The 109555-nt window shown below is 72.6% G+C and carries 104 protein-coding genes, 3 pseudogenes and 1 riboswitch (1 of these 108 running past the window's edge); of the genes and pseudogenes, 63 read left to right on the forward strand and 44 right to left on the reverse strand.

The window, feature by feature from the left end:
* The 4 genes from ACZ6S4_RS29910 to ACZ6S4_RS29925 form a co-directional block, all read left to right on the forward strand.
* A protein-coding gene (locus ACZ6S4_RS29910; protein WP_465478109.1) for a glycoside hydrolase family 2 TIM barrel-domain containing protein crosses the window boundary here: on the forward strand, window positions 1-2158 show its final stretch. 2393 nt of this gene lie to the left of the window's left edge; the window shows 2158 of its 4551 coding nt (coding positions 2394-4551); its start codon lies off the left edge, out of view; its stop codon occupies window positions 2156-2158.
* Between the two features lie 25 nt (window positions 2159-2183).
* Window positions 2184-2600: an NUDIX domain-containing protein gene (locus ACZ6S4_RS29915; RefSeq protein WP_465478110.1), complete on the forward strand. Its 417-nt coding sequence runs from the start codon at window positions 2184-2186 to the stop codon at window positions 2598-2600.
* Window positions 2601-2624: 24 nt separating this feature from the next.
* A complete protein-coding gene (locus tag ACZ6S4_RS29920; RefSeq protein WP_465478203.1) occupies window positions 2625-3155 on the forward strand; it encodes a DUF6596 domain-containing protein in 531 nt (176 codons plus the stop codon).
* Between the two features lie 93 nt (window positions 3156-3248).
* Window positions 3249-4967, forward strand: coding sequence for a cellulase family glycosylhydrolase (locus ACZ6S4_RS29925; RefSeq protein ID WP_465478111.1), 1719 nt, complete (start codon window positions 3249-3251; stop codon window positions 4965-4967).
* On the opposite strand, the gene ACZ6S4_RS29930 is transcribed toward ACZ6S4_RS29925, so the two are convergent.
* Window positions 4956-5399, reverse strand: coding sequence for a group II truncated hemoglobin (locus tag ACZ6S4_RS29930; RefSeq protein WP_465478112.1), 444 nt, complete (start codon window positions 5397-5399; stop codon window positions 4956-4958). The genes ACZ6S4_RS29925 and ACZ6S4_RS29930 overlap by 12 nt on opposite strands.
* Window positions 5400-5522: 123 nt before the next feature.
* Entirely contained in the window at window positions 5523-6734 is a 1212-nt protein-coding gene (locus ACZ6S4_RS29935) for a WD40 repeat domain-containing protein (RefSeq protein ID WP_465478113.1), read from the reverse strand.
* 75 nt (window positions 6735-6809) lie between these two features.
* On the opposite strand from ACZ6S4_RS29935, the gene ACZ6S4_RS29940 reads away from it, so the two are divergent.
* The 4 genes and pseudogenes from ACZ6S4_RS29940 to fliQ all read left to right on the forward strand — a co-directional run bounded on the left by ACZ6S4_RS29940 (window position 6810) and on the right by fliQ (window position 9124).
* Window positions 6810-7370: an RNA polymerase sigma factor gene (locus ACZ6S4_RS29940; RefSeq protein WP_433717327.1), complete on the forward strand. Its 561-nt coding sequence runs from the start codon at window positions 6810-6812 to the stop codon at window positions 7368-7370.
* Window positions 7363-8124, forward strand: a complete 762-nt coding sequence (locus tag ACZ6S4_RS29945) for a serine/threonine-protein kinase (protein ID WP_465478114.1) — start codon at window positions 7363-7365, stop codon at window positions 8122-8124. The genes ACZ6S4_RS29940 and ACZ6S4_RS29945 overlap by 8 nt, the downstream gene beginning before the upstream one ends.
* Before the next feature lie 17 nt (window positions 8125-8141).
* Window positions 8142-8651: pseudogene (locus ACZ6S4_RS29950) on the forward strand (erythromycin esterase family protein); the annotation flags it as partial.
* A gap of 203 nt (window positions 8652-8854) precedes the next feature.
* Window positions 8855-9124, forward strand: a complete 270-nt coding sequence (gene fliQ / locus ACZ6S4_RS29955) for a flagellar biosynthesis protein FliQ (RefSeq protein WP_360542727.1) — start codon at window positions 8855-8857, stop codon at window positions 9122-9124.
* Window positions 9125-9183: 59 nt separating this feature from the next.
* On the opposite strand, the gene ACZ6S4_RS29960 is transcribed toward fliQ, so the two are convergent.
* From ACZ6S4_RS29960 to ACZ6S4_RS29985, 6 genes are all read right to left on the reverse strand, one after another.
* A complete protein-coding gene (locus ACZ6S4_RS29960; protein WP_465478115.1) occupies window positions 9184-9645 on the reverse strand; it encodes an SRPBCC family protein in 462 nt (153 codons plus the stop codon).
* A complete protein-coding gene (locus tag ACZ6S4_RS29965) occupies window positions 9642-9974 on the reverse strand; it encodes an ArsR/SmtB family transcription factor (protein ID WP_465478204.1) in 333 nt (110 codons plus the stop codon). The genes ACZ6S4_RS29960 and ACZ6S4_RS29965 overlap by 4 nt, the downstream gene beginning before the upstream one ends.
* A gap of 138 nt (window positions 9975-10112) precedes the next feature.
* Window positions 10113-10577 (reverse strand): AAA family ATPase, encoded by a 465-nt coding sequence (locus ACZ6S4_RS29970; protein ID WP_465478116.1) that lies wholly within the window; start codon window positions 10575-10577, stop codon window positions 10113-10115.
* The gene (locus tag ACZ6S4_RS29975; RefSeq protein ID WP_465478117.1) at window positions 10574-11353 is read right to left on the reverse strand and encodes a class I SAM-dependent methyltransferase; all 780 of its coding nucleotides are present in this window, start codon (window positions 11351-11353) and stop codon (window positions 10574-10576) included. Before ACZ6S4_RS29975 ends, ACZ6S4_RS29970 begins: the two co-directional genes overlap by 4 nt.
* Window positions 11354-11381: 28 nt before the next feature.
* On the reverse strand, window positions 11382-12440 hold the full coding sequence (locus ACZ6S4_RS29980; RefSeq protein ID WP_465478118.1) for a spore photoproduct lyase family protein: 1059 nt from the start codon (window positions 12438-12440) through the stop codon (window positions 11382-11384).
* Entirely contained in the window at window positions 12437-13855 is a 1419-nt protein-coding gene (locus ACZ6S4_RS29985; protein ID WP_465478119.1) for a DHA2 family efflux MFS transporter permease subunit, read from the reverse strand. The genes ACZ6S4_RS29980 and ACZ6S4_RS29985 overlap by 4 nt, the downstream gene beginning before the upstream one ends.
* Before the next feature lie 99 nt (window positions 13856-13954).
* On the opposite strand from ACZ6S4_RS29985, the gene ACZ6S4_RS29990 reads away from it, so the two are divergent.
* From ACZ6S4_RS29990 to ACZ6S4_RS30010, 5 genes are all read left to right on the forward strand, one after another.
* A complete protein-coding gene (locus ACZ6S4_RS29990; RefSeq protein ID WP_465478120.1) occupies window positions 13955-14668 on the forward strand; it encodes a TetR/AcrR family transcriptional regulator C-terminal domain-containing protein in 714 nt (237 codons plus the stop codon).
* A 149-nt stretch (window positions 14669-14817) separates the two neighbouring features.
* Complete coding sequence (locus tag ACZ6S4_RS29995; protein ID WP_465478121.1) at window positions 14818-15492, forward strand: hypothetical protein; 675 nt, start codon at window positions 14818-14820, stop codon at window positions 15490-15492.
* Window positions 15493-15592: 100 nt separating this feature from the next.
* Window positions 15593-16426 (forward strand): DUF2382 domain-containing protein, encoded by an 834-nt coding sequence (locus ACZ6S4_RS30000; protein ID WP_465478122.1) that lies wholly within the window; start codon window positions 15593-15595, stop codon window positions 16424-16426.
* 138 nt (window positions 16427-16564) lie between these two features.
* Window positions 16565-18673: a glycogen debranching protein GlgX gene (gene glgX / locus ACZ6S4_RS30005; RefSeq protein WP_465478123.1), complete on the forward strand. Its 2109-nt coding sequence runs from the start codon at window positions 16565-16567 to the stop codon at window positions 18671-18673.
* 31 nt (window positions 18674-18704) lie between these two features.
* A complete protein-coding gene (locus ACZ6S4_RS30010; protein WP_465478124.1) occupies window positions 18705-19775 on the forward strand; it encodes a DUF4037 domain-containing protein in 1071 nt (356 codons plus the stop codon).
* 40 nt (window positions 19776-19815) lie between these two features.
* On the opposite strand, the gene ACZ6S4_RS30015 is transcribed toward ACZ6S4_RS30010, so the two are convergent.
* The 4 genes and pseudogenes from ACZ6S4_RS30015 to ACZ6S4_RS30030 form a co-directional block, all read right to left on the reverse strand.
* Window positions 19816-20616 (reverse strand): isocitrate lyase/PEP mutase family protein, encoded by an 801-nt coding sequence (locus ACZ6S4_RS30015; protein WP_465478125.1) that lies wholly within the window; start codon window positions 20614-20616, stop codon window positions 19816-19818.
* Between the two features lie 179 nt (window positions 20617-20795).
* Entirely contained in the window at window positions 20796-21719 is a 924-nt protein-coding gene (locus tag ACZ6S4_RS30020) for a helix-turn-helix domain-containing protein (protein ID WP_465478126.1), read from the reverse strand.
* A gap of 488 nt (window positions 21720-22207) precedes the next feature.
* Window positions 22208-22498: pseudogene (locus ACZ6S4_RS30025) on the reverse strand (sensor histidine kinase); the annotation flags it as partial.
* The gene (locus ACZ6S4_RS30030; RefSeq protein WP_465478209.1) at window positions 22495-22797 is read right to left on the reverse strand and encodes a hypothetical protein; all 303 of its coding nucleotides are present in this window, start codon (window positions 22795-22797) and stop codon (window positions 22495-22497) included. The pseudogene ACZ6S4_RS30025 and the gene ACZ6S4_RS30030, both read right to left, overlap by 4 nt.
* A gap of 126 nt (window positions 22798-22923) precedes the next feature.
* Here ACZ6S4_RS30030 and ACZ6S4_RS30035 point away from each other — a divergent pair, with 126 nt between their 5' ends.
* Both ACZ6S4_RS30035 and ACZ6S4_RS30040 read left to right on the forward strand, forming a co-directional pair.
* On the forward strand, window positions 22924-23322 hold the full coding sequence (locus tag ACZ6S4_RS30035) for a ChaB family protein (protein ID WP_465478127.1): 399 nt from the start codon (window positions 22924-22926) through the stop codon (window positions 23320-23322).
* Window positions 23319-23729 carry a DUF1810 domain-containing protein gene (locus ACZ6S4_RS30040; RefSeq protein WP_465478128.1) on the forward strand — a complete coding sequence of 137 codons (411 nt, stop codon included), beginning with the start codon at window positions 23319-23321 and terminating at the stop codon, window positions 23727-23729. Before ACZ6S4_RS30035 ends, ACZ6S4_RS30040 begins: the two co-directional genes overlap by 4 nt.
* Here the strand turns inward: ACZ6S4_RS30040 and ACZ6S4_RS30045 are convergent.
* Both ACZ6S4_RS30045 and ACZ6S4_RS30050 read right to left on the reverse strand, forming a co-directional pair.
* On the reverse strand, window positions 23717-25384 hold the full coding sequence (locus tag ACZ6S4_RS30045) for a DEAD/DEAH box helicase (protein ID WP_465478129.1): 1668 nt from the start codon (window positions 25382-25384) through the stop codon (window positions 23717-23719). The genes ACZ6S4_RS30040 and ACZ6S4_RS30045 overlap by 13 nt on opposite strands.
* An 83-nt stretch (window positions 25385-25467) precedes the next feature.
* Complete coding sequence (locus ACZ6S4_RS30050; RefSeq protein WP_360554347.1) at window positions 25468-25758, reverse strand: YiaA/YiaB family inner membrane protein; 291 nt, start codon at window positions 25756-25758, stop codon at window positions 25468-25470.
* Between the two features lie 77 nt (window positions 25759-25835).
* Between ACZ6S4_RS30050 and ACZ6S4_RS30055 the strand changes: the two genes are divergently transcribed.
* From ACZ6S4_RS30055 to ACZ6S4_RS30080, 6 genes are all read left to right on the forward strand, one after another.
* The gene (locus tag ACZ6S4_RS30055) at window positions 25836-26765 is read left to right on the forward strand and encodes an FAD-dependent oxidoreductase (RefSeq protein ID WP_465478130.1); all 930 of its coding nucleotides are present in this window, start codon (window positions 25836-25838) and stop codon (window positions 26763-26765) included.
* A gap of 103 nt (window positions 26766-26868) precedes the next feature.
* A complete protein-coding gene (locus tag ACZ6S4_RS30060; RefSeq protein WP_465478131.1) occupies window positions 26869-28959 on the forward strand; it encodes a PhoX family protein in 2091 nt (696 codons plus the stop codon).
* Between the two features lie 155 nt (window positions 28960-29114).
* The gene (locus ACZ6S4_RS30065) at window positions 29115-29465 is read left to right on the forward strand and encodes an STAS domain-containing protein (protein ID WP_465478132.1); all 351 of its coding nucleotides are present in this window, start codon (window positions 29115-29117) and stop codon (window positions 29463-29465) included.
* On the forward strand, window positions 29462-30460 hold the full coding sequence (locus tag ACZ6S4_RS30070; protein WP_465478133.1) for an MEDS domain-containing protein: 999 nt from the start codon (window positions 29462-29464) through the stop codon (window positions 30458-30460). Before ACZ6S4_RS30065 ends, ACZ6S4_RS30070 begins: the two co-directional genes overlap by 4 nt.
* A 105-nt stretch (window positions 30461-30565) precedes the next feature.
* Complete coding sequence (locus ACZ6S4_RS30075) at window positions 30566-31381, forward strand: DUF4142 domain-containing protein (protein WP_465478134.1); 816 nt, start codon at window positions 30566-30568, stop codon at window positions 31379-31381.
* A gap of 133 nt (window positions 31382-31514) precedes the next feature.
* Window positions 31515-33623 (forward strand): PhoX family protein, encoded by a 2109-nt coding sequence (locus ACZ6S4_RS30080; protein WP_465478135.1) that lies wholly within the window; start codon window positions 31515-31517, stop codon window positions 33621-33623.
* Between the two features lie 128 nt (window positions 33624-33751).
* Here ACZ6S4_RS30080 and ACZ6S4_RS30085 read toward each other — a convergent pair whose 3' ends face one another.
* The 5 genes from ACZ6S4_RS30085 to ACZ6S4_RS30105 all read right to left on the reverse strand — a co-directional run bounded on the left by ACZ6S4_RS30085 (window position 33752) and on the right by ACZ6S4_RS30105 (window position 38696).
* Window positions 33752-34201, reverse strand: a complete 450-nt coding sequence (locus ACZ6S4_RS30085) for a hypothetical protein (RefSeq protein WP_465478136.1) — start codon at window positions 34199-34201, stop codon at window positions 33752-33754.
* A 106-nt stretch (window positions 34202-34307) separates the two neighbouring features.
* A complete protein-coding gene (locus ACZ6S4_RS30090) occupies window positions 34308-35381 on the reverse strand; it encodes a TolB-like translocation protein (protein ID WP_465478137.1) in 1074 nt (357 codons plus the stop codon).
* A complete protein-coding gene (locus ACZ6S4_RS30095) occupies window positions 35378-36082 on the reverse strand; it encodes a TIGR03943 family putative permease subunit (protein ID WP_465478138.1) in 705 nt (234 codons plus the stop codon). Before ACZ6S4_RS30095 ends, ACZ6S4_RS30090 begins: the two co-directional genes overlap by 4 nt.
* On the reverse strand, window positions 36079-37074 hold the full coding sequence (locus ACZ6S4_RS30100; protein ID WP_465478205.1) for a permease: 996 nt from the start codon (window positions 37072-37074) through the stop codon (window positions 36079-36081). The genes ACZ6S4_RS30095 and ACZ6S4_RS30100 overlap by 4 nt, the downstream gene beginning before the upstream one ends.
* A gap of 149 nt (window positions 37075-37223) precedes the next feature.
* Window positions 37224-38696, reverse strand: a complete 1473-nt coding sequence (locus ACZ6S4_RS30105) for a GGDEF domain-containing protein (RefSeq protein ID WP_465478139.1) — start codon at window positions 38694-38696, stop codon at window positions 37224-37226.
* 76 nt (window positions 38697-38772) lie between these two features.
* Here ACZ6S4_RS30105 and ACZ6S4_RS30110 point away from each other — a divergent pair, with 76 nt between their 5' ends.
* Complete coding sequence (locus ACZ6S4_RS30110; RefSeq protein ID WP_465478140.1) at window positions 38773-39948, forward strand: acyl-CoA dehydrogenase family protein; 1176 nt, start codon at window positions 38773-38775, stop codon at window positions 39946-39948.
* Here the strand turns inward: ACZ6S4_RS30110 and ACZ6S4_RS30115 are convergent.
* Entirely contained in the window at window positions 39945-40628 is a 684-nt protein-coding gene (locus ACZ6S4_RS30115) for a GNAT family N-acetyltransferase (RefSeq protein ID WP_465478141.1), read from the reverse strand. The two genes, ACZ6S4_RS30110 and ACZ6S4_RS30115, sit on opposite strands and share 4 nt — an antisense overlap.
* A 112-nt stretch (window positions 40629-40740) precedes the next feature.
* Between ACZ6S4_RS30115 and ACZ6S4_RS30120 the strand changes: the two genes are divergently transcribed.
* The 3 genes from ACZ6S4_RS30120 (at window position 40741) to ACZ6S4_RS30130 (ending at window position 47923) form a co-directional block, all read left to right on the forward strand.
* A complete protein-coding gene (locus ACZ6S4_RS30120; protein WP_465478142.1) occupies window positions 40741-44964 on the forward strand; it encodes an nSTAND1 domain-containing NTPase in 4224 nt (1407 codons plus the stop codon).
* 10 nt (window positions 44965-44974) lie between these two features.
* Window positions 44975-45790: an SDR family oxidoreductase gene (locus tag ACZ6S4_RS30125; protein WP_465478143.1), complete on the forward strand. Its 816-nt coding sequence runs from the start codon at window positions 44975-44977 to the stop codon at window positions 45788-45790.
* 120 nt (window positions 45791-45910) lie between these two features.
* Complete coding sequence (locus tag ACZ6S4_RS30130) at window positions 45911-47923, forward strand: GTP-binding protein (RefSeq protein WP_465478144.1); 2013 nt, start codon at window positions 45911-45913, stop codon at window positions 47921-47923.
* Here ACZ6S4_RS30130 and ACZ6S4_RS30135 read toward each other — a convergent pair.
* From ACZ6S4_RS30135 to ACZ6S4_RS30145, 3 genes are all read right to left on the reverse strand, one after another.
* Window positions 47851-50868: a putative bifunctional diguanylate cyclase/phosphodiesterase gene (locus ACZ6S4_RS30135; protein ID WP_465478145.1), complete on the reverse strand. Its 3018-nt coding sequence runs from the start codon at window positions 50866-50868 to the stop codon at window positions 47851-47853. The genes ACZ6S4_RS30130 and ACZ6S4_RS30135 overlap by 73 nt on opposite strands.
* Before the next feature lie 72 nt (window positions 50869-50940).
* Entirely contained in the window at window positions 50941-51987 is a 1047-nt protein-coding gene (locus ACZ6S4_RS30140) for a Gfo/Idh/MocA family protein (RefSeq protein ID WP_465478146.1), read from the reverse strand.
* 9 nt (window positions 51988-51996) lie between these two features.
* A complete protein-coding gene (locus ACZ6S4_RS30145) occupies window positions 51997-53031 on the reverse strand; it encodes a LacI family DNA-binding transcriptional regulator (protein WP_465478147.1) in 1035 nt (344 codons plus the stop codon).
* A gap of 113 nt (window positions 53032-53144) precedes the next feature.
* Between ACZ6S4_RS30145 and ACZ6S4_RS30150 the strand changes: the two genes are divergently transcribed.
* The 5 genes from ACZ6S4_RS30150 to ACZ6S4_RS30170 all read left to right on the forward strand — a co-directional run bounded on the left by ACZ6S4_RS30150 (window position 53145) and on the right by ACZ6S4_RS30170 (window position 58756).
* Window positions 53145-55052, forward strand: coding sequence for a discoidin domain-containing protein (locus tag ACZ6S4_RS30150; RefSeq protein ID WP_465478148.1), 1908 nt, complete (start codon window positions 53145-53147; stop codon window positions 55050-55052).
* 81 nt (window positions 55053-55133) lie between these two features.
* On the forward strand, window positions 55134-55634 hold the full coding sequence (locus ACZ6S4_RS30155; RefSeq protein WP_465478149.1) for a GyrI-like domain-containing protein: 501 nt from the start codon (window positions 55134-55136) through the stop codon (window positions 55632-55634).
* Window positions 55627-56460, forward strand: a complete 834-nt coding sequence (locus ACZ6S4_RS30160) for a MerR family transcriptional regulator (RefSeq protein WP_465478150.1) — start codon at window positions 55627-55629, stop codon at window positions 56458-56460. Before ACZ6S4_RS30155 ends, ACZ6S4_RS30160 begins: the two co-directional genes overlap by 8 nt.
* 45 nt (window positions 56461-56505) lie before the next feature.
* Window positions 56506-57960, forward strand: coding sequence for an MFS transporter (locus ACZ6S4_RS30165; protein WP_465478151.1), 1455 nt, complete (start codon window positions 56506-56508; stop codon window positions 57958-57960).
* Window positions 57961-58042: 82 nt separating this feature from the next.
* Window positions 58043-58756 carry a DUF1775 domain-containing protein gene (locus ACZ6S4_RS30170; RefSeq protein ID WP_465478152.1) on the forward strand — a complete coding sequence of 238 codons (714 nt, stop codon included), beginning with the start codon at window positions 58043-58045 and terminating at the stop codon, window positions 58754-58756.
* A gap of 427 nt (window positions 58757-59183) precedes the next feature.
* Here ACZ6S4_RS30170 and ACZ6S4_RS30175 read toward each other — a convergent pair whose 3' ends face one another.
* Window positions 59184-60095 carry a 5'-3' exonuclease gene (locus ACZ6S4_RS30175; RefSeq protein WP_465478153.1) on the reverse strand — a complete coding sequence of 304 codons (912 nt, stop codon included), beginning with the start codon at window positions 60093-60095 and terminating at the stop codon, window positions 59184-59186.
* A 92-nt stretch (window positions 60096-60187) separates the two neighbouring features.
* Between ACZ6S4_RS30175 and ACZ6S4_RS30180 the strand changes: the two genes are divergently transcribed.
* The 3 genes from ACZ6S4_RS30180 (at window position 60188) to ACZ6S4_RS30190 (ending at window position 62569) form a co-directional block, all read left to right on the forward strand.
* Entirely contained in the window at window positions 60188-61330 is a 1143-nt protein-coding gene (locus tag ACZ6S4_RS30180; RefSeq protein WP_465478154.1) for an acyl-CoA dehydrogenase family protein, read from the forward strand.
* Between the two features lie 43 nt (window positions 61331-61373).
* Window positions 61374-61838: an Lrp/AsnC family transcriptional regulator gene (locus tag ACZ6S4_RS30185; protein ID WP_465478155.1), complete on the forward strand. Its 465-nt coding sequence runs from the start codon at window positions 61374-61376 to the stop codon at window positions 61836-61838.
* A 524-nt stretch (window positions 61839-62362) separates the two neighbouring features.
* A complete protein-coding gene (locus ACZ6S4_RS30190; RefSeq protein WP_465478156.1) occupies window positions 62363-62569 on the forward strand; it encodes a hypothetical protein in 207 nt (68 codons plus the stop codon).
* 18 nt (window positions 62570-62587) lie between these two features.
* On the opposite strand, the gene ACZ6S4_RS30195 is transcribed toward ACZ6S4_RS30190, so the two are convergent.
* Window positions 62588-63223 (reverse strand): RICIN domain-containing protein, encoded by a 636-nt coding sequence (locus tag ACZ6S4_RS30195; protein ID WP_465478157.1) that lies wholly within the window; start codon window positions 63221-63223, stop codon window positions 62588-62590.
* A gap of 287 nt (window positions 63224-63510) precedes the next feature.
* Here ACZ6S4_RS30195 and ACZ6S4_RS30200 point away from each other — a divergent pair, with 287 nt between their 5' ends.
* The 3 genes from ACZ6S4_RS30200 (at window position 63511) to ACZ6S4_RS30210 (ending at window position 67107) form a co-directional block, all read left to right on the forward strand.
* Complete coding sequence (locus ACZ6S4_RS30200) at window positions 63511-65250, forward strand: hypothetical protein (RefSeq protein ID WP_465478158.1); 1740 nt, start codon at window positions 63511-63513, stop codon at window positions 65248-65250.
* Window positions 65247-66119: a tetratricopeptide repeat protein gene (locus tag ACZ6S4_RS30205; protein ID WP_465478206.1), complete on the forward strand. Its 873-nt coding sequence runs from the start codon at window positions 65247-65249 to the stop codon at window positions 66117-66119. The genes ACZ6S4_RS30200 and ACZ6S4_RS30205 overlap by 4 nt, the downstream gene beginning before the upstream one ends.
* Window positions 66120-66897: 778 nt before the next feature.
* Window positions 66898-67107 (forward strand): tyrosine-type recombinase/integrase, encoded by a 210-nt coding sequence (locus ACZ6S4_RS30210; RefSeq protein WP_465478207.1) that lies wholly within the window; start codon window positions 66898-66900, stop codon window positions 67105-67107.
* A 45-nt stretch (window positions 67108-67152) separates the two neighbouring features.
* Here the strand turns inward: ACZ6S4_RS30210 and ACZ6S4_RS30215 are convergent, their stop codons facing one another.
* The 3 genes from ACZ6S4_RS30215 to ACZ6S4_RS30225 are packed head-to-tail and all read right to left on the reverse strand — an operon-like array spanning window position 67153 to window position 68934.
* Window positions 67153-67635, reverse strand: a complete 483-nt coding sequence (locus ACZ6S4_RS30215) for an SRPBCC family protein (RefSeq protein ID WP_465478159.1) — start codon at window positions 67633-67635, stop codon at window positions 67153-67155.
* Window positions 67632-68120, reverse strand: a complete 489-nt coding sequence (locus tag ACZ6S4_RS30220; RefSeq protein WP_465478160.1) for a hypothetical protein — start codon at window positions 68118-68120, stop codon at window positions 67632-67634. Before ACZ6S4_RS30220 ends, ACZ6S4_RS30215 begins: the two co-directional genes overlap by 4 nt.
* Before the next feature lie 4 nt (window positions 68121-68124).
* Entirely contained in the window at window positions 68125-68934 is an 810-nt protein-coding gene (locus ACZ6S4_RS30225; protein WP_465478161.1) for an ArsR/SmtB family transcription factor, read from the reverse strand.
* 180 nt (window positions 68935-69114) lie between these two features.
* Between ACZ6S4_RS30225 and ACZ6S4_RS30230 the strand changes: the two genes are divergently transcribed.
* Together ACZ6S4_RS30230 and ACZ6S4_RS30235 are read left to right on the forward strand one after the other, a co-directional pair.
* Window positions 69115-69282 (forward strand): hypothetical protein, encoded by a 168-nt coding sequence (locus ACZ6S4_RS30230; RefSeq protein WP_465478162.1) that lies wholly within the window; start codon window positions 69115-69117, stop codon window positions 69280-69282.
* On the forward strand, window positions 69270-70046 hold the full coding sequence (locus ACZ6S4_RS30235) for a phosphotransferase enzyme family protein (protein WP_465478163.1): 777 nt from the start codon (window positions 69270-69272) through the stop codon (window positions 70044-70046). Before ACZ6S4_RS30230 ends, ACZ6S4_RS30235 begins: the two co-directional genes overlap by 13 nt.
* Here ACZ6S4_RS30235 and ACZ6S4_RS30240 read toward each other — a convergent pair.
* Window positions 70032-70757, reverse strand: a complete 726-nt coding sequence (locus ACZ6S4_RS30240) for a class I SAM-dependent methyltransferase (protein ID WP_465478164.1) — start codon at window positions 70755-70757, stop codon at window positions 70032-70034. The two genes, ACZ6S4_RS30235 and ACZ6S4_RS30240, sit on opposite strands and share 15 nt — an antisense overlap.
* Before the next feature lie 132 nt (window positions 70758-70889).
* On the opposite strand from ACZ6S4_RS30240, the gene ACZ6S4_RS30245 reads away from it, so the two are divergent.
* The gene (locus ACZ6S4_RS30245; RefSeq protein ID WP_212990512.1) at window positions 70890-71081 is read left to right on the forward strand and encodes a CsbD family protein; all 192 of its coding nucleotides are present in this window, start codon (window positions 70890-70892) and stop codon (window positions 71079-71081) included.
* A gap of 57 nt (window positions 71082-71138) precedes the next feature.
* Here ACZ6S4_RS30245 and ACZ6S4_RS30250 read toward each other — a convergent pair whose 3' ends face one another.
* Window positions 71139-72515: a KamA family radical SAM protein gene (locus ACZ6S4_RS30250; RefSeq protein ID WP_465478165.1), complete on the reverse strand. Its 1377-nt coding sequence runs from the start codon at window positions 72513-72515 to the stop codon at window positions 71139-71141.
* Window positions 72516-72646: 131 nt separating this feature from the next.
* Between ACZ6S4_RS30250 and kdd the strand changes: the two genes are divergently transcribed.
* The 9 genes from kdd (at window position 72647) to ACZ6S4_RS30295 (ending at window position 82899) form a co-directional block, all read left to right on the forward strand.
* Window positions 72647-73684, forward strand: coding sequence for an L-erythro-3,5-diaminohexanoate dehydrogenase (kdd, locus tag ACZ6S4_RS30255; protein ID WP_465478166.1), 1038 nt, complete (start codon window positions 72647-72649; stop codon window positions 73682-73684).
* 5 nt (window positions 73685-73689) lie between these two features.
* Entirely contained in the window at window positions 73690-75231 is a 1542-nt protein-coding gene (locus tag ACZ6S4_RS30260) for an amidohydrolase (RefSeq protein ID WP_465478167.1), read from the forward strand.
* Window position 75232: 1 nt separating this feature from the next.
* Window positions 75233-76792 carry a lysine 5,6-aminomutase subunit alpha gene (gene kamD / locus ACZ6S4_RS30265; protein ID WP_465478168.1) on the forward strand — a complete coding sequence of 520 codons (1560 nt, stop codon included), beginning with the start codon at window positions 75233-75235 and terminating at the stop codon, window positions 76790-76792.
* Entirely contained in the window at window positions 76789-77523 is a 735-nt protein-coding gene (gene kamE, locus ACZ6S4_RS30270) for a lysine 5,6-aminomutase subunit beta (RefSeq protein WP_465478169.1), read from the forward strand. Before kamD ends, kamE begins: the two co-directional genes overlap by 4 nt.
* A complete protein-coding gene (gene kal / locus ACZ6S4_RS30275) occupies window positions 77520-77885 on the forward strand; it encodes a 3-aminobutyryl-CoA ammonia lyase (RefSeq protein ID WP_465478170.1) in 366 nt (121 codons plus the stop codon). Before kamE ends, kal begins: the two co-directional genes overlap by 4 nt.
* Window positions 77882-79147: a glutamate mutase L gene (locus ACZ6S4_RS30280; RefSeq protein WP_465478171.1), complete on the forward strand. Its 1266-nt coding sequence runs from the start codon at window positions 77882-77884 to the stop codon at window positions 79145-79147. Before kal ends, ACZ6S4_RS30280 begins: the two co-directional genes overlap by 4 nt.
* Window positions 79148-79878: 731 nt before the next feature.
* Window positions 79879-81498, forward strand: coding sequence for an apolipoprotein N-acyltransferase (gene lnt / locus ACZ6S4_RS30285; protein ID WP_465478172.1), 1620 nt, complete (start codon window positions 79879-79881; stop codon window positions 81496-81498).
* Window positions 81495-82304, forward strand: a complete 810-nt coding sequence (locus ACZ6S4_RS30290) for a polyprenol monophosphomannose synthase (RefSeq protein WP_465478173.1) — start codon at window positions 81495-81497, stop codon at window positions 82302-82304. The genes lnt and ACZ6S4_RS30290 overlap by 4 nt, the downstream gene beginning before the upstream one ends.
* A gap of 61 nt (window positions 82305-82365) precedes the next feature.
* On the forward strand, window positions 82366-82899 hold the full coding sequence (locus tag ACZ6S4_RS30295) for an FxsA family protein (RefSeq protein ID WP_465478174.1): 534 nt from the start codon (window positions 82366-82368) through the stop codon (window positions 82897-82899).
* A 67-nt stretch (window positions 82900-82966) separates the two neighbouring features.
* Here the strand turns inward: ACZ6S4_RS30295 and ACZ6S4_RS30300 are convergent, their stop codons facing one another.
* Together ACZ6S4_RS30300 and ACZ6S4_RS30305 are read right to left on the reverse strand one after the other, a co-directional pair.
* On the reverse strand, window positions 82967-83305 hold the full coding sequence (locus ACZ6S4_RS30300) for an RNA polymerase-binding protein RbpA (RefSeq protein ID WP_015622005.1): 339 nt from the start codon (window positions 83303-83305) through the stop codon (window positions 82967-82969).
* A 211-nt stretch (window positions 83306-83516) separates the two neighbouring features.
* A complete protein-coding gene (locus ACZ6S4_RS30305) occupies window positions 83517-84935 on the reverse strand; it encodes a coiled-coil domain-containing protein (protein ID WP_465478175.1) in 1419 nt (472 codons plus the stop codon).
* Between the two features lie 544 nt (window positions 84936-85479).
* Here ACZ6S4_RS30305 and ACZ6S4_RS30310 point away from each other — a divergent pair.
* Window positions 85480-86178, forward strand: a complete 699-nt coding sequence (locus ACZ6S4_RS30310; protein WP_465478176.1) for a bleomycin resistance protein — start codon at window positions 85480-85482, stop codon at window positions 86176-86178.
* On the opposite strand, the gene ACZ6S4_RS30315 is transcribed toward ACZ6S4_RS30310, so the two are convergent.
* The 3 genes from ACZ6S4_RS30315 to ACZ6S4_RS30325 are packed head-to-tail and all read right to left on the reverse strand — an operon-like array spanning window position 86175 to window position 88291.
* Complete coding sequence (locus ACZ6S4_RS30315) at window positions 86175-86966, reverse strand: alpha/beta fold hydrolase (protein WP_465478177.1); 792 nt, start codon at window positions 86964-86966, stop codon at window positions 86175-86177. The genes ACZ6S4_RS30310 and ACZ6S4_RS30315 overlap by 4 nt on opposite strands.
* A 12-nt stretch (window positions 86967-86978) precedes the next feature.
* Window positions 86979-87704 (reverse strand): SRPBCC family protein, encoded by a 726-nt coding sequence (locus tag ACZ6S4_RS30320; protein WP_465478178.1) that lies wholly within the window; start codon window positions 87702-87704, stop codon window positions 86979-86981.
* Window positions 87704-88291 carry a helix-turn-helix domain-containing protein gene (locus ACZ6S4_RS30325; RefSeq protein ID WP_465478179.1) on the reverse strand — a complete coding sequence of 196 codons (588 nt, stop codon included), beginning with the start codon at window positions 88289-88291 and terminating at the stop codon, window positions 87704-87706. The genes ACZ6S4_RS30320 and ACZ6S4_RS30325 overlap by 1 nt, the downstream gene beginning before the upstream one ends.
* A 53-nt stretch (window positions 88292-88344) precedes the next feature.
* Here ACZ6S4_RS30325 and ACZ6S4_RS30330 point away from each other — a divergent pair, with 53 nt between their 5' ends.
* A complete protein-coding gene (locus tag ACZ6S4_RS30330) occupies window positions 88345-89373 on the forward strand; it encodes a phosphotransferase (RefSeq protein WP_465478180.1) in 1029 nt (342 codons plus the stop codon).
* Between the two features lie 12 nt (window positions 89374-89385).
* Here the strand turns inward: ACZ6S4_RS30330 and ACZ6S4_RS30335 are convergent, their stop codons facing one another.
* From ACZ6S4_RS30335 to ACZ6S4_RS30345, 3 genes are read right to left on the reverse strand one after another with little or no spacing between them, the layout of a single operon-like run.
* A complete protein-coding gene (locus ACZ6S4_RS30335) occupies window positions 89386-89964 on the reverse strand; it encodes a histidine phosphatase family protein (protein ID WP_465478181.1) in 579 nt (192 codons plus the stop codon).
* On the reverse strand, window positions 89961-90746 hold the full coding sequence (locus ACZ6S4_RS30340) for a CbtA family protein (protein ID WP_465478182.1): 786 nt from the start codon (window positions 90744-90746) through the stop codon (window positions 89961-89963). Before ACZ6S4_RS30340 ends, ACZ6S4_RS30335 begins: the two co-directional genes overlap by 4 nt.
* Window positions 90737-90943: a CbtB domain-containing protein gene (locus ACZ6S4_RS30345; RefSeq protein ID WP_465478183.1), complete on the reverse strand. Its 207-nt coding sequence runs from the start codon at window positions 90941-90943 to the stop codon at window positions 90737-90739. The genes ACZ6S4_RS30340 and ACZ6S4_RS30345 overlap by 10 nt, the downstream gene beginning before the upstream one ends.
* A gap of 61 nt (window positions 90944-91004) precedes the next feature.
* Window positions 91005-91078: riboswitch (cobalamin riboswitch) on the reverse strand.
* A gap of 142 nt (window positions 91079-91220) precedes the next feature.
* Here ACZ6S4_RS30345 and mycP point away from each other — a divergent pair.
* The 6 genes from mycP (at window position 91221) to ACZ6S4_RS30375 (ending at window position 96706) form a co-directional block, all read left to right on the forward strand.
* The gene (mycP, locus tag ACZ6S4_RS30350) at window positions 91221-92435 is read left to right on the forward strand and encodes a type VII secretion-associated serine protease mycosin (protein WP_465478184.1); all 1215 of its coding nucleotides are present in this window, start codon (window positions 91221-91223) and stop codon (window positions 92433-92435) included.
* 20 nt (window positions 92436-92455) lie between these two features.
* Window positions 92456-93343 carry a Vgb family protein gene (locus tag ACZ6S4_RS30355; RefSeq protein ID WP_465478185.1) on the forward strand — a complete coding sequence of 296 codons (888 nt, stop codon included), beginning with the start codon at window positions 92456-92458 and terminating at the stop codon, window positions 93341-93343.
* The gene (locus ACZ6S4_RS30360) at window positions 93340-93870 is read left to right on the forward strand and encodes a DUF6817 domain-containing protein (protein WP_465478186.1); all 531 of its coding nucleotides are present in this window, start codon (window positions 93340-93342) and stop codon (window positions 93868-93870) included. The genes ACZ6S4_RS30355 and ACZ6S4_RS30360 overlap by 4 nt, the downstream gene beginning before the upstream one ends.
* A gap of 73 nt (window positions 93871-93943) precedes the next feature.
* A complete protein-coding gene (locus ACZ6S4_RS30365) occupies window positions 93944-94894 on the forward strand; it encodes a GlxA family transcriptional regulator (protein WP_465478187.1) in 951 nt (316 codons plus the stop codon).
* Between the two features lie 3 nt (window positions 94895-94897).
* Window positions 94898-95515 carry a DJ-1/PfpI family protein gene (locus ACZ6S4_RS30370; protein WP_465478188.1) on the forward strand — a complete coding sequence of 206 codons (618 nt, stop codon included), beginning with the start codon at window positions 94898-94900 and terminating at the stop codon, window positions 95513-95515.
* A gap of 54 nt (window positions 95516-95569) precedes the next feature.
* Window positions 95570-96706: a serine hydrolase domain-containing protein gene (locus ACZ6S4_RS30375; protein ID WP_465478189.1), complete on the forward strand. Its 1137-nt coding sequence runs from the start codon at window positions 95570-95572 to the stop codon at window positions 96704-96706.
* Here ACZ6S4_RS30375 and ACZ6S4_RS30380 read toward each other — a convergent pair.
* The gene (locus tag ACZ6S4_RS30380; protein ID WP_465478190.1) at window positions 96703-97557 is read right to left on the reverse strand and encodes a dihydrodipicolinate synthase family protein; all 855 of its coding nucleotides are present in this window, start codon (window positions 97555-97557) and stop codon (window positions 96703-96705) included. The genes ACZ6S4_RS30375 and ACZ6S4_RS30380 overlap by 4 nt on opposite strands.
* 71 nt (window positions 97558-97628) lie before the next feature.
* On the opposite strand from ACZ6S4_RS30380, the pseudogene ACZ6S4_RS30385 reads away from it, so the two are divergent.
* From ACZ6S4_RS30385 to ACZ6S4_RS30395, 3 genes and pseudogenes are all read left to right on the forward strand, one after another.
* Window positions 97629-98453, forward strand: a pseudogene (locus tag ACZ6S4_RS30385) (LysR family transcriptional regulator); the annotation flags it as partial.
* 201 nt (window positions 98454-98654) lie between these two features.
* Entirely contained in the window at window positions 98655-99191 is a 537-nt protein-coding gene (locus ACZ6S4_RS30390; RefSeq protein ID WP_465478208.1) for a SigE family RNA polymerase sigma factor, read from the forward strand.
* Window positions 99184-100071 carry a hypothetical protein gene (locus tag ACZ6S4_RS30395; RefSeq protein WP_465478191.1) on the forward strand — a complete coding sequence of 296 codons (888 nt, stop codon included), beginning with the start codon at window positions 99184-99186 and terminating at the stop codon, window positions 100069-100071. The genes ACZ6S4_RS30390 and ACZ6S4_RS30395 overlap by 8 nt, the downstream gene beginning before the upstream one ends.
* Here the strand turns inward: ACZ6S4_RS30395 and ACZ6S4_RS30400 are convergent.
* Genes ACZ6S4_RS30400 through ACZ6S4_RS30410 form a run of 3 tightly spaced genes read right to left on the reverse strand, consistent with a single transcriptional unit; the run spans window position 100052 to window position 102167 of the window.
* Entirely contained in the window at window positions 100052-101215 is a 1164-nt protein-coding gene (locus tag ACZ6S4_RS30400; protein WP_465478192.1) for an RNA polymerase sigma factor, read from the reverse strand. The two genes, ACZ6S4_RS30395 and ACZ6S4_RS30400, sit on opposite strands and share 20 nt — an antisense overlap.
* Window positions 101216-101218: 3 nt before the next feature.
* The gene (locus ACZ6S4_RS30405; RefSeq protein ID WP_465478193.1) at window positions 101219-101626 is read right to left on the reverse strand and encodes a YciI family protein; all 408 of its coding nucleotides are present in this window, start codon (window positions 101624-101626) and stop codon (window positions 101219-101221) included.
* 37 nt (window positions 101627-101663) lie between these two features.
* The gene (locus ACZ6S4_RS30410) at window positions 101664-102167 is read right to left on the reverse strand and encodes a pyridoxamine 5'-phosphate oxidase family protein (protein WP_465478194.1); all 504 of its coding nucleotides are present in this window, start codon (window positions 102165-102167) and stop codon (window positions 101664-101666) included.
* A 106-nt stretch (window positions 102168-102273) separates the two neighbouring features.
* Between ACZ6S4_RS30410 and ACZ6S4_RS30415 the strand changes: the two genes are divergently transcribed.
* Entirely contained in the window at window positions 102274-102738 is a 465-nt protein-coding gene (locus ACZ6S4_RS30415; protein WP_465478195.1) for a hypothetical protein, read from the forward strand.
* On the opposite strand, the gene ACZ6S4_RS30420 is transcribed toward ACZ6S4_RS30415, so the two are convergent.
* Window positions 102692-104251 carry an FAD-dependent monooxygenase gene (locus ACZ6S4_RS30420; protein WP_465478196.1) on the reverse strand — a complete coding sequence of 520 codons (1560 nt, stop codon included), beginning with the start codon at window positions 104249-104251 and terminating at the stop codon, window positions 102692-102694. The two genes, ACZ6S4_RS30415 and ACZ6S4_RS30420, sit on opposite strands and share 47 nt — an antisense overlap.
* 255 nt (window positions 104252-104506) lie before the next feature.
* On the opposite strand from ACZ6S4_RS30420, the gene rox reads away from it, so the two are divergent.
* From rox to ACZ6S4_RS30435, 3 genes are all read left to right on the forward strand, one after another.
* Window positions 104507-105946 carry a rifampin monooxygenase gene (gene rox, locus ACZ6S4_RS30425; RefSeq protein WP_465478197.1) on the forward strand — a complete coding sequence of 480 codons (1440 nt, stop codon included), beginning with the start codon at window positions 104507-104509 and terminating at the stop codon, window positions 105944-105946.
* Between the two features lie 625 nt (window positions 105947-106571).
* Window positions 106572-106970, forward strand: coding sequence for an MmcQ/YjbR family DNA-binding protein (locus ACZ6S4_RS30430; RefSeq protein WP_465478198.1), 399 nt, complete (start codon window positions 106572-106574; stop codon window positions 106968-106970).
* Window positions 106971-107586: 616 nt separating this feature from the next.
* Window positions 107587-108168: a GNAT family N-acetyltransferase gene (locus ACZ6S4_RS30435; RefSeq protein WP_465478199.1), complete on the forward strand. Its 582-nt coding sequence runs from the start codon at window positions 107587-107589 to the stop codon at window positions 108166-108168.
* 8 nt (window positions 108169-108176) lie between these two features.
* Here ACZ6S4_RS30435 and thrS read toward each other — a convergent pair whose 3' ends face one another.
* On the reverse strand, window positions 108177-109400 hold the full coding sequence (thrS, locus tag ACZ6S4_RS30440) for a threonine--tRNA ligase (RefSeq protein WP_465478200.1): 1224 nt from the start codon (window positions 109398-109400) through the stop codon (window positions 108177-108179).
* Window positions 109401-109555 lie beyond the last annotated feature (155 nt).

Below are 109555 nucleotides of genomic sequence, written 5' to 3' on the forward strand. Positions count from 1 at the left end.
GCTGGCCCTGAACTTCGACCGCTTCCAGCGCCGGGGTGACTTCCTGAGCCTGGGCATCAGCCTGTCCGGCACCGACGGCCTGGTCGGCTCGGACCGCTACGTGCAGCCGGAGACCGCCGAGATGGCCTGGGCCCAGGCCCCGGTCCGGATCACCCGCACCGGCAGCACGGTCCGGCTGCACAACGAGCAGCAGGCCGGCGACTTCGACCTGACCGTGCGCTGGCAGGTCAAGGAACAGAGCGACGTGCTGCGCTCCGGCAGCCGGCGCATCCGGCTCGCCCCGGGACAGACCGCCGAGCTGGATCCCGGGCCGCTGCCGGCCGATCCCGCCGACCGGGAACGCTTCCTCACCGTGACCGCGGCCAGCAACCGGGACACCGCCTGGGCCCGCCGCGGCTGGATCGTCGGGTACGACCAGTTCGCCGTCGGCGGCCGCGCGGTGCCGGGCATCCTCCCGCTCCCCGTGCCCGGCGCCCCCGCCGTGGCCACCAGCGGCGACACCGTCACCGTGTCCGGCCGGGACTTCGCCTACCGCTTCGACGACGGCTCGCTCAGCTCGATGCGCGCGGCCGGCCGGGAACTGCTGCGCGGCGGGCCCCAGCTGGACGTGTACCGGCCGCCGACCAGCAACGAGACCTACGACTGGGGCACCGACGACCGGCGGATCTGGCACGAGACCGGCCTGGACCGGCTGCGGACCACGGTCACCGGGGTGCGGACCCGGACCGAGGCCGACGCTGTGGTGGTCGAGGTGCGCAGTGTCGCGGCCGGCCCCGGCACCGAGGCGTTGCTGTCGTTCGACCAGACGCTGACGTACCGGATCGACCGGCGGGGCACTGTCACGCTGCGCCAGGACGTCGCCGCCAAGGGCTCGCGGGTGGGCGCGCTGCCGTACCTGCCGCGGGTCGGCATCTCGCTGCGGGTGCCCGACTCGATGCAGCGCTTCGCCTACTACGGGCGCGGCCCGCAGGAGTCCTACAACGACCGGCGCAGCGGGGCCCCGATGGGCGTCTACCGCAGCACGGTCGAGAAGGAGTACGTGCGGTACTCGCGGCCACAGGCGTACGGCAACCACACCGACACCCGCTGGGCCAGCCTGCACGACAAGCGCGGCGGGCTGCTGGTCGGCGGCACCTCCGACGTCAGCGTGACCGCCTACGACGACCTGGACCGCGCCGAGTACGACCATCAGCTGCCGCTGGTACGCAACAAGGACTGGGTCACGCTGCACGCGGAGGCCGGCGAGACCGGGATGGGGGAGACGCCCAACTCGGTACTGGCGCCGTACCGGCTCTCGCCCACCCAGCCGTACTCGCACGAGCTGGTGCTGCGCCCGCTCACCCGCGCCGAGGTCGCCGCGGACGGCGTCCCGGACGCCGACGTGCCGGCGCCGTGCCCGCCGGAGCTGACGGTCACCACGGACGGCCGGATCGAGCCCGGCGCGGCCGAACCGGTGCAGGTCCAGGTCGCGGCGCGCTGCGCGGCGGGTCTGCGGGACGCGACGGTACGGCTGAGCGCGCCCGAGGGCTGGACCGTGCAACCGGCCTCGGTGGACCTGGGCGCCGTCGACGAACGCGAGACGGCCACGTTCACCGTCACCGCCCCGGCGGACACCGACATCGGCACGTACCGGCTCACCGCGACCGCCGAGTCCACCACCCCGGACGGCTTCGCCTCGACCACCACGGCGACCGCGACCACTGAGGCGCCGCTGCCCGCGGGTTACGTCTGGCTCAGCGACCGCCCGTTCACCGCCCCGGTGAACGGCTGGGGCCCGGCCGAGAAGGACCGCAGCAACGGCGAACAGGGCGCTACCGACGGCAACCCGCTGACCATCGCCGACACCGTCTACCCCAAGGGCGTAGGCGTGCACGCGGCGTCCACTGTCCAGGTCGAGCTCGGTGGCGACTGCACCCGGTTGCGCGCCGACGTGGGCGTCGACGACGAGACGGGCAGTGCGGGTTCGGTGACGTTCGAGGTCTGGGGCGACGGCACCCGGCTGGCCCGGACGGGCGTGCTCACCGGCGCGGCCCCCGCCCAGCGCCTGGACGTCGACGTGACCGGGGTGCGGAGCCTGGAGCTGCGGGTCACCGACGGCGGCAACGGCAACGGCAACGACCACGCCGACTGGGCCGCCGCCCGGCTCGCCTGCGGCTGAGCCGGATCCGGCAGAATGCACGGCCATGTCCCGTGAACCACGCGTCTCCTGCGTCTTCATCTGCCACGACGGTGCCGGCCGGATCCTGCTCGCCCGGCGTTCCGCCGGCGCCCGCGACGAACCCGGGACCTGGGACACGGGGGCGGGCGCGCTGGAGTTCGGCGAGACCTTCGAGGCGGCGGTGACCCGCGAGGTCAAGGAGGAGTACGCGACCGAGCCGCAGGAGATCAGCCTGCTCGGCGTCCGCAACGTGGTCCGCACGGAACCGCTGTCGCACTGGGTCGCGGTGGTCTTCGCGGTCCGCGTCGACCCGGCCACCGTGGCGATCGGCGAACCGCACAAGTTCGACGAACTGGGCTGGTTCGACCCCACCGCCCTGCCGGCCCCGCTGCACTCCCAGCTCGAGCCGACCCTCGAACTGTTCCGCGAGGCCCAGCTGTAACGGACCGGGAAATTCGTCGGCCTGCTGGCGCTGCTGCTGCTCACCGAGTCGCGGTTCCGGTCCCGGACGACCGCCGACGGCAGCCTCGTGATGCTGCGGGACCAGGACCGGTCCCGCTGGGACCGCGCCCTGATCGCCGAGGGCCACGCGCTGGTCCGCGACTGCCTGCGCCGGGACCGGCCCGGGCCGTTCCGGCTCCAGGCCGCGATCAACGCCGTGCACACCGATGCCCCCGCGTTCGCCTCGACCGATTGGGCCCGGATCCTGGCTCTCTACGACCAGCTGCTGGCGCTCGCCCCGGCCCCGGTGGTGGCGTTGAACCGGGCCATCGCCGTCGCCGAGGTCCACGGCGCGCAGGTTGCCCTCGACCTCGTGGAAGCGCTGGCGCTCGGGGACTACTACGCATTTCAGGCCACCCGGGCCGACCTGCTGCGCCGCCTCGGGCGGGCCGGCCACGCCGCTGCCGCCTACGATGCCGCGTCCGCCCTGGCCCCGAGCCCAGCCCGGCGGGCTCACCTGAGTGGACAGGCGGCAGCGCTCCGGAAGGTTTTGTGACCGCGAAACACTGGATTTGGTTTCGTCGATGTTCCATGCTGTGCGTGGGAGCGCTCCCACCATCCTCGTCGTCCCCCTCGGAGGAACCCGCGCATGTTCTCGACCCGATCCAAACGGCGTCTCGCCGCAGCCGCGGCGGCGGTCCTCGCCGCCCCGCTGCTGTGGTTCGCCAGCACCGGCACCTCCTCGGCCGCGGCAGCCGCCCCGGCCGAGGACTGGTTGCACGTCAGCGGCAACCAGATCGTCGACGAAGCCGGCAACCCGGTCTGGCTCACCGGGACCAACTGGTTCGGCTTCAACGCCGGTGAGCGCGTCTTCCACGGGCTCTGGTCGGCCAACCTCACCGAGGTCACCAGGTCCATGGCCGACCGCGGCATCAACATCGTCCGGGTGCCGATCTCGACCCAGCTGCTGCTGGAGTGGAAGGCCGGGCAGGCCGCCGTGGCCTCCGGCGTCAACACGTACGCCAATCCGGAGCTGACCGGCAAGACCACCCTGCAGGTCTTCGACGCGTTCCTGGCGCTCTGCCGCCAGTACGGCATGAAGGTCCTGCTCGACGTGCACAGCGCCGAGGCCGACAACTCCGGCCACAACCACCCGGTGTGGTGGAAGGGCACCATCACCACGGAGAACTTCTACCAGGCGTGGGAGTGGGTGACCGCGCGCTACAAGAGCGACGACACGCTGGTCGCGATGGACATCAAGAACGAGCCGCACGGCGCGCAGAACGAGACTGTCCGCGCCAAGTGGGACAGCTCCACCGACGCCGACAACTGGAAGTACGTGGCCGAGACCGCGGCCAAGCGGATCCTGGCGATCAACCCCAAGGTGCTGGTGCTGGTCGAGGGCATCCAGGTGTACCCGAAGGCCGGCTCGACCTGGTCCTCGCCGAACACCAACCCGGACCTCAGCTCCAACTTCCACAACACCTGGTGGGGCGGCAACCTGCGCGGCGTCGCCGAGCACCCGATCAACCTGGGCGCCAACCAGGACCAACTGGTCTACTCGCCGCACGACTACGGGCCGCTGGTGTTCGACCAGCCGTGGTTCCAGAAGGCGTTCGACAAGGCCTCGCTGACCACCGACGTGTGGACGCCGAACTGGCTCTACGTGCACGACTCGGGCACCGCGCCGCTGCTGGTCGGCGAGTGGGGTGGCCGGCTGGGCCAGGACCCGCGGCAGGACAAGTGGATGACCGCCCTGCGGGACCTGATCGTGGAGAAGCGCCTGCACCAGACGTTCTGGGTGCTCAACCCCAACTCCGGCGACACCGGCGGGCTGCTGCTCGACGACTGGAAGACCTGGGACGAGCAGAAGTACGCCCTGCTCAAGCCGGCCCTGTGGCAGTACGGCGGCAAGTTCGTCAGCCTGGACCACCAGGTCCCGCTGGGCGGCGCGGGCAGCACCACCGGCATCAGCCTGGCCGCCCGGTACGGCGGCGGCACCGACCCCACCGGCTCGGCCTCCCCGTCGGCGTCGGTCTCGCCCACGGTGTCCACCCCGCCGGTGCCGTCCGGCGCCTGTACGGCCACCTACAGCCAGACGGGTGCCTGGTCCGGCGGCTTCCAGGGTGAGGTCACGATCAAGAACACCGGTACGGCGGCCACCCGCGCCTGGACGGCCACCTGGACCAACCCGGCGGGTACGGCGGTGTCCTCGCTGTGGAACGGCACGCTGACCACGTCCGGCTCGACCGCGACGGTCCGCAACGCCGCCCACAACGGCGCCCTGGCCCCCGGAGCGAGCGCCACGTTCGGCTTCGTCGGCACGGGACCGGCACCGGCCCCGGCGGTCACCTGCTCAGCGTCGTAACCCGTCGAAGTCCCAGCGCGGCGTGGCCAGCGCCGCCGGGACCCGGGCGCCGGCGGGGGAGTACGTCATGACCTCGTCGGTGGCCCAGCGGATGTAGCCGCTCAGGGCGGCGCGCAGTTCCGGATCCGCCGGAAGGTGCGCGCCGTCCAGGGCGGCCACGAAGCACGCCACGAACCGGTCGCCGAGCTCCGTCTCGGCACCCTGGTTGGCGTGGATGCCGAGCATGCCGGAGTGCCCGCCGTAGGACTGCGAGTAGACGGGCGGGCCGCCGAACACCTCACCCCAGTAGTCCGCGAGGCGCTGCACGTGCTCGGGATTGCCCTGGTGCGAGAAGGGGTGTTCCAGCTGCGGGTCGGCCAGGCAGCGGGCGTGGAAGTCGGTGGCCAGCGCGAGCATCGCCGGGGCGCCCCCGGCAGCCTCGTAGAGGGACATACGGTCACCCTCGCAGAAACCCGCAGCCTTGTCGCCCGTCCCGCGGTCACCGACCGGTGCCCGCCCCCGCTCCGAGGCCCCTTCGCAGGGCCCGGACACCGGCGGGTGACCGCGGGACCGCGCCTACCGGACGTGCCGCAGCTCGGTCAGCCCGCTGACCGGCGCCCGCCCCCGCACCCCGCCGGTGGCCGCGTCCAGCCACAGCACCTCGTCGGCACCGCCCACATAGATCCGGGACGCGTCCTTGCTGACCCCGAGCCCGCGGACCGGTGCCGGCACGGTCCAGCCCGCTCGCACCGTGCCGCCCGGCTTCAGCACGGTCACCGTGGTCCCGGCGCCGACCAGCAGCCGTTGCTCGTCGGGGGCGAAGGCCAGGCTCGCCGCGCCCGCCACGGCCGGCACCGCGGCGGTGCCCTCGATCGCCAGCGCGGTGGTGTCGGCGTACAGCACCACGCCGGCCATGGCGTGGGCGATCGCCAGGCGCTGCCCGTCCGCGCTCACCGCCAGTGCGTGCCCCTCGGCCGGACCCTGGCCGAACGGGTCCGGCAGGTCCAGGCAGTACGCCCAGCCCTGGGCCAGGTGCAGCACGTGCACGAACGCGTGGACGCCGCCGGAGCGCCCGGCCAGCAGGTCACGGGTGTGCAGGTGGCCGGGCTGGTGGGTGTAGAGCGTGTACAGGAGCTGCCGGTCCGGGGAGAGCACCGCCTGCCGGCCGTCGCCGCGCATCTCTTCCTCGGCGCCGGCCGGCACCGATGACTTGTCCCGGGTCAGCAGCGGCTCCAGCGAGCCCGTGGCGAGGTCGAGCCGGCGTACCCGGTAGTGGTCCGGTGCGGTGGCCGGCAGCCACTCCAGCACGAACAGGCCGGTGGCGTCCTGGGTGAACGCGTCCGGTTCGACCACGCCGCTGAGGTCGTACTCGCGTTGTCCCGTACCGGAAAGCACCATGATCGTCGTCCGGGCCCGGGCCGCCGGGCGGGCCGCCGCGGCCGCGCGGGTCAGCGCGCAGTTCGCGCCGTCGGCGGTGATCACCCGGGGGAGCCAGCCCGGGGCCAGCGGCAGCGGGAGGCCCAGCTCGCCGGTCGCCGGGTCCAGCCGGATCAGGGTCGGCCGGCCGGCGTCGTCACGGCCGAGCGCGCCCGCGATCGCGCCGTCGGCGCTGGTCACCGCCTCCCGGCCGAGGCGGCGCGGATGCGGCCCGCCGAGCACCACCAGGCCTTTGCGGGTCCCGGCGACCACCACATCCGGTACGGACACAGCGCGCCGCGGCTCGTCGCGGCAACCGGACAGCAGGGCGGCGCCGCCCGCGATGATGAGAAGATCCCGCCGGGTCGTCATGTCCTGTCGACACCGCGAGGTGCTCCTCGGGTTCCCGGGAACCTTTCCCCGGCGTGCGGTGTCGAGGAGGTGATGGTGACCGAACTGGACGATGCGGCAGCCGTGGCGCGTGCCCGCACCGGCGACGTGGACGCGTACGAGGTCCTCGTCGTCCGTTACACCACGCCCGCGCACCGGGCCGCCGTCCTGCTCGGTGCGGGGGCCGACGCCGACGACGTGGTGCAGGAGGCGTTCGTGAAGGCGTACCGGCAGCTCGCTCACTACCAGGGCCGGTCCGGGTTCCGGCCGTGGCTGCTGGCCATCGTCGCCAACGAGACCCGCAACCTGCACCGGTCCCGCCGCCGGCGGGACGGCCTGGTGCTGCGCGCCGCCGCCCGCGAGCATCCGGAGGCGGCCGAGCCGGATCCGGCCGAGTCGGTCCTCGAGGGTGAGCGCCGGCGTCACCTGGTCGAGCAGATCCGCCTGCTCGACGCGCGGGACCAGGAGGTGCTGGTCTGCCGGTTCCTGCTGGACCTGTCGGAGGCGGAGACGGCGCAGACCCTGGGCCTGCCCAAGGGCACGGTGAAGTCGCGGACGTCGCGGGCGCTGACCAAACTGCGCGGCCGCCTCGTGGGGCAGGGGGTGCCCGGTGCCTGACGACCTCGACGACCTCGCCCGGGAACTGCGGACGCTCGCGACCCATCTCGACGTACCGGATGCCGCCGATCAGCGGGCCGCCGTGCGGGCCCGGCTAGCGCAGCCCGCGCCCCGCCGCCGTCGGTTTCCGTCCGTCACGCTGCGGCCGCAGCCGGGCCGCCGGTGGATCGTGGCCGTCGTGGCCGCGCTGATCGCGCTGGTCGCCGGGATCGCCCCGGCCCGCGCGGCGGTCGTCGACGCGGTCGGCGGGCTGCTGCGGATCGCGGGGATCGAGGTACGCCAGGAGCCCGCCCCCCGTGGCCTGCCCGCCGACCCGAGCCCGCTGCCGTCGGTGCGCACCGGGAGCCTCGACACCGCCCGGCGCGTGGCGCTGTTCCCGGTGCGGGTACCGGACCAGCTCGGCGCGCCCGAGCGGGTGGAACTGGGCGACCCGGATCCGTCCGGCGCGCCCCGGGTGGTCACGCTGATCTACCGCGGCGGCGCGGTCCGGCTCGACGAGTTCGACGGCCGGGTCAGCCCGTTCTTCTTCAAGTCCGCTCCCGAGGCCCGGTGGACCGGCGTGGCGGGCGCGGACGCGATCTGGCTGCCGCAGCCGCATCCGGTGACCTACGTCGGGCGGGACGGCGTCGAGCGCGTCGAGACCGCCCGGCTGGCCGGTCCCACGCTGATCTGGACCAGCGGGGAGCTCACCTACCGCCTGGAGGGCTTCGCCGGCCTGGAGGAGGCGCGCACGGTCGCGGAGTCGCTGCGCTGAGGCCAGGAGTCAGACGTATGAACGGCATCCGGGCCGGTAGGCGGCGGCTCACGGCGCGGTACGGCGACGAAGTGGCATCCCTGGCGACCCCGCTGCGGGACCCCGGTGACCTCGACGAGCTGGTCGAACGGGCCGGCCCGGCCGGGTCGTGCTGCTGGGCGAGGCCAGCCACGGCAGCCACGAGTTCCACACCTGGCGGGCGGCGCTCACCCGCCGGCTGATCGAGGAGAAGGATTTCCCGTTCGTGGCGGTCGAAGGGGACTGGTCCGACTGCGCCCGGGTGGACCGCAGCGTTCGCCGAGGACCCGCAGTCGTACGCGTGGGCCACCCGGTTCGTGTCGGCGACCTGCGAGAACGAGGTCGTGGACCTGCTCGTGCGGCTGCGCGAGCGGGCGGCGGCCGCGGCGGGTGAGTTCGCCGCGTGGCAGAACGCCGAGGTGGTCGTGGGTGCGGAGCACTACTACCGGGCGATGGTGCACGGCGGCCCGCGCTCGTGGAACGTCCGCGACCGGCACATGGACGAGACACGGCGAGAACACGCTGGGCGAGACCCAGGCGGTCCGCCCGCTGCGCCCGGCGACCGTTGCCACGCACGAACCGGCGACCTTCCCTTCCGGCGTTTGACCTATCTTCCTAGGACGCGTTAGGCGGTGTGAGCGCGAACCGAACGGCAACCGTCGCGCGCCCGTTCTGCGCTCCCTGGCTTCGGCGGAAGCCCGAAGGGGATGGCATGACGGACACGCAGATCGTTGAGCTGGGGCTGCAGGCCATGACCATCGCCGCGAAGATGTGCGCGCCGGTGCTGTTGACCGCGCTGCTGATCGGTTTCGCGATCTCGTTGTTCCAGTCGGTGACCCAGATCCAGGAGGCGACGCTGTCGTTCGTCCCGAAGGCGGTGGGCGTGGGCGCGGCGATCCTGTTCTCGGGCAACTGGATGTTGCACGAGATGGTCACTTTCACGACGCAGCTGTTCGAGAAGATCCCGACGCTGATCGGCTGATCTCCTCGACCATCGAAAAAGGGCCGCCCATCGGGCGGCCCTTTTTCGTGTACCCAGGATCAACCGACCTTCAGCAGGTACGCGTCCAGCGCCGCGTAGCTCTGGTTCGCCCCGGCCTCCATGCCCGACTGCAGCATGCCGTCGCGGTCCTCCTGCGAGTCGAAGGTGCTCGACGCGGTCACCGTGGTCTTGCCGTCCTCCTCGGTGAAGACGAACTTCTCCACCAGCACGTGGCCGGCCATCGGCTCGTACTCGAAGGTCCAGGTGTAGGAGTCCGGCGCCGAGATCTCCCGGAACTCGCCGCGGAAGGCGTGCTCCTTGCCGTCGGACGTCTCCACGAAGCGCCACTTGCCGCCGACCCGGAAGTCGATCGACACGTCGAGCGGGTTGCCGCGGCCCCACCAGTGGCGCAGGTGCTCGGCCTCGGTGTGCGCGGCGAAGACGAGCGCCTTCGGGGCGTCGAACGTGCGGCTCATGACCAGTTCGGTCGGGGTGGGGGTGCTGACGGTGATGGTGCTCATGACTGCTCCTTCTGCAGGTCGTCCAGGTATCCGCCGAGCGTGTCGTAGCGCTCTTCCCAGAGGCGCCGGTACTGCTCGACCCAGCCCGCGATGTCGCGCAGCGGGGCGGGTTCGATCCGGCAGCGCCGCCATTGGGCCTCGCGGGTCCGGGCGATCAGGCCGGCGCGCTCGAGCACGTTCAGGTGCTTCGAGATCGCCTGCAGGCTGATCGGGAAGGGCTCCGCGAGTTCGTTGACCGTCGCCTCGCCGCGGGCCAGCCGGGCGAGGATCGCCCTGCGGGTCGGGTCGGCGAGGGCGGCGAAGACGCCGCTGATCGGGTCGGCCGTCATCATGCTCAACCACCTGGCTTATCAACTAGTCGGTTTATCAACCGATAGGTTGAGAGTACCGCTGGGCGCGGCGATGTCAAGAAGTGAAGGCGACGATTTCGCGGAGGCCGGGGGAGTAGCCGTCGGTGGTGTCCACCGTCAGCGTCGGCACCGGCAGGCTGATCGGCTCCCAGGTCGCCTCGCCGGCGTCCATCCGGCGCAGCAGGCCGGCGTCGTCGTGGGCCGCCCGGTTCGCCGTGGTCCGGAGGCGGTCGGTGATCCGGGTGCGCGCGGTCGCGGCGTGACTGAGCAGCGTATGACCCGGATCCGGGCCAGGCCGGTCAGCGGCGCCAGCCCGGGCTGCCACAACCGGTCCTGGAACGCCGCCTCGGCCACCGTCGTCACGCCGGCCCGCACCAGCAGGGCCAGGACATCGAAGAACGTCGCCAGGGTGTGCAGCATGCCGGGATCGGGTGTCCCGGCCCGCACCACACCCTCGCGGATCTCGTCGCGGCAGATCGCCGGGCAGCCGAGCTCGCGGGCCAGCGCGTGGGCCAGGGTGGTCTTGCCGCTGCCGGGTGGCCCGCTGACCACGACCAGGGCGGGACCGGCCGGCTCACTCAACGATCGGCCACCACGACGCGGATGGTGGTGGTGAGGTGGATGATGCCGTCGTCGGTGCGGGCGCCGGCCAGCTCGCCCTCGGCCGCGGAGGTCGCCGCCGGCAGGCGCTCGGCCGGGACCGCGGCGAGGACGGCCCGGCCGCCGTGCGACGCGACCCAGGTCAGCCACTGCTCGATCCCGGCGAAGCGGCTCACCTGGGTGAACTCGGTGATCCGGATCCGGGACCAGCCGCTCAGCGCCGCGCGCAGCGACTCCTCGGAGCCGAACATGCCCGGGGCCGGCTCGCGCCGTTGCGGCGTCCCGGTGTGCGCGGCCAGCGCTTTCATGGCGCGCTCGTAGCGCGGGTCGAACTCGGCGAACGAACTGAACGCCAGCCGGCCACCGGGACGCAGCAGCTCCCGGTAGGCCGCCACCGCCGCTGGCGGATCCGGCAGGAAGAACAGCACCAGCCCGGCCGTGACGACGTCGAAGGTGCCGGGCCCGAACGCCGGCTGCTGCGCGTCGCCGACCTGCACCGTCACGCCCGGCAGGTGCGCGGTCGCGGCCGCGGTCAGCTCGACCATCGACGGCGCCAGGTCGATGCCGACGACCCGGCCCGCCGGCCCCGCCGCGGCGGCGGCGCTCAGCAGCACCGCACCGCGTCCACAGCCGACGTCGAGGACGTGCTCACCGGGCCGGATCGCGGCGCGGCGCACCAGTTCGGCGCCCATCGGCGTGAAGAAGTCGACGCCCACGCTGTCGTAGCTCGCGGCCGCCTCGTCGAAGGTCCCGATCATGGCGGGCAGGTCAGAAGGCCCGGTCCGTTCAGAAGGCATAACGGATCCGACAATACGGGGTCCGGGCGGCGATCAGGTCGGTGAGGGCGGCGACGTAGCGTCCCTTGTCGCCGGTGCGGTAGCGCACGTTCAGGGCGCCGTTCTCGGAGCGCTTCACCTGCTGCAGCTCCGGGCGCCAGAGCAGCTCCTCGGCCTTCGGGTGCCAGCCCAGGTTGACCTCGTGCAGGTCCTTGTTGTGGGTCAGGAAGATGACCTCGGCGGCGAGCTGGGCCTTGGCCGCCGGGCCGATGCCCCCGTCGAGCTCGTCGAGCAGGCCCGCCCAGTCCTCGAGCCAGCCGTCGCGCACCACGACCGGGCTGAAGTTGACGTGCACCTCGTAGCCGGCCGCGACGAAGTCGTCGATCGCGGCGATCCGCTCGGCGACCGGGCTGGTGCGGATGTCGAGCAGCTTGGCGTCGCGCGCGGGCATCAGCGAGAAGCGGATCCGGGTGCGACCCTGCGGATCCCACTCCAGCAGGTCCCGGTTGACGTGCTTGGTGGCGAAGCTGGCCTTGGCCGTGGGCAGCCAGCGGAACAGCTCGACCAGGTCCCGCACGTTGTCACTGATCCGGGCGTCGAGCGAGCAGTCCGAGTTCTCGCCGATGTCGTAGACCCAGGCGTGCGGGTCGCATTCGTTCGGCGCCGGCTTCACGCCCTGACGGCTCACGTGGCGCTGCACGTACCCCTGGATCTTGTCGATGTTGGCGAAGACGGTGATGGGGTTGCTGTATCCCTTGCGGCGCGGCACGTAGCAGTAGGCGCACGCCATCGCGCAGCCGTTGGCCGTGGACGGGGCGATGAAGTCCGCCGAGCGGCCGTTGGGGCGGGCGGCCAGCGACTTCTTGACGCCCAGCACCAGGGCCTCGCGCTTGATCCGGACCCAGCGGTCGACGTTGGTCTCGTCGCCGTACAGCTCGGGGATGCGGTGGTGGCTCTCCACCTCGACGCGTTCGGCCTCCGGGAAGCGCGCCAGGATCTCCTTGCCGCGAGGCAGGGCGGCGGCCTCGGGCTCGACGTAGATACGGCGGATGTCCAGCAGAGCACTCATAAGACGGGCACCGGGCTTTCGACGGGGGCGGCGGTGGCCCGGGCGCGGCGGCCGGTGGTCGCCAGGCCCAGGGCGAGGACGGCCAGGCCGCAGCCGAACAGGATCCACCACCCGGTGCGGCTCGCCTCGGCGAATTGCCGCGCCGCCCGGCCGCTGAGGCCGGAGACCACCGCGGCGCCGACGACGGCCACGCCGAGCGCGGCGCCGACCTGACGGCTGGTCGAGGCGATCGCCGCGGCGACACCCGCCTGGGCGCGGGGCATGCCGGAGACGGCCGTGTTGGTGATCGGCGCGTTCACCATGCCGAAGCCGAAACCGAACATCGCGTACGCGCTGAACAGCAGCCAGACCGGGGTGTCGGCGGTGAGCCGGGTGAGCGGCAGCATCGCCAGCGCGATCGCCGAGCCGGCCAGGATCAGCGGCAGCCGGGGACCGCGGGCGCCGACCATGCGGCCCGACAGCGGCGCGATCACCGCGGTCAGTGCCGCCATCGGCAACGTGTACAGGCCCGCGTGCAGCGCCGACAGGCTGCGCACCTCCTGCAGATACAGCGAGTTGAGGAACAGGAAGCCGCCGAGCGCGCCGAAGGCGCAGACCGCGATGACGGTCGCGCCGGAGAACGGCACGCTGCGGAAGAACCGCGGATCCAGCAGCGGCTCGGTGCGGCGCGACTCGTACGCCAGCAGCGAGATCAGCGCCACGACCCCCAGCACGAAGCACCCCACGATCAGCGGCGAGCCCCAGCCGGCGTTCGGGCCCTCGATGATGCCGAAGGTGACCGAGGCCAGGACGAGCAGCACGAGCACCTGACCCACCGGGTCGATGCGGCGCGGGTGCTCGGCCCGCGACTCGGGGACGTACAGCGCGGCCAGCACGATCGCGGCCACCCCGACCGGCACGTTGATCCAGAAGATCGACCGCCAGCCCAGCCCGGCCACCAGCAGACCGCCCAGCACCGGCCCCAGCGCCATGCTCAGCCCGACCACCCCGCCCCAGACGCCGATGGCCCGGGCGCGCTCGCGGGGCTCGGTGAACGTGTTCGTGATGATCGACATGGCGACCGGGTTCAGCATCGAGCCGCCGACCGCCTGCACCATCCGGAACACGATCAGCCAGCCCAGCCCCGGCGCCACGCTGCACAGCAGCGACCCGGCGGTGAACAGCGCCAGCCCGGTCTGGAACGTGCGCCGCCGGCCCACCCGGTCGGCGGTCGAGCCGGACAGGATCAGCAGGCTCGCCAGCACCAGCGTGTACGCGTCCAGCACCCACTGCAGCGAGGAGACGGACGCGTCCAGATCGGCCCGCAGCGAGGGCAGCGCCATGTTCACGATCGTGACGTCCAGGCCGACGATGAACAGGCTCAGGCAGCAGATCGCGAGCACCAGCTGGCGGCGGCGGTGACTGAGCTCGGGCATCGGGTCCTTTCTACCCCTTCGTGCGGCGCTACCCGCGGAACCCGGCGGGGCGACGTGACACACTTCATCCGGCTGTGCGGCGTACGGGTCGGAGGGTCCATGCGGAACAGCGAGACGGGGCTCGATCAGCAACGCATCGTGCAGGCCGCGGTGCGTTTCATCGACGAGCGCGGCCTGCGCGAGCTGACCATGCGGCGCCTCGGGGCTTACCTCGGCGTCGAGGGCATGGCGCTGTACCGCCACCTGCCCGGCCGGGAAGCCTTGCTGGACGCGGTGGTCGAGTCCGTCGTGGACGAGCTGTACGGAGATCCCGACCTGGGCCTGGCGGCGCCGGCCGGCTGGGTCGACTACCTGCAGCGGCTGGCCCACGGACTGCGGCAGATCGCGCTGGCCCACCCCGAGGTGTTCCCGCTCGTGGCCACCCGGCCGGCGGCGGCCCCCTGGGTCCGGCCCCCGCTGCGCAGCCTGCGCGGGATCGAGTCGCTGCTGCGGGTCATGACGGCCGCCGGCTTCTCCGACGAGGACGCCGCCGCGGTGTACCGGGCGTTCAGCAGTTTCCTGCTCGGCCACCTGCTGCTGGAGGTCTCCGCCCTCGGCGTCGAGACCGGCCCGGTGGAGGAGCCGGAGGTGGCCCCGGTGCACGACCTGAGCGCGTACCCGACGCTGCGGCGCCTGGAGCCGCACCTGTCGCAGGATCACTCGGCCGCGGACTTCGAGGAGGCGCTGGAGACCCTGCTCGACCGCATCGCGCTGATGCTGCCGGCCCGCCGGCGCGGCCGGGGGCGGGCGGTACCCCGAAATGGCGATCAATAACGCCCTGAGCCCTTCCTGAAAGAATTAGAGATCGCCTGTTTATGCGGTAAACAGCCGGGCACTTTTGCCAGCGTAAGGATGTCGGACCGCGGCGCTGAGCAGCGGCTTCGATGATCGTCCCCCGCAGGCACCTCCCCCCGGAGCCAGTCATGAACAGTCCCCGAAATGCGCGCGACGACGGTGCGACGCGGTATTCCCGCGACGACTCCACCGAGCACGCCGACCCGGCCGGTGACTCCGGAGCGACGGCGGTCACCAATGAGCGGCATGCCGTGCTCCAGCGGGAGAAGGAGCGCTACGGCGGCATCAAGTGGGGGTCGGCGTTCTTCGGCTGGCTTACCGCCACCGGCACCGCGATCCTGCTCACCGCTCTGCTGGCCGCGGCCGGCACGGCAGTCGGAGTCGCGAACGACACGGACGCCGGGCAGGCGGCCGACCAGGCGGCGGACAACGCCGGCACGGTCAGCATCGTCGGCGGCATCGCGCTGCTGGTGGTGCTGCTGATCGCGTACTACTGCGGCGGTTACGTCGCGGGCCGGATGGCCCGGCTCAGCGGGGCCAAGCAGGGGATCGGCGTCTGGATCTGGTCCATCGTCATCGCGGTGGTCGTGGCCGTCGTCGGCGCACTGGCCGGCGCCAAGTTCGACATCCTGGCCAAGCTGGGCGGCTTCCCGCGCCTGCCGATCAACGAGGGCGACGTCACCACCGGCGGCATCATCGCCATCGTGGTGGCCGTCGTGGCGGCCCTCGTCGGCGCGATCCTCGGCGGTCTCGCCGGCATGCGCTACCACCGCAAGGTCGACAAGGCGGGCCTCGGGCTCTGACCGCCCGCCGCACCTGACATCACCCACCGCAACACCGCACCACCGCACACCGGGGCCGGCCGGACGATCGGTCGTGCCCACCCACCGGAAAGGAAACCGCATGCTCACCCAGAACGACACCCAGAAGCTCATCGGATCCGACGTCTACGAGGCCGACGGCACCAAGATCGGGTCGGCGGCCGACGTCTACCTCGACGCGCAGACCGGCAACCCGGAGTGGGTCTCGGTGAAGACCGGCCTGTTCGGCACCAAGCAGAGCTTCGTGCCGCTGGAGCGGGCCAGCCTCGAGGGCGACCGCATCATCGTCGGGTTCAGCAAGGACCAGGTGAAGGACGCCCCGCGGATCGACCCCGACGGCCGGCTCAGCCCGGCCGAGGAGGACGAGCTCTACCGCTACTACGGCCTCTCGTCGACGGGCGGCAACCTCGACCGGGACGGCGACGGCTACACCGACACGACCACCACGACGCGCACGACGGGCACCACGACGAACACCACCGGCACCGCGTACGACAGCAGCGACGACCGTGGTGACACGTCCGGCCGCAACACCGACGACGCCATGACCCGCTCCGAGGAGCGCCTGGTCGCGGACACCCGCACCGAGGAGGCGGGCCGGGCCCGGCTGCGCAAGTACGTGGTGACCGAGCAGGAGCAGGTCACCGTGCCGGTCAGCCGCGAGGAGGTACGCCTGGAGCGCGAGCCGATCACCGACGCCAACCGTGGCGCGGCCCTCGACGGCCCGGCCATCTCCGAGGAGGAGCACGAGGTCACGCTGCACGCCGAGCGCCCGGTGGTCGACACCGAGGCCGTGCCGGTGGAGCGCGTGCGCCTGGGCAAGGAGACTGTCACCGAGGAGGAGCGCGTCTCCGGTGAGGTCCGCAAGGAGCAGATCGAGTTCGACGACGAGACCAGCGGCCGCAACCGCCGCTGACCTCTACCATCCGACGCCCCCCGGATCCTGGTATCCGGGGGGTGTCGCGGTGTGTCCTGCCCCGCATCGCATTCAGGGTTCGAGGCACGGCAGAGTGGGAAGCCTTGCGCGGAGCGTCCGCAGGTGTTGAGGAGAGACATGAAGATCTGGCCCGGCTCGCCGTACCCGCTGGGGGCCACCTACGACGGCGGGGGGACCAACTTCGCGCTCTTCTCCGAGATCGCCGACCGGGTCGAGCTGTGCCTGTTCGACGACGACGGCACCGAGACCCGCATCGACCTGCCGGAGCGCGAGGCTCTGGTGTGGCACGGCTACCTGCCGCGGGTCGTGCCCGGTCAGCGGTACGGCTACCGCGTGCACGGCCCGTACGACCCGGCCACCGGGCTGCGCTGCAACCCGTCGAAGTTGCTGCTCGACCCGTACGCGAAGGCGATCGACGGGCACCACGAGTGGAACAACGCGCTGTTCTCCTACAACTTCGGCAACCCGGGTGAGGTCAACTACGAGGACTCGGCGCCGTACGCGATGCGCTCGGTGGTGATCAACCCGTTCTTCGACTGGGCCAACGACCGGCCGCTGAAGATCCCGTTCCACCAGACGGTGATCTACGAGGCGCACGTCAAGGGCATGACCCAGGGCCACCCCGGGATCCCCGAGGACGTCCGCGGCACGTACTCGGGCCTGGCCCACCCGACGATGATCAAGCATTTCAAGGAGCTCGGGGTCACCGCCGTCGAGCTGATGCCGGTGCACCAGTTCGTGCACGACAGCACCCTGGTCGACCGCGGCCTGCGCAACTACTGGGGTTACAACACCATCGGCTTCTTCGCCCCGCACAACGACTACGCCTCGTTCGGCGGGCACGGCGGGCAGGTGCAGGAGTTCAAGTCGATGGTCAAGGCCCTGCACGCGGCCGGCATCGAGGTCATCCTGGACGTGGTCTACAACCACACCGCCGAGGGCAACCACCTCGGGCCGACGCTGTCATTCCGCGGTATCGACAACCCGGCGTACTACCGGCTCGTCGACGACGACAAGCAGTACTACTACGACACCACCGGCACCGGTAACAGCCTGAACGTGCGCCACCACGAGTCGCTGCGGCTCATCATGGACTCGCTGCGCTACTGGGTGACCGACATGCACGTCGACGGCTTCCGCTTCGACCTGGCCTCCGCCCTGGCCCGCGAGTTCCACGAGGTGAACCGGCTGGCCGCGTTCTTCGACCTGGTCAATCAGGACCCGATCGTCAGCCAGGTCAAGCTGATCGCCGAGCCGTGGGACGTGGGCGACGGCGGCTACCAGGTCGGTGGCTTCCCGCCGCTGTGGACCGAGTGGAACGGCAAATACCGCGACACCGTCCGCGACTTCTGGCGCGGCGAGCCGGGCAGCCTGGGCGAGTTCGCCTCCCGCTTCACCGGCTCCTCCGACCTGTACGAGATCGACGGCCGCCGCCCGATCGCGTCCATCAACTTCGTCACCGCGCACGACGGCTTCACCCTCAACGACCTGGTGTCGTACAACGAGAAGCACAACGAGGCCAACGGCGAGGACAACCGCGACGGCGAGAGCCACAACCGGTCGTGGAACTGCGGCGTCGAGGGCCCCACCGAGGACGCCGACGTGGTCAAGCTGCGCGAACGGCAGAAGCGCAACTTCCTCACCACGCTGGTGCTGTCGCAGGGCGTGCCGATGATCGCCCACGGCGACGAACTGGGCCGCACCCAGCACGGCAACAACAACGTGTACGCCCAGGACAGCGAGCTCAGCTGGGTCGACTGGGAAGACGCCCGGATGCACGACGTGCAGACCCGCTTCACCGCATCGCTGACCAAGCTGCGCGCGGACCACCCGATCTTCCGCCGCCGCCGCTTCTTCACCGGCGAACCGGCCGGGGACTCCAAGGTGCCGGACATCGCCTGGCTGCGCCGCGACGGCGAACCGATGACGGAGCCGGACTGGAACACCCGCTCCGGCATGACGATGACCGTGTTCCTCAACGGCCACGGCATCCCGGAACGCGGCGCGCTGGGCGAGGAGATCATCGACGACTCGTTCCTGGTGCTGTTCAACCCGCTCGCCGAGGGCGTGACGTTCACGCTGCCGCCGCGCTCGTTCGGCCGTACCTGGGAGACCGTGGTCGACACGGCCGACCCGCTGCTGGCCGCCAGGCGCCGCACGACGAAGGCGGGCGGCCAGCGCGACGTCGAAGGCCACACCATGGTCGTGCTGCGCTGCCGCTACTGAAACCGGTTGCGCGGTACGGCACGCTGACTCCGTGTCCGGGATCGCGCTGAGCCACCGTTTCTACGAGCACGCCGTCCGCCCGCTGCTGGGCGGACGGCGGCACGCCGCGGCCCTGCTCGGCGAGGGCTCGGAGGTCCTCGGCCTCGACGACACGGTCTCCACCGACCACGACTTCGGCCCCCGCGTGCAGATCTTCCTGCCGGACGGCGAGCAGCCGCCGTCGTTCGCCGCACTGCCGGCGACCTTCGAGGGCCACCCGACGGTCTTCGCGGCCGCGGACCGCAACGGCGGCGTGCCGGGCCACCAGGTTGAGGCGACGACCGCCGGCGGCTTCTTCGCGCGGCGGCTGGGCGTCGACCCGGCCGGCGGCCTGGGTGTGCAGGACTGGCTGCTGACGCCCACGCAGACCCTCGCGACGCTGACCGCCGGGGCGGTGTTCCACGACCCGGACGGCGAACTGACCCGCCGCCGCCAGGCGTTGCGCTGGTATCCGACCGACGTGTGGCGCTACGCCCTGGCGGCCGGGTGGCTGCGGGTCGCCCAGGAGGAGGCCTTCGTGGGCCGGGCCGGGGGCGTCGGTGACGACCTCGGCTCACGTCTGGTCGCGGCCCGGCTGGTCCGGGAGCTGGTGCGGCTGGCGTTTCTGATCGAGCGCTGCTGGGCGCCGTACCCGAAGTGGCTCGGCAGTTGTTTCGCCCGCCTGGACCTGGCGGCGACGGCCGGCCCGGCGCTGGCGGCCGCGACCGCGGCGGCGGACTGGCGGGAGCGGGAGGCTGCGCTGGTGACGGCCGCGAGTGCGCTGGCCACGGCGACCAACGACCTCGGGCTGGCTGCACCGGTCGACCCGGCGCCGCGGAGGTACTACACGCGTGACATCCGGGTGGTGGCTGCCGATCGGCTGACGGTGGCTTTGACGGCGGCCATCAGGGAGCCGGAGGTCCGGGCGCTGGTCGACCGGCTGGGCGGGCGCCGGGGCGGTCCGATCGGGACGCTGCCGGGCACGATCGACCAGGTGACGGACTCCACCGAGATCCTTGGCGATCCTGCGCGCTGCCGGCGAGCGGGCCCGCTGCTCGGTCTGCCCGGTCCCCCGGACGAGTGACTGTGGGCCCCGTGCGGCTCGTTCGACGGCGTCCGTGCCGCTAGGAGCGGGCCCCGAAGGCCTGTTCGATCTCGTCGCCGGTCAGGCCGCGGGACCGGAACGTCGTGGTGCCGCTCTCCAGCAGCTCCCGGGCCGCGTCGCGCAGGCCGCCGTATGCCGCCCAGGCCAGCGCGCCGCCGGTCGAGACCCGCCGGACACCCAGCCCGGCCAGCTCGGCCACCGTCGGCGTGCCCGGCAGGGCCAGCACGTTGACCGGCGCCGCCACCGACTCCACCAGCCGGGCGATGTCCGCCGGGTTCCGCAGGCCGGGCGCGTACACCACGTCGGCGCCCGCGGCCCGGTAGGCGTCCAGCCGGGCGATCGTGTCGTCCAGGTCCTCATGGCCGTACAAGTAGTTCTCGGCCCGGGCCGTCAGCACGATGCCGTGCCGGGCGCAGGCCTCCGCAGCCGCCGCGACGCGCTCGGCGCCCGCCTCCGGCGTCTCCACCCGGTCCGCCGCCGGGTCGTAGTCCTCGATCGAGATGCCGGCCGCGCCCGCGTCGGCCAGCAGGTCCACCGTCTCGGCGATGCCCGCCGGGGTGTCCGCGAAGCAGCGTTCGGCGTCGACGTTGAGCGGGATCCGCACCGCGGCGGTGACCGCCGCGACGTGCGCCACCAGTTCGTCGCGGGTGACCTGCTGGTCGAGCTTGCCCAGGCTCGCCGCGAGGCCGGACGACGTGGTGGCCAGCGCCGGGAAGCCCAGGCTCTCCAGCAGCCGGGCCGAGCCCGCGTCCCACGGGTTCGGCAGCAGGAAGGTGCCGGACTCGTGCAGGGCCCGGAAACGATCGCGTAGGCCGGTCATGGTGATCAGCGTAGAGACCGCCTCCCGGCTCCGCCGGACCGGGAGGCGGCCGGGTCCCGGAGCGGCCCGAACGCAGTCCGCAGCCGCCGCCCCCGTCGCGCCGCCGGCTGCGGCTGGCCTCCATCGTCGGTTCCGGGTGGGGCCGGGGGACAGGCAAGCACCCGGCAGGGAGGCGGCAATCAGCGGCGGCCGCGGTCGGCGGCGGTGTAGAAGCGGTCCCGGTCGGCGCCGTCGAGGCCGAGGGCGACGGACAGCAGCCGCAAGGTCTCCGGCCGGGACTGCCCGGCCCGGCCGGACTCGAGGTAGCGGATGGTGCGCACGCTGAGCCCCGTACGGGCGGCCAGGTCCTCCTGTGACATCCCGCCGCGCAGCCGGTGGCGCCGCAGCTCGCCGCCGAGCCCGGGCGGCGCCGGAGCGTCCTCGCCCGGTGCGGTCGCGGCGAGCTTGCGGCGCAGCTCGGCGGCCTGCGGATGGCCGAGGTCGGCGAGGATCTCGTACGCCTGCCGCCACCGTTCGGCAGCGGTGTCCCCGTCCAGCAGGCTCTCGTGGACGTCGCCCAGGTGCCCGAGGATCTGCGCCTCCAGGGCCGGGTTGCCAAGGCGGCGGGCGAGCCGCAGACCGTCCTGGAGATGGCGGACAGCCTCGTCGACGTGGTCGAGCTGGTGCTGCAGCCGGCCGAGACTGTCCTGGGTCACGGCTTCGTTCGGGTGGTCCCCGGCTCGTTGCTGCAGCGCGAGCGCCTCGACGTAGTACGGCAGCGCCTCATGCAGCTCACCCCGCTGGGTCAGGTACCAGCCCGCGGCGAGGCTCGCCTTGCCCGCCCACATCGGTGCGTCCACCTGACGGAACAGCGCCAGCGACTGCCTGACCTGCACCAACGCGTCGTCCTGCTCGCCCTGCAACCAGCACAGGTACGACAGGATGAACAGGCACTCACCCTCGCCGGCCCGGTCACCGGCGGCCCGTACCTGCTCGAGGGCCTGGCGCATGTGCTCCCGCGCCGCCTCGAACCGCTGCCGGCGGCCGTCCGCCACGGCCAGGAACGAGTACGCGTACGCCAGCGCCGGACCGTCGCTGAGTGCCTCGGCCGCCTGCAGGGCCACCGCCCAGGCCGCGCCCTCCTCGTCCCAGCGTCGGTGCGGCGGACGAGCTCACCCGCGTACGCCCGCAGCAGGTCGTGCATCGCGTACCGGCCGCCGTCCCGCTCGGCCAGCAGCCCGGCGCCGGTCAGCTCCCGCAGCGCCCGGCGCGCGTCGAGATCGGGCCGGCCGGCCAGCGCGGCGACCCCGGCGACCGCGATGTCCGGCCCGGTGACCAGCCCCAGCAGCCGGAACACCCGGGCCGCCGGCGCGCTCAGGGCGTCGTACGACCAGGAGAACACGGCGCGGATCCCGTCGCGTCCGCCGTCTTCGAGGGCCTCCAGCCGGCCGACCGGCCGGCGGAGCTCGGCCGCCAATGTGCCGAGCGGGACGCCGGTCAGCCGGGCCCGGGCCGCCGCGAGCGCCAGGGCCAGCGGGAGACGTCCGCACGCGCCGCCCAGCAACTGCGCGCGTTCCCGCATGCCCACGATGCCGCGGTGCCCCGACCCGTCGACCCGCCCGACCGCCCGCGCCGGGCCGTCGTCGCGGATCTCCACCCGCAGCCCGTCCGGCCGGCACCGCACGGTCACCTCGGCCCGGGTCGCCTGGCTGTGCCGCCGGGTGTTGGTCAGTGACTCCTGCACGATCCGGTACGCCGACAGATCCACCGCCGCGGGCAGCTCGCGCAGCTCGGTGCGCAGCTCGACCCGCAGGCCCGTGGCTCCGAGCGCGGCCGCGAGCGCCTCCAGCTGCGCCAGCCCGGGCTGCGGGCCGCCGCCGTCGGCAGAGTCGTCGGCGCTCATGGTGTGCAGCCGGACCCGCAGCTCGGCCAGGGTGGAACGGGCCGCCGTGGCGATCGTCCCCAGCGCCTTGCGGGCCTGCTCGGGCCGGCGGCCACGGCGACAGCCATCGCCGCCTCGGACCGCCACCTCATGAACGCCACGGTGGCCCCCTGCACCAGCGCGCGGGCGACGGCGAGGGCCCGGCCCGCGGTCGTGGCCGGGCTGCCCGGAGTGACCAGCACGAGGATCACCAGGACCACGGACAGTCCCGCCGCGACGGAGACGCCCGCGATCCGTTCCTGGTCGCGGGGAAGGCGCACGCAGCGATCGTGAGCGGCCCGCCGGAGGCGGTCATCGGTCCTGGGAACGACCCGCGACTCATCCCCGGGAACGACGCGGGCGGGACCGACCGTTTGCCGGAGCCCGGCCCGGGAAACCTGATCGGTATGCCAACTCGTGAGGACATGCCGGGGACGCTGAAGCGGTCCCCGAAGAAGGCGCAGGACACGTACGTCGCGGCGCACGACTCGGCCGTCAAGGAGTACGGCGAGGGTGAGCGCGCCCACCGGACCGCCCTGGCCGCGGTCAAGCACTCGTTCGAGAAGGTCGGCGACCACTGGGAGCCCAAGGCGAAGAAGGGTCCCAGCGACGCCAAGGCGGCCGGCGGGCGGGACACCGCGAAGAATTCCGCCGGTGGGGTCGACGCCAACGCGAGCAAGGAGCACCTGCTCACCGTGGCCAAGAAGCTGGACATCAGCGGCCGGACCAAGATGAAGAAGTCCGAGCTGGTCGCGGCCATCCAGAAGGCCAACGCCAAGAGCACCCGCAAGGCGCGCGGCCGGTGAGCGACCTGGCCCGCTTCGTCAGCGCCCAGCAGGACGTCTACGAGCAGGCCCTGGCCGAGCTGACGGCCGGCAGCAAGCGCAGCCACTGGATGTGGTTCGTCTTCCCGCAGATCGCCGGGCTCGGCCGCACCGCCACCGCCCAGCACTACGCCATCGCCGACCTGGACGAGGCCCGGGCGTATCTGGCCCATCCGGTGCTCGGGCCCCGGCTGGCCGAGTGCGCGCGGGCCCTGCTCGGCGTGCACGGCCGCACCGCCACGCAGATCCTGGGCACCCCCGACGACCTCAAGCTGCGGTCGTCGATGACGCTGTTCGCCCACGCGGCCGAGGACCCGGCCGTGTTCCGGGCCGTCCTCGACCGCTACTACGGTGGCGAGGACGACCCGGCCACGCTTCAGCGGCTGTAACGCTCCCGGCGTACGGTCGGTTTGCGGCCCCGGATCGTGGCCTGCGACATCGCCTCGATCACCATCTCGGCGGCCGATTCCGGCACCTCGACCAGCGAGAAGCGGTCGGTGATCTGGATCGCGCCGATGTCGCGGGCGCTGAGCCCGGACTCGCCGGCGATCGCGCCGACCAGGTCCTGCGGGCGCAGCCCGGCGCGCCGGCCGAGGCCGATGAACAGCCGCGCGACGCCGGCCCCGGCCGGTCCGCCGCGGCGCTCGGGACGCTTGCCGTCGCGGCCCTCGGGGCGGTCCCGGACGGTCTCGCGCGGGGTGGGGATCTCCTGCTCGTCGACGTCGCCGCCGGCCGCCTCGTGGGCCAGCTTCACCGCGGCCAGGGCCACCGTCTCGATGTCGAACTCGCTGGTCAGCGACTCGATGACAACGCGGAACCGCTCCAGGTCGTCGGTCTGCAGGCTGCTCTCCAGCGCCGCGCGGGTCAGCTCCAGGCGCCGGGCCCGCAGGTCGGTGACCGTCGGGACCTTCTCCAGGGTGATCCGCTGGCGGGTGAGCCGCTCGATCGCCTTGAGCATCCGTGACTCGCGCGGCTCGGCCAGGGTGATCGCGGCGCCCTCGCGGCCCGCCCGCCCGACCCGGCCGATGCGGTGCACGTACGCCTCGGGCGCCGACGGCACGTTGTAGTTGACCACGTGGGTGAGCTGCTCGACGTCCAGCCCGCGGGCGGCCACGTCGGTCGCGACCAGCAGCTCGGTGCTGCCGGCGCGCAGCCGGCCCATGACCCGGTCCCGCTGGTCCTGGCTCATGCCGCCGTGCAGGGCCTCGGCCCGGTAGCCGCGCCCGTTGAGCGTCTCAGTGACCTGGTCGACCTCTTCCCGGGTGCGGCAGAAGATGATCGCCGCGGCGGGCGCCTCCACATCCAGCACCCGGCCCAGCGCGGCCGGCTTGTGCGCCCGGGCCACGATGTACGCGCTCTGCCGGACCAGCGGGATCTCGCCCGGCGCCGAGGCCTCCCGGCCCATCTGGATCCGGACCGGCTCCTTCAGGTGCCGGCGGGCGATGCCGTCGATGCGCGGCGGCATCGTCGCGGAGAACAGCACGGTCTGCCGGGTCTGCGGGGTCTCGGCCAGGATGGCCTCGATGTCCTCGGCGAAGCCCATGTCGAGCATCTCGTCGGCCTCGTCGAGCACGACGGTGCGCACGTCGCTGAGGTCCAGCGTCTCGCGGCTGATGTGGTCCAGCACCCGGCCGGGGGTGCCGACCACGACGTCCACGCCACGCTGCAGGGCCTGCAGCTGGCGCCCGATGGGCTGTCCGCCGTACACCGGCAGGACGCGGACGCCCAGGTCCCGGCCGTAGCGGTGGACCGCCTGGGAGACCTGCTCGGCCAGCTCGCGGGTCGGCACCAGCACCAGGGCGGCCGGGCCGCCCTTGGCGTCGGGCTCCAGGCGGTGCAGCAGCGGCAGCGCGAAGGCCGCGGTCTTGCCGGTGCCGGTCGCGGCCTGGCCCAGCAGGTCGTGGCCCTCCAGCAGCGGCGGGATGGCCTCGCGCTGGATCGGCGTCGGCTCTTCGTAGCCCAAGCTGGTCAGTGCCTTCAGCAGCTCGGGACGGAGCGCCAGACCGGCGAAGCCTGTCGCGTCCGCGAACAGGTGCTCGCTCATTATCTCTGCTCCGGATCGATCGTGCGCCGGTCACATCGGTGACCGCATCAACGACGACAAGGATACGGGGCCGGCATTCGGGCTCAGCCGGCCGGGACCTTGAACGGGTCGTGGTCGGCCAGCAGCTTGTCCAGCCGGGCCTGGTCGACCCGGCGGACCACGGTGCCCGCGTCCTGCATGTCGCGGACGCATTTGGCCAGCGTGAACGCCGAGGTGACCACGTAGAGCAGGCCCACGGCGAGGAAGGCGCGGATCCAGCTGCCCACCGGCAGGTACGCGATCCCGGTGGCGACCGCGGTCAGGGACAGCGCGAAGGAGGCGATGGACTGCACGTAGAAGGCGGTGGTGGTCTTCGGTTGCGGATTGGTGTCCATGCCGCAGTCTGGTCCGGGCGGTCGTACCTGCGACTGAGCCCGGGTACTCAGAGCCGGGTTACGACAGGATGACGGACATGGCGGACGTGGTCGTGGTGGGCGGCGGCATCATCGGTCTGACAGCGGCGATGCGGCTGCGGGAGCGCGGCGCGGCGGTGACCGTGTGGACGCCGGAGGACCCCGCGCGGACGGTCTCCGCGGTGGCCGCCGCTGCCTGGTATCCGACCCGGACCGGCTTCGACGAGCGGATCCTGTCCTGGGCCGCGGCCACCTACGACCAGTTCCGCCGGGACGCCTTCGACCGGGTGCCCGGGGTGCTGGTGCGCGAGACCCGCAACCTCGAGCGGTCCGGCGCGACCGGCGAGCCGTGGTGGGCGCCGGCCGCGCGGGACGTGCGCTACCTGCCGGCCGAGCCGCCGTGGACCAGGGAGGTGCGCTTCCGGGCGCCGCTGGTGGAGATGGGCGTGTATCTGCCGTGGCTGCGCGAGCGGCTGCTGGCCGCCGGGGTGCGGGTGCTGCGGCGCCGGGTCGACCGGCTGGAGGAGGCCCTGGTCGAGGCGCCGGTGGTGGTCAACGCGACCGGGCTGGCCGCCGGCGCGTTGTGCGGTGACCCGGAGGTGGTCCCGGCCCGCGGGCAGATCGTGCTGGTCGCCAACACCGGCATCTACACCTCCGTACGCGACGAGGGGGAGCCGTCGACCTACGTGCATCCGCGCAGCCGGGACGTCGTGCTGGGCGGCACGTGGCAGGAGGGGAACTGGAACACCACGCCCGACCCGGCGACGCGCGACGCGATCCTGGAACGCTGCGTGGCGCTGGTGCCCGAGCTGGCGGGCGCGCCGGTCGTGGGGGAGAAGGTCGGGCTGCGCCCGGTGCGGCGTGGGGGCCCGCGGGTGGAGGCGGAGAAGTGGCCGGGCGGGACGGTGGTGCACGCGTACGGGCACGGCGGCGCCGGCATGACGCTCTGCTGGGGCTGCGCCGACCAGGTCGCCGAGCTTGCTCTCTGACAACGGCCGTTCACCTTCCGTTCACCTTCGCCCGCGACTAGGCTCAGATTTTCACGGCATCGATCTTGATGAATCATGCAGCGTCGCGTGAGGAGACCGTCCGATGACCGACCGACCCCGCCTGCTACCCATCCTCGGACCGGCCGGACATGCCGGTCGCGACCCGAAGACCTGCCTGTACCGCTGCGGCAACGCCTGCGACCATCCCGTGCCCAACGAGTCCGCCAACCCGTACCTCGGTGACGTGGTCAACACCGCGATGACCCGCCGCGGTGTGGTCCGGGCCGGCGCCGTCGGGGCCCTCGTGCTCGGCTTCGGCGCCGCGCCGGCCGCCGCGGGCGCCGCGCCGGCCGCCGAGCCGGCAGCGATGCCGAAGCACGGCGGTGGGCGCGCCGGGGCGCTGACCTTCAAGCCGATTCCGCCGAACGAGCTGGACACGGTGATCGTGCCCAACGGCTACGACAGCGCGGTGGTCATCCGCTGGGGCGACCCGATCCTGCCCGGCGTGCCCGGCCTGGACGTGCACCGGCAGACCGCGCGCCGCCAGTCCGGGCAGTTCGGCTACAACAACGACTTCCTCGGTGTCCTGCCGCTGGGCCGCGACGGGCGCCGGGCCCTGCTCGTGGCCAACCACGAGTACACCAACGAGGAGCTGATGTTCCCCGGCTTCACCACTCAGGAGGCGCTGAGCGTCGAGCAGGTCCGGGTGGCGATGGCCGCGCACGGCATGTCCGTGGTGGAGCTCGAACGCGTCGGCGGCACCGGGCAGTGGCGGCCCGTCGGCGGCCGGCGGCCGTACAACCGGCGGATCACCATGCTGGACACCCCGTTCCGGTTCACCGGCCCGGCGGCCGGCACGGCGCTGCTGCGCACCGCGGCCGATCCACGCGGCCTGACCCCCATCGGTACGCTCAACAACTGCGCCGGCGGCGTCACCCCGTGGGGCACCGTGCTGTCCGGCGAGGAGAACTTCAACCAGTACTTCGTCGGTGGCGACGCCGCCCCGGCCGCCCTCAAACCGACCCTGGCCCGCTACGGCATCTCCACCACCACCCGGGTGCCGGACGAGTCGCGGCGCTGGGACCGGGCCCAGGAGCGGTTCGACCTGGCCAAACACCCGCACGAGGCACACCGCTTCGGCTGGATCGTCGAGGTCGACCCGTTCGACCCCGACTCGACCCCGCGCAAGCACACCGCGATGGGCCGCTTCAAGCACGAGGGCGCCAACGTCATCGTCGCCAAGAACGGCCACGTGGTCGCGTACATGGGTGACGACGAGCGGTTCGACTACCTCTACAAGTTCGTGTCCGCGAAGAAGTTCGTGCCGGGCGGCTCGGCCGCGGCCCGCCGGCACAACCTGACGCTGCTGGAGTCCGGGACGCTCTACGTGGCCAAGCTGACCGGTGACAGCCCGGCGGCGGAGATCGACGGCACCGGCAAGTTGCCGTCCGACGGTGCCTTCGACGGCCGCGGCACGTGGATCAAGCTGGTGTCGGGGGACCGCTCGTACGTGCCCGGCATGACCGCGGCCGAGGTGCTCACCTTCACCCGGCTGGCCGGTGACGCGGTCGGCGCCACCAAGATGGACCGGCCCGAGGACGTGCAGCCCAGCCTGCGGACGGGCAAGATCTACGCGGCGCTGACGAACAACGTCAACCGCGGCGTGGGTACGTACGCGGGGCCCGACGAGGCCAACCCCCGCCGGGAGAACAAGCACGGCCAGATCTTCGAGATCGTCGAGGACCGCGGCGACCACACCGGCGAGACGTTCACCTGGTCGTTGCCGATCGTCTGCGGCGACCCGGCCGACGCGTCGACCTACTTCGCCGGCTACGACAAGACCGCCGTGTCGCCGATCTCGTGCCCGGACAACGTGGCCTTCGACAGCGCCGGCAACCTGTGGATCGCCACCGACGGCAACCAGCTGGGCAGCAACGACGGCCTGTTCGCCACCGCCATCGAAGGGCCGGAACGCGGCCACCTCAAGCAGTTCCTGACCGTGCCGCCGGGGGCCGAGACCTGCGGGCCGTTCATCACCGGCGACGACCGCTCGGTCTTCACGGCGGTGCAGCACCCCGGTGAGATCGACGGCGCCACGCTGGAAGAGCCGGCCTCGACCTGGCCCGACGGCGACTTCGCCAAGCCGGCCGTGGTGGTCACCTGGCGCCTGGACGGAGGCCCGATCGGCAGCTGATCCGGCCGGCCCGGTAACCGGGGCGTGTGACGGGCTCGCGTACCGGCGGGCCCGTTACCCCTTTCGTGGCGGCGGGTTGCGGCTCGGCCGGCTGCGCCGGACGCTGGGTGGCGGCAGCGTGCCGAGGATCCGGTCGATGGCGGTGGTTGTGATCTATGGAGCGGCAGTCGGAAGTCGTGGCCGGCTGCGAGGCGGTGTGGTCGGCCGGCTGGATCGCGGTGTCCGGCGCGATCGACGCGGCCAGCGCGCCCGTGCTCGGGCAACGGATGCGCGCCCTGGTCGGTCCCGGGCAGCTCGATGTCGATTGCCGCTCCGTCACGTTCCTTGATGGCGCCGGTCTTCGCATGCTCGCCGAGGTGGGCGCCACGGCACACGCCGTAGGCGCGACCGTGTGTCTGCAGTGCTCACCGGCAGTGACGGAGATGTTGACCTTGTGTGGTGTACGGGAGCTTCCCGGCGTAGCGCTGAACCATGGGAGCCACGACAGCCCGGGGAGCCGACAGTGATCAGCCTGGCCGATGGCGGCCGCTCGGGGACCTTCGACCACCGCGCCCTCGTCGTCGACGCGGACGACACCGTCGACCGCGTCCTGCTCCCGTACCTGCGCCGGAAGATCACGTCCGACCAGGCTGTCCTGATGGTCGTCGGCTCCGACACCGAAGCGATCGTCCGGGACCGCCTGGGCCCGGATGCCCATGCCCTGCAGTGGGCGCCGATGAACGCCTTCTACCAGCGAACGGGCTTCACCTACTCCAGGTTCCTGCGGTATCTGCGGGAACGGCAGTCCCGGCAGGAAGTCGTGCACATCGTCGCCGAGCCCGACGTCGTGACCGACCCCGATTCGCCGGTGGACCGGGCGGCCGCGTACCTGGGTTACGAGGCGATGGCCAATGAGGTGTACACCTGCTACCGCTGCTCGATCACCTGCGTCTGGCACGGCCGCCGGCAATCGCCGTCGCTCATCGACGCGGTCCGCAAGGTCCACCAGCGTGAGCTGAGCGCGCAGGGCGTCGTGGACAACCCCGGGTACGTGGCGCCGGGCGACTTCCTCGGCGAACGGGCGCAGGCCCCCATGACGGCGGTTCCCCCGGTCACGGACGTGGACCTGACCGTATGGCACGTCGAGGAGGTGGCGGCCTGTCGCGCCGCTGTCGCCCGGTGGGCGACCTCGCAGCACTTCGTTCCCACGGCGGTACGGCAGGTGGTCACGGCGACCAGCGAGGTGGTCACCAACGGGTTGAGACATGGCCGGCCGCCGGTGCGAACACGCGCGTGGAGCCAGGACGCCACGCTCATCGTCCACGTCGACGACCACGGCGGACGATGCATCCCCGTCCACGCCGGTTACCGGCCACCGGTCAGCCCCGCCGATCCGGCCGGGCTGTGGGTCGCCCGTCAGCTCGCCGACGTCCTCACCACCCGCACCGACGGTGGCCGGACCGCCGTACGGATGCACTTCCCCTACGCGGTGACCCACCGCAACCTCCGCGTACCCAGCTGACATCGCCCCGGCCGGCGCGGATATTTCCCCCGCGTTGATCCGAAACAGCCCGCGATCCGTATTCCGGCCCACAGGATCATCGAAGAACCATGGCCGGAGGTTGACGTGTTCGCGGTCGATCGGATGTTGCGTCACCTGGCGGGCACGGCACTGGCCGCGGTCGCCCTGCTCGTGCTCGACCCGCAGGTGGCAAGGGCCGAACCCGGCGTACCGGTGCCGCCCAACGGCCTGCTCACCGATCGCGGCAAGGGTGACGTCTCCGACGCGGACCGCGATTTCGCGGTCAAGGTCCGGCTCGCCGGGCTGTGGGAGATCCCGGCCGGCCAGATGGCCGAGGAGAAGTCGCAGGATCCGCGGATCCGCGCGATCGGGAAGGACATCGCCACCCAGCACGTCGCGCTCGACAAGCTCGTCCGGGCCGCGGCCAAGAAGCTGGACGTCACCCTGCCCGACAAGCCCAACGCGGACCAGCAGAAATGGCTCGCCGAGATGCGCGACGCGGAGGGCGAGGAGTTCGACCGCGTGTACATCGACCGGCTGCGGGCGGCGCACGGCAAGATCTTCCCGGCCATCGCCGCGATCCGGGCCGGCACCCGCAACGACACGGTGCGCAAGCTCGCCCAGCGCACCAACCAGTTCGTCATGACCCACATGACGCTGCTGGAGAGCAGCGGCATCGTCGACTTCGCCGCACTGCCGACCGTGCCGCCGCCGGCCGCGGCCACGGGTGGAACGGCGAACGTCGCCCAGCAGGCACCCGCGAGCTCCGCCACCGACCTGTCGGTGACCCGGAATCCGGTGCCGGCCATGATCCTGGTCGCGATCGCTAGTGCGGCGGTGACCGCCTTCGTCCTGCGGTACTTCATGCAGAACTCCCGCCGGTCGTACCGGCGGCAACGCCCCAGGTACTTCGAGTCCTGACCCCGCGACGGCCCGGGCCTTCGTGTTCATCCGGCGTTCACCGTACGTCCGGACCAACTCCAATCGCAGCTCTTAGCGTCAGGCGACCCCGTCCGTGACGGGGGCCATATTGCCTGCGAGGAGCTCTGCCCCGATGACTGAACGACCCCGCCTGCTGCCGCTGCTCGGCCACACCGGCCGCGACGCGATGACGTGCCTCTACCGCTGCGGCAACGCCTGCGACCACCCGGTGCCGAACCGGACGGACAACCCGTACCTCGGCGACGTCGTGAACACCGGGATGTCGCGCCGCGGAGTGGTGCGCGCCGGTGCTGTGGGCGCGCTCGTGCTCGGCTTCGGCGGCACGGCGGCCGCCGCGGCCGGCCCGGCGTCGGCCGCACCCGCCGCCACCGCGCCGGTCGCCGAGGGACTGCTCGAAACCCTCAAGAAGGGCAAGGCGGGCCCGCTGACGTTCAAGGCCATCCCGCCGAACAAGCTCGACAACCTGATCGTCCCGAACGGCTACGACTCGGCCGTCGTCATGAGCTGGGGCGACCCGGTCCTGCCCGGCGCGCCGGAGTTCGACATCACCGCGCAGAGCGTGCGCCGCCAGTCGGCGCAGTTCGGCTACAACAACGACTTCGTCGGGGTGCTGCCGCTGGGCCGCGACGGGCGCCGGGCGCTGCTCGTGGTCAACCACGAGTACACCAACGAGGAGCTGATGTTCCCCGGCTTCACCACCCTGGACGCACTCAGCGTGGACCAGCTCAAGATCGCGATGGCGGCCCACGGTCTGTCCGTCGTCGAGCTGGAGCGGGTCGGGCGCACCGGGCAGTGGCAGCCCGTCCGGTCCCGGCGGCTGCCGTACAACCGGCGGATCACCGCGCTGGAGACACCGTTCGCGTTCACCGGCCCGGCCGCCGGCTCGGTGTGGCTCCGGACGGCCGCGGACCCCAAGGGCCGGACCGCCATCGGTACGCTCAACAACTGCGCCGGCGGCGTCACCCCGTGGGGCACCGTGCTGTCCGGCGAGGAGAACTTCAACCAGTACTTCGTGGGCGGTGACGCGGCCCCCGAGGCACTCAAGCCCAAGCTGGCCCGCTACGGCATCTCCACCACGGCCCGGGTGCCGAGCGGCTCCCGGCGCTGGGACCGGGCCCAGGAGCGGTTCGACCTGGCCAAACACCCGCACGAGGCACACCGCTTCGGCTGGATCGTCGAGGTCGACCCGTTCGACCCCGACTCGACCCCGCGCAAGCACACCGCGATGGGCCGCTTCAAGCACGAGGGCGCCAACGTCATCGTCGCCAAGAACGGCCACGTGGTCGCGTACATGGGTGACGACGAGCGGTTCGACTACCTCTACAAGTTCGTCTCCGACGGCAAGTACCTGCCCGGCGACTCGGCCCACGCCCGCCGGCACAACCTGACCCTGCTGGAGTCCGGGACGCTCTACGTGGCCAAGCTGACCGGTGACAGCCCGGCAGCCGAGATCGACGGCACCGGCAAGCTGCCGTCCGACGGCGCCTTCGACGGCCGCGGCACCTGGATCAAGCTGGTGTCCGGCAACCGCTCGTACGTGCCCGGCATGACCGCCGCGGACGTGCTCACCTTCACCCGGCTGGCCGGCGACGCGGTGCTGGCGACCAAGATGGACCGCCCGGAGGACGTGCAGCCCAGCCCGCGCACCGGCAAGATCTACGCGGCCATGACCAACAACACCAACCGCGGCGTCGGCACCAACCCGGGCGTCGACGAGGCCAACCCGCGCAACGCCAACAAGCACGGCCAGATCTTCGAACTGGTCGAGGACCGCGGCGACCACACCGGCGAATCGTTCACCTGGTCGCTGCCCATCCTGTGCGGCGACCCGGCCGACGCGTCGACGTACTTCGCGGGCTACGACAAGACCGCCGTGTCGCCGATCTCGTGCCCGGACAACGTGGCCTTCGACAGTGCCGGCAACCTGTGGATCTCCACCGACGGCAACCAGCTGGGCAGCAACGACGGCCTGTTCGCCACGGCGATCGAGGGAGCCGAGCGGGGCCACCTCAAGCAGTTCCTGACCGTGCCGGTGGGCGCCGAGACCTGCGGGCCGTTCATCACGAGCGACGACCGCTCGGTGTTCGTCGCGGTGCAGCACCCGGGTGAGATCACCGGCGCGAGCGTGGAGAAGCCGGCGTCGACCTGGCCGGACGGGGACTTCGCCAAGCCGTCGGTCGTGGTGACCTGGCGCCTGGACGGCGGCCCGATCGGCAGCTGAGCCCGGCCATCAGCTCCCGGCGCCACCCCGGCGCCGGGAGCGGTCCGGCTCCCAGCGGTCCTGCTCCCACCTGACAAGGACGGGAGACCCGTCCGGCTCCTCCGGAGGCTTCTGCCAGGCCCGCGTCATCATCTTCCCGTCTGCAGTCCGAACTGAGTCGTCCGGGCCGGGGTCAGGTCGGCGTTCGGATCCGGCTTCCCGGTCAGCGCCCACATCAGTCCACTGAGCAGCGCGGCCAGAGCGGCGAACCCGCCGATGACCGTCAACGGCATCATGATCAGCGTGCGGGCCAGGTTGCCGTCATCGGCCGAGCCACCGCGTCGGTACTGGATCCCCAGGGCGAGCACGGCCAGCACGACGCCATTGCCCACGACGTACGACGACGCCAGCCACACCAGCTGGATCGCCAGGACGGCGACGCTGACCACGACGGCGACCAGGGCCCGCACCGGGCCGATCCGCCGCAATCCGGTGTACGCCCTGGTGGTGGCCTCGAAGCCCCGGCGGGTCTGCCGCACAGTGGACGTGCCGAACGCCCACCAGTCGAGCAGGAACTTCACGATCAGGAACACGGTCACGACGAAGCAGCCTCGCACCGGCACGGGCCGGCGGCCATGAATCAACGCGGCACACGGGGCGGCCGAACAGTCATCGCGGGCTGATGATCGGCTGTTGCCCTCTTGTCTAGACGGTGCGCAGGTCCAGGGTGTGCCAGACCAGGTTGTCCTGGTCGCCGGTGGCCCACCAGACCACGCCGTTGCGGCTGAAGACGCCGTCGACCGCCGCACTGATGTCCACCGTCCGGTTCGTCGTCAGGTCGTAGATCAGCAGGCCGGCCGTACCGGTCAGGTCCGAGTCCGGGCCGGTCTCCGACAGCAGTTCGAAGCGGTCCAGCACCGCCACGTCCGGGACCGCCGCCCCGGCCGTGCTGCCCGCCACGCGCCGGCGGGCCGAGCCGTCCGGGTGCATGAGGTCGATGCGGGCCAGGCCGTCGCCGTTCATCACCAGGACCCGGCACCACGTCGCCGAGCAGGTGATCAGCTCCGGGCCGGTGGTCCTCACCGGGGTGTCCTTGTTGGCCGCCAGGTTGCGCAGGACCGTCGTGCCGGACTGGTCGCCGCCGCCGTTGGTCAGCCACGGCCAGGCGGTCAGCGCCCACGTGCCCGGCTCCTCGCGGACGGTGACCTTGCCGCCGGTCAGGGGGACCGAGCGGATCTCGGTGACCTGCTTGCCCTTCGGCGCGGCGGCGGCCCAGTGCACCCGGCCGTCGGCGAGCACCAGGTCCCACTGGGAGCCGAAGAACACCGCGTTGCCGGTGTCGGTGGTGAGGCGGCGGGCCGGGCCACCGGCCACTTTCGTGGTCCAGATCTCCAGCGGCGTGCCGTCGGCGGACTCCGTCCACACCAGGTCGTCGCCGCTGATGGTGAAGGCGCCGAACTCGGGGTTGCCCGACAGCGGACGGCGGCGCAGCTCGCGGACGGTCTCGTCGGCGTTGCGCACGAGCAGCCGCTCGGCGGTGCCGTCGGGGCTGGGCGCGGTGCCGACGCTGGTGCGGGCGTCGAGGAACAGGCCCGGGTGGTAGATCGGCCCGTCGCGCAGGTTGCCGGGCAGGTCGGCGCGCTGCGCGCGGGGCCAGGCGGCGGCCAGGCCCATCCGGGCGGCGGGGGCGGGATCGGGCTTGCCGGGGGCGAACACCAGCAGGGCGGCGCCCGCAGCGAGGGCCACGCCGAGTGCGGCCAGGGCGCGGAGCGGGGTCACTCGTACTGCTGCTTCGGCGCGGCGATCTCCTGCCAGGACCGGACCTGCAGATACGGCACCTTGGCGTCGTTGACCGGGTCCTGCTCGGTCTTGTCGGTCCAGGTGCCGACCACCTGGATCCAGGTGTCCGCCGGTACGGCCGCCGGCACCTCACCGCTGAGCGCCACCTTGATCGGCCGGCCGTCGGCGGCGCAGCAGGACATCACCATCCGGGCCAGCATCGGTTGGCCGTCGGGGCCGGGCGTGACGAAGCCGGTCAGTCGCAGGTTGCGGCCGGTGAGGCTGCGGCCGTCGTCGAAGACCGCCCGGGAGGCGTAGTCCAGCAGCCCGAGATCGACCGGGTCGCCCGCCGGCAGCGCCGGATAGTCCGAGTCGGTGCCGGGGGCGGTCAGCACCGTGCCCGCCTGCCCGGCGGCGTCCGAGCCGAGCGCGGGCGGCGCCACCAGCAGCAGCCCGAGTACGGGGAGCAGCAGCAGCCACCCGACCTTCGGCTCGTGGTCGTGCCCGCCGTGCGCCTGGGCCTTGCCGCGCAGGTCGTACCAGAGGGTCAGCACGGCCGCCGCGACCAGCAGCAGGCCCGCGACGATCAGGAAGGGCCGCAGGCCCTCCTTGACGTAGCGCAGGTACAGGTCGGAGAGGCTCGCCTTGAGGATCGCGCCGCCGAACAGCAGCATGATCACGGCCTGGGCCTGCTTGTTCACAGCAGCACCGCCCCGATGCCGGTGCCCACCAGGACCGCCGCGACGAACGTGGCCGGGGCGAAGCGCACGGAGAAGCGCCGGCCGAAGACCCCGGTCTGCATGGCGATCAGCTTGAGGTCGACCATCGGGCCGACGACCAGGAACACCAGCCGGGAGGTCAGCGAGAACTGGGACAGCGACGCGGCCACGAAGGCGTCCGCCTCGCTGCAGATGGACAGCAGCACGGCCAGCACCGCCAGCGCGATGATCGACAGCACTTCGTTGCCGGCCAGTGTCTGCAGCCAGCTCTCCGGCACGACCACATTGATGGTGGCGGCGGCCGCGGCGCCGAGCACCAGGAATCCGCCGGCGTGCATGACGTCGTGCCGGCAGGCGGCGACGAAGGCCTTGAGGCGGGAGCCGTCCTCGTGCGGGCGGGCCGGCAGCTTGATCCATTCCGCCTTGCCCAGCCGCAGCCAGAGCCAGCCCATCGCCACGGCCACGATCAGGCTGGCCACGCCCCGGGCGACGACCATCTCGGGATTGCCGGGGAAGGCCACCGCGGTCGCGGTCAGCACGATCGGGTTGATCGCCGGGGCCGCGAGCAGGAACGCCAGCGCGGCGGCCGGGGTGACGCCGCGGCGGATCAGCGACCCGGCGATCGGCACGCTGCCGCACTCACAGCCGGGCAGGACCACCCCGGCCAGACCGGCGGCGGGCACGGCCAGCGCGGGATGCCGTGGCAGCGCCTTGGCCCAGAAGGAGCGCGGCACGAACACGGCGATGACCGCGGACAGCACCACGCCGAACACCAGGAACGGCACCGCCTGCACCAGCACCGAGACGAACACGGTGGTCCAGGTCTGCAACCGGGGCGCGGAGACGAGGGCGGCCAGCGGGTTGCGGAAGACCACGAGCAGCACCAGCAGCCCGGCCAGGATCTCGACGGAGCCGATCCGGCGGCCGGGCGCCGGGGCGTCCGGTGGTGCGGGCGGTGCCGAAGTCCGGTCGATGTCGTCACCCGGCGCGGCGTCGCGCCGGTCGGTGACGTCCTCGGGTGCGGTCACAGTGGTCACTCCGGATGGCGGGTGGGTCGGTCGGCCGCCGCCCACCATACCGACCCCGCCGGGCGTCCGGGCATCCCGCAACGGCGTGAGTCACCCTATGCTGAGCTGCGCATATGTTCACGTGACGAGGCGGCGGCGATCTGGTTGCGACCGGCCGCCTTGGCCGCGTACAGGCCGGCGTCGGCCCGTTGCAGCAGGTCCTCCGAGGTCTCGGTGCCGTCCCACTGCGCGACGCCCGCCGAGAAGGTCTGACCCAGCGGTGTGCGCGCCAGCGCCCGGCCGAGCACCTCGCGGGCCACCTCGGCGTCGGCGCCCGGCAGCAGCACGACGAACTCCTCGCCGCCCCAGCGGGCCACCGTGTCGCCCTGGCGCAGCGCGCCGTGCCAGGCCGCGCTCGCCTCCTTGAGCAGCCGGTCCCCGGCGGGGTGGCCGTAGCTGTCGTTGAACTTCTTGAAGTGGTCGAGGTCCAGCAGCGCCACCGCCAGCGGGGCACCGTCGCGGCGCGCGTGCTCCAGGGCCCGGGGGAGCTCGTCGTTCCAGGCGCGCCGGTTCGGCAGCCCGGTCAGCTCGTCGGTGCGGGACAGCTCCCGGACCTGCCGGGTCTGCAGCTCCACCTGCCGGACCAGTTGCGCCATCCGGGTGACGACCAGCAGGAACAGCGCCGTGCAGCCGATCACGATGGCCAGGCCGTCTTTCACGCCGCCGTGGTAGAGCTGGGTGGCCAGGATCGCCGGGGCGATCAGCGACGTGGTGGTCAGCACGAGCAGCTGCAGCTTGCCCAGCCGTGGCGGCTGCGGCACCGCGGTGACGCCCAGCTCGCGCGCGCCGGTGTGCAGCGCGGCGATACCGAACAGGGTGAACGCGACCAGGAACACCTCGTCCAGGCCCCGGCGGAACCACAGCACCTCCTCCAGGTGCGCGCCGAAGTCCCCGAGGTTGCCCAGCAGCACCCAGGTGGTGTCGCCGATCAGGAACGCGGCCAGCGAGCCGGTGATCCACCAGAACGGCGCGCCGCGGCTGCCGCCGCTGCGCAACAGCCGGGTCATCATCGCCAGCAGCAGCAGATCCCCGACCGGGTACGCGACCTGCACCGTGCGCCCGAGCAGCGACATGTCCGCGTCCTGGGCGGCCGGGTGGATCACGTACACCCAGGCGAGCAGGCCCAGGCCGGTGGTGATGGTGGTGGCGTCGACCATCGCCGTCCAGTTGCGCCGCCGGTCGCGGCGGCGGATCAGCAGGGCCAGGCCGAGCGCGCAGGCCGGGTAGAGGCCCAGGAAGAACGGGTCGGACGGGGTGGGCATGTCGCTCCAGCCCAGCACCTGGTCGCTGTAGATGGCGACGCCGATGCCGGTGGCGTTGCTGAAGACACCGGCGGCGAAGCACCACCAGGGCAGCCGGTCGGCCAGGGGCAGCCGGCGTACGCCCAGCAGGATGGCGGCGGTGCCCGCGTACCCGATGGCGACTTCCCAGGTGCTCTCCCACCAGCCGTTCTCGGGGATCAGCTGGTAGCCGGCGATGGCGAGCGCCATCGCGGCGGCGTAGAGCTTCCAGGTGCGGCCACTCGTCATCCGTCCAGCACAACCCGGCCGCGGTGCCGGCCCGGGAGCCGTCCCGGTGCCGTGCGGTTGCACCTACGATCGGGCGGTGCCGACTATCGATTCGCATGACGCCGCCCTCGCCGCCGCCGCTGACGTCGCCGCGGCGCTCGCCCCGGGGGTGATCCAGCGCGACCGGGACGGGGCTGCCGCCGTACCGGTCGAGGCTCTGGCCGCCCTGGACCGCTCGGGGCTGCTCGCGATCACCGTGCCGGCCGCCGACGGCGGCCCGGCGCTGGGCCCGGTCACGCTGGCCGAGGTCACCCGGGTCCTCGCCGCGGTCGACCCGGCGATCGCCCAGGTCCCGCAGGCCCACTACCTGCTGGTCGACGTGCTGGCCGTGCACGGCGACGCGGCGCTGCGGGCCCGGCTGTTCGGCGACGTGCTCACCGGCCGCCGGATCGGCAACGCGCTGGCCGAGCGCGGCGGCAAGCACGCCCAGGACCTGTCCACCCGGCTGAAGGACGGCCTGCTCAGCGGCCGCAAGTACTACTGCACCGGCGCGCTGACGGCGGCCTGGATCGCGGTCAGCGCACTGGACGGCGACGGGCGGCTGGTGCTGGCCTTCGTGCCGCGCGACGCGGACGGCGTCACCGTCGACACCGACTGGGACGTGATGGGCCAGCGCGCCACGATCAGTGGCACCACGACGTTCGAGGACGTGCCGGTCGACCTGGTCCTGGACTACGCCGGCGCCTTCGAGGTGCCGCAGCAGCTGGGCGCGCGGGCCCAGCTCGTGCACGCGGCGATCGAGGTCGGCATCGCCGAGGGGGCGCTGCGCGACGCCACCGCGTACCTGCGGGAGAAGGCCCGGCCGTCCACCGAGGCCGTGCGCGCCGGTGCCGCCACGGCGGCGGGCGATCCGCACGTGCTGCACCGGTACGGCCGCACGGCGACCCGCGTCCGAGCGGCCGCAGCCCTGCTGCGGGAGGCGGCGGCCGTCCTCGAGGAGATCGGACTCGTCCCGGCCGACGCCGAGGCCGCCGCCCGCGGTTCCCTGGCCGTGGCCGCCGCCAAGGCGTTCGCCAGTGAGGTGGCGGTCGAGACGGCCTCGGAGCTGTTCGCGATGTGCGGCACCAGCTCGACGGCGGCGAAGTACGACCTCGACCGGCACTGGCGCAACGCGCGGACGCACAGCGTGCACGACCCGCTGGACTGGAAGTACCACCACCTGGCGGCCTGGGAGCTGGCCGGCGTGCAGCCGCCGAACCACGGCCAGCTCTAGCTACCCGGCCGGTCCAGCCGGTACGCGGCGAAGACGATCGGCGTGCGGACGGTGAAGCCGAGCTGCTCGTAGAGCCGGATGGCGCCGGTGTTGGTGCCTGCGGCGTGCAGGAACGGCACGTCGCCGCGCGAGCGGATGCCGGCCACCACCGCCCCGATCAGCCGCGTCGCCAGCCCGGCCCCGCGGTACGCCGGATCGGTGCACACCGCGCTGACCTCGGTCCAGCCGTCCAGCCGCATCCGTTCACCGGCCATCGCCGCCAGCACCCCGTCGCGCCGGATGCCCAGGTAGGTGCCCATTTCGGGGGTGCGCTTGCCGAAGGGCCCGGGCCGGGTCCGCTGCACCAGGTCCAGCATCTCGGGCACGTCGTCGGCGGTCAGCACCAGCGCCTCGGGATCGGCCGCCCCCTGCACGCCGGACCCGACCATCTGCACTCCCGGTATCCCGCCGACGTGGGTCCAGCCGGGCTGCCCGCCCAGTCCTGGCGCGGCCAGCAGCGGCTGGTAGTCCGCTCCGGCCAGCGCAGCCAGGTCCCGCCACGCGGCCGGGTCGGCGGGATCGTCGACGGCCGCGAACGGGCTGACGTCGCTCAGGTAGCGGACGCTGCGACCGTGCCGTTCGGCGAGGCCGGCGTGCGGGCCGGTGAGGGCGGCCCAGGCGGGGTTGTCCAGTACATGCACGCCGCCGATTCTGCCCGGTGCCGGGCCGCCGGGCGCAGGGATTTGTGCCGCCTGCCACAGTGGACCGTCCCGATATAGTCGGGTGTCGTTGCCGAGGGGGATCGGAGAACGCGTGGCGGAGCTGGCCCGGCCGGGGTCCGCGGTGGTGCGGTTCCGCGACAGCGGAGGCACGGTCGTCGGCGCCGGGTTCCTCGTCGGCAACGGCCTGGTCGTCACGTGCGCGCACGTGGTCGCGGCCGCTCTCGGCCGCGATGAGCAGCACCGGCCCGGCGGTCCGGTCGCCCTGGAGTTCCCGGTACGCGGTGAGCTCGGCCCCGCCCGGCGCACCGCCGACGTCATCGGCTGGACCCCGACCCGCCCGGACGATCGCGGTGACATCGCCGTGTTGCGCCTCGACGACGGCGTGCCCGAGGGAGTCCGGCCCCTGCCGCTGAGCCCCGGCCCGGCCTCGTCCGGTGCGGAGATCAAGGCCCTCGGCTTCCCGGACGACCTGTCCGAGCAGGGCGTCTGGGCGCACGGCCGGCTCCGCGACGAGCAGGCCACCGGCTGGCTCCAGGTCGACGCCGTCTCCGACGCCCGGGCGATCAGCCCCGGCTTCAGCGGCACCCCGGTGTTCGGTGCCGAGGCCGGCGCGGTCGTCGGCATGGTCGTGGCGGTGGTCGGCGACGCCCGGCACACCACGGCGTTCCTGCACCCGGTCCGGACGCTGCTGGCCGCGCACCCGGAGCTGCAGCAGGCGCAGGCCTCGCCGTACCGGGGGCTGGCCGCGTTCGCCGAGCGCGACGCCGAGTATTTCCGGGGCCGCGACCAGCTGATCGGGGACGCCCTCGGCAAGGCCGCCACGCATCCGCTGCTCGTGCTGATCGGGCCGTCCGGCAGCGGCAAGTCCTCGCTGGCCCGCGCCGGCCTGCTGCCCCGGCTGCGCGCGCGGGGCCGGACGGTCGTCACGGCCCGCGTGCTGCCCGACGAGCCGGCGGCCACCCTGCTGGCCCGGATCCTCGGGGAGCTCACCGGCTCGCCCGCCGACGAGCCCGAGCCGCCGGCCGACGAGCCCGAGCCGCCTGGCGACGAGCCCGAGCCGCCGGCCGGTCGCGTCGCGGAGCTGCTGCACGACCGGGACGGCCTGGTCCTGCTGGTGGACCAGTTCGAGGAGGCCCGCCCGGACATCGCCCGGACGGTCACCGGCTATCTCCACCGCCTCGCGGAGGCGGCCGGGACGCTCGCCGACGGGTCACCCCGGCTGCTGATCGTGGTGACCCTGCGCGGCGGCCAGCTCGACGCGGTCGCCACCGGGGAGACCGCCGTGGCCATGCAGGCCGGGCTGGTGCTGGTCGCGCCGATGACCGCCGGGCAGCTGCGCGCGGCGGTGACCGCGCCCGGGGCCGAGTTCGAGCCGGGCCTGGTGGAGCGGATCGTCGCCGACGCCGGTACGGAGCCCGGCACCCTGCCGCTGCTGGAGTTCACCCTGGACCGGCTCTGGCAGCGCCGCGAGCACGGTCTGCTCACCAACGCCGGCTACGACGAGCTGGGCGGGGTCGAGGGTGCGGTGGCCCGCTACGCCGACCGCACGTACGAGCGGGACCCGGTCCGGTCCCGCCGGCTGCTGGTGCTGCTGGCCGGCCCGGACGACGACGGGATGTTCCGCCGCCGCCCGCTGCGCCTGGCCGACCTGCCGGCCGGGCTGCGTCCCTCCCTGGACCGGCTGGTCGCGGCGCGGCTGGTCGTCGTCGGGCCGGGCGCCGCCGGGGAGCTCGTGGTGGAGCTCGCACACGAGGCACTGATCCGGGCCTGGCCCCGCCTGGGTGAGTGGCTGGAGCAGGACCGCGCCTTCCTCACCTGGCTCACGGAGATCCGCCGGGCCACCCGGCGCTGGACGCAGGGCCGCCGGGAGCCGGATGCCCTGCTGCGCGGGGCCGCGCTGACCACGGCAGCCCGCTGGGCCGAGGACCGGGGCGTCGATCTGGGCGCGGACGAGGCCCAGTTCGTCCGCGCGAGCGTGGCGCAGGACCACCGCCGGGCCCGCCGCCGCCGCAGTGTGACCGCCGCGCTGGTGGTGCTGACCCTGCTCGCCGGCGCGTTCGCGCTGGGCGCCCAGCAGCAGACCGGCGTGGTCCGCGACCAGCTGCGCACGGCGGTCTCGTGGCAGCTCGCCGACGACGCCGAGCGGTTCCGGCGCAGCGATCCGGCCACCTCGCTGCAGCTCGCCCTGGCCGCCTGGCACACCCAGCCGACCCCGGAGGCGTACGGCGCCCTGTTCACCCAGTACGCGACCTACGAACCGGTGGAGCGCCTGTTCACCGGCCTCACCGCCACTCCGGGCGCGCCGATCGCGTCGATCTCCACCAGCCGTGACGGATCCGTGGCCGTGGTGGTCGACGATTTCGGCGGCGGAACGGTCTGGCGTGGCCTCGCCACGGGCGACCCGCAACGGATCACCTTCGCGCCGGGCGCGGCCGGGTACACCGGCGGCGATTACCAGGTCAGCCCGTCCGGTCGCTATCTCGGCTATGCCAACGGCCTGGGCGGGGTCTTCGTCCGCGACATCACCCGGCCCGACCTGGCCCCCGTCGAGCTGGCGCCGACCGGACCAGACCGCGCGCACGGCCCCACGGTCGTCAAGTCGCTGCGTTTCGCGCCCGACGACAGCCGCCTGCTCGTGCTGCGGACGACCTTCGGGGAGACCAGCGCCGAGCTGCGGATGTGGGACCTGGCTACCCGCGCGGCGGTGCCGGGACTGCCGCCGACCGACGGCGAGCTGGTGCCGTCGGCGGCGTTCTTCGGCCCGGAGCCCGGGACCGTCGTGCTCAGCGCCTTCGACGTGGTCGCCGCGCACGATCTGACCGGCCGGCGCAAACCGCGGATCTTCCGGGGCGGGAAGAACAGGGTGATGGTGGCGGCCGGGGGTGCTCTGGTCATCTCCTGCGCCGACGGCACAGTCCCGGTCCGGGACATCGGCACCGGCAAGGTGGTGAGGACCGTCACGCTGCCGAGTTGCTCCGGTCTCGAGATGGACGCGGGCAGCGAGTTCGGCACGGTGGCCAAGGTTGAGGGTGTGGAGCGGGGGACCACCGCGACGGTGGTGGTGCTCGATCCGCGTACCGGGGAGGTGCACCGGGTGCCATCGCCGCCGGCCAACTTCATCACCGGGTTCACCCCGGTTGGGAGGCTGGCCGTCTACCGCGGACCCGACGGGGCGCCCGGTGCGCTGATCGCCGACGGTCCCCAGCTCTACCGCCTGCCGCTGGGTCCGCCGGTCACCCTGGACGTGCGGGGCGGCGACACCCTGGACCTGAGCGGGCGCACTTCGGTGACGCCCGACGGCGCTCATCGAGTGCGATTCGACAGACCCAGCGGGCGCATCACGGTCGTGCAGGCGCGCACGAAGCGGCTGGTCGCGACCACCACGGCCGAGCGCCTCCCGCAGATCAACACCTTCCTCGGCGTCCCGCACGCGATCACCGGCGACAGCCGGCGCCTGCTCACCGCCCACCACGGCGAGCTGGTCGTCTACGCGCTGCCGGCCCTGACCGTCGAACATCGCGCACGCCTACCGGTCCCGCCCGGTCTGGGACCGCTGCCGATCACCGACAACACGGTGGACGACTGGGGCGGCTCCGTCGTGCTGGTCGGGAACGACGAGGCCATCGTCCTGTACGCCGGCGTGCTGACCCGGTGGAACGTGGTGACCGGCGCACCCGTCGGCGAGCCGCTGGAGCTGCGTGCGGGCCAGGAGCAGGGAGCCCGTAGCCGGGCGGCGCAGCTGGCCTTCGCCTCGGGTCGCCGGCCGGGCCACCCCGACCAGATCGGGGTGGTGATGCCCGGCGACACGGTACAGATCTGGAGCCTCGACCGCCGCCGAGCCGTCGCCAGTTTCCGGGTGGACGCGACGAAGACCGCCGGCTCCGTCCTGTTCAACCCGGACGGCTCGCGCCTGGCCGTGAACCTGGAGCAGGGAGTCGTGGCGGTGTGGCCGGTCGGCGACCCGCATCGGACGCCGTGGCAGATCCCGATCGGCGTGGGCGCCGTGCCGCTGGGCTTCACCCCGGGGCCGGACAGCCACCTGGTCACCGTCGACAACGTGGCGGCCGCCGAGCTGAGCATCTGGGAGGTGCGCAGCGCGAAACGGGTGGCCACGCTGACCGCGCCGATCAGCAGCCAGCTCCGGCTGCGCGGCGACGAGCTCCGGGTGTTGTCCGACGGCTATGCCCGGCAGCTGCGCCTGGACCCGCAGCTGTGGTACCGCAGGCTGTGCGAGCTGGCCGCCCGGCCCTACACCCCCGAGGAAACCCGGCTGCTGCGTGAGCGGAAGGCCCCGGTCAGCCGTCCCTGTCCGTAGCGTCACCGGCATGAGTGCAATCGCCGTCACCGGCGCGACCGGCCAGCTCGGGGGCCGGGTCGCCCGCCGTCTCGCCGCCCGGGGCCTCGCGCAGCAGCTGCTGGTCCGCGACCCCGCCCGCGCACCCCAGCTGCCCGGAGCCACTGTCACCCGGGCGAGCTTCACCGACCGTGACGCCGTCCGGGAGGCCCTCGACGGCGTACCGGTCGTGCTCATGGTCTCGGCGTCGGAGAGCGAGGAGCGCGTCGAGCAGCACCGCACCTTCGTCGACGCCGCGGCCGCTGCCGGGGTGGGCCATCTCGTGTACGTCTCGTTCGTCGGCGCCGCCGCCGATGCGACGTTCACCCATGCCCGCGACCACTGGCACACCGAGCAGCACATCCGGGCCACCGGGCTGCCGTTCACCTTCCTGCGCGACAACCTCTACGCCGACTTCCTGCCGTACCTGGCCGGGACCGACGGGGTCATCCGGGGACCGGCCGGCGACGGCCGGGTCGCCGCTGTCGCCCAGGACGACATCGCCGACGCGGCGACCGCGGTGCTGACTGATGCCGCGGCCCACGCCGGCCAGACGTACGACCTGACCGGTCCGGATGCGCTGACCCTGCACGAGATAGCGGCCCTGCTGTCGGTCACCTACCAGCCCGAGACCGTGCCCGAGGCGTACCGGTCGCGGAGCTCGTCGGGCGCACCCGGCTGGCTGGTCGACGCGTGGGTCTCGACCTACACCGCGATCGCCGCCGGTGACCTCGCCGCGGTCACCGATGCGGTGCCGCGCCTGACGGGCCGTCCCGCCACCTCGGTGGCGGAGGTGCTAAAGCGGTAGCGCCCGCCGCCCGCCCGCTCTACGGTGGCGGGGATCAGCGGAGCCCAGGGAAAGGGACGGACATGCGAGGAACCGGTGTGTTCAGGCCGTCCATCCGTTCCCTGACCTCCGAGGATCTCCTTGCCCACGCTCAATCTCGGCATCCTGGCGCACGTCGACGCCGGTAAGACCAGCCTCACCGAGCGCCTGCTCTTCGCCCACGGCGCCGTGGCGGCGCTCGGCAGCGTCGACGCCGGCAGCACCACCACCGACAGCGGCGCGCTCGAACGCGAGCGCGGCATCACCATCCGTTCCGCCGTGGCGTCGTTCGCGCTCGGCGACCTGCGGGTCAACCTCATCGACACCCCGGGCCACCCCGACTTCATCGCGGAGGTGGAACGCGCCCTGGCCGTGCTCGACGGCGCGGTGCTGGTGCTTTCCGCCGTCGAGGGGGTGCAGGCGCAGACCCGGGTGCTGATGCGCTCGCTGCGCCGGCTGGGCATCCCCACGCTGATGTTCGTCAACAAGGTCGACCGGGCGGGCGCGCGCGGTGACACCCTGCTCGCCGAGATCCGGACGAGGCTGCGCGTCGACGTGGTGGCCCTCAACGCCGTCCGGGACGCGGGCACCGTCACCGCGGACATCGTGCCGCGCGAGTGGGAACGCGACGCCGCGGAGGCCCTCGCCGACCACGACGACGACCTGCTGACCCAGCTGGTCGACGGCCGCGTACCGGACCCGGCCCAGGTCCGCCGGGCGTTGGCGGCGCAGACGGTCGCCGGTCAGGTCCATCCGGTGTTCTTCGGCTCGGCGACCACCGGCGCCGGTACCGGCCCGCTGGCCGACGGCATCGCCACGCTGCTGCGACCCCGCCCGGTGATCGCGACCGGCACCCGCGGCGTGGTGTTCGCCGTCGAGCGCGACCCCGGCGGCGAGAAGGTCGCCTACCTGCGACTCTTCTCCGGGGTGGTGCGGCCCCGGCAGCGGGTCGTGCTGCACCGGCCCCACCCGGACGGCACGACCGGCGAGATCCGCGGCCGGATCAGCACCCTGCAGGTCGTCGGCGGTGCGGAGACCGAGCTCGCCGCCGGGGCCATCGCCCGGGTACACGGCCTCGGCGGCGTCCGGGTCGGTGACCGGCTCGGACCCGCCGGTGACCACGGACGCGCGCCGCAGTTCTCCCCGCCGAGCCTGGAGTCGCTGGTCCGGCCGCGCGACCCGGCCCAGCAGGTACAGCTGCACGCCGCGCTGACCGACCTGGCGGACGAGGACCCGCTGATCCGCGTCCGCACGGTGCCCGGTGGCGGTACGTCGGTGCTGCTGTACGGCGCCGTCCAGCGCGAGGTGCTGGCCGACCGCCTGGCCCGCGACTTCGGGCTGGCCGCGGAGTTCGGTGAGATCCGGCCGGTCTACTTCGAGCGGGTTGCCGGCACCGGCGAGTGCGTGGTCGCGTTCGACCCGCGCCGGCCCAACGACTTCTGGGCCACCGTCGGGCTCCGCGTCGAGCCGGGACCGCCGGGTTCCGGGCTGCGCTTCCGCCGTGACGTGCAGCCGGGAGCTGTCCCGAAGGCCTTCCACCGGGCGACCGAGGAGGCTGTACGCCGCACGCTGGAACAGGGGCTGCGCGGCTGGGAGGTGGTCGACTGCACCGTCACGGTCATCCGTACCGGCTACAAGGCGCCGTCCTCGACGGCCGCTGACTTCCGCGGCCTGACCCCCGTCGTGCTGTTGCGGGCCCTGCGCGAGGCCGGGACCCGGGTGTGCGAGCCGTGCCAGGCCTTCGAGCTGGAGGTGCCCGCCGTGGCGCTGAACGCGGTGCTCGGCCGGCTGGCGGCCCTCGGCGCCGACGTCACCGGCTCGGCCGAGCGGGCGGAGTCGTGGGTGATCACCGGGCTGCTGCCGGGGCGGCTGATGCACGAGCTCTCCGCCGCCCTGCCCGGGCTCACCCACGGCGAGGGCGCCCTGTGGAGCCGGCCCGGCCCCGATCGGCCGCTGCGCGGGCCCGCACCGAGCCGGCCGCGCTCGGACGGCAATCCGCTCAACTACGAGGAGTACCGGCGCTTCCTCAGCGCCCGGCCGCCTCAGGCCGCGACGCCCACCACACCGAGCAGCGGCGGGATCTCGGCCGGCCACAGCGGCCGGGCGAACAGGTAACCCTGGCCGTACGGGCAGCCCATCCGCTCCAGCAGCTCGCGCTGGGCGCCGTCCTCGATGCCCTCGGCGACCACGGTCAGGTCCAGGTTGCGGGCCAGCGTGACGATCGCGTTGACCAGCGCGCGCTGCTGCGGGCTGGCGGTGATGTCGTCGATGAACGACTTGTCGATCTTGAGCACGTCGACCGGCATCTGCCGCAGGTAGCTCAGCGAGGAGTAGCCGGTGCCGAAGTCGTCGATGGCGATCCGCACGCCCAGCTCACGCAGCACCCGCAGGTCGGCCCAGACCTGCTCGACGTCGCGCAGCACCAGGCTCTCGGTGATCTCCAGCAGCAGCCACCCGGGCTGCGCGCCGGCGTCGGCGATGGCCTGCCGGACGTGGTCCACGAAGCCGGGGGTGCGGAACTGCCGGGCCGAGACGTTCACGCTCACGTAACCCAGGGCGAGCCGCGGGTCGGCGGCGTGCCAGGCGGCGAACTGGCGCAGCGACTCGCCCAGCACCCACGCGCCGATGCCGACGATCGCGCCGCTCTCCTCGGCCAGGTCGATGAAGTGGTACGGCCCCAGCAGCCCCCGCTCCGGGTGCTGCCAGCGCACCAGCGACTCGACCCCGACCACGGCCTGGGTCGTGACGTCCACGATCGGCTGGTACTGCAGCACGAACTGCCGGGCGTCGATCGCCTCCAGCAGCGAGGTGCGCAGCTCGAGCCGCTCGACCATGGCGGTGTGCAGGTCGCTCTGGTAGCGCTGCCAGGTCCCCTTGCCCGCGCCCTTGGCCAGGTACAGCGCCAGGTCGGCGTGGCGCAGCAGCTCGGTCGGGCTGGTCGCGTCGTGATTGGTGGCCACGCCGACACTGGCCGCGCCGTTGACGATGTGCGTACCGCCGAGACCGTCGCTCACCTCGACCGGCGTGGACAGCGCGCTGATGATGCGGGCCGCCACCTCCTCGGCGGCGCTGGCGTCGGCGGCGTGCGCGACCAGGATGGCGAACTCGTCGCCGCCCATCCGGGCGGCCGTGTTGCCCGGCCCGATCGCCTGGGCGATGCGCTGGCCGACCGCGACCAGCAGCTGGTCACCGACGGCGTGCCCGAGGGTGTCGTTGACCTCCTTGAAGTCGTCCAGGTCGACGAAGAGCACCCCGAGCTCGCCGGCGCCGCTCTCGGCGAGCACGAACGCGTGGTCGAGGCGGTCGCGGAACAGCACCCGGTTGGCCAGCCCGGTGAGGCCGTCGTGGAAGGCCTGGTGGGCCAGGTCGTTCTCCAGCCGGCGGCGCTCGGTGACGTCGCGGACGGTCAGCACCACGCCCGCGACGGTCGGGTCGGCGCGCAGGTCGCGCCCGCCGCACTCGACCTGGAGCAGGCGCCGGTCCGCGCAGACGGCGGTGAGGTCGATGCCGTCGGCGTGCCCGCGTTCGGTGCGGATCCGCACCAGGGCGTCGGCCAGGGCGTCGTGGTGGGTGTCGGCGATGAGCATGGCCAGCGGGGTGCCGGTCAGGTCGGTCCAGCCGAAGACGGTGGCGGCGGACGGGCTCGCGTACCGGATCCGGTCGTCGTCGCCGATGATGAGGATGACGTCCGACGCGCTCTGGATCAGGGTCCGGAAGTAGGCCTCGCCGTCGCGGCGGCTGATCTCGCCGGCCAGGCCGATCCGCTCGACGACCATGGTGACCTGGTCGAACAGCGCCTCTACGGCCGGCCGCAGCGAACGCAGCGTGGGCGTCGGGGCGGCCAGGTGGACCGAGCCGCGCTTGGGCGGGTTGCCGGGCAGGATCATGACGGCGTGCAGGGCGGACTCGAAGCCGTACTCGGGCGCCGGCACCAGGCTGACGCCGAACTCGACGGTGCCGCCCTCGGTCAGCGGCGTCTTCTCACCCACGATCAGCTCGTAGCGGCGCTCGGCGGGCATCAGCATGGCGACGGCGGCCCGCACGGCCGCCATGATGTCGTCCTCGGTGGTCGCGGCGGCCAGATCGGCGTTGGCGCGGCGCAGTGCGGTCTCGCGCAGGTTGGTCTGGCGCTGCTCGGCCAGCAGGTCCCGGACCCGGCCCATGACCAGCAGGAACATCAGCGCCGAGCCGGCCGCGATGACCGGGGCGTCGACCACGCCGCCGTTGAGGTACTCGGCCAGCAGCACGGCGGGCGCGATCAGGGTGGCGATCGAGAGCAGCAGCAGGCGGCGCCCGCCGGTCTCGACCCGGGTGCAGGCCGGCGCCCGGTCGTCGGTCAGCCAGATCATCGACGGGTGCAGCGCGGCGTAGCCGGCGCCCGCGTAGAAGACGATCCAGCCCAGGTCGATCGGGCCACCGACGATCCAGTCGCTGTCCAGGCGGCCCAGGCCGTAGACGACGTCGGAGACCAGCACGCCGACGATCGAGGCGGCCAGCCAGCTCACCGCCGGCGGCTTGCGCCCGGCCGCGGTCAGCAGCCGGATCATCATCGCCAGGGCCAGCACGTCACCCAGCGGGTACGCGACCGAGACGGCCTTCTCCACCAGCGTCAGCTCGGTCGCCCGGGTGTACGGGGCGATCATGTAGACCCAGGAGAGCAGGCCCAGGCTGACCGTGGGGACGAGCGCGTCGAGCAGCGCCGCCCGGTTGCCCTCGCCGGAGCGGGCCCGGATGAACAGCGTCAGCGCGGCCGCGAGCAGCGGGTAGACCAGCAGGTACAGCACGTCCGAGGGGCCCGGGAACGGCGCGTCCAGCTCCAGGGCCTCTTGGGCGTAGTAGATGATGTCGCCGCCGACGAAGAAGACCAGGGCGACGGAGAGCAGATACCAGGGCAGGGCCCGCGACGGCCGGTGCGCGCGGACGCCCAGCACGATCGCGGCCGCGCCGGACAGCCCGATCAGGCCCCAGGTGAAGACGTGCAGGCTGGGCCAGAGGTAGTAGACCGCGGTCAGCACGGCGAACCAGACGGCGAAGCAGGCGCGAACAATTCGCGTCGTCATCCGGCCTCCGTTCGGCGGACTGCGGGCAGGTCACCTCTCCCATCGGCGGCGATCGGGTCGGCTTGAGACGGTTTACGCCCAGATCTCCGTACCGGTGGTGACGGTCCGGTCGGTGTCGGCCGCCTCCTCGACAGCCAGCGCGATCAGGTGGTCCTGTGCTCCGTCAGCCAAAGGGTAGGGCGCGGGGGCGGTGCCGCGCACCCATGCGGCGGTGGCGTCCAGCAGGGTGGCGATGGCGATCTCCTCATCGCTCCAGCGCCGGCCCGGGTAGGGGTTGCGGTACAGCACCTCGCCGCCGAGCGTGATGGTGTCCGTGTCGAAGCCGTCCAGGTCCAGGTCGTAACCGGTCTGCCGGCGTACCAGGGGCGACCGCACCAGCGTGCGCGGCTCGCTGAGCCGGATCACCTCGTCGTCGCGCAGCTCACCGTGGCTGCCCCGCACCAGCAGCCGCCGGAAGCGCAGCTGGTTGTGCCACTGGTTGTCGGTGAAGTCGTAGAGCCCCGAGCGGCCGTCGCCGAAGTCGAGCGTGGCGATGGTCGTGGTGGCCGGCCGCGGGTCGGGGTCGTCGGTCCAGCCGTCGCGGGTCAGCGGGTCGACCAGCGGGGCGGTGCTGCGGCTGGCCCGGACCGTGACCGGGCCGCGGCCGACGCCGAGCAGCCCCCGCATCAGCGAGATCGCGTGGTACTGGTGGGTCGAGGAGACCTGCACCTGGGTCGGGGTGCCGATCAGCCCCGCCCGGACGGCCGCCGCCCGGGCCGCGTGCGAGGGCATCAGCAGATACTGCTCGGCCACCTGCACCAGGCCCGAGTCGCCGACGGCGGCCCACAGCTCGCGCAGGCCGGCGGCGTCCGGGGCCGGCGGCGTCTCGGCCAGCACCGGCAGGCCACCCTCGACGGCCTCGACGACCACGCCCGGAGTGACCGGCCAGGGCACCGCGGTCACCACGAAGTCCGGGGCGGTCTCGGCCACGCACTCGGCCAGCGACGCGAACGTCGGCACGGGCAGCTCCCGCGGGGACCGCACCACGGCTCCGGCGCACCGCACGCTCTCGAGGCCGGCCGCGAGCCGCCAGAACATCTCGGCGCGCCAGCCGGCGCCCACCACTGCGAAGGAGGTCACCGGCGCACTTTAGCGGCCCGCGACCGCGCCGGTGGAGTCCCTGACGACCAGTTCCGTGGCCAGCTCGACGTGCAGGGCGTCCAGGGCGTGCCGGTCCAGCAGCCGGGCCAGCAGCGTGACGGCCATCCGGCCCAGCTCGGCCAGGGGCTGGCGCACGGTGGTCAGCATCGGGCTGGTGGCCCGGCTGAGGTCGATGTCGTCGAAACCGGCGACGGACACGTCCCGCGGCACCCGCAGTCCCCGCTCGGCGGCGGCCTGCAGCGCGCCGACGGCGGCCTTGTCGTTGAAGCCGACCACTGCGGTGGGCCGTTCGGGCAGATCCAGCAGCTCGCCGGCGGCCCGGCGCCCCCACGCCACGGTCGGCTCGACGTGCCGGATCAGCTGCGGTGCGCCGATCACCCCGGCGTCGGCCAGTGCCGCCGCGTGCCCGGCGAGCCGGGCGTCGCTGGCCAGCCACTCGCGGGGGCCGGCCACCACTCCGATGCGCCGGTGGCCGAGGCCGGTCAGGTGGGCGGTCAGACTGCGGGCCCCCGCGGCGTGCGCGGCGGAGACGGCGGCGACGTCGCGGGGCGGGGGCAGCCGCGGGTCGACCACGACGAACGGGAACCGCCGGCCGCGCAGCGTCTCCAGGTCGGCAGCCGGTTCGGGCGGCAGGATCAGCACGGCCCCGGCGATGCCCGCCCGTCCGGGCAGGCCCGGCAGCACGGGGGAGTGCTGGGCGGCCTCGCCGGCGCTGAGCAGCAGGGGACGGTCGTGCAGCTGCAGCGTCTCGGCGATCGAGGACACGATGATGCCGAAGTAGTCGGTCAGCCGGTACGGGCAGCGGACCAGCACCGCCCCGGGGATCGACCGGCCCGGGCCCCGCGGCCGGGGACCGGGCCGGTCCAGCCGGGCGACCGTGCTCTCGACCAGCTCGCGGGTCTCGGCGGTGACACTGCCCCGGCCGTTGAGCACGCGCGACACGGTGGCGATGGAGACCCCCGCCGCCGCGGCGACTTCCCGGACGGTACTCCGGCCGGTCCGTGTTACATCGGTCTGTTTCACAGAAAGGACGGTAGCAGCGCCGCAGATCGGTTGACAGAAGGGTTTCGGGATTGTTTCCTGTCGATGGCGGCGGATCCTCTTGTTCCATCTGTTACAGGGTTGGGGAGCGAGCCATGAGACGGCGAGCATTCGGGGCGGCGGCCACCGCTGTCCTGTTGATATTGACCACGGCACCCGCACAGGCCCACGGCGGCCGGGCCCCCGAGGCCCGGGTCTGGGTCACCACGGTCGACCGGGCGGAGCAGCTGCACGAGCGGGCCCCGGTCGCGTTCAGCCGCGGCGGCAGCCCCGGGACCACCATCACGATCGACCCGGGCACCCGCTACCAGAGCATGGACGGCTTCGGTGCCTCGCTGACCGACTCCGCCGCCAGCGTGCTCTACCGCCTCGACCCGGCGGCACGTGAGCAGGCGATGCGGTCGCTGTTCGACCCGCGCACCGGGATCGGCGTCAGCTTCCTGCGCCAGCCGATCGGCTCCTCCGACTTCACCGCCGCGGCGGCGCACTACAGCTACGACGACGTGCCGGCCGGGCAGACCGACTTCGGCCTGCGGCACTTCAGCATCGACCACGACCGGGCGCAGATCCTGCCGCTGCTGCGCCGGGCCAGGCAGCTCAACCCCGACCTCAAGATCATGGGTACGCCGTGGAGCCCGCCCGCCTGGATGAAGACGACGGACTCGCTGATCGGCGGGCACCTCAGGGACGACCCCAAGATCTATGACGCGTATGCCCGCTACCTGGTCGCCTTCGTGAAGGCGTACACCCGGGCCGGAGTGCCGATCGACTACCTCACGGTGCAGAACGAGCCGCAGAACCGGCACGACGGCGGCTACCCGGGCGCGGCCGTGCCGGTGGCGCAGGAGGCCAAGGTCATCTCGGCGCTCGGCCCGCTGCTGCGCCGGGTCAGCCCCCGTACCAGGATCCTGGGCTACGACCACAACTGGACCACGCACCCGGGCGACGTCGCCACCACCCCGGCCGGTGAGGACCCCGAGACCGACTACCCGTACCGGTTGCTGGACAGCCCGGCGGCCAAGTGGATCGCCGGGACCGCGTACCACTGTTATTCGGGGGATCCGAGCGCCCAGACCGCGCTGCACGAGGCCCACCCGGACAAGGGCATCTGGTTCACCGAGTGCTCGGGCTCGCACGGCCCCACCGACACCCCGGAGCAGATCTTCCGCGGCACGCTGACCTGGCACGCCCGCACCCTGACCATCGGCACCACCCGCAACTGGGCCAAGTCGGTGGTCAACTGGAACATCGCCCTGGACAGCACCGGCGGCCCGCACCTGGGCGGCTGCGGCACCTGCACCGGGCTGCTCACCCTGCAGGCCGACGGCACGGTGACCCGCGACGCCGAGTACTTCACCATCGGGCACCTGGCGAAGTTCGTCCGCCCCGGCGCGGTCCGCATCGCCAGCACCTCGTTCGGCACCACCGGCTGGAACGGCCAGCTCATGGACGTGGCGTTCCGCAACCCGGACGGCTCCACCGCCCTGGTGGTGCACAACGAGAACGACGACCCGCGCACCTTCGCGGTCGCCGTCGGGGACCGGTCGTTCGAGTACACGCTGCCCGGCGGCGCCCTGGCCACCTTCACCTGGCCGCGCGGTCTCACCTCGGAGCTGGACCTCGTGCCGCTGACCGGGGCCACGGCGACGGCCTCCCCGGCGGGGGAGACCCCGGCGGCCGCGGTCGACGGCGACGGATCCACCCGCTGGTCCAGCGGCGCCGCGCAGCAGCCGGGCCAGTATCTGCAGGTCGACCTCGGCCGTATCCGCACGTTCCGCCGGGTGGCCATCGACAGCGGCGCCAGCACCGGCGACTACGCCCGCGGCTGGGAGCTCACCGCCAGCACCGACGGCACCCACTGGCGCACCCTGGCCCGCGGTACGGGCACCGGTCAGCTCACCAACGTCGACGTCCGGCCGACCCGGGCCCGCTACCTGCGGGTCACGTCGACGGGCAGCAGCGGGAGCTGGTGGAGCATCGCGGATCTGCGGTTGTACCGATGATCGCTTGACCCGGCCCCTGGGGCAGGCGGCACCCTGAACGCCTGCCCCGAGCGGCCCGGTCCGACGATCAGGAGAAATGTGATGGAGATCCGTACCCGTGACGTGCCCGAGCAGCACGTCGTCACCGAGCAGCGCAGCGTCGACCAGGCGGCCCTCGAGGCCTGGCTGCCCGGCGCGATGGCCCGCGTCGCGGCGGCCGCCACCGAGGCCGGTGGCGTGCTCGGCACGGGCGCGTGGACCTACCTCGACCGTCCCGGTACCGAGGAACCGGTGTTCGTGGTCGTTTACGAGGGCAACCCGAACGAGGGGGAGACCCCGGTCGAGGTCTGCGCCCCGATCGCGGACGCCACCGCCGCGACGCGCACGATCCCCGCGCACCGCGAGGCGTACGTGCGGGTCACCAAGGAACAGGTCGTCACCGGCGCGCTCGGCGGCGTGTACGAGGCCATCGAGAAGTGGATCGGCGAGCAGGGCCTGGTCGTGGCGGCGGCACCGCGGGAGACGTACTGGACCGACTTCCCTGCCGCGGGGGCGCAGGACCCGGTCTTCGACGTCTCCTTTCCGGTCGCCGCCCGTGGCTGAGGAGCTGTCCGGACTGCTGACGACCGGCGAGTTCGCCCGCCGGTCCCGGCTGTCCGTCAAGGCCCTGCGCCTGTACGACCGCAGCGGCCTGTTACGCCCCGCCGAGATTCAGCCCGGTAACGGCTACCGGCGCTACGCCGAGCACCAGCTCTACGCGGCCCGGCTGATCGTGCTGCTGCGCCGCCTGGACATGCCGCTGTCGCAGATCGCCGAGATCCTCGGGGCCGGCGGCGCGGCGGGCGGGGAGCTGCTGGCCCGGTACTGGACGGACGTGGAGCGGCGGCTCGCGGCCCAGCGCGACCTGGCCGACCGCCTGGTCCGCAGCCTCGCCGGGGAGACCGGCGCCCCGCCCGGCGACTGGCCGGTGGCCACCCGCGAGGTGCCCGCCCAGGTCGTGCTGACCGAGCAGCGCTACGTCACCTCCACCGAGCTGAGCTGGACCCGCGAGGCCGCCGCCCGGCTCACCGCCGTCGCCCGGCGGCACGGCGGCCCGGCCGGACCCCGCTTCGTGGTGTTCCACAACGAGGTCAGCGAGGACAGCGACGGACCGGTCGAGGTCTGCGTGCCCGTCGCCCCCGGTGCGGTCGACCCGATGGTGGCCGCGACCCGCCATGAGCCCGCGCACCGCGAGGCGTACATCCCGGTGATCCGCGGCCACTTCGAACCGCCGCAGATCCTGTCGGTCTACGACGCGGCGCGCCGCTGGGTCCGCGAGCGCGGCCTGCTGATCACGGCACCCCCGCGCGAGGTGTACGCCTACCCGGCCGACCTGGACCACGGCGCCCCGGACGACCTGATGTGTGACGTGGCAGTCCCGTACGCCTGACCACACCCGCGTTTGCCGCCAGGGCTCCCGGGCATCTGCGGCACCGTGACGAGTACCCGGGATGCCCACCGCTGGAAGGCGATGTCCGTCGCCCTGGTCGCGGGGTTCATGACCCTGCTCGACGTGAGCATCGTCAACGTGGCGCTGCCCTCAATCCGGGCCGACCTCGACCTCAGTTCGGGTGGCCTGCAGTGGGTGCTGTCCGGCTACGCCCTGACCTTCGGGCTGCTCCTGGTGCCCGCCGGCCGCTTCGGCGACGCCCGCGGCCGCCGCAACGTGTTCATCGCCGGCCTGGCCGTCTTCACCCTGGCCAGCGCCGCGGCCGGGCTGGCCACGAGCGCGATCTGGCTGATCGTGGCCCGCCTGGTCCAGGGCGCCGCCGCCGGCGTGGTCAATCCGCAGGTGTCCGGCCTGATCCAGCAGCTGTTCCGCCCGGCCGAGCGGGGCCGCCCGTTCGGCCTGCTCGGCGCGACCATCGGCATCTCCACAGCGGTCGGCCCGCTGCTCGGCGGCCTGCTCATCCAGGTCTTCGGGGCCGAGTCGGGCTGGCGGTGGATCTTCTTCATCAACGTGCCGATCGGCGCGGCGGCGATCCTGCTCAGCTACAAGTGGATCCCGGTCCGCCGCGACGACCAGCGAAAGCGCGAGAGCCTGGACCCGGTCGGCGTGGTGCTGCTCGGCGTCGCCGTACTGCTGGTCCTGCTGCCCCTGGTCGAGGAGCGCGAATGGCAGGGCCCGGCGAAGTGGCTGCTGCTGGTCGCCGGCCTGGTCCTGCTGGGCGGTTTCCTGGCCTGGGAGCGCCGGTACGCCCGCCGCGAGACCCCGCTGATCGAGCTGAACCTCTTCAAGGTCCGCTCGTACGGCCTGGGCGCGCTGATCGGCCTGCTGTACTTCGCCGGCTTCACCACGCTGTTCTTCATCTACACGCTCTACCTGCAGAACGGCCTGGGCTACAGCGCGCTGCTGGCCGGGCTGGCGATCACCCCGTTCGCGCTGGGCTCGGCGGGCGCGGCCGCGCTCGGCGGCCGGATCGTCAACCGCTACGGCCGCCCCCTGGTGGCCGTGGGCCTGGCCCTGGTCGCGACCGGGCTGGCCGGCACGGTCCTGGCCCTGGATCTGGTCCCCGGCACGAACGGTGGCTGGGCCGCGGCGCTGCCGCTGCTGGTGGCGGGCGTAGGCAGCGGCCTGGTGATCAGCCCGAACCAGACCCTGACGCTGGCCGAGGTGCCGGTCGAGCGGGCGGGCAGCGCGGGCGCGGTCCTGCAGACCGGCCAGCGCATCGGTACGGCGATCGGCATCGCCGTGGTCGGCGCGGTCTTCTTCAACCGGCTGGCGTCGACGAACAACAACTGGTCGTCGGCGCTGCGCACGGCCCTGCTGGTGACTATCGGTCTCGTGCTGGTGGCGCTGGTCGCGGCCCTGGCCGACGTGGTCGCCGCCCGCCGCGCCGCCGCCCACGAGGACCACATCCCCGACCGGGAACCCCAGCGCGTCGGCTGACCCGCAAGATCCCTGGAACTTTCCGGCGACGGCGAGCGACTACGGAACCGGTTGTCTCTCTCCCGCGAAGGTGGTTCTCGGCGTGCGTAACAGGTTCCGGATGACGACGATCGGTGTGCTGGCAGGGCTGGGGGTGCTGGTCGCGGCCGGGCCGGCGGCGGCGCACGTCGAGGTGAGCGCCGACAAGAACCGGGCCGGGGCCACGGACGTGACCCTGACCTTCCACGGCGAGGCCGAGAACCCGTCCGGCATCAAGAGTGAACGGGTGGTGCTGCCGGCAGGCATCGCTCCGGCCGACGTGACCCTGGTGAAGGCGCCGGCGGGCTGGACCTTCCAGGCGACCGCGGACGGCTTCACGGTGGGCGGCAAGGCGCTGGCGTCGGGCCAGGACGCCGAGTGGAAGGTCAAGGTGGCCAAGCTGCCCGACGGCGAGACGCGGCTGTCGTTCAAGACCCTGGAGACGTACGCGGACGGCGAGGTGTCCCGCTGGATCGAGGTCCAGGAGGAGGGCAAGGAGGAGTCGGACAACCCGGCGCCGCTGATCAAGCTCAAGCCGGGCCCGTCGACCGCGCCCGCGACCACCAGCGCCGCACCCTCGGCCGCCCCGTCGGCCACTGCCTCCGTCGCCCCGGCCGCCTCGGCGGCGCCTACGGTCACGGCCACGATCCTGGCCGAGCCGGTGTCCGAGGCGGGATCGTCGCTCTGGTGGCTCTGGGTGCTGATCGCCGTCGTCCTCGGCGGCGCGGCGCTGGCCACGGTGCTGATCCGCCGCCGCTCGACCCCACCCGCGAACTAGCCCGGCGCCACGTCCGGGCCGCGGGCCAGGCGCGGTCCGGACTTCGCAGAGGCCGCGGCTCCGATACCGCCCGTTTTGCAGGTCCGCGGCGGGTCGGGCCGCCGGGCCGTGCGCGGCCCGGACGTCGCAGCGGCCCGGACGTCGCAGCGGCCCGGACGTCGCAGGAAGCCGCGGCTCTGGTTGCCGCCCGTTTGCAGGCCCGCGGCGGGTCGGGCCGCCGGGCCGTGCGCGGCCCGGACGTCGCAGCGGCCCGGACGTCGCAGGAAGCCGCGGCTCCGGTGGCCGCCCGTTTGCCGGTCCGCGGCAGGGCCCAATCACGAATGGCGCGGCCTGCTTGCCGGCCCGGCCACCTGAGAAACCGCGGTCCCGGTGCCGCCGGCGAACCAGCCCCGCCCGATGACCGGGTTGCGGTGAACGGCCCGGAGGCTCAGCCCGCGAGGGCGTCGACGAGGCGTCGTGCCGATCCCGCGAGGTTCCAGCGCTCGGCCAGCGCGAGCAGCGCGTCCGGGTCCTTCGGGGAGGTGGGCAGCGCCGGGTCGAACGCGGGCAGCTTGACGTCCAGCGCGACCTTGCAGACCGGCAGTGCGGCCGCCAGATAATCCCGCGCGGAGTCGAGCTTGGTGCGCAGGCCCGGGGCGAAGCCGGCGTCCTTGTCGTCCAGCGCGGCCAGGATCTGCTCGACGCCGCCGTAGCGGGTGATCAGCCGGGCGGCTGTCTTCTCACCCACGCCGGGCACGCCGGGCAGGCCGTCGCTCGGGTCGCCGCGCATCGCCGCGAAGTCCGCGTACCAGCGGGCCGGGACGCCGTACTTGGCCTCGACCGCGGCGTTGTCGCTGTCCTCCAGCTTGGCGACGCCGCGGCCGCAGTAGAGCAGGCGGGTGCCGCGGGTGTCGTCGACGAGCTGGTACAGGTCGCGGTCGCCCGAGACGACCTCGACCGGGGCGGGCTGGGTGGCGGCGAGGGTGCCCAGGACGTCGTCCGCTTCGTACCCGGGGACGCCGAAGGCCGGGATGCCGACCGCGGCCAGGACCTCGAGCAGGACCGGGACCTGCTTCTCCAGGGCCGCGGGCACCTCCTCGACCTGACCGTGGGCGACGCGGTGCTTCTTGTACGACGGGACGAGCGCGACCCGCCACGCCGGGCGCCAGTCGGCGTCCAGCGCGCAGACCAGGCGGTCCGGGTGCCGGGTGCGGATCAGCTGGGCGATCATGTCGAGGAACCCGCGGATGGCGTTGACCGGCTCACCCGCCTGCGTGCGGGCCGCGGACTCGGGGATGCCGTGGAACGCGCGGAAATACAGGCTGGGGGCGTCGACCGCCAGCAGAGGTCGCTGAGTCACGGGTCCCAACCTAGTGCCAACCACCGACACTTCCGCGGGCGCGCCGGGGCCTGAGGCTGACGGGAAACCAAACGACCGTTAAGCTGGTTGGTGTGACGGTCGAGCGGATGCTGCCAACGGACGAGGCGTACGAGTTGCTGGGCCTGACCCGGGAGATCGCCGACGGCGAGCTGGCTCCCCGGGTCGCGAAGTACGAGCAGGAGGGCCTGTTCCCGCGCGACGTGCTGCGGACGGTCGGGCGTGCCGGCCTGCTGGGCCTGCCGTACCCCGAGGCGGACGGCGGCGCCGGTCAGCCGTACGAGGTCTATCTCCAGGTCCTGGAGATCCTGGCCGGCTCCTGGCTGGCCATCGCCGAGGCCGTCAGCGTGCACACGCTGTCGTGCTATCCGATCTCCGCGTACGGCAGCGAGCGCCAGCGCAAGTCCCTGCCGGAGCTGCTCGGCGGTGACCTGCTGGGCGCGTACTGTCTCTCCGAGCCGCAGGGCGGCTCCGATGCCGCCGCCCTGACCACCCGGGCGGTGCGCGACGGTGACGACTGGGTCGTCACCGGCACCAAGGCCTGGATCACCCACGGCGGCCAGGCCGACTTCTACAACATCTTCTGCCGCACCGGCGGCCCCGGCCCGGCCGGGATCTCCTGCATCGTCGCCGACGCCGACACGCCCGGGATCCTGCCGCAGCTGCCGGAGAAGACGATGGGCCTGCGCTCGTCACCGCCGGCCCAGATCGTCTTCGACGACGCCCGGGTGCCCGTCGAGCGCCTGGTCGGCGAGGAGGGCCAGGGCTTCCGCATCGCCATGCAGGCGCTGGACGCGGGCCGGCTGGGCATCGCGGCCTGCGCGGTCGGCCTGGCTCAGGCCGCGGTCGACTACGCCGCCGGGTACGCCCGCGAGCGCATGCAGTTCGGCCGGGCGATCGCCGAGTTCCAGGGCGTCGGCTTCATGCTGGCCGACATGGCCACGCAGGTGTCGGCGGCTCGCGCGCTGCTGCTGAACGCGGCCCGGCTCAAGGACGCCGGCCGCCCGTTCTCGGTGGAGGCGGCCAAGGCCAAGCTCTTCGCCACCGATGCGGCCATGCGGGTGACCACCGACGCGATCCAGGTGCTGGGCGGGGCGGGCTACGTCAGCGACCACCCGGTGGAACGCTGGTTCCGCGAGGCGAAGGTGCTGCAGATCGTCGAGGGCACCAACCAGATCCAGCGCCTGGTCATCAGCCGATCGCTGACCCGCGGCTGAAACGGGTTCGTTACCGGGCGGCCACGACCGGTATCTTGTCGCGGTGGAAGAGATCGACCGGGCGATCGTCGGCGCCCTCACCGTGGACGGCCGGCTGTCCTACACCGATCTCGCGGAGCGGGTCGGCCTGAGCGTGTCGGCGGTGCACCAGCGGGTACGCCGGCTGGAACAGCGCGGCGTGATCAGTGGATACACGGCGAAGGTGTCGTACGAGGCGCTGGAGCTGCCGCTGACGGCGTTCGTGGCGATCCGCCCGTTCGACCCGTCGCAGCCCGACGACGCACCGGAACGGCTGGCCCACCTGTCGGAGATCGACTCCTGCTACTCGGTGGCGGGGGAGGACTTCTACCTGCTTCTGGTACGGGTGGCGAGCCCGGCCGACCTGGAACGGCTGCTGCAGGAGATCCGCACGGCGGCGAACGTCACGACGCGGACGACGGTGGTGCTGAGCACGCCGTACGAGAACCGGCCGCCGCGGATCGCTCCCGCCGTCAAGCCGGAGGCATAGTGTCCTAGGACGCTGTAGGCGGGGTGCGCGGCGCCACACCGGTCACTTCATCTCGGCCCTGGAGGACCCGCTCGACATGCCGATCGTGGTGGTCGACTACGTGGCCTCGCAGGTCGAGGTGGCCGACCCGTCGTGTGTAGAGGCGCACCTGGACGCAAGCCGACCTGCCCGGGTGACGACGCTGCGCGATGACGTGGCCAGCGCCCGGAAGGCGGCCGAGACCGGCTGTATGAAGCTCTGGCCGGGGTGGTCACGGCGGAGCAGGCCGGCGACCTGGACCAGATCTTGCGGGTGCCGGAGGGACAGCGCCGTTCCCAGCTGGACTTGTGGCGGCGCGGGCCGAACACCCCGACCGGTCGGGGCTGGGTGAAGTCGCTGGACCGGGTGGCGCAGATCGCGACCGATGACGCCCTGGAACTGTTCGACGTGTTCCTGACCGGCGAGCTGATCGGCCGGGCCGGGCGCAGCTCGGACAAGGAGAAGCTGAAACGCGCTCGCACGGTCAGGCCCGGCACGCCGGGGTCATGTCGGCGGCGGTGCAGGTGCTGTTCGAGGCCGACACCTGGGCGAGGCGGTGCCCTTGGCCGTGGTGTGGGACGCGCTATCTGGACCGGGCGCTGACCGACCTGCGCGGGCAGGGCTACCCGTTCCTCGATGACCGCACGCAGGCGATGTACCTCGCCGGGTTGGACCGCCTCCGGATGGAGGAGCCCCCACGCACGAATGCGTGAGGGCTCAGGTCACCTTGCTCAGACCAGCTTCATCTTCCAGTGCTGCAACGGGTGCCCGGTCCACGCCCAGTTGCCCACCGGGCTACCGTTCCCGAGACCGCCCGACGCGAAGGCGTCCATGTGGTTGTTCGGCCCGCCCAGCTGCACCGCGAAGATGTGGGCGCCGATGCTGGTGTTGAGGGCACTGCGGAACCGCTGACCGGGACTGTTCACGCAATCCCACAACACGTACTGGAAGCCGTTGACACCGCCGGTGTTGGCTGGGTAGTCCAGGCAGCGGAGGCCGCCGTCGTCCACCGGTCGACGTTCGTTAACGATTCTCAACTGCCAGTCCTTGGCGTTGAAGTCCTGGTAGACCTTCCACTTCGTACTGATCCCGCCGTTGCATTCCCACAAGCCAACCTTGTTGCCGTTGAGGCCGCCACCGTTGAAGTGTGCGTCCAGGCAGGTGTTGGTGTAGGCGTTCCGGAGCTCGTACCGCCCCAGCAGGACCCACCTCTCGGCGGCCTGAGCCGGACCGCCCACGGCGGTCACCAGGCCGGTGGCGAACAGCACCGCCACCATCAGTCCTCTCGTGAATCGCATGCGTATTCCCCTTTCCGGCACCTCGCCCCCGGTGGCGGCGCCGCCGAGTATCCGGGATTTCTTGGTCATTCTGGATCTCCTTCGATACGGTTTTCGACGTGCCGGATTCAGTCTTCGCCGACATCTGGGGCCCGGCCGCCCCGGCTCGTGCCGTCAGGGCGTGCCGTTGAGTGTTGGGCGTCGTTTCCCGGCCTTGGTGAGGTTCGGACGAATTCGGACGCCGACCCGGCGCCGGCGGTGCCTGGTCCGTTGTGGACCAGATGGCGTGAGCTGTCTGATGGGCGACTACCGTCGAGTGGTGAAGTCGCTAGCCTCGGTCGCGCTGAGGTGTCGAGTCCGGTCTGCGGGGGTGGACAGTGCCACTGACAGGGGATCCGGCGGCCGCGCCGGAGAACGCGTTTGCGACGCTGCCCGATCCAGCGCAGGCGGGTTGCCTCGCCGATCTCGTCGAGCGGCTGCGTCGGTTGAAGGTCTGGGCCGGTAACCCCTCGTACGAGACGATCAAGGATCGGGTCAACGCGGCCTGGACCGCGGCGGGCCGGCCGGCCGGTGAGCTGGTGTGCAAGTCCACCGTCGCGTATTGCTTCCGGCCCGACCGACGGCGGCTGGACACCGACCTGGTGCTCGCGGTGGTCCAGACGCTGCGCCCCGACACCGGGTACGTGACCCAATGGCGTCAGGCGTTGCGGGTGATCGGCGGGGAGATCGAGGCGGTGTCGCAGGTCCGGGTGCAGGACGGCCTGCCGCAGGATCTGGTCGGGTTCACCGGCCGCAGCTTCGAACTGGACCAGCTCCGCCACGCCGCCCGCCAGGCCGCGCGGGCCGGGAATGCGGTGGTGATCTCCGCGATCGAGGGGATGGCCGGGGTCGGCAAGACGCAACTCGCCGTGCACGCCGGACACCTGCTCCACCGCGAGCGGCCGTTTGAGCGGGTGTTGTTCGTCAACCTGCGCGGCTTCGATCCCGACCCGGCGCAGCCGCCGGCCGACCCGGCCGCGGTCCTGGACGGGTTCCTGCGCCTGCTCGGGATGCCCGGCCAGCAGGTCCCCCACACCCTCGACGCGCGGGCTGCCGCCTACCGCGACCGCCTGGCCGGCACCCGCGCCCTGGTGGTGCTGGACAACGCCGCGACCATTGACCAGGTCCGCCCGCTGCTACCGGCCGTACCGGGCTGCCTCACCCTGGTGACGAGCCGGCGCAGTCTGGCCGACCTGCACCCCGCGACCCGCCTCCCGGTGGATGTCTTCATCCCCGACGAGGCCTTGGCCTTCCTCGCCCAGGCCATCCCCGACGTTCCCGTCGGCGCCGATCCGCACGCCGCCGCCCGGATCGCCGGGCGCTGCGGCCACCTACCCCTTGCGCTCAGCCTGATCACCGGACACATCCGCAACACACCGGGCTGGACGCTGACCGACCACGCCGACCGGCTCGACGAACACCACCACCAGCGGCGCCTGGACACCGGCGTCGAACTCGCCCTGCACCTGTCCTATCAGCACCAGCCCACGCCGCAGCGACGACTGCTCCGACTGGCGGCGCTGCACCCCGGCCAGGACCTCGACGCCCACGCCGCCGCGGCCCTCGCCGACACCGACCTGCCCACCGCCCAAGACCAGCTGCACCACCTGCACCGCGACCATTTGCTGCAGGAGAGCACCCCCGGCCGGTACACCTTCCACGACCTGGTTCGCGTCTACGCCACCATCCGGGCCACCGACGAGGACCGCCCACCCGAGCGCCGCACCGCCCTGACCCGCCTGTTCGATCACTACCTCGCGGCCACCGCCGCCGCGATGAACGCCCTGTACCCCGCCGACGCCCACTATCAGCCCGCGATCCCGCCGGCCGGCACCCCCACGCCGGACCTGACCGATCCGGACACCGCGCGGGAGTGGTTGGACACCGAACGGCCCACCCTGGTCGCGGTCGCCGCGCACACCGCCGCCCACGGCTGGCCCACCCACACCATCCGACTCTCCCGCACCCTGTACCGATACCTCGGCGGCGGCCACAACACTGACGCCCTGACCTGCACGGCCACGCCCACCGCGCCGCCCTCCACAACGGCGACCCGACCGAACAAGCCCACGCCCTGACCGACCTCGGTGTCGCCCACTGGCGGCTGGGCCGCTACGGGCTGGCCGTCGAGCACCTCCAGCGGGCGCTGGACCTTTTCCGGCTGGCCGGCGACCCTGCCAGCGAGGCCCGCGCCCTGAGCGGCCTTGGCCTCATCGCGGAGCGGTCGGGTCACTACCGGACGGCCATTGACCACTACCGGCAGGCCCTGACCCTGTACCGACAGACCGGCGACCGGGTCGGCGAAGCTCGCGTGCTGAACAACCTCGGCGAACACGAGGCGCGGCGGGGCCGCCTCCGGCTGGCCGTGGAGCACCACGACCAGGCCCTGACCCTGTGCCGGCAGGCCGGCAACCGGGCCAGTGAAGCCGTCACCCTGAACAACCTCGGCGATGTCAAGGTGCGGTTGGGCTGGTACGGGCCGGCCGGCGACCACCTCCGGGAGGCCCTGGACCTGCACCGGCACCTCGGCAACCACACCGGCGAAGCCTGGGCGCTGGACAACCTCGGCATTCTCCACACCCACCTGGGCCGGCCCGACCAGGCCACCGAACACCTTCAGGAGGCTCTGATCATCTTCCGGGAGACCGGCCACCGGTACGGCGAAGCCTCGGCGCTCAACGGTCTCGGCGAAGCCACCCACGCCGCCGGCCGAGCCACTGACGCCCTCACCCACCACACCGCCGCCGCCGGCATCGGCGACCGCGACGAGCAGGCCCGCGCCCACACCGGCCTCGGCCATGCCCACCACACCCTCGGTAACCCGGCCGGCGCGCGCGAGCACTACCAGCACGCCCTGACCCTCTACACCGACCTCGGCCTGCCCGAAGCCGATCAGATCCGCACCCACCTCGCCGCCCTCGACAACAGCAGCCCCGAACAGCGATGACGGGCGCATGCAGGTTGTCTTCAGGGAGGGTCTCTTCTGTGAAGGCAACCGACAACCTGGCGACATGACCGCGCAGGTGACCGGAATCGAGGCCCGGCCGGCCGGGATGCCGGCGGGCTCGGCCTGGCCCCGGCCACGGTCAGCACCCACTTCGCCGCACTGTCCGGGTTCACCACCTGGGTATGCACCCAGGACCCGGCCGCCCTGCAGCACGGCAACCCGTGCGCACGAGTCGGCGACCTGCCGCTGCCCCCGCTCGAACCCCGGGCCCTCAAGCCCGGGCAGGTCCGCACCCTGAAGAACCTGCTCGACCGGCTGCCCCGCTTCCACCAGCACAAGGGCCGCCGCAGCCCCGCCGGCGAACTGCACGGCCACGCCCGGCCGCTACGCGACCGCGCGATCGCGCATACCCTGCTCGGCACCGGCCTGCGCCGCGAGGAACTGGTCAACATCGACCTGGACCAGGTAACCCCTGATGCTCTGGGGGCGCTACGCGCGGCGAAGAAGGCGAAGATCATCGGCGTCCGAGGCAAGGGCGGCACCAGCCGAACCGTGTTCCTCGGCGCCGATGGTCGCACCGCCCTGGCCGGCTACCTCGAACACGAGCGTCCCGTCGACGCAGGGCCGACTGCGGCCGCGCTGTTCCTGTCCGCCGCCTCGATCGGCTCACGCCGCCTCGACGGCCGGCTCTCCCCGCGCTCGATCAACCTGATCTGCGAGCAGAATCGGCCGGTGGCACGACGCCGAACACACCGACCCGGCCCGGCACGTCAGCCCGCTGCGGCCCAACGACCTGCGGCATTCGTTCGCCTTCGCGCTCGCCGAGGCCACCGGCAGCGACGCCTACGAACTCGAACGCCGCCTCGGCCACCAGTCACAGCGCTACATCAACCGGTACACCAACCCGCCCGAGGACACGTTCCTTACCGACACCCCGGATTCAGTGGATTGGGCAGGATGGCTCCGACAAGCCCGGTCGCCGCAATGAGCAGGGCCGGTGAACCGGCCGTAGACCGCTATCGCTTGATTTTGGTTAGCGCGACTTTCCCGAACGTTGGTCCCCAAGGGCCATCTCCCACGGCGCCTGCGGCAGTGCCTGCCCGGTCTCGAGCAGCGATTTGAGGTTCGCCATGACCGCGGGCCAGCCGGCGGAGACCTCCTGGGCGTCCTCTTCGGTCAGATTCACGTGCGTGACGGTCAGCCGGACGATGTCGCGGTAGGGCTCGATACGAAACGTGACGGTGGAGGAGTCCGGCTCGGCAGCGGAACCTGCTTCGTCGAACGTCATCGTCAGCAGGTGCGGCGGGTCGGCCTCGAGGACAACGCCGCCACCGTCGGCGATGCCTGAGCCGTCGGTGCGCCGGTGTTCCCAGGGGGAGCCGGGCTGCCAGTCGGAGACGTTGTGGTGTCCCCAGTAGACGCCGGTCAGGTCGGCATCGGTCAGCGCTTCCCACACACGGTGCGGGGTGGCGTGGATGTAGGTCACGTACACGAAGGCGGGCTTGGCGACGGTCATGGGTTGTCCTCGGTCGGGAGCAAGGCCAGGAGTTGCCGGGTGTGGCCGGGCAGTTCCACCGCGGCCAGGCCGGTGATGATGTCCCGCAGGGGCACCGGGCCGTTGACCAGCGCGGTGTCGTGCGACAGGAGCAGGGCGGGCACCGGCGTGTCGAGTTCGGTCCCGCTCAGCGCCGGGCCGGTCAGGGTGCACAGGGCCTCGCCCTGCCTGCGGATGCGCTCCCGCAGCCCCGCGTGGCCATCGGCGAGGGAGATGACGCGGTTGATGGTCCAGGTGTCCTGGGCCAGGCGGTTGTCGTAGGTGGTGTGTGCTCCCGCGGCCACGGCTGCTGCGGTCGCGATGGTGGCGGCGGTGACGAGCGCGACGTGCGCCAGGATCTCGTCGGCATCCCATTCGCCGGGCGGTGGTGCTTCGCCGGCGTCGGCAACGGTGGCGGCGGCGTCGAGCAGGGCGCCGTACGCGGCGGTGAGCGCTGTGGTGTCCATCGGGTCAGCTGTGCGCGGGGGACATGTCCCACGGCGCCTGGGGGAGGACGTCGCCGGTTTCGAGCAGGGACTTGAGGTTGGCCAGCACGGCCGGCCATCCGCGGGAGATGCCGCCGTGCATCTCGAGGTTGGCCAGTTTCTCGTGGGTCACGGTGAGCCGCACGATGTCCTGGTACGGCTCGACGAGGAAGGTCACCACGGACGGCTCCCGGGTCAGCTGCTCCTCGGGTACGTCGTCGAAGGTCATGACCAGGCTCGTCGGCGGTTCGGCCTTGAGCACCCGGCCGACGACATCGACCACGCCTGAACCGTCGGTGCGGCGGTGCTCCCAGGTCGAGCCGGGCTGCCAGTCCGAGACGTTGGCGTGCCCCCAGTAGCGGGCGGTCAGGTCCGCGTCGGTCAGCGCCTGCCACACCTGCTCGGCGGTCGCGTGGATGTAGGTGGTGTAGACGTAGGTCGGCACGGGCGTGGGTTGGTCACTCATGGCGTACTCCTCTGCCTTGCTCTTGATCGCGTCGAGGGCCCGCAGCCGGGGCTTGTCGAAGCCGGAGATCCAGCGCTGCTCGATCTCGTGGATGGGCCCCGGGTTGAGGTAGTGCAGCCGCTCCCGCCCGCGTCGCACGACGGTCACGAGGTTGGCGGCCTGCAGCAGGTCGAGGTGCTGGGTCGCGGACTGGCGGGTCATCGCCAGGCGGTCGCACAGCTCGCGCAGGGTCTGACCGTTCTGCTCGCGCAGGCGGTCGAGCAGAAGTCGTCGGGTGGGGTCGGCCAGGGCTTTGAAGACCGGGTCCATCGCTCCTGGTTCGAGGGTCACGCCGACCATTATGCAGGCAATCACCTGCCTATTGTCAAAGCCCCGGGTCAGTGTCTTGAACGAAACATCCTAGGATGCCTTATGCGCAGTGCGCCCCACCACACCCAGAACGCCGCCTACGGCGACCCGCCTCGACAAACGCCATTGTGGGGAGTGCCCGAGGTGCCTAGCCTTGATCTCGTGGAGAACAAGGAGCGGGCCGTTTGCAGCCGGGAGGACTTCCGCCGGCTGCCACCGAGGATCACGCCGGAGCAGATGATTCCTCTGCATGCCGTGCTGCACCTGCTGCAGGACCCCCGCGAAGGCACCGAAGACGAGTGGCGCATCCGGCTGGGATGGACCGTCTGACCAGCCACGCCCCGGACCGCGAGGAGCCCCTGGCCGGCGGCAACGTAGCCGAGTCCGTGGTCCGCTCCGGCTCCACCGTGCGCAAGCCCTGGACGCCCGCCACTCCTTCCGTGCATGCCTTCCTGCGCCACCTGCACGCCAAGGGGGTCGCCGGCGTCCCGGCGGTGCTCGGCCGTGACGACCAGGGCCGCCAGGTGCTGGAGTTCGTGCCCGGCCGGCAGGGCGAGTCGGCGCCACCCATGACCCTGGCCGAGCTACGCCGGCTGGGCGCCATGGTTCGGGCCATCCACGACGCGTCCGCCGACTTCGTGCCTCCGGCCGGCGCCCGGTGGGACGTGGCCATCCCGCCGGACGGCGCCGACCTCGTCTGTCACCAGGATCTGGCTCCGTGGAACCTGATCCGCGACGGCGACACCTGGACGTTCATCGACTGGGACGCGTCGGCCCCGGGCACCCGCCTCTGGGATCTGGCCTACCTCGCGCAGACCTTCGCGCCGCTGGTCGCCGGTGGTGATCCGGAGGCGGATGCGCCGCGGCTGCGGGCTGTCGTCGACGGCTACGACCTCGATGCCGCGGGCCGGGCCGCACTGCCCGACAAGCTCGTGGTCCGTACCCGGGCGATGTACGACCTGCTGGCGGACGGTTCCCGCACCGGTGCACTGCCGTGGGCCCGGTTGTGGGCCGAGGGCCACGGCGTGCACTGGGGTGGCGCGGCCGACTACCTCGCCGCGCACCTGCCGGTGTGGCGCTCAGCGTTGCGGTAGGTCCGCCCGGGCGCACTCGGTGACATACGGCAAGGCGAACGTGTCGTGGCCGGCGAGGGCGGGGTGGGTGGCGGTCAGTTCGCGGACGGCGTCCAGCACGGCGGCGCGTTCGGTCTCGCTGAGCAGGATGATGTAGCTGCGGGACGCGACCAGGTCGAGGAGCCGGTCGAGGGTGATCTCGTGGGTCCAGGTGAAGTCGCGGGTCTCCACCGGCCCGAACGGGGGCCCGAACTCGGCGCGACGGTGCTCTTCGGGGGAGTGGATGAGCTCGCCCAGGCGGCGGACCCAGTCCTCGCGTTCGTCGCGCAGGTTCCAGATCAGGCCGAGCCGCCCTCCCGGTTTGAGGATGCGGGCGGCTTCGGGGACGGCCCGTTCGGGGTCGACCCAGTGCCAAGCCTGGGCGCAGAGGATGGCGTCGGCGCTGTGGTCGGGCAGGGGGATGGCTTCGGCGCTGCCGGGCAGGGCCGGCACGTCGGGCAGGACGCGGCCGAGTTCGGCGCGCATACCGTCGGACGGTTCGACCGCCGTCACGTGCAGGCCGCGGTCGCGGATCTGGCGGGTGAGTTTGCCGGTTCCGGCGCCGAGGTCCACGACCTGGCCGGCCCCGGCCGGCAGGAGCCAGTCAAGAGCTTCAGCGGGGTACGGCGGGCGCCCGCGCTCGTAGACGGCGGCAGCGAGTCCGAAGGAGGCAGCAGCGGCTTGATCGCTCATGACCAGGATCCTAGGACGCTCTACACACAGTGCGCCGCCCCACTCGACGTAAGTCGTGTTTTAGAAACGCGCCCTTCGGGCACCTTTTCTCCGACAAGAACAATCAAGCTCGAGTCCTCGGAGAGGTTGACGATGAGCTTCACTGACAAGGTCAAGAACAAGGCCGAAGAACTGACCGGTAAGGCGAAGCAGGGCATCGGCGACGCCACGGACAACGAGCGGCTCGCCGCCGAGGGTCAGGCGCAGGAGACCTCCGCACACGCCAAGCAGGCCGGTGAGCATGTCAAGGACGCGGGCAAGGACGTACGCGACGCCTTCAGCTGAGCCGGCCCACAGCGAGGCCCCCGGGACGACGGTCCCGGGGGCCTTTTTGTGCGCTTGTTACTCGGCGACCTGCTGCTTGAGCCACCATTGCTGGCCGGACTCGGGCAGGGTGTCGATCGGGTCGTAGTAGGCGTAGAGCTTGTTGAGGGCTTCGTCGTCGGTGGCCTCGATGGACGTGCGGTAGTTCTTCGTCCAGTAGGAGATGCCGTGCTCGCGGTCGTACTCGGCGAGCATGTGGACCCAGCGCTTGCCGACGAAGGGGACGTCGCAGACGATCCGCGGAGTGGCGTAGCCGGGCAGGTAGCCCATCATGTCGTGCTGGAGCTGCTGGGCGTACCAGACCGGGACGCGCCAGTGCTCGGCGTTGGGGATCATGTCGCACATGTAGAAGTAGTACGGCAGGATGCCGGCTTCGCCCTGCAGCCCGAAGCAGAGGTCGAGCAGGTCGGCGGTGGTGGCGTTGACGCCGCGCATGAGCACGCCCTGGTTGCGGACGTCGCGGACGCCGACTTCGAGCAGCATGCGGGCGGCCCGGGCGACCAGCGGGGTCAGTGAGTTCACGTGGTTGACGTGGGTGTGCACGGCGAGGTTGACGCCGCGGCGTTCGGCGGTGATCGCGACGCGGTTGAGGCCTTCGACGACGTCGCCCTGCAGCCAGTGCTGGGGCAGGCCCATGAGGGCTTTGGTGGCGAGCCGGATGTCGCGGACGGTGGGGACCGAGAGCAGGCCCATCAGGTACGTCTCGAGTTGCTTCCAGGGCACGTTGGCGACGTCACCGCCGGAGACGACCACGTCGCGGACGCCGGGGTGGGCCTTGAGGTAGGCCAGGTGGGCGTCGTAGCGGTCGACGGGCTTGAGGGTGAGCTTGAGTTTGTCGACGGTGGGGGTGCTGTTGCCGACGAGGTCCATGCGGGTGCAGTGGCCGCAGTACTGGGGGCAGGTGCTGAGCAGCTCGGCGAGGACCTTGGTGGGGTAGCGGTGGGTGAGGCCTTCGGCGACCCACATGTCGTGCTCGTGCAGGGAGTCGCGGGTGGCGTGCGGGTGGGAGGGCCAGTCGAGGTGGCGGTCGGTGGCCACGGGGATCATGTAGCGCCGGATCGGGTCGGCGTAGAACGACTCCGTGTCGGGGGTGCGGTCGGGCACCATGGTGTTGAGCATCTGTGGCGGCACCAGCATGGACATGGTGGCCAGGCGCTGCATGTCGGTTTCGAGGTCGGCGTAGAAGCGGTCGTCGAGCAGGTCGCCCATGACGGCGCGGAGCTGTTTGACGTTCTTGACGCAGTTGACGCGCTGCCACTGGGCGGATTCCCACTGCTGGGTGGTGACTTTGCTCCAGCCGGGGAAGCGGGTCCAGTCGGGCTCGACGAGGGGGCGGCGCTGGTAGTTGTAGGGCTGCCCGGCCGCGGTGGCCGCGTCGTTCTTCAGCTCGGTCAACGGGGCCTCCTGGGGTCGGGGAGCGAACTGGATCGACGATACTGGAGAATCTGCGGTCTAGTAACCGTCGCCCCGGAGGATTTACGGTAGGACGGCCGCGCGGCAAGTTGTTTCTTGTGAGGATGGTGGGCATGTCGTTTCCCGTGGGTCTGTCCCGGGTGCTTGAGCCGGTGGGTGTGCTGCCGCAGGCGGCGTGGCGCCTGGATGCGCGCCCGGAGCTCGGCGCGGACGAGGTGCGGATCAGCCTGGAGCGGCTGAATCTGGACGCGGCGAGCTTCCGGCAGTTGTCGGGCAAGCACGGCGGGGACGGCGCGGCGGTGCGGGCCGAGGTGCTGGAGATCATCGGTACGCGGGGCAAGATGCACAACCCGGTGACGGGTTCGGGCGGCATGCTGATCGGGGTGGTGGACGAGGTCGGGCCGGAGTCGCCGTTGCCGGTGAAGGTGGGTGACCGGGTCGCCACGCTGGTGTCGCTGACGCTGACCCCGCTGGCGGTGACCGACGGGCTGGCCGGCTGGGACGGGCGCAGCGAGCAGGTGCCGGCGGCGGGTCACGCGATTCTGTTCGGCCGGTCGGTGGTGGCGGTGCTGCCGGATGATCTGGCTCCGGAGCTGGCCCTGGCGGTGTTCGACGTGTGCGGGGCGCCGGCGTTGACCGACCGGGTGGTGCGCGGGCATGCGGCGGCCGGTGCGGTGTCGGTGGCGGTGCTCGGTGGGGCCGGAAAGAGCGGGTCTCTGGCGTTGACGGCGGCGCGGCTGGCGGGTGCCCGTACGGTCGGGGTGGTCGTGTCGGACGCCGAGCGCGACGTGCTGCTGGCGGCCGGTCTGGCTGATCACGTCGCGGTCGCTGACGCCCGGGATCCGCTGGCGGTGTCGTCGGCGGTGGTGGCGGCGCTGGGCGAGCCGGCGACGGTGACGGTCGTGTGTGTGGATGTGCCGGGGTGTGAGCACGGGGCGATCCTGGCGACGGCGGCGGGCGGCACGGTGGTGTTCTTCTCGATGGCGACGAGTTTCCCGGCGGCGGCGCTGGGGGCCGAGGGCCTGGCGGCGGACGTGACGATGCTGATCGGCAACGGGTACGTGCCGGGGCATGCGGCGTTCGCGCTGGATGTGGTGCGGCGCACTCCGGCCGTGCGGGCTCTGTTCGAGGCGCGGATCGCGGCACACTGACGGTCATGATTTCCCCCTCTGTGGTGTATGCGAACGGTCGGTTCTACTCGGCGGCGGATCCGCGGGCGTCGGCGATGCTGGTGCGTGACGGGCGGATCGCGTGGCTGGGTGCGGCGGCTGATGCCCCGTCGGCGGATGTGACCGTGGACCTGGGCGGCGCGCTGGTGACGCCGGCTTTTGTGGACGCGCATCTGCATGCGACGGACACCGGGCTGGCGGCCGACGGGCTGGATCTGTCCGGGGTGCGGTCGGCGGCGGAGCTGCTGGAGGCGGTGTCGGCGTTCGCGCGGACGCGGCCGGTCGACGGGGTGGTGCACGGGCACGGCTGGGACGAGTCGACGTGGGCGGTGCAGGAGCCGCCGTCGGCGGATGTGCTGGAGCGGGCGGCGGACGGGCGGCGGGTGTATCTGTCGCAGGCGTCGGTGCATTCGGCGCTGGCGTCGCGGTCGTTGCTGGCGGCGTGCCCCGGCATCGAGGGGGTGCCGGGGTACGCCGCGTCGGGCTGGCTGCGGGAGCAGGCGCATCACGCGGTGCGGGCGGTGGCGCTGGGTTCGTTGACGGTGGCGCAGCGGACGGCGGCGCAGACCTCGGCGTTGCGGCTGGCGGCGTCGCGTGGGGTGGCGGCGGTGCACGAGTGTGCGGGTCCGGGCACGTCGAGTGAGGCGGATTTCGCGTCGGTGCTGGCGTTGTCGGGTGCGGGGTTGCCGCAGGTGTTCGGTTACTGGGGTGAGCTCGGCGGGGCGGCGCGGGCCAAGGAGCTGGGTGCGGTCGGTGCGGCCGGTGATCTGTACGCGGACGGGGCTTTGGGGTCGCGGACGGCGTCGGTGCGGGTGCCGTACGCCGACGGTGGTGGTTGTGGTGAGGCGTTCGTGTCGGCGGAGCAGGCCGGGGCGCATCTGCTGGAGTGCATCGAGCTGGGTGTGCAGGGTGGTTTCCACGCGATCGGGGACGCGGCGATCGAGGCGGTGCTGGACGGGTTCGCGATCGCGGCGCGGCGGGTGGGGGTGGACCGGTTGCGGGAGGGCCGGCACCGCATCGAGCACGTGGAGCTGATCGACAAGGCGATGATCGCCCGGATGGTGGAGTTCGGGGTGGTGGCCAGCGTGCAGCCGGTGTTCGACGCGTTGTGGGGTGGCCCGGACCGGATGTACGCGCAGCGGCTGGGGGTGCAGCGGGCGTTGGCGACGAATCCGATCGGGGCGATGTACGCGGTCGGGGTGTCGCTGGCGTTCGGGTCGGACTCGCCGGTGACGGCGCTGGATCCGTGGGCGGCGGTGGTGGCTGCGGCGGCGCCGCGGAATCCGGCGTACCGGATGAGCGTGCGGTCGGCGTTCGGAGCGAGCACCCGCGGTGGCTGGCGGGCGGCGGGGGTGGACGACGCGGGGGTGCTGACGCCGGGGCGGTCGGCGACGTTCGCGGTGTGGGAGACGCCGGCGGGGGTGGACGGGGGCCTGCCGGTGTTGTTGCCGGGGGTGGACGGGGTGGTGCCGGCGCGGCCGGTGTGCCGGCGCACGGTGCTGCACGGCGAGACGATCTTCGAGGAGTGACGTGAACAAGCTGGGGCTGGATCCGCACGTGGTGCGGCGGGCCAGGGCGCTCGCCGCGCGGGCGGGGCAGCCGGTCGTGGACCTGGCGCGCTCGCACACGACGGTGTCGGTGGAGCGGGCGGTGCTGCGCCTGGCCGGGGTGTCGGGGGCGGATTCCGACGGCATTCCGTGGGTGAACAGGCTGGTCGACGCGGTGCGCGCCGATGTGGGTCTGGGCCGGGGGGTGGCGTTGCCGGTGTTCCACGCCCTGGCGGGCCACGGCGTGGAGGATGTCACGGTGCTGGCGCAGAAGGCCGCGGCGGGGGCGGTGACTTTCGCCGTACCGGAGTCCAGGGCCGAGGTGGCGGCGGCCCGCCGGGCCGCGCGGCGGGCGACCGACGCGGGTCTGAAGGTGGTGGATCGGCGCCGGGCTGAGCGGGACCGGCTGATCAAGCGGTACGGGGATCCGCAGCAGCGGCCGTGGATCTATCTGATCGTGGCGACCGGGGACATCTACGAGGACATCCCGCAGGCGCAGGCGGCGGCGCGGGCCGGCGCGGATGTGATCGCGGTGATCCGTTCGACGGGGCAGTCGCTGCTGGACTATGTGCCCGAGGGGGCGACCCGGGAGGGTTTCGCGGGCACGTATGCGACGCAGGAGAACTTCCGGCTGATGCGGGCGGCGCTGGACGAGACGTCGAAGGAGCTGGGCCGGTACGTGCGGCTGACGAACTACGCGTCGGGGTTGTGCATGCCGGAGATCGCGGCGCTGGCCGGGCTGGAGCGCCTGGACATGATGCTCAACGACTCGATGTACGGGATCCTGTTCCGTGACATCAACCCGATCCGCACGTTCGTGGATCAGCGGTTCTCGCGGCAGGTGCACGCCCGGGCCGGGATCATCATCAACACCGGTGAGGACAACTACCTGACCACGGCGGACGCGGTCGAGGCGGCGCACACGGTGACGGTGTCGCAGCTGCTCAACGAGTTCTTCGCGCACGAGGCGGGGCTGGCGGACTGGCAGCTGGGGCTGGGGCACGCGTTCGAGATCAACCCGGAGCTGCCGGAGTCGTTCCGGCTGGAGCTGGCGCACGCGTTGCTGGCGCGGGAGTTGTTCCCGGACGCGCCGCTGAAGTGGATGCCGCCGACCAAGCACATGACCGGCGACGTGTTCCGCGGGAACCTGCTGGACGGGTTCTTCAACCTGGTGGGTGCGCTGACCGGGCAGGGGATCCTGCTGGTGGGGATGATGACCGAGGCGGTGGTGACGCCGTGGCTGTCGGACCGTGACATCGCGTTGCAGAACGTGCGGTACGTGCTGAACGGGGCCGGCAATCTGCACGAGGATTTCGTGCCGGCGCCGGGCGGGTTCATCCAGTCGCGGGCGCACGCGGTGCTCGGTGAGGCGATCGAGCTGCTGGAGAAGATCGTCGACGACACGATGCTGACGGCGATCGCCGACGGCACGTTCGGGATCATGAAGCGGCCGGCGGACCGGGGCAAGGGTCTGGACGGGGTCGCGAGGCATGAGGACGGCTACTACAACCCCGTGACTCTCGCTTTGGAGGGCGCCGCGTGAGCATCGTGCGGCCGTACGGGGACACCACCGGTGACGGGATGGTGCAGCTGTCGTTCACGCTGCCGGTCCCGCACGACAAGCGGGCTGAGGGCGCCGCGGTGCAGCTGGCCAACAAGATGGGCATGGACCCGGCGCTGCTGGTGCACGCCAAGGCGATGGGTGACGGGTTCACGTTCTTCGTGGTCTACGGGCGGGTCAGTCATCTTGTCGACACCGACACGGTGCAGGTCGTCGAGCGGGACTTCCCGTTGCTGAGCGCGAAGGAGGTGAACGCGGTGATCAAGCGCAAGCTGCGGCGGCGGCTGAACGTGGTCGGCGCGTGCATCGGCACCGACGCGCACACGGTGGGTATCGACGCGATCCTCAACGTCAAGGGCATCGCGGGGGAGAAGGGCCTGGAGTACTACCGGGAGCTGGCCGTGACGAACATGGGTGCGCAGGTGTCGGTGCCGGAGCTGGTCGAGGAGGCCCGGGCGCGCAAGGCCGACGCGGTGCTGGTGTCGCAGGTGGTGACCCAGCGCGACGCGCACCTGCAGAACACGCGGGCGATGACGGCGGCGTTCCGGGAGGCGATGCCGGCCGGCAAGCGGCCGTTGCTGATCGTGGGCGGGCCGCGGTTCGACGAACTGATGGCGGGCGAGCTGGGCGTGGACCGGATCTTCGGCCGGGGTACGACGCCACGCGAGGTCGCCTCGTATCTGGTCCACGCCTTGATCGGGAGCAAAGCATGATCACTGTGACGCATCGCCGGTACGTGCCGTACGCCCACGCCCACTACGCGGGCAACCTGGTCGACGGGGCGTACTCGCTGGGATTGTTCGGCGATGTCGCCACCGAGGTGTGCATCCGGCTCGACGGGGACGAAGGGCTGTTCGCGTCGTACTCCGACGTGCAGTTCACCGCGCCGGTGCAGGCCGGTGACGTGCTGGAGGTGACCGCGACGGTGACCCGGATGGGCACCCGGTCACGGACCATCGAGTTCCGGTCGGTGGTGGTGTGCCGGGGCACGGGCGGGTCGGCGGCGGCGGTGCTGGACGAGCCGATCGTCGCGGTGACCGCCACGGGCACGGTGGTCGTGCCGGCCAGAGGATGACCTTCGCCGTCTGTGTCGACGTCGGGTCCACGTACACCAAGGCTTGTCTGGTCGATCTCGACGACGGGCGGCTGGTGCGGCGCGCGGAGGTGCCGACGACGGCCGGCTCGGATGTGCTGACCGGTCTCGACGCCGCTGTCGCCGCCCTGGGCGGCGACGGCGAGCTGTTCGTGTGCTCGTCGGCCGGCGGCGGCCTGCGCCTGGCCGTGATCGGGTACGAGTCGCTGGTCACCGCCGAGGCCGGGCACCGCGTCGGCCTGTCCGCGGGCGCGCAGGTCGTGCACGTGGCCGCGGGCCGGCTCGACGGTCGGGCGGTGGCGGCGCTGCGCGCGGCCCGTCCGGATGTGATCCTGCTGGTCGGTGGCACCGACGGCGGCGACAGCGAGGTGCTGCTGCACAACGCGGGCCGGCTGGGCACGTCGCGGCTGCGGGTGCCGGTGGTGCTGGCCGGCAACGCCGACGTACGCGAGCAGGCCGCCGCGGTGCTGACCGGACGCGGGATCCCGGTGACCGTGACGGGCAACGTGCTGCCCCGCATCGGGGTGCTGGATCCGGGCCCGGCGCGGCTGGCGATCCGGCAGGTGTTCCTGCGGCACGTGATCGGCGGCAAGCGGCTGTCGCGGGGGTCGCGGTTCGCGTCGCTGGTGCGTGCGGCGACCCCGGACGCGGTGCTGGCCGGCGTGGAGCTGCTGGCCGACCGCAGCGGCGCCGGGGTGCTGGTCGTCGACGTCGGTGGCGCCACCACGGACGTGTACTCGGCGCTGGTGCCCGACGCGGAGGCCGAGACGGGCCCGCGGCGTGACGTGGCCGGGACGTTGTGGCGGTCCCGCACGGTCGAGGGTGACCTGGGTGTCGGGGTCGGTGCGAGCGGGGTGGTCGCGGCCGCGGCGGCGGAGAAGCTGCCGGTGCCGGACATCACCGGAGGCCCGCCGTACGACGCGGTGACGGACCGGCAGCTGGCGGCGACCGCGGCGATGATCGCCCTGCGGCGCCACGCACGCGGCTCGTCGGCCGGGCCGGGACAGCCACGGACCGGGGGCCGGGACCTGCGTGACGTGCGGCTGGTCGTGGGTTCCGGCGGGGTGCTGCGCCACGGCGGCGGCGACGCGGTCCTGGACGCGGTGCTGGGGGACACGGCCGGTGGCTGGGCGGCGCCGGTGGGGGCCCGGCGGGTCGTCGACAGCCGGTACGTGCTGGCCGCGGCGGGGCTGCTCGCCGCGGAGCACCCACGGGCCGCCGCGGGCCTTGTTGACGCGCTGTAGTCCTGCGGGTGAACGGCTGGGACACGCCCGGGAAATGCGACACGCCCGGACACGGGGACACCGGTTGACAGACGGCCGGGGGTGCGACGTACCGTCTTCAAGTCCTACTCCGGGAAGCGGCTGTTGTTCGCTTCGTTCCTTCGCCCACTGGCCACGCCCGCACCCGTTCCCGGATGCCCGCGTACGCCAGGTCCAGGGGGTGGGGGTCGGCGGGGCGGCGCGGACCGGCCGCGCTGTTCCGGTGTCGGTCAGGGCGACACGTGGCCAGTAGACAACGGCACGTCGGGGGCAGCCAGCCCGCGCCGCGCCGGTCCGAAGGTCACGCGCCGTCGTGCCGCACCGGACCCGGACGGATCTCAAGGTGCAATCGGGGCGCGGCCTGCGGGCCGCGCCCCGACGTATCTTCCGGCCCGACGTATCTTCCGGCCCGACCTATCTTCCGGCCCGACGTATCTTCCGGCCCGACCTATCTTCCGGCCCGACCTATCTCCGGCCCCGGCGGTCCGGGCCCGCCCAGGCCGACCCGATTGCCCCGCCCCGGCCGCCGGGGCCCGATTGCCGGGGCCCGGATTCTCGGGCCCGGATTCTCGGGCCCGATTGCCCCGCCCCGACCACCTAGGCCCGGATTCTCGGGCCAGCGGCCCGCACCCGGGCGAGCAAGCAGGTCCGGGCGGGTAGCGTGTGCGACGGTTTCGTGACCACCGACAGGTAGCCTTCCGCGGGTGGATTTATTGACGCTTCAGCCAACGCCCGCGCCGGCGCCGGACCCGGTCGTGCCGGCCGCGCCCCGGCCGCTGCGCCTGTGGGTGTCCGTGCTGCTCGCGCTGGCCGCCGGGGCAGCACTGCTGGTGTCGTTCCCGCCGTACGGGCTGTGGTGGCTGGCGCCCGTGGCGGTGGCCGTGCTGGCCGCGGCGACGCACCGGCGGCGGCTGCGGGGCGGCGCCGGGATCGGCATGATCGCCGGTCTGGTGTTCTTCGTGCCGCTGCTGGACTGGACGCACCTGGCCGCGGGCTGGCTGCCGTGGATGCTGCTGTCGTTCGCCCAGGCCGGCTACCTGGCGCTGCTCGGGCTGGCCGGGGCGTGGCTGTCGCCGTTGCACGACCGGCTGCGCGTGCTGTGGCCGCTGACCGCCGGGCTGCTCTGGGTCGCGCAGGAGGCGCTGCGTGACCGGGCCCCGTTCGGCGGGTTCCCGTGGGGGCGGCTGGCGTTCAGCCAGGCCGACGCCCCGTCGGTGCGCCTGGCCGTGCTCGGCGGCGCACCGCTGGTGACCTTCGCCGTCGGGGTCGCCGGTGGCGCCCTGGTCGCGCTGGCCTGGCGCCGCTGGGGCCGGCCGCGCACCTGGCTGCCGGCGGCCGGGTTCGCCACCGTCGCCGCCGTGATGATCGCCGGGCCGGCGCTGGTGCCGGTCGCCGAGCCCGCCACGACCACCCGCACGGTCGCGATCGTGCAGGGCAACGTGCCCCGGCTCGGGCTGGATTTCAACGCCCAGCGGGCGGCGGTGCTGCTCAACCACGTCCGCGCGACCGAGAAACTCGCCGCGGACGTCCGCGCCGGCCGTCAGCGGCAGCCCGAGCTGGTGGTCTGGCCGGAGAACGCCAGCGACATCGACCCGCTGCGCAACCCCGACGCGGCCCAGCAGATCGCCGGGGCGGCCACCGCCATCGGCGTGCCGATCCTGCTCGGGGCGGTGCTGCGCGGCGACGTCGAGGGCGAGATCCGCAACGCCGGCATCCTGTGGCAGCCGGTCACCGGCCCCGACCTGGACCAGGTGTACATCAAGCGGCACCCGGTGCCGTTCGCCGAGTACATGCCGCTGCGCCCCATCGCCCGGGTCGTCAGCGACAAGGTCGACCTGGTGAAGAACATGGTCGCCGGCAGCACCCCGGGCGTCGTACGGACCCCGGCGGCGACCATCGGTGACGTGATCTGTTTCGAGGTCGCCTACGACTCGGTCGTGCGGGACACCGTCACCGGCGGGGCGCAGATCCTGGCCGTGCAGACCAACAACGCCACCTTCAACGAGGCCGAGGCCCGCCAGCAGCTCGCCATGGTGCAGCTGCGCGCCGTCGAGCACGGCCGGGAGGCGCTGATGGTGTCGACGGTGGGAGTGTCCGCTTTTGTCGGCACGGCCGGTCAGGTGTACTCGTCCACCGGGTTCAACGTGCCGGGTGTGGTCCTGCGTGACATGCGGGTGGACGGACCGCGTACGCTGGCGACTCGTTTGGGGCATTGGCCGGAGCTGGCGGCCGTCGCCCTGGCCGTGCTCGTCCTCGTGGCGGCAGCGCCCTTGCGGCGGCGCCGCCGCGACGACCGGGCGGCGGCCGCAGAGTCGACGACGGAGGAACGGTGAGCGACGCGAACCCGACGGTCTCGGGCGCGGAAGGATTCCCGGGGGTCGGACGTGTCCTCGTGGTCATCCCGACCTACAACGAGGCGGACAACGTCCGGCTGATCACGCGGCGGGTCCGCGAGGCCGTGCCGAGCGTCGACATCCTCATCGCCGACGACAACTCGCCCGACGGCACCGGTGACATCGCCGACGAGATCTCCGCCGCCGACGACCACATCTTCGTGCTGCACCGCGCGGGCAAGGAAGGCCTCGGCGCCGCGTACGTCGCCGGTTTCGCCTGGGCGAAGAACAAAGGCTACGACGCGGTCGTCGAGATGGACGCCGACGGTTCGCACGCCCCCGAGGAGCTGCACAAGCTACTCGACGTGCTGCGTGACACCGACGCGGTGCTCGGCACCCGCTACATCCCCGGCGGCAGCGTGCACAACTGGCCGCTGCACCGGCTGCTGCTGTCCCGCGGCGGCAACATCTACATCCGGATGGCGCTGGGCATGCCGTTCAAGGACGCCACCGGCGGCTACCGGGCGTACCGGATGGCCGTGCTCGACGCGATCGACGTGGCGGCGGTCGCCTCGACCGGCTACTCGTTCCAGGTGGAGCTGGCCTGGCGCACCTACCGGCACGGTTTCCGGATGGCCGAGGTGCCGATCACGTTCACCGAACGCGAACACGGCGTCAGCAAGATGAGTGGCAACATCTTCAAGGAACAGCTGCTCAGGGTCACCGTGTGGGGGGTGTCGGCCCGCAAGGACGCCGTACTGGCCAAGCTCGGGCGCAAGCCGCGGCAGGGTTCGACCTGGCCGTGACCGGGCACGGGCGTGTCATGCTTGCCGTGGGCGTCGAGGCGACGCCGGAAGGTTGGAGATGATGCGCCGAAGTCTGGCTCTGCTCCCGCTGGGGCTGCTCCTGCTCGCGGTGGCCGAGATATCCGTGTTCGTGGCCGTGGTGCACGCCCTCGGCGCGTTCTGGGCCCTGCTGATCATCGCCGCGTCGAGTGTGGCCGGGCTGGTGCTGCTGCGCCGCGAGGGCATCCGCGGCTGGCGCGGGTTCCGGGCCGCCGCCGAAGCCGGCCGCCCGCCGGGCCCACAGGTGAGCAACTCCCTGGTCGGTCTGCTCGGCGCGCTGCTGCTCGCCGTCCCCGGCTTCATCTCCGCGGTCGCCGGTCTGCTGCTGGTTCTGCCGCCCGGGCGGATCCTGGCCCGCCGCGGCGTGGAACGCGCCACCGAGCGGCGGGTGCCGGCGTCGGTCGCCGGTGACCTGTTCGGCCCCCGCCACGTGCGGGTACGCCAGTCCGCCCCGGTCGACGAGCCGGCCCCGGATTCCCCGTCCGGCCCCGCGACGTTCGGCGCGCCCGGCCAGATCGTGCAGGGCGAGGTCGTCGAGGGCGAGATCGTCCGCTAGGAGCGGGCACACGACAAAATCGCCGTCCCGCTGATGAGCGGGACGGCGATGACGTTGCTACCTGCGGTCAGCGCCCCCGACGGGTGCGGACCTCCTGAAGCCGTTCGTTGAGGATGTCCTCCAGCTCCGAGATCGACCGGCGCTCGAGCAGCATGTCCCAGTGGGTACGCGGCGGCTTCGCCTTCTTCTGCTCCGGCTCGTTGCCGTCGACCAGTCGTGCGACGCTGCCGTCGAACTTGCACTCCCAGGTGATCGGCACCTCGGCGTCGACGGCGAACGGCACCTCGAACTGGTGACCCTTCACGCACAGGTACTCGCGGGTCTGCCGGGGCGCCAGCTCCGTGTTGCGGTCGGACTCGTAGCTGACTGCGCCTAGACGGCTGCCGCGCAGCATGCGTTCGCCCATGATCGGCTTTCCCCTCGCTCGTGGTGCTGCTTCCGTTGGTGTAACGAAAGGGGCGGTCGCGAGATTCCTGCCGCGACCGCCGTATGTCGACGGTGTTAACGCTTCGAGCGTAACCGCCCGGGTCCCCTATCGGCCGACTCAGCCCCGTCCTGAAGTGGACCTTGGTCCACTTTACGCGACTTTGCGGGATCTACGGATAGTGCGATGTCGGTCACCGTGCCTGCGGGACGGCCTGTTCGGCGGTTCCGGTGCCTGGTCCGCCTCCCTGCCCGTTGCCCCGATCACCCGGCCCGTTGCCGGGTCGGGTGCTTGACCCGTTGCCTGACCTGTCGCCGGGTCCGCTTCTGGATCCGGTGCCTGACCCGTTGCCTGGTCCGCCGGTCGAAGTCTGTGCCGGGACGGCCCGGGCCGGGCCGAGTGACGCCAGCGCCGAGGCCAGGTCACTGACCTGGGCCGAAAGCTGAGCCACCCGGGTGTGCGCGGCATCCGCGTCGCCGCGGGCCGCGGCGAGCGCCGCCCGCTCCTCAGTCACGGTACGCCGCAGCGCCTCCACTTCGCGCGCGGCACGCTCGGTGTTCTCACGTTCCCGGCCGGCCTCGGCTCGTGCGGCAGTGACATCGCGCACTGCCTGCTGCGCCTCCGCCCGGGCGGCGTCCCGCTCACGGTCCAGAGCCTCGGCCCGCTCGTTGGCTGCCGCACTCTGCTCCCGCGCGGCGGCGAGATCACGGGTCAGCGTCTGCACCTCGGCCCGTGCAGCCTCCAGCTCGCGCGCTTGCGTCTCGGTCTCCCGGCGGGCGTCGTCCAGGTTCCGCGACTTGGCTTCGTTTTCCCGGCGGGCGTCATCGAGCTCGCGGGACTTCGCTTCGCTTTCCCTGCGGACGTCGTCCAGCTCGCGGGACTTGGCTTCGCTTTCTCGGCGGGCGTCGTCGAGCTCACGCCGGACAGCGGTGGCCTCCGCCCGGGCCCGGTCCCGTTCCGTCTCGGCCTGTTCCCGCAGCGCGACAGCAGCACTGGCGGCAGCCTGCGCCTCGTCCCGCCCCGCAACGGCCAGCCGAGCGTCCTGCGCAGCGGCCTCAGCCAGACGCCGGGCATGCTGCGCGGCCTGCTGGGCGTCATCGCGCTCGGCCCGCGCGACAGCAGCCTCCTGCGCAGCGGCCCCGGCGGCCTCGGCAGCCCGATCGGCATCACGGCGGGCGTCGTCGCGTTCGGTGTGCGCGGCCGCGACCTGCCGGGACGTCTCCGCCCGGACCTCGGCCACCTGCCGCTCCACCCCGGCCGGCGACATCTCGGCGTGCAGCGCCTCGCTGAGCGTGCCGACAAGCTGATCGAGGCGGTCGACGGCCTCCCAGGTGCGGGCCACCTGACCCGCGAGCCCGGGCGAGGACCGGTGCCGCATCCGCACGTTGCGCGAGGCCCGCTGGCACTCGCCGTCGTTGTCCCGGCAGTAGCGGAACGGACGACCAGCAGCAGCCCGCTGCGGAACCGGCCGCCCGCAGTGGGCACACGGGCGCGTCTCGGGCACCGGATCGCCGGAGTAGACGCCACCGGCACCGCCTGTGGCCAGCTCGGCGGGCCCAGAACCAGAACCGGCACCGGTGCCGCCTCCGGTGGACCGGTGCTCGGCGGTCACAGACCCGGCGTACCCGAATCCGGTGTCGTCAACGGTGGATCCGTGCTCGGCCAGCACAGCCCGGGCGGACCTGGACCCGGGTTCGCCTCCGGGGGACCCGTGCCCGGCCGTTACAGCCCCGGCGGTCCCTGCTCGGCTTCCCGGGGAGCCGGCTCCGGAGGGCCGGGCCGTCGCCGCACCGGTCGCCGGACCAGCCAAAGCCGGGTCGGCCAAAGCCGGAGCAGCCAAAGCCGGGTCGGTCGAAGCCGGACCCGTCAAAGCCGGACCAGCCAAGGCCGGGTCGGTCGAAGTCGGGTCGGTCGAAGCCGGCCCCGTCAAAGCTGAACCAGTCGAAGTCGGGCCGGTCAAAGTCGGGTCGCTCGTCACGGAAGCGTCGTCATCCACCATCGCGGACCGACCCTAACGCCACCCACCGACACTTTCCCGCCACCGCGCCGCACCACCCCCACGATCCCGCACCCGGCATCGGTCGTTCAGCGGCACCCGGCCACCGTTCGGCCATTTCCATGGGCGCCATCGCCGCGGCGAGCGCTAGGAAGAGCGCATGAGCAACGAGGTCACCGTCCCCCTGCTGCCCTGCTCCTCCATCGACGACACCGTCGCCTTCTACGAGGTGCTCGGCTTCCACACCACCTACCTCCAGCGCAAACCCAACCCGTACGCGGCCCTGGTACGCGAGGACCTGAACCTGCACTTCTTCGAGATGGCGGGCTTCGACCCGGCCCAGTCATACGGCTCCTGCCTCGTGCTGACCCCGGACATCGGCGAGCTGTACCGGGCGTTCGCGGCGGGCATGCGCGCCGCCTACGGCAAGGTGCTGATCGCCGGCACCCCGCGGATGACCCGGCCCCGGCCGCGCAAGAACTACGACGGGACGACCGGCTTCAGCGTCATCGACCCCGGCGGCAACTGGATCCGCATCGTGCAGCACACCCCGGCTGCCGCCCCGACCCCGGCACCGGCGGGACGACTGGAAAATGCTCTGGCGAACGCGGTCGTGCTGGCGGACTCCAAAGGAGACCCGCGCCAGGCCGCCCGCATCCTCGACAGCGCCCTGGCCCACCCCGACGGTGACCCCGTCACGCACGTGGAAGTCCTGGTCTACCGCGCCGAGGTGGCGCTGGTCCTGGACGACCCCGCGACCGCCGCCGAGATGCTCACCCGCGCCCGCAACGTGCCGCTGACCGCGGACGAGACCATCCGAGCGGCCACCGCGTTCGAAAACGCCGCGGACCTGCTCTAGGCGAAGAACTCCTTGACCACCGGGGCCAGTGCGGCCGGCTTCACCAGGTGGGTCTGTCCGGGCAGCGTGCGGTACTCCGCCTTGGGCAGCGCCTCGCTCAGCGCCCGGGCCGCGTTGCGCATGTACTGCGGGCTCTTGCCGCCGTCCAGCACGATCGCCGGGACCGTCACGCCGGACCAGCGGGCCGGGTCCAGTGGCTTCCCGCGCCCGGTGTCGCCGAGGATGCGCAGGTCGTAGGGCAGGGTGTGGGCCGCCGCCTTGATCTTGCGGAACGGTGGTAGCAGCGCCAGGATCTGCACCGCGAAGCCGGGCATGTCGACCGAGCGCAGGAACTTCTTGACCGCGCCGCCGGTGTCGCCGGCGGCGATCAGCGCTTCGGTCTCGGCCAGGAACGTGTCCGGGCGCGGCGCGTGGGTGTCGTCGACGATGAACGGCGGCTCGTAGAGGGCGAGCCGGCTGAAGCCGGGCAGGCGGTCGGCGGCGTCTGCGGCCAGGACCGCTCCGGAGGAGGTGCCGAGCAGGTACGCCGTACCGCCGGCCACCGCGAGCAGGGCGGCCAGGTCCTCGATCTCCCGCTGCGGCGACCAGGGCAGCGTGTTACCACTGGCGCCGCGGCCGCGACGGTCGTAGAAGTACACGGTGTAGGTGTCGGCGAGCGCCGCGGCCAGTCCACGCGCGGGGCCCTGGTCGCGGTAGCACATGGCGCCGTCGACGAGGATCAGCGCCGGGCCGCTGCCGGTGGTCTCGTACGCGATGGTGGTGCCGTCGGCGGAGGTGACGGTAGGCATGATGATCGTCCTTCAGTCGTGGCTGTCGAGTTCGAGGGAGGCGAGGAAGGCGGGCCAGATCCCGGGATCCGTGGGGGTGAACAGCGCGTGGGCCACCACCAGGGAGCCGTGGAAGCCGCGCAGGAAGCGGTAGATGGCGTCGGGTGCGCGTACCGCGAGGGTGTGCGGGTTGGTGAACGACACGACGCCGTCCGGGATCACCGCGGTGTGCACCGGGTCGCCGACGCGGGGTGCGGCGTCAAGTCCCAGCGCGCGGTGCAGGCGTTGCCAGGTGCGGGGCCAGTCCTTGACCGGCGGCCCGAAGGCGTTGACCGGGATGGCGAAACGGCCGGGGAACCAGTACAGGCATTGCGTGAGCGTGTGGAAGAACAGCTCGGTGCCGTACCGCATCGCCTCGTACTCGTCGGCCCAGTCGTCGCCCGGCAGGAAACCGCTGGTCACCGTCCGCAGGACGGTGGCCGCGCCGGTGCGGCCCTCGATCAGATACTCGTACGCGACGAAGCGCCCGTCCTCGCCGGTGTCACTGCGGTACGCGAACCGGTGCGGCTGCTGCGCGGCGGTGACGTGCCCCTCGGGCATCCAGCCGTCGCCGAACGAGGTGCGTACGGTCTCGCCGTCGATCTCGGTGCGTCCGACGAACCAGGAGCTGATCCCGGGCCCGGTGGCCACCGTGTCCCACACCTGCTCGGGGGTGGCCGGCACCGGCGCGTCCAGGTGGGCCTCGAAGTCCTTGCCCATCAGCGCTCCCGGGTCACGGTGGGGTGCACGGCGACGACCAGCCGGTGGCTGCGCCCGCCGGGCGCGTCCTCGTCGTGGAAGCGGCTCACCAAAGCGGTGACCGCCACGGTCAGCTCCTCGGCGAACGCGGCCCGGTCGGCGGCGCTGGCGAAGCGGACCTCGCCGTCGATGGCGAACGTGGCGACCTTCTGCCGGGCCTTGCCCGCGCCGGTGATCAGCTCGCCGACGTCGCGGACCAGCCGCGCCGCGACGGCGAGCAGCCAGCGCGCCGACAGCCGGTCCGGCGCCCGGGACGTGTCGGGGGCGACGGCGGCCATCGCGGTGGGGGAGATGACGTACGAGGCGGCGGTGGCCTGCAGCACCCGTTCGGTGACGTTGCCCTTGCGGCGCTCCTCGACCAGCTCCAGCAGCCCGTGCTGCTCCAGGGTGCGCAGGTGGTAGTTGACCTTCTGCCGGGGCAGGCCGACCTGGGCGGCGAGCATCGTGGCCGAGCCGGGCACGGCCAGCGCGGCCAGCAGCCGGCTGCGGATCGGGTCCAGGCTGACCTCGGCGGCGGCCGGGTCCTCGATCACTGCGACGTCTTCCATGGCGCCCACTCTCCCACCGACAAAAAAATTTGTCCAGGGGTAGGATCACCGTCGTGCGCACCCCTCCCGACGATCTGATCACCGAGCCCGGCACCGCCCAGGAGCTGACCCACAACGCGGGCAACGGCGCCACCGGCGGCATCTGGCGGGTCCGCCGCAACGGCGTCGCCGCGGTGCTGAAGCTCTCCACGCCCGGCCGGGCCGACGCGGCGGCGCACCTGCAGGCCTCCGACGAGCCGGGGCACTGGAACTACTGGCGGCGTGAGCTGCTCGCGTACCGCAGCGGCCTGGCCCGCACCGCCTTCGCCGACGCGGGGATCAGCGCGCCCGCCCTGCTCGGCACCGAGGAACGCGCCGACGGCTCCGTCGCCCTGTGGCTCGAGCACGTCGAGGGCGTTGCCGGGCCTGCCTGTGGCGGCGCGGAGCTCGGCGACGTCGCGTACCGGATGGGGGTCGCTCAGGCCCGCTGGCTCGGCCGCCCGCCCACCGACGCCTGGCTTTCCCGCGACTTCCTGCGCGACTACACCAGCGCCCAGCCGGTGGGCGAGCCGGACTGGGAGCACCCGGCCGCGGTCGCCGGCTGGTCCCCGCGGCTGCGGCAGGACCTGCGCGCGCTGTGGCACCGGCGCACCCAGCTGCTCGCCGCGGCCGACACCCTGCCGCGCACGCTGTGCCACCACGACCTGTGGCCGATGAACCTGATCATCGGCGCGGCCGGGCCGGTCCTGCTGGACTGGGCGTTCACCGGGCCGGGCGCGATCGGCGAGGACGTCGCCAACCTGACCCTGGACGCGTTCTTCGACGGGCTGATCGACATCACCCTGATCGACGACGTGACGGCCGCGGTCGCCGACGGCTATCGGCGCGGGCTGGGCGGCGTGCTGGATGACGCGACGATCAGCCGGGCGATCAAGCTGACGGGCGCGGCCAAGTACTACTGGCTGGCGCCGCGGATGCTGCTGGCGGCCGCGCAGGGCAGCGGCCGGGGCGCCTACGACTCCCGCGACACCGCGGAGGTCTTCGCGGGCCGCTCCCCGGTGCTGTCGCAGGTGACCCGCTGGGCCCGCGAAGCCCTGGACTGACGTGCCGGAGCGCTATCCGGCCGGCGGGAACGACACGTGCCAGCGGCTCGTGCGGTGGGTCAGCCGGATCAGCGACAGCGGCGCCACGTCCAGCTGCCACACCGCCGCGTCCGGCAGCCCCAGCGCGTGCGTCAGCGCCGCCCGGACCACCACCGGATGGGCGATCGCCACCGTGCGCTGCTCGCGCTGGCTGTCCAGCCACGCACCCGCCCGCTGCCGCACCGCGGTCAGCGACTCGCCGCCGTGCGGGGCCGCGCCCGGGTCGGTCAGCCACGCCTGCAGACCCTCGGGGTCACGGCCGGCCACGTCGCCCAGGCCCAGCCCGCTCCACGTGCCGAACGCCGGGTCGGCCAGCGCCTTCTCCACCACCGGGTCGTCGTGGCCCAGCGCCCGCGCGGTCTGCAGCGCCGCCTGCGACGGCGCGCACACCCACAGGTCGCCGCGACCGCCGAGGTCGGCCGGGCCGTCCGGGTCGCACAGGGCGAGGGCGGCCCGCAGGCCGCCCTCGTCGAGATCGTCGTCGTCGCCGGCGAAGACCGCCCGGCGCAGCGCCGGGGTGATGGCGGTGGCGAGCAGCCGTACACCGCTCACACGGTCACGGCCCCGGACTGCTCGGCCGGCGCCCGCTTGGCCAGCCTGTCCAGCAGAGCCGCGAATGCCAGCCCCAGCGCGGTCCACAACGTCACCTGGGTGCCGAGCGAGGCCAGCCGGAACGTCCACAGCAGGCCGGCCGGGAACGTGTCGGGCACCTCGTCGAACGAGGGCAGCAACACGTACCCGATCGCGACCACCGCCAGGAAACCGCCCAGCGCCGCCGCGGCCCGCATCCACTCCGGTGCGCCCGCGCGCAGTGAGCGGGACGCCAGCACCCCGGCCCAGACCGCGACCACGCCGATCACCACGATCGACAGCCAACCGATGGTGCGCTGGTTGATCGTCGCGGGATCGCCGACCGCGGGCGGATTGGCCGGATACTTCACGAACGGCACCAGCACGATGCCGAGCAGGGCCGCCCCGGCCAGGCCGAACGCCGCCCGGGTGTCGCTGGAGGTGCGCAACCGCCGGCGCAGCAACGTGTACGCCGTCGCGAGCAACCCGCCCATCGCCACGCCGTACAGGGCCGTGGCCAGGAACAGGCCGCCCTTCTGGCCGGTGCGCGAGACGAGCTCCTCGTCGTGGTGACCGTCGTCGGCCGCGCCGGGGGTCTGCGCGTGGGCCGCGGCTTCCTCGATGGCGATGGCCGCGTCGATCCGGCTCTCCCCGGTGGCGTACGCGAAGACGCCCGCCAGCAGACCCGCGATCAGGCCGGCCAGCAGGCCCCGCAGCAGGATGGCGCCATAAGTCGGGGTGGTGCGGGCCGAGCTCAGTGGCACGGCACGCCGAGCAGGTGGCGGCCGTCGTGCATGAGCTCGTGCAGGTACATGCCGCTCTGCGAGACCGCGCCCTGGTCGAAGGCGACCAGGTAGGCCAGCAGCAGGAGCATGGTGACCGCGCCGACGGCGGTCCAGAGCACCCGCGGTGAGACAGCGGGCGGGTTCAGCGGGCGTACCGACTGAGTGTTGTTCGACATGACTGGGTCAGACCTCCTACCGGGATGACGCGTCCCGTTCAACAGGCCTGCGTACGTGTGAGCGTCCTGACTCACGGAAACCCCGCAGGGCTCCGTTCACAGTGGCGCGACCGCACCGGATTCCCACCGGTTTCCCTCACGACGCCGCAGATGGTCCCCACAACCTAGCGGCGCCCGCCGGAGCCGGTCAATCGAGCCGGTGCTCACAGCATCCGGGTCACCGCCGCCGGGCCGGGCTCGGTAACATCCAAGCCGGTCATGGTGCGGGGGAGTGGCGATGAGGTTGCGCAGGGTGACGGCGGCGCTGGGTGCGCTGACCGGGGTGACCGCCGTGCTGCTGCCGGCCGTGCCCGCCCAGGCCCGGGCCTTCGTCTGCCCCACTCTGCCCGGCCCGGCCGAGGTCAGCGCGGCCAAGCCGTACGAGACGCAGCTGTTCGCCCCGGAACGGCTCGCCCCGTTCGCCACCGGTGCCGGGGTGCGCGTCGCGGTCATCGACTCCGGCGTGGACGCCGACCATCCGCAACTGCGTGACCGGGTCGCCGCCGGCCGGGACTTCCTGCACGGCGACGCGACCGGGCGCCAGGACTGCGTCGGGCACGGCACGGCCGTGGCCAGCCTCATCGCCGCCGAGCCCGTCGCCGGCGCCGGCCTGCGCGGGCTGGCCCCGGACGCGACCATCGTGCCGGTGCGGGTCAGCGAGCAGACCGACACCGACCAGAGCACCGGCGGGCCGGTCAGCCCGGCCAAGTTCGCCACCGCGATCGACTGGGCCGTCGACGAGGGCGGCGCCGACGTGATCAACATGTCGCTGGTGATGACCACCGACGACGGCCGGGTCCGCGCCGCCGTGGCCCGGGCCGTCGCCGCCGGCGTGGTCGTGGTCGCCGCGGCCGGCAACGACGGGCGCCCCGACGACGGCAACCCGCGGCCGTACCCGGCGTCCTATCCCGACGTGATCGGCGTCGGGGCGATCGGCGCCAACGGCGTGGCCGGCGACTTCTCCCAGCACGGCGACTACGTGGACGTGATGGCCCCGGGCGTCGGGGTGACCATCGCCGCGCGCCGCTCCGGGCACACCCAGGGCGACGGCACCAGCTACGCGACGCCGTTCGTGGCGGCCACCGCCGCACTGCTCAAGCAGCGGTTCCCGTCGCTGACCCCGGCCCAGGTGGCCCGGCGCATCCTGGCCACCGCCGACCCGGCCCCCGGCGGGCGGCGCAGCGAGCTGTACGGCTTCGGCGTGCTGAACCCGTACCGGGCGCTCACCGAGACCCTCGGCCCGGAGTCCCCGCCGCCGCCGGCACCGGCGGTCATGCACACCGAGGACCCCGCGGCGCTGGCGCTGGCCGCCCGCCGCGCCCACGCGCAGGACATGTCACTGCTGGTCGCCGGGATCGGCGCCGGCGTGGTGCTGCTGGTCGTGGTCGTCGCCGCCGCCCTGCGCCGGGGCCGGCGCCGCGGCTGGCGCCCGCCCGACCCGGAAGTGCCCTGAGACAGCGAAGGGGGAACGGCATGGACATCCGGGAGATCACGGTCGCCGACGAGGACGCCGGCCCGTACGGCATCACGACCGGCCCCGACGGCGCTCTGTGGCTGACGCTCGTGCACGCCGGGCGGATCGCGCGCCTCACCACCGGCGGCGAGCTGCGCACCTTCGACCTCGGTGCCCCCGACTGCCAGCCCAGCCTGATCACCGCCGGGCCGGACGGGGCGCTGTGGTTCACCCGCACCCAGGACGACCGGATCGCCCGGATCACCACCGACGGCCGGCTCAGCGAGTTCCCGCTGCCCACGCGCGGCTGCGGCCCGTACGGGATCACCGCCGGCCCCGACGGCGCGCTCTGGTTCACCGAGATGAACGCCGACCGCATCGGGCGGCTCAGCCCGGCCGGCGACCTGCGCGAGTTCGACCTGCCGGTCTCGCAGGCCTTCGTCTCGACCATCACCGCCGGCCCCGACGACGCCCTGTGGTTCACCCTCAACCAGGCGAATGCCGTCGGCCGGATCACCACCGACGGCGCGGTCACCGTGCACGACCTGCCCACCCCCGCCGCCGCCCCGGTCGGGATCACCGCCGGCGGCGACGCGCTGTGGTGCGTCGAGATCGGCGCCGGCCAGGTCGCCCGGATCACCCCGGACGGCACGGTGACCGAGTTCGCCCTGCCCGACCGCGCGGCCCGCCCGCACGCGATCATCGCCGGCGGCGACGGCTGCTGGTTCACCGAATGGGGCGCCAACCGCGTCGCGCACATCAGCGCCGACGGCACGATCACCGAGCACGACCTGCCGAGCCCGAAGTCCGAACCGCACGGCCTGACCGTCGGCCCGGACGGCGCCGTATGGGTGGCGCTGGAAACCGGCAAGGTCGCCGTGCTCACCGGCGCGGGCCCGGCGCGATGAGCACCGAGCAGACCGTGCGGGCCTGGCTGCGTGAACGCGGCGCCGAGAGCATCGAGCACCCCGGCGGCACCCTCTCCGCCCACCTGGGCCGGGTCCACGACCGCCTCGGCGCGCTCGGCCACGATCCGCAGGTGCAGCTGGCCGGGCTGGCCCACGCCGCCTACGGCACCGACGGCTTCGACCGGACCCTGCTGGCGGTCGCGGACCGGGCTGTCCTGCGCGAGCTGGTCGGTGAGCGGGCCGAGGCGCTGATCTACCTGTACGGCGCCTGCGACCGTTCCCGCACCTGGCGGGCCCTGCCGGACACCCGGCAGGTGTGGGACCGCTTCACCGGCGACGCTCACGAGCTGGCCCCGGAGCAGACCGGCCCGTTCACCGACCTGAGCATCGTGAACGAGCTCGACGTGGCCGAGCAGGACCCGACGTTCGTCGCCCGCCACGGCGCCTACTTCCGCGAGCTGTTCGCGTCCTGGGCGCCGCTGGCCTCTCCCGCCGTCCTCGCGGAGGCCCGCCGCATCCTGGGCTGAGCCGGCCCGATGGCCGAAATCGTCATGGTCGTGGCGTGGACGCCACCCCGCGTACCCCGCGATCATCGACGCCATGGGGGACCGCCGCATCGCCGTCGTCGTCTACGACGGTTTTCAGTTGCTCGACCTGGCCGGCCCGGCCGACGTGTTCGCCACCGCGGCCCTGATCGCCCGCGGCGGCTACCGCCTCGACGTGTCGGCCGCGGAGGCCGGCCCGGTCCGGGCCCACAACGGCGTCACCACCACCGCGGTGGCCTTCGACGACCTCACCGACATCGACACGCTGCTGGTGGCCGGCGGGCTGTCCGCGCCGCGGCACCTGCACCTGGCCGCGCCGATCGCCCGCCTCGCCGGGCGCGCCCGGCGGGTCGCGTCGGTGTGCAACGGCGCCCTGCTGCTGGCCGAGGCCGGGCTGCTCGACGGGCGCCGCGCGACCACGCACTGGCTGGTCGCCGAGGACCTCGCCGCGGCCTACCCGCGGGTCGAGGTCGACGCGGATCCGATCTACGTGCGTGACGGCACCGTCTGGACCTCCGCCGGGGTCACCGCCGGCATCGATCTGGCGCTGGCGCTGGTGGCCGAGGACCACGGCACCGCCCTGGCCGCCGACGTTGCCCGCGGCCTGGTCGTCTACCTGCACCGGCCGGGCGGGCAGAGCCAGTTCAGCACGCCGATGCGCACCGGCGTCCCGCGCAGTGAACCCCTGCGTGAGCTGCGCGCCTACATCGACGCGAACCCGGCCGCGGACCTGAGCGTGCCGGCTCTGGCCCGGCGCGCGGCGATGAGCGAACGGCACTTCTCCCGCGTCTTCACCCGCCAGGTCGGCATGCCGCCCGGCCGCTACGTCGAGCACAGCCGGGCCGAGGCGGCCCGGCGCCTGCTCGAGTCCACCGACGCGCCGCTGGCCCGGGTCGCCCGCGACTGCGGCCTGGGCCTGCCCGAGACCCTGTACCGCACGTTCCGGCGCCGCTGGCGGATCTCACCGGCCGACTACCGCCGCCGCTTCCAGCACAGAGAGGCCTGAGGCATGCACGTCGCCATCCCGCTCTATCCCCGGTTCACCGCCCTGGACGCCGTCGGCCCGTACACCGTGCTCGGTTTCGCCCCGCAGGTCACCGTGACGTTCGTGGCCGCGGCCCCCGGACCGGTGACCGACGACCTCGGCAGCCTCACCCTGACCGCGACCGCCGGCTACGCCGACCTGCCGCACCCGGAGGTCATCGTCGTGCCCGGCGGCCCCGGCACCGCCGAGGCGATGCACGATCCCGGGCTGCGCGCCTGGCTGCTGGCGGCCCGTCCCCAGTGGATGACCTCGGTCTGCAGCGGCTCGTTCGTGCTGGCCGCGGCCGGACTGCTGGACGGGCGCCGGGCCACCAGCCACTGGGGCTGGCGCGACGGGCTCGCCGCGTTCGGGGCGCAGCCGGTCGAGCAGCGCGTCGTGACCGACGGCCCGGTGATCACCGCGGCGGGCGTCTCCGCCGGGATCGACATGGCGCTGACCCTGCTGGCCCGCCTGCGCGACGACGAGACCGCGCAGGCTGTGCAGCTGGCCGTCGAGTACGACCCGGACCCGCCGTTCACCGCCGGGTCCCCTCGGTCGGCGCCGCCCGGCCTGGCCGAACGCGCCCTGGAACTGATCCGCTGAAGGCTGCCGCAAATCGGTGGAGGCGACGCCGCGGGCCGCCTACCGTGTCCCGCTGTGGACGTCAGGGGAGAGGCCGACGAGCGTTTCGGCGCGGTGGCCGACGTCTTCGCCCGCACCTTCGGCGACTTCCCGGAGCTCGGCGCGGCCGTCACCGTCTACGCCGGCGGCCGCAAGGTGGTCGAGCTGTGCGGTGGCGTCGCCGACGAACGCACCGGCCGGCCGTGGACCGTCGACACCGCGGTGCCGGTGTTCTCGTGCGCGAAGGCCGTGGTGAGCATCTGCACGCACCTGCTCGCCCAGCGCGGCGAGCTCGACCTCGACGCGCCGGTGAGCCGGTACTGGCCGGCGTTCGCCGCGCACGGCAAGGACGGCATCACCGCGCGGATGGTCCTCGGACACCGGGCCGGGCTGCCGGTGCTCGACCGGAGTCTGTCGTTCGAGGAGGTCACCGCGTGGACGCCGGTCGTGCGGGCCATCGAGGAGCAGGCGCCACTGTGGGAGCCCGGCACGGCGTACGAGTATCACGCTCATGTCTTCGGGTTCCTGCTCGGTGAGCTGATCCGGCGGATCACCGGGCTGAGCCCGGGCGCCTGGTTCCGCGCGGCCATCGCGGACCGGCTCGGGCTGCGCACCTGGATCGGCGCACCCCGCGAGGAGCTCGGTGATCTCGCCCGGCTCACCGAAGCGCCGGGCCGCCCGCCGATGCCCGGCCCCGAGACGCTGATCATGCGGATGGTCACCATGAACGGCGCGTTCGTCTTCCCCGGCCTGGACGAGCCGCACGGCTGGAACGATCCCGAGCTGCTCGCCGCCGAGATCCCCGGCGCGGGCGCCGTGTCGTCCGCGACCGGCCTGGCCACGCTGTTCGCCGCCGCCGTGACCGGCGTCGACGGCACCGAGCGGCTGCTGAGCGAGCAGACGGTGACGGACCTGGTCCGTGAGCAGTCCGCCGGCGCGAGCTGGTCCGGGATGGACGCGGGACAGCGGTGGGGCTCGGGCTTCCTGCTCGACTCGGCCTTCCGGGCGCTGCCGGGCGCGCGCAGCTTCGGCAACGACGGCGCGGGCGGGCAGTTCGCCTTCGGCGACGACGAGTACGGCGTCGGCTTCGCGTACGTCGCCAACCGCATGGTCGGCTACGGCGACGCCCGGGCCACCCGCCTCATCGCCGCCGTCCGCGACGCCCTCGGCTAGAGCTGCTTGAGCGCCGCCTCGACACTGTGCGCGGCGGCCGGCACCAGCGGCAGCCGTACGGCGGCAGTCGGGATCCGGCCCTGGGCGTGCAGCACTCCCTTGATCACCGTCGGGTTCGGCTCGGCGAACAACGCCAGCGCCAGCCCAGCCAGCGCATGACCCACCGCCCGCGCCCGTACGGCGTCCCCCGCCGCCCACGCCCGCACCAACTCGGCGAAGCGGTCGGTGGCCACGTGCGCCGACGCCAGGATCCCGCCGTCCGCACCCAGGGCCAGCAGCGGCGACACGAACGCGTCGTCACCGCCGAGCACCGAGAACCCGGCCGGCGGATCGGCCAGCAGCTCCACGGTCGCCGCGTCGATGCCACCGGCCGCCAGCTTCACCCCGGCCACCCCCGGAATCGCCGCCAAGCGCCGCATGGCCACCGCCGACAACGACTGCCCCGTCCGGTACGGTACGTGGTAGACCAGCACCGGCACGGGGCTCGCCGCGGTCAGCGCCTCGAAGTACGCGACAACACCGTCCTCCCCGGGCCGCAGGAACGGTGGCACCAGGCTCAACGCGGCATCAACCCCGGGCCGTTCCCGCAACGCCCGCACCGCCTCGACCGAGTTCGCCCCGACGACCAGCGTGGCGTTGCCGTCCCGGCACACCCGCGTGACCACGTCCAGCACGGCGCGCTGCTCGTCGGCGCTCAGCGACGCCGGCTCCCCGGTCGTGCCCAGCGCCACCAGCCCGGCCGCACCGCCGGCCAGCACCTCCCGGGCCAGCGCTTCCAGGGCGTCCAGGGCCACCGACCCGTCGGCGTCGAACGGGGTGATCAGCGGGACGTACACACCGGAGAAAGTCATGGGCCCAGCCTCTGGCACCAACTGCCATAAGGTCCAGTTCACATTTCTGCGCAGAACCGTAAGCTCAGCTGATGCTGGATGTCCGGCGCCTGCGCCTGCTCTGCGACCTCGCCCGCCTCGACACGATCAACGCTGTCGCGCAGGCGCACATGTACACGCCGTCCGCGGTCTCCCAGCAGCTGTCGGCCCTGGAACGCGAAGTCGGCCTGCCGCTGCTGGAACGCACCGGCCGGCGCGTCGCCCTGACCCCGGCCGGCCGGGTCCTGGTCCAGCACGGCGAGTGCGTGCTGGCCGCGCTCGAGCAGACGACCACCGCGATCGCCGCGCTGGCCACCGGCCTGTCCGGGCCGCTGCGCATCGGCGCGTTCCCCACGGCGGTCCGTACCCTGCTGCCGGCCACCCTGGTCGCCCTGGCCGAACGCCACCCCGGGCTGGAGCTCATGGTCACCGAGCTGGACCCGGCGGCCGTCCCGGACGCGCTGCGCGAGCACCGGCTCGACGTCGGGCTGCTGCACGATTACGACGTCGTCCCGGTCAAGCCCGATCCGATGCTCGACGCCGTGCCGCTGCTGGACGAGACGGTCTACCTGGCGCTGCCGTCGACCGGCTCGGGGTCGCTGCGGGACCAGCGCGACGCGGACTGGATCGTGGCCAGCCCCGGGACGCTGTGCCACGACGTGACCCTGCACGTGTGCCGGGCGGCGGGCTTCACGCCCCGGACCCGGCATCAGGCCGACGACTTCACCACGGTGCTCGCCCTGGTCGCGGCCGGCCAGGGCGTGTCGCTGGTGCCCGAACTGGCCACGGCGAAGCCACCCACCGGCGTCTGGCTCGTGCCGTTGCAGACGCGCCGGCGTACCCGGATCGCGTACCGGGGGGGGGGGGGGGGGGGACCCCCCCCGCCCGCCCCCCCCCCCCCCCCCCTCCCCCCCCCCCCCCCCCCCCCACCCGGCGGTGGCCGCCTTCGTCACCGAGATCCGCGCCGCGAGCAGCGGCTTCGGCGACCCCCGCTGAAAAATCTCCGGATCGCTGCAACCGGCGGGCCGCCCGGCGGCGTGCCACCGGCGGAAGCACGCACCGAGGGAAGCGGGTTCGGCGTGACGGACGAGGATTACAGGGCGTTCTACGCATCGGCGTTCGCCCGGCTGGTCGGGCAGGTCTACCTGCTCACCGGCGATTTCGGCGAGGCCCAGGACGCCGTGCAGGAGGCGTTCATCCGGGCCTGGAGCAGACGCCGGCGCTTCGCTGACGGCGACGAGCCGGAGGCGTGGATCAGGACGGTCGCACGCCGGATCGCGGTCAGCCGCTGGCGTTCCGCCCGGTCGCGGCTGGCGGCGTGGCGGCGGCACGGGCCGATCGCGGACGTGCCCGCGCCCGGGGTGGAGACGCCGCTGATCGTGGCGGCCCTGCAGCGGCTGCCCGAGGAACAGCGGCGCGCGATCGTGCTGCACCACCTGTGTGACCGTTCCGTCGATCAGGTCGCCGCCGAGACCGGGGCGCCGCCCGGCACGGTCAAGGCCCGGCTGTCGCGCGGCCGCGAAGCTCTGCGCCAGATCCTCGACGAGGCCGACACCACCCCGGCCCTGCCCGCCGGGCAGGACACCATCGCGAGCCTGGAGGGCCGTCATGTCTGACCACGAGAACCCCGTCCTGGACAACCCGCTGCCCGAGCTGGAGGCCCTGCTGCGGGACGCGGCCGCCGACGCGCGTCGGCGGACGTTCGTGCCCACGTACGAGACGGTCGAAGGTGTGGCCCGCGGCCGCCGCACAGCGCGAGTGGCCGCGAGCAGCTTGTTCGCGGTCGTGCTCGGCCTGTCGATCGGCGGGGCGGTCATCGCCGGAGCCGGGCGCGGCGACAACGACAGAACGCCGGACCGTCAGCCACCGGCGGCCTCGGCTGTCGCGCTGGATCCGTCGCTGCGCCAGTACCAGACCACGATCCCGGTGCTGACCTGGACACCGGACCCCGGCCGCGACGCCGAGTCGGTCAGCGGCCAGCAGAAGTTCCTCACCGCGGTGTTCTCCGCCCTCGGCCAGGGCGACCACGACTTCTCCCACATCAAGGACCTGAAGCAGGTCTTCGCCGACGCCCCGGCCGGCGGCCCGGCGATCGCCATCGACCAGTCGACCACCAGGGCCCAGCTGGAACGCGCCGCCAGGAACCTGCTCAAGATCGACGGGGTGCGTGACGCGAAGGTCGTCGAGGTCACCGGCCTGTGGTTCACCGTGTCGGCCGCCCGGCCCGCCCTCACCACCGACGGCCGGACCGAGAAGCCGCCGGTCCTGGACCCGGCCGGGCTGAAGATGCGGGGCACCGCCAGCGGCAGCGGCAAGGACAGCGCCACGGGCCGGCCGACGGTCTGGGTCCGAGGCACGTACGTCGGACCGCCCATCACCCGGGCCCTGTTCGATCAGATGCGCCGCCGGGCCGCCGACGCGGTACGCATCGACATCAGCAAGGTCGTCGTCACCGCGGAGTCCGCCGCCTCCCGTCCTACCCCGACGAAGAGCTGAGGCCGCGCAGCAGGGCGTTGAGCCGGGCGGCCTGCCGGGTGAGGTGCTCGCGTTCGGCGAGGCTGGCCGCGGCCTCGGCCGCCGCGGTGTAGAGCCGCGCCGCGGTCACCCGGTCACCGTCACGCTCGTGCAGGTACGCCGCGACGGCCGGGTGGCGCGGCAGCCCGGGGTCCAGCTCCGCCAGGGCGGCGAGTCCGGCGCGCGGACCGTCGGCCTCGCCGACCGCGACAGCCCGGTTGAGGCGGGCCACCGGGCTGTCGGTGAGGCGCACCAGCTCGTCGTACCACTCGACGATCTGCACCCAGTCGGTCTCCTCGGCCGTACGGGCGTCGGCGTGCAGCGCGGCGATGGCCGCCTGGGCCTGGAACTCGCCCAGCCGGTCGCGGGCCAGCGCGGCCTGGAGCACGTCGACGCCCTCGGCGATCAGCCGGGTGTTCCACCGGCTGCGGTCCTGCTCGGCGAGCGGCACGAGCCGGCCGCCGGGACCGGTACGCGCCTCGCGCCGGGCGTGGTGCAGCAGCATGAGCGCGAGCAGACCGGCGACCTCCTCGTCCAGCGTCCGGGCGGCCAGCTCGCGGGTGAGCCGGATCGCCTCGCCGGCCAGGTCCACGTCACCGGAGTAGCCCTCGTTGAAGACCAGGTAGAGCACCCGCAGCACGGTGGCGAGGTCGCCGGGCTGGTTGAACCGCACCCCGGCGACGGTCCGCTTGGCCCGGCTGATCCGCTGGGCCATGGTCGCCTCCGGCACGAGGTACGCCTGCGCGATCTGACGGGTGCTCAGCCCGCCGACCGCCCGCAACGTCAAGGCGACCGCCGAGGCCGGGGTCAGCGACGGGTGCGCGCACAGGAAGTACAGCTGCAGCGTGTCGTCGACCACCTCACCCGGGCCGGGCGGCGGTTCGGCCTCGACGCGTACCTCCCGGTGCCGGCGCGACGTTTCCGCGCGGGTGGCGTCGAGGAACTTGCGCCAGGCCACGGTGACCAGCCAGCCCTTGGGATCGCGGGGCGGGTCACCGGGCCACCCGCGTACGGCTTCCAGCAGGGCGTCCTGCACGGCGTCCTCGGCCGCCGGGAAGTCGGCGCCGCGACGCACGAGAACGCCGATCACCGCAGGGGTGAGGCTGCGCAGCAGGGCCTCGTCCACTTCTCACTCCGTGATGGTCTCGGGCTCGGTGTAGGCCGGGCGCAGTTCGAGCCACTCGTGGATCGGCTTGCCGCCGGCCCCCGGCGCGGCGGACAGTTCGGCGGCCAGTTCCAGAGCCCGCTCGTAGCTGTCGACGTCGATCATCATCCAGCCGGCGATCAGGTCTTTGGTCTCGGCGAACGGGCCGTCGGTGATCGGCGGGCGTCCCTCGCCGTCGGACCGCACGAACGTGCCCTGCGGGGCGAGCGCCTGTTCGCTGACGAACTCGCCGGTGCTCTCGAGCCGGGCGGCGAAGTCACGCATGTACTGCAGGTGAGCCGACACCTCCTGCGGGGTCCACTGGTCCATGGGCACGTCGTTGGGCGGTGCCGGCGCGCCCCGGTAGTGCTTGAGCAGCAGATACTTGGCCATCACGGTCTCCTGTCGGTACGGGTACGGCTCATTGTGCTCAGGCCCGCTGCCGTTCCTCGCGTTGCCGCACCAGTTCCTCGACGGCGCTGGGCAACGTCGTCTCGAAGTCGATGAGCTTGGCCCAGGTCGGTGTCACCACGATGCGGACCATGCCGTCGTACAGGGAGCGCACCTCCGCCTCCCACTGCACCCGCTGCTCGGCGGTCATGGTGTAGGAGCCGTTCATCTGCAGGTACTCCTGCGGGATGCCGTCGACGACGTCGAGCTCGGCCCGGCCGCGGATGAGCAGGATCTTGGGCGGGTGCACCTCGGTGTCGATGGTCAGCGCGACCATCGGGTTGACCCGCAGGGCGGGCAGCTTCGGGGCGTTCTTGCTGGTGCACATGACGATCTGCGAGCCGTCCCAGGTGAACGCGATCGGCACGTTGCGGGGGGTGCCGTCCTTGGCGACGTACGCCAGCCGGGTCAGGTCCCGGGACAGCATCTCCTGGCTGAGCGGCCGGTGCAGAACCTCGGTGATCTCATCCTGGTGCACGGTCATGCCTCTTTCCTCGTCCCCGGCCGCCGGTGGTGGCCGCCGTGTCCCCTGGGACGCAGCCGCCCGGAGGTTCTCGACACGCGACGCTCACCGAGTTCAGAATTTTCCGGTGACGGACACCGACCCCACCCTCGCCCGCATCGCCCGGGGCGTGGAGCTGCACCATCACCAGGGCCGGCCGGACGCCGCCCGGGAGGTGTTCGCCCGGATCTGGGACGAGATCGGCGGCGAACGCGGCGACCCGCTGCACGTCTGCGTCCTCGCGCACGCCATGGCCGACGTGCAGGACGACGTCCGGCAGGAACTGATCTGGGACCAGCGCGCGCTGGCGGCGGCCGATCAGCTCACCGACGCCCGGGTCGCCGAGGCCGGGGTGCCGCTGACGGCGGCCGGCCTGTATCCGTCGCTGCACCTCAACCTGGCCGAGTGCTACCGCAAGCTCGGCGAGTTCGGCCCGGCCCGGGACCAGCTGCGGCAGGCGCAGGCGGGGATCAGCGCGCTCGGCGACGACGGGTACGGGCAGCTGATCAGGAGTGGCCTGGACCGCCTGACCCGGCTGCTGAATGCGGATTAGGGGCGCCGAACCAGGTCGTCAGAGCGTCGAGGAGTCCGTCGGTGCCGTCCGGGCCAAGGGCCCACGCGACGTAGCCGTCCGGGCGGATCAGCAGGGCCTCGGCCTGTGGTGTTCGCGCGTGGGCGTTGATCAGGTCGACGCGGTCGCGCCACCCTCCGATCAGATCGGCCAGGTATCCCGAGCCGGTGAGGTCCACCAGCAGCGGCCGGCCCGCCCGCAGGAGCTCGGCGAGGCGGGTGGCCCGGCTGCCGATCCGCAGGTCGAGCTCCGGCGCGAACCGCCCGGTCATCGCATAGGCGGTGCCGGTGTGCATCCGGTACGCGACGTCCGAGCCGGCCATCAGCCCAGCGATGTGCCCGGTGACCCCGGGAAGGTCGAGCAGCTCGCCGACGACGTGGCGCAATGCGGTGACCGCGGGACCGGGGGACATCAGCGCCAGCTGGGCCTGGGTCTGCATGGTGACCCGCTCGGCGGCCGGTTGACGTTCGGCGTGGTAACTGTCGAGCAGTCCCGGCGGTGCCCAGCCGTGCACCTGAGCGGCGACTTTCCAGCCGAGGTTGGCCGCGTCCTGCAACCCGAGGTTGAGTCCGGGCGCGCCGACCGAGGGATGCACGTGGGCGGCGTCACCGGCGAGGAAGACCCGGCCCTGACGGTACGAGGTCGCTATCCGGGTGTTGGCGACGTACCCGCGGCGCAGCAGGTGCGGCCCCGGCGTCGTCGGTGCGGCCAGCGGCAGGTCCTGCCCGAGGACCCGGTGCAGGCTGTCGCGTACCTCGTCGAGGCTGACCGGGACGTCGTCGTCCGGCGCGGGACCGTTCCACTCGATCACCGACACCATCAGGACACCGGGCCCGTGCGGCACCACCACGTAGGCGCCGCGTTCGGTGCGGTGCCAGGCGTACAGGCCGATCCGCTCGCCGCTGGGCAGCACGACGGCGGCGGCTTCGGTGCTGATCGACGACGCCGGGACGCTCACGTGGGCGGCCCGCGAGACGACGCCCGGATCGGTATGGCCGGCGAACGAAACCCCGATCTGCTTGCGGACGCCGCTGCGCGCGCCGTCGCATCCGACCAGATAACCGGTACGCATCTCGTAGGCGCCGTCCGGGCCCTGCACCTGTACGGAGACACCGTCGTCGTCCTGCCGCAGCTCCAGCAACCGGTGCCCGCGCCGCAGGTCCACGCCCAGCTCCCGGGCCCGCTGCTCCAGCAACGCCTCCAGCTGCGCCTGGCGGATCTGCAGGCCGTACAAGGGATTGCCGGCCAGGCCGGACAGTCTCAACGGCAGCGCACCGAACAGGAAAGCCGGAGCGGCCTGCGGCCGCTCGCTGAGAAGCCCCCGGTGGTCCAGGAAACGCACCACCTGACCGACCAGAGCATTGGCCTTGTACGCCGTGCTGGGCTCGGGCAACTGCTCCAGCACGACCGGGCGCACACCGGCGAGCATCAGTTCGCCGGCCAGCAGCAACCCGACCGGGCCGCCACCCGCGATGATCACCTCATCAGCTGACATGCCGGGCACCATAGCGGCGGCTGACCAGGTCGAACGCCACCACCCGTGGTCGTCGGAAACGGCGCTCGTGAGATAATTGGGTCGACGCCGACGGGTGCGACTTGTAGCTTGCGAACGATCGTGACGCTGCCCGAGGAGGTGAGACCCATGAACGCTGTATCGCTGTGGGTGCTCCCCCTCTCGTCACGGCCGGGCGACTGACGTAGCTGTCGCCGGGAGCGCCTGACCACAGGCACTCCCGAAAGGCAGTCACCTATGCACCCGTCCCTCACGTTCGACGTGATCATCGCCGGCTGCGGTCCGACCGGCGCGATGCTGGCCGCCGAACTGCGGCTGCACGACGTACGGGTCCTCGTCCTGGAGCAGGAAACCGAGCCCGTGTCGTTCGTCCGCATCGTCGGCCTGCATATCCGCAGCATCGAGCTGATGGCGATGCGCGGTCTGCTGGAACGCATCCGCGAACGCGCGCGACAGCGTCCGGCCGCCGGCTTCTTCGCCGCCATCACCAAGCCCGTACCGCCGGGCCTGGATTCCGCCCACGCCTACCTCCTGGGCATTCCGCAGCCGGTCATCGTCGACCTGCTCGAACAACACGCGACCACCCTGGGCGCCCAGATCCGCCGCGGCTGCGCGGTGACCGGTCTCCAGCAGGACGACGACGGCGTGAGTGTCGAACTGGCCGGCGGTGAACGCGTGCGGTCGCGTTATCTCGTCGGCTGCGACGGCGCCCGCAGCACCGTGCGCAAGCTGCTCGCTGTCGCGTTCCCCGGCGAGCCGTCCCGGACCGACACCCTGATGGGCGAGATGGAAGTGGGGGTGACGCCGGAGGAAATCGCCGCCACGGTGACTTCGGTCCGCGACACCCACAAGTCGTTCAGCCTCCAGCCCTTCGGCGACGGCGTGTATCGCGTCGTGGTGCCCGCCGCGAAGGTCAGCGAGAGCGCGGAAGCACCGACGATCGAGGATTTCCGGCAGGAGCTGCGCACGGTCGCCGGGACGGACTTCGGCGTGCACTCCCCGCGCTGGCTGTCCCGTTTCGGCGACGCGACCCGGCTGGCCGAGCGTTACCGGGTGGGACGAGTACTGCTGGCCGGCGACGCGGCACACATCCATCCGCCGGCGGGTGGGCAGGGCCTCAACCTGGGCGTGCAGGATGCGGTCAACCTCGGCTGGAAGTTGGCGGCCCAGGTACGCGGCTGGGCGCCGGAGTCGTTGCTGGACACGTACCAGGCTGAACGTCATCCGGTGGCGGCGCAGGTGCTGGACAACACCCGCGCCCAGATGGCGTTGTCGTCGCCCGAGCCGGGGGCGCAGGCGGTGCGCCGGCTGCTCAGCGAGCTGATGGACTTCGACGAGGTGAACCGCCACCTGATCGAGAAGATCACCGCGATCGGCATCCGGTACGACTTCGGGGCGGGGTCCGATCTGGTCGGTCGCCGTCTGCGGGATGTCGAGGTGAAGCAGGGGCGGCTCTACGAGCTGCTGCATCGTGGTCGGGGGCTGCTGCTGGACCGGACCGAACGGCTGAGCGTCGGCGGTTGGGCGGATCGGGTGGACTACCTCGCGGACCCGACTGCGGCGGTGTCCGTTCCGGGGTTGCTGTTGCGGTCCGACGGTCACGTCGCTTGGCTCGGGGACGACCAGCAGGACCTGGATGCGCAGCTGTCGCGCTGGTTCGGTACGCCTGCCCTCTGAGCAGGACGGCTTTCTATCAGCGATAGCGGCGCCCCCTCGATCGGCCCGGCCAGCCGGCCTTGCCTCAGGCCGTCCTACGGAAGACGCCGACGGTCTCCTGCGGATCGTCGGCGTTCCGAGCGCGACCGCGTCGTCCGTGGATTACCGGATTGCCATTATCGATAATCCGGTAATCCGCGGAGCGCTCAGTGAACGGACAAAACGCCAGTGCACCATAATGACAGTTATGGTGTAATGAAGACGGGTGGTGAAGACACTGGCTCGTCCGCCGGTGTCCGGTCCCGCCGTAAGTGACAATGTCCCTGGGAACCGACACTCTGGACCACCGACCTGACAGGGCGCCCGGCGAAACTGACAAACGTCGGCTGACGGCCCCCGGTTGGGGGGCCCTCGGGCCGACCCATCGGAATGGCAGCCGCAACTCTCATCAGACACTTCCTGCAGGTCAGGGACCTGGACGTTGACAAGCTCACGAAGAGTCTCCTTCCTCGTGAGGGCACCGTTGCCGAAGAGGCCTCCGAGCTGGGCCCGATAGTCCTATGACGTCGGCGCGGCCCCGCCAACCCCGGAGACTCTGATGTGCTGATGTCATACCCGGCGGGGAGGATGGGCGCGGGAGGTACAGATGAGCGACATCGCGGACGTTCCACCCGCCGTTGTGGGCCGGCTCCGGGTGATCTGCGGGGAACTGCCCGAGGCGTACGAGGAGCCGGCGTGGATCGGCCTGCGGTGGCGGATTCGCCGGCGGACGTTCCTGCACGTCTACACCACCGACGAGAGGCGGTCGGCGTACATCGATCTGGATGATCCGGCCATCCTGATGACCTTCCGGGCGCCGCCCGGAGAGTTGGCCGCGCTGGCGCATGCCGGCCCTCCGTTCTTCCGGGCCGATTGGGCTGTAAATGTCGTGGGAATGGTGCTGGACGACGAGACGGACTGGGTCGAGGTTGCCGAGCTGGTGACGGACAGCTATCGCGTGCAGGCGCCCCGCCGCCTCGCGCTCCGGCTGAAGGCAGGTGGATGAACCGCCGGCTACTTCCCCACGTTGCCAGACGATTCCGATGACGACATCACCCAGTGCCGCATGCTCCGGCCGTCTGGCCGGATTTGCGGATGCAGTTCATTCCGGACGTGATCTGCTTCACGAACTGGTAGATGCCTTCGCAGGTCCACCGCGGCGTGACATCGAGGAAGACATCGCGTCGTTCGTTGGGGAAGCCCGCATTGCTGGTCTCTCCGTAGCCGGTCGTAACTACCTCGCCGGTCGGTACCGCGCCCTGACTTGGCAGTGCGGTGCGATGAAGGGCTCCGACAGCAAGATGGGCTGGTCAAGCGCAGGATCGCGAGACCGCCGTCCACGGCGACGCCGCCGTCGAGGCCGATGCCGATGACCGCGGCAAGGTCATCCCCTTCGGCATCTTCGACGCTCGGGCCGAGGCGGAGCGCTGGCCGTGCACGAATGGATCGACCCAGATGATCGACGCACACGCCTTCGGAGCGACCAACCCCGAATTCGCTCCTATCAGATACGGCGGACCCGACGCCGGATGGACGACCCGATGCATCCAATAACCCCAGCTCAACGGAGGCCCACGTTGTCAGATTCACAGGGACCGGACAGTCGGCCCTACGATCGGCTGATGTTCCAGCCGACCTATCCGATGCGGACGCCGCGCCTCGCTCTGCGGCCCGTCACGGTGGATGACCTCGACGACGTCCACGCCTGGCAGAGCCGACCCGACGTCGTCCAGTGGATGGCCGGGGCCGAGCCGCGTACCCGCGAGCAGTCACGGGCCTCGGTGCTGGCCATGGTGGACGAGGACGTGCTGCGGGCCGAGGGCGACTGCCTGACCCTGGCCGCGACAACCGAGGCCGGAGTTGTCGGGACCGTGGAGCTGGTCTGGCGCAGTGAGCGGGACCGGACTGCCGAACTCGGTTACGTCTTCCATCCCGACCACGGGGGCCGTGGGCTGGCCACGGAAGCGGCAGCGGCCCTCCTGAACTGGGGCTTCAACGAGCTCGGCCTGCACCGTGTCTACGCCCGGTGTCACAGCGGCAACGCGGCGTCCGCCCGCCTGATGACCCGGCTCGGCATGCGTCAGGAGGCCCACCACGTGGAGAGTTACCTGTTCCGCGGCACGTGGGCGGACCAACTCGTCTTCGCCGTCCTGGCCCAGGAATGGCGGACAGGGCAGCAGCAGGCGGGCCCGCCGCTGCCCTGACATCGGCCTCAGCCCTCGGCCGGCAGCAACTCGTGCGACCGCGCCGCCGCCACCGCCCGGACCAACCCCACAGCCTCCGCCCGGGACATAGCCGGCACCTGCCGCCCGTCGCGCAGCCGCAACGCCACCAGCCCTTCGGCTTGCTCCCGAGGACCGATCACCGCCACGTACGGAACCTTCCGCCGCGCGGCATCCCGGATCCGCGCTCCCACGGTGCCGTCCCGGTCGACCTGCACCCGCAGTCCCGCCTCGATCGCCTCCCGGGCGAAGTCCTCGGCCGCCTTGTCCTGCTCGGCCCCGATCGGCACCACGCTGATCTGCACCGGCGAGTACCAGACCGGGAACACCCCGGCGTGAATCTCCAGCAGAGCCGCGAACAGCCGTTCCATCGACCCGACCAGGCTGCGGTGCACCATCACCGGGCGGGCCTTCGCGCCGGCCGAATCGGTGTAGGACAGGTCGAACCGGGCCGGCTGGTGGAAGTCGATCTGGATGGTCGACAGGGTGGATTCGCGGCCGGCCGGGTCGGCGATCTGGATGTCGATCTTCGGGCCGTAGAACGCGGCTTCGCCCTCGACTGCCTCGTACGGCACCTCGGCGGCGTCCAGGGCCTCGCGCAGCAGCCGTTCGGCCTGGTCCCAGTCGTCGTCCGCGCCGGCGTACTTGCCGCCGGGGCCGCGCAGGGACAGCTGGTACGACGACACCTTCAGGCCCAGCGCCGCGTGGGCCTGGCGGATCAGGCCCAGCACGGCCGAGACCTCCTGGCCGACCTGGGACACCGGGCAGAAGGTGTGCGCGTCGTTGAGCGAGATCGCCCGGACCCGGCTGAGGCCGCCGAGCACCCCGGAGCGTTCGGCGCGGTACATGCCGCCGATCTCGGCCAGGCGCAGCGGCAGGTCACGGTACGAGCGGGCCCGCGCCTTGAAGATCAGGGCGTGGTGCGGGCACAGGCTGGGCCGCAGGACCAGTTCGTCGCCCAGGTGCATGGGCGGGAACATGTCGTCGGCGAAGTTGCGCCAGTGCCCGGACAGCTCGTACATCGCGCGTTTGCCCAGCACGGGTGAGTAGACGTGCTGGTAGCCGGCGCGCCGTTCGAGGTCGTACAGGTAGCTCTCGACCTCGTGGCGGGCGGCGGCGCCGGCCGGTAGCCAGAACGGCAGGCCCGCGCCGATCAGCGGGTCGGAGTCGAAGATGTCGAGTTCACGGCCGAGTTTGCGGTGGTCCACGTGCATCGGTTTCTCCCTGGGTGCGGGCCCGGCGACCGGCCCAGGGACGACGGACGTGGGGGGGGGGGGGGGGGGGGGGGGGGGGGGGGGGGGGGGGGGGGGGGGGGGGGGGGGGGCGGGGGGGGAGGGGGGGGGGGGGGGGGGGGGTAGGTGGCGGTGCG

The organism is Actinoplanes sp. NPDC051405, assembly GCF_055586185.1.

Bases quoted from the DNA above. Each gene is read 5' to 3' on its own strand.
- ACZ6S4_RS29915 (WP_465478110.1), top strand. From the start codon at position 2,184: ATGTCCCGTGAACCACGCGTCTCCTGCGTCTTCATCTGCCACGACGGT.
- ACZ6S4_RS29925 (WP_465478111.1), top strand. From the start codon at position 3,249: ATGTTCTCGACCCGATCCAAACGGCGTCTCGCCGCAGCCGCGGCGGCG.
- ACZ6S4_RS29930 (WP_465478112.1), bottom strand. From the start codon at position 5,399: ATGTCCCTCTACGAGGCTGCCGGGGGCGCCCCGGCGATGCTCGCGCTG.
- ACZ6S4_RS29935 (WP_465478113.1), bottom strand. From the start codon at position 6,734: ATGACGACCCGGCGGGATCTTCTCATCATCGCGGGCGGCGCCGCCCTG.
- fliQ (WP_360542727.1), top strand. From the start codon at position 8,855: ATGACGGACACGCAGATCGTTGAGCTGGGGCTGCAGGCCATGACCATC.
- ACZ6S4_RS29960 (WP_465478115.1), bottom strand. From the start codon at position 9,645: ATGAGCACCATCACCGTCAGCACCCCCACCCCGACCGAACTGGTCATG.
- ACZ6S4_RS29965 (WP_465478204.1), bottom strand. From the start codon at position 9,974: ATGACGGCCGACCCGATCAGCGGCGTCTTCGCCGCCCTCGCCGACCCG.
- ACZ6S4_RS29975 (WP_465478117.1), bottom strand. From the start codon at position 11,353: ATGATCGGGACCTTCGACGAGGCGGCCGCGAGCTACGACAGCGTGGGC.
- ACZ6S4_RS29980 (WP_465478118.1), bottom strand. From the start codon at position 12,440: ATGAGTGCTCTGCTGGACATCCGCCGTATCTACGTCGAGCCCGAGGCC.
- ACZ6S4_RS29985 (WP_465478119.1), bottom strand. From the start codon at position 13,855: ATGCCCGAGCTCAGTCACCGCCGCCGCCAGCTGGTGCTCGCGATCTGC.
- ACZ6S4_RS29990 (WP_465478120.1), top strand. From the start codon at position 13,955: ATGCGGAACAGCGAGACGGGGCTCGATCAGCAACGCATCGTGCAGGCC.
- ACZ6S4_RS29995 (WP_465478121.1), top strand. From the start codon at position 14,818: ATGAACAGTCCCCGAAATGCGCGCGACGACGGTGCGACGCGGTATTCC.
- ACZ6S4_RS30000 (WP_465478122.1), top strand. From the start codon at position 15,593: ATGCTCACCCAGAACGACACCCAGAAGCTCATCGGATCCGACGTCTAC.
- glgX (WP_465478123.1), top strand. From the start codon at position 16,565: ATGAAGATCTGGCCCGGCTCGCCGTACCCGCTGGGGGCCACCTACGAC.
- ACZ6S4_RS30015 (WP_465478125.1), bottom strand. From the start codon at position 20,616: ATGACCGGCCTACGCGATCGTTTCCGGGCCCTGCACGAGTCCGGCACC.
- ACZ6S4_RS30035 (WP_465478127.1), top strand. From the start codon at position 22,924: ATGCCAACTCGTGAGGACATGCCGGGGACGCTGAAGCGGTCCCCGAAG.
- ACZ6S4_RS30045 (WP_465478129.1), bottom strand. From the start codon at position 25,384: ATGAGCGAGCACCTGTTCGCGGACGCGACAGGCTTCGCCGGTCTGGCG.
- ACZ6S4_RS30050 (WP_360554347.1), bottom strand. From the start codon at position 25,758: ATGGACACCAATCCGCAACCGAAGACCACCACCGCCTTCTACGTGCAG.
- ACZ6S4_RS30055 (WP_465478130.1), top strand. From the start codon at position 25,836: ATGGCGGACGTGGTCGTGGTGGGCGGCGGCATCATCGGTCTGACAGCG.
- ACZ6S4_RS30060 (WP_465478131.1), top strand. From the start codon at position 26,869: ATGACCGACCGACCCCGCCTGCTACCCATCCTCGGACCGGCCGGACAT.
- ACZ6S4_RS30065 (WP_465478132.1), top strand. From the start codon at position 29,115: ATGGAGCGGCAGTCGGAAGTCGTGGCCGGCTGCGAGGCGGTGTGGTCG.
- ACZ6S4_RS30080 (WP_465478135.1), top strand. From the start codon at position 31,515: ATGACTGAACGACCCCGCCTGCTGCCGCTGCTCGGCCACACCGGCCGC.
- ACZ6S4_RS30105 (WP_465478139.1), bottom strand. From the start codon at position 38,696: ATGACGAGTGGCCGCACCTGGAAGCTCTACGCCGCCGCGATGGCGCTC.
- ACZ6S4_RS30125 (WP_465478143.1), top strand. From the start codon at position 44,975: ATGAGTGCAATCGCCGTCACCGGCGCGACCGGCCAGCTCGGGGGCCGG.
- ACZ6S4_RS30135 (WP_465478145.1), bottom strand. From the start codon at position 50,868: ATGACGACGCGAATTGTTCGCGCCTGCTTCGCCGTCTGGTTCGCCGTG.
- ACZ6S4_RS30150 (WP_465478148.1), top strand. From the start codon at position 53,145: ATGAGACGGCGAGCATTCGGGGCGGCGGCCACCGCTGTCCTGTTGATA.
- ACZ6S4_RS30155 (WP_465478149.1), top strand. From the start codon at position 55,134: ATGGAGATCCGTACCCGTGACGTGCCCGAGCAGCACGTCGTCACCGAG.
- ACZ6S4_RS30190 (WP_465478156.1), top strand. From the start codon at position 62,363: ATGTCGGCGGCGGTGCAGGTGCTGTTCGAGGCCGACACCTGGGCGAGG.
- ACZ6S4_RS30195 (WP_465478157.1), bottom strand. From the start codon at position 63,223: ATGACCAAGAAATCCCGGATACTCGGCGGCGCCGCCACCGGGGGCGAG.
- ACZ6S4_RS30215 (WP_465478159.1), bottom strand. From the start codon at position 67,635: ATGACCGTCGCCAAGCCCGCCTTCGTGTACGTGACCTACATCCACGCC.
- ACZ6S4_RS30220 (WP_465478160.1), bottom strand. From the start codon at position 68,120: ATGGACACCACAGCGCTCACCGCCGCGTACGGCGCCCTGCTCGACGCC.
- ACZ6S4_RS30235 (WP_465478163.1), top strand. From the start codon at position 69,270: ATGGACCGTCTGACCAGCCACGCCCCGGACCGCGAGGAGCCCCTGGCC.
- ACZ6S4_RS30240 (WP_465478164.1), bottom strand. From the start codon at position 70,757: ATGAGCGATCAAGCCGCTGCTGCCTCCTTCGGACTCGCTGCCGCCGTC.
- ACZ6S4_RS30245 (WP_212990512.1), top strand. From the start codon at position 70,890: ATGAGCTTCACTGACAAGGTCAAGAACAAGGCCGAAGAACTGACCGGT.
- kdd (WP_465478166.1), top strand. From the start codon at position 72,647: ATGTCGTTTCCCGTGGGTCTGTCCCGGGTGCTTGAGCCGGTGGGTGTG.
- ACZ6S4_RS30260 (WP_465478167.1), top strand. From the start codon at position 73,690: ATGATTTCCCCCTCTGTGGTGTATGCGAACGGTCGGTTCTACTCGGCG.
- kal (WP_465478170.1), top strand. From the start codon at position 77,520: ATGATCACTGTGACGCATCGCCGGTACGTGCCGTACGCCCACGCCCAC.
- ACZ6S4_RS30280 (WP_465478171.1), top strand. From the start codon at position 77,882: ATGACCTTCGCCGTCTGTGTCGACGTCGGGTCCACGTACACCAAGGCT.
- ACZ6S4_RS30295 (WP_465478174.1), top strand. From the start codon at position 82,366: ATGCGCCGAAGTCTGGCTCTGCTCCCGCTGGGGCTGCTCCTGCTCGCG.
- ACZ6S4_RS30300 (WP_015622005.1), bottom strand. From the start codon at position 83,305: ATGGGCGAACGCATGCTGCGCGGCAGCCGTCTAGGCGCAGTCAGCTAC.
- ACZ6S4_RS30310 (WP_465478176.1), top strand. From the start codon at position 85,480: ATGAGCAACGAGGTCACCGTCCCCCTGCTGCCCTGCTCCTCCATCGAC.
- ACZ6S4_RS30315 (WP_465478177.1), bottom strand. From the start codon at position 86,966: ATGCCTACCGTCACCTCCGCCGACGGCACCACCATCGCGTACGAGACC.
- ACZ6S4_RS30320 (WP_465478178.1), bottom strand. From the start codon at position 87,704: ATGGGCAAGGACTTCGAGGCCCACCTGGACGCGCCGGTGCCGGCCACC.
- ACZ6S4_RS30325 (WP_465478179.1), bottom strand. From the start codon at position 88,291: ATGGAAGACGTCGCAGTGATCGAGGACCCGGCCGCCGCCGAGGTCAGC.
- ACZ6S4_RS30345 (WP_465478183.1), bottom strand. From the start codon at position 90,943: ATGTCGAACAACACTCAGTCGGTACGCCCGCTGAACCCGCCCGCTGTC.
- mycP (WP_465478184.1), top strand. From the start codon at position 91,221: ATGAGGTTGCGCAGGGTGACGGCGGCGCTGGGTGCGCTGACCGGGGTG.
- ACZ6S4_RS30355 (WP_465478185.1), top strand. From the start codon at position 92,456: ATGGACATCCGGGAGATCACGGTCGCCGACGAGGACGCCGGCCCGTAC.
- ACZ6S4_RS30360 (WP_465478186.1), top strand. From the start codon at position 93,340: ATGAGCACCGAGCAGACCGTGCGGGCCTGGCTGCGTGAACGCGGCGCC.
- ACZ6S4_RS30365 (WP_465478187.1), top strand. From the start codon at position 93,944: ATGGGGGACCGCCGCATCGCCGTCGTCGTCTACGACGGTTTTCAGTTG.
- ACZ6S4_RS30370 (WP_465478188.1), top strand. From the start codon at position 94,898: ATGCACGTCGCCATCCCGCTCTATCCCCGGTTCACCGCCCTGGACGCC.
- ACZ6S4_RS30380 (WP_465478190.1), bottom strand. From the start codon at position 97,557: ATGACTTTCTCCGGTGTGTACGTCCCGCTGATCACCCCGTTCGACGCC.
- ACZ6S4_RS30395 (WP_465478191.1), top strand. From the start codon at position 99,184: ATGTCTGACCACGAGAACCCCGTCCTGGACAACCCGCTGCCCGAGCTG.
- ACZ6S4_RS30405 (WP_465478193.1), bottom strand. From the start codon at position 101,626: ATGGCCAAGTATCTGCTGCTCAAGCACTACCGGGGCGCGCCGGCACCG.
- ACZ6S4_RS30410 (WP_465478194.1), bottom strand. From the start codon at position 102,167: ATGACCGTGCACCAGGATGAGATCACCGAGGTTCTGCACCGGCCGCTC.
- ACZ6S4_RS30420 (WP_465478196.1), bottom strand. From the start codon at position 104,251: ATGTCAGCTGATGAGGTGATCATCGCGGGTGGCGGCCCGGTCGGGTTG.
- rox (WP_465478197.1), top strand. From the start codon at position 104,507: ATGCACCCGTCCCTCACGTTCGACGTGATCATCGCCGGCTGCGGTCCG.
- ACZ6S4_RS30430 (WP_465478198.1), top strand. From the start codon at position 106,572: ATGAGCGACATCGCGGACGTTCCACCCGCCGTTGTGGGCCGGCTCCGG.
- ACZ6S4_RS30435 (WP_465478199.1), top strand. From the start codon at position 107,587: ATGTTCCAGCCGACCTATCCGATGCGGACGCCGCGCCTCGCTCTGCGG.
- thrS (WP_465478200.1), bottom strand. From the start codon at position 109,400: ATGCACGTGGACCACCGCAAACTCGGCCGTGAACTCGACATCTTCGAC.